The sequence below is a fragment of the Natrialbaceae archaeon AArc-T1-2 genome, from assembly GCF_030273315.1.
GTDB lineage: Archaea > Halobacteriota > Halobacteria > Halobacteriales > Natrialbaceae > Tc-Br11-E2g1.
The window spans coordinates 2,684,655-2,793,873 of sequence record NZ_CP127174.1; the positions used below are offsets into that span (position 1 = coordinate 2,684,655).

Annotated in this window: 119 protein-coding genes, 3 tRNA genes and 1 pseudogene (2 of these 123 only partly in view); 53 read left to right on the forward strand and 70 right to left on the reverse strand. The window is 64.6% G+C overall.

The window, feature by feature from the left end; translation table 11 throughout:
- Both QQ977_RS13800 and QQ977_RS13805 read left to right on the forward strand, forming a co-directional pair.
- A protein-coding gene (locus tag QQ977_RS13800; protein ID WP_285926351.1) for a protein sorting system archaetidylserine decarboxylase crosses the window boundary here: on the forward strand, nt 1-499 show its 3' portion. The gene continues 182 nt to the left of window position 1, outside the view; the window shows 499 of its 681 coding nt (coding positions 183-681); its start codon lies off the left edge, out of view; the stop codon is at nt 497-499.
- A 34-nt stretch (nt 500-533) separates the two neighbouring features.
- Nucleotides 534-1,526, forward strand: coding sequence for a hypothetical protein (locus QQ977_RS13805; RefSeq protein WP_285926352.1), 993 nt, complete (start codon nt 534-536; stop codon nt 1,524-1,526).
- On the opposite strand, the gene QQ977_RS13810 is transcribed toward QQ977_RS13805, so the two are convergent.
- Nucleotides 1,523-2,737, reverse strand: coding sequence for an MFS transporter (locus tag QQ977_RS13810; protein ID WP_285926353.1), 1,215 nt, complete (start codon nt 2,735-2,737; stop codon nt 1,523-1,525). The two genes, QQ977_RS13805 and QQ977_RS13810, sit on opposite strands and share 4 nt — an antisense overlap.
- Before the next feature lie 117 nt (nt 2,738-2,854).
- Here QQ977_RS13810 and QQ977_RS13815 point away from each other — a divergent pair, with 117 nt between their 5' ends.
- Entirely contained in the window at nt 2,855-3,025 is a 171-nt protein-coding gene (locus tag QQ977_RS13815; protein ID WP_285926354.1) for an HVO_0758 family zinc finger protein, read from the forward strand.
- A gap of 6 nt (nt 3,026-3,031) precedes the next feature.
- Here QQ977_RS13815 and QQ977_RS13820 read toward each other — a convergent pair whose 3' ends face one another.
- From QQ977_RS13820 to QQ977_RS13830, 3 genes are all read right to left on the reverse strand, one after another.
- A complete protein-coding gene (locus QQ977_RS13820) occupies nt 3,032-4,114 on the reverse strand; it encodes an aldo/keto reductase (RefSeq protein ID WP_285926355.1) in 1,083 nt (360 codons plus the stop codon).
- A gap of 76 nt (nt 4,115-4,190) precedes the next feature.
- Entirely contained in the window at nt 4,191-4,910 is a 720-nt protein-coding gene (locus QQ977_RS13825; protein ID WP_285926356.1) for a cupredoxin domain-containing protein, read from the reverse strand.
- Nucleotides 4,907-5,239 (reverse strand): SHOCT domain-containing protein, encoded by a 333-nt coding sequence (locus tag QQ977_RS13830; RefSeq protein WP_285926357.1) that lies wholly within the window; start codon nt 5,237-5,239, stop codon nt 4,907-4,909. Before QQ977_RS13830 ends, QQ977_RS13825 begins: the two co-directional genes overlap by 4 nt.
- 128 nt (nt 5,240-5,367) lie before the next feature.
- Here QQ977_RS13830 and QQ977_RS13835 point away from each other — a divergent pair, with 128 nt between their 5' ends.
- Complete coding sequence (locus tag QQ977_RS13835; RefSeq protein ID WP_285926358.1) at nt 5,368-6,552, forward strand: NAD(P)/FAD-dependent oxidoreductase; 1,185 nt, start codon at nt 5,368-5,370, stop codon at nt 6,550-6,552.
- Here the strand turns inward: QQ977_RS13835 and QQ977_RS13840 are convergent.
- Entirely contained in the window at nt 6,549-6,965 is a 417-nt protein-coding gene (locus QQ977_RS13840) for an Hsp20/alpha crystallin family protein (protein ID WP_285926359.1), read from the reverse strand. The genes QQ977_RS13835 and QQ977_RS13840 overlap by 4 nt on opposite strands.
- A gap of 148 nt (nt 6,966-7,113) precedes the next feature.
- Complete coding sequence (locus QQ977_RS13845; RefSeq protein WP_285926360.1) at nt 7,114-7,272, reverse strand: DUF7559 family protein; 159 nt, start codon at nt 7,270-7,272, stop codon at nt 7,114-7,116.
- A gap of 158 nt (nt 7,273-7,430) precedes the next feature.
- On the opposite strand from QQ977_RS13845, the gene QQ977_RS13850 reads away from it, so the two are divergent.
- From QQ977_RS13850 to QQ977_RS13860, 3 genes are all read left to right on the forward strand, one after another.
- A complete protein-coding gene (locus tag QQ977_RS13850; protein ID WP_285926361.1) occupies nt 7,431-8,615 on the forward strand; it encodes a site-2 protease family protein in 1,185 nt (394 codons plus the stop codon).
- Between the two features lie 55 nt (nt 8,616-8,670).
- Nucleotides 8,671-10,398, forward strand: coding sequence for a radical SAM protein (locus QQ977_RS13855; protein ID WP_285926362.1), 1,728 nt, complete (start codon nt 8,671-8,673; stop codon nt 10,396-10,398).
- Nucleotides 10,399-10,490: 92 nt separating this feature from the next.
- The gene (locus tag QQ977_RS13860; protein ID WP_285926363.1) at nt 10,491-10,895 is read left to right on the forward strand and encodes a TRAM domain-containing protein; all 405 of its coding nucleotides are present in this window, start codon (nt 10,491-10,493) and stop codon (nt 10,893-10,895) included.
- Here the strand turns inward: QQ977_RS13860 and QQ977_RS13865 are convergent.
- The 3 genes from QQ977_RS13865 to QQ977_RS13875 all read right to left on the reverse strand — a co-directional run bounded on the left by QQ977_RS13865 (nt 10,892) and on the right by QQ977_RS13875 (nt 12,765).
- Entirely contained in the window at nt 10,892-11,557 is a 666-nt protein-coding gene (locus tag QQ977_RS13865; RefSeq protein WP_285926364.1) for a YkgJ family cysteine cluster protein, read from the reverse strand. The two genes, QQ977_RS13860 and QQ977_RS13865, sit on opposite strands and share 4 nt — an antisense overlap.
- Nucleotides 11,558-11,593: 36 nt before the next feature.
- Nucleotides 11,594-12,373: an MBL fold metallo-hydrolase gene (locus tag QQ977_RS13870; protein ID WP_285926365.1), complete on the reverse strand. Its 780-nt coding sequence runs from the start codon at nt 12,371-12,373 to the stop codon at nt 11,594-11,596.
- 110 nt (nt 12,374-12,483) lie between these two features.
- Nucleotides 12,484-12,765 carry a MarR family transcriptional regulator gene (locus QQ977_RS13875; protein ID WP_285926366.1) on the reverse strand — a complete coding sequence of 94 codons (282 nt, stop codon included), beginning with the start codon at nt 12,763-12,765 and terminating at the stop codon, nt 12,484-12,486.
- Nucleotides 12,766-12,969: 204 nt separating this feature from the next.
- Here QQ977_RS13875 and QQ977_RS13880 point away from each other — a divergent pair, with 204 nt between their 5' ends.
- Both QQ977_RS13880 and QQ977_RS13885 read left to right on the forward strand, forming a co-directional pair.
- The gene (locus QQ977_RS13880; protein WP_285926367.1) at nt 12,970-13,362 is read left to right on the forward strand and encodes a DUF5811 family protein; all 393 of its coding nucleotides are present in this window, start codon (nt 12,970-12,972) and stop codon (nt 13,360-13,362) included.
- 125 nt (nt 13,363-13,487) lie between these two features.
- Complete coding sequence (locus tag QQ977_RS13885) at nt 13,488-13,727, forward strand: hypothetical protein (RefSeq protein WP_285926368.1); 240 nt, start codon at nt 13,488-13,490, stop codon at nt 13,725-13,727.
- A gap of 48 nt (nt 13,728-13,775) precedes the next feature.
- Here the strand turns inward: QQ977_RS13885 and infB are convergent, their stop codons facing one another.
- Nucleotides 13,776-15,575 (reverse strand): translation initiation factor IF-2, encoded by a 1,800-nt coding sequence (infB, locus tag QQ977_RS13890; protein ID WP_285926369.1) that lies wholly within the window; start codon nt 15,573-15,575, stop codon nt 13,776-13,778.
- A 182-nt stretch (nt 15,576-15,757) separates the two neighbouring features.
- On the opposite strand from infB, the gene QQ977_RS13895 reads away from it, so the two are divergent.
- Together QQ977_RS13895 and QQ977_RS13900 are read left to right on the forward strand one after the other, a co-directional pair.
- On the forward strand, nt 15,758-16,003 hold the full coding sequence (locus QQ977_RS13895; RefSeq protein WP_285926370.1) for a PRC-barrel domain-containing protein: 246 nt from the start codon (nt 15,758-15,760) through the stop codon (nt 16,001-16,003).
- A 3-nt stretch (nt 16,004-16,006) separates the two neighbouring features.
- Nucleotides 16,007-16,471: an NOB1 family endonuclease gene (locus QQ977_RS13900; protein WP_285926371.1), complete on the forward strand. Its 465-nt coding sequence runs from the start codon at nt 16,007-16,009 to the stop codon at nt 16,469-16,471.
- A gap of 170 nt (nt 16,472-16,641) precedes the next feature.
- On the opposite strand, the gene QQ977_RS13905 is transcribed toward QQ977_RS13900, so the two are convergent.
- Both QQ977_RS13905 and QQ977_RS13910 read right to left on the reverse strand, forming a co-directional pair.
- Nucleotides 16,642-17,757 carry a CPBP family intramembrane glutamic endopeptidase gene (locus QQ977_RS13905; RefSeq protein ID WP_285926372.1) on the reverse strand — a complete coding sequence of 372 codons (1,116 nt, stop codon included), beginning with the start codon at nt 17,755-17,757 and terminating at the stop codon, nt 16,642-16,644.
- A gap of 61 nt (nt 17,758-17,818) precedes the next feature.
- A complete protein-coding gene (locus tag QQ977_RS13910; protein WP_285926373.1) occupies nt 17,819-19,114 on the reverse strand; it encodes a glucose-6-phosphate isomerase in 1,296 nt (431 codons plus the stop codon).
- A gap of 164 nt (nt 19,115-19,278) precedes the next feature.
- Here QQ977_RS13910 and QQ977_RS13915 point away from each other — a divergent pair, with 164 nt between their 5' ends.
- The gene (locus QQ977_RS13915) at nt 19,279-20,451 is read left to right on the forward strand and encodes a DUF7544 domain-containing protein (RefSeq protein WP_285926374.1); all 1,173 of its coding nucleotides are present in this window, start codon (nt 19,279-19,281) and stop codon (nt 20,449-20,451) included.
- 72 nt (nt 20,452-20,523) lie between these two features.
- A complete protein-coding gene (locus QQ977_RS13920; RefSeq protein ID WP_285926375.1) occupies nt 20,524-20,751 on the forward strand; it encodes a hypothetical protein in 228 nt (75 codons plus the stop codon).
- Nucleotides 20,752-20,779: 28 nt separating this feature from the next.
- On the opposite strand, the gene QQ977_RS13925 is transcribed toward QQ977_RS13920, so the two are convergent.
- Both QQ977_RS13925 and truA read right to left on the reverse strand, forming a co-directional pair.
- Nucleotides 20,780-21,022, reverse strand: coding sequence for a hypothetical protein (locus QQ977_RS13925; RefSeq protein WP_285926376.1), 243 nt, complete (start codon nt 21,020-21,022; stop codon nt 20,780-20,782).
- 22 nt (nt 21,023-21,044) lie between these two features.
- Nucleotides 21,045-21,887 (reverse strand): tRNA pseudouridine(38-40) synthase TruA, encoded by an 843-nt coding sequence (truA, locus tag QQ977_RS13930; RefSeq protein ID WP_285926377.1) that lies wholly within the window; start codon nt 21,885-21,887, stop codon nt 21,045-21,047.
- A gap of 183 nt (nt 21,888-22,070) precedes the next feature.
- Here truA and QQ977_RS13935 point away from each other — a divergent pair, with 183 nt between their 5' ends.
- Nucleotides 22,071-23,555 carry a sulfatase gene (locus QQ977_RS13935; RefSeq protein WP_285926378.1) on the forward strand — a complete coding sequence of 495 codons (1,485 nt, stop codon included), beginning with the start codon at nt 22,071-22,073 and terminating at the stop codon, nt 23,553-23,555.
- A gap of 24 nt (nt 23,556-23,579) precedes the next feature.
- Here QQ977_RS13935 and QQ977_RS13940 read toward each other — a convergent pair whose 3' ends face one another.
- Nucleotides 23,580-24,344: a PHP-associated domain-containing protein gene (locus QQ977_RS13940; protein WP_285926379.1), complete on the reverse strand. Its 765-nt coding sequence runs from the start codon at nt 24,342-24,344 to the stop codon at nt 23,580-23,582.
- 98 nt (nt 24,345-24,442) lie between these two features.
- On the opposite strand from QQ977_RS13940, the gene QQ977_RS13945 reads away from it, so the two are divergent.
- Both QQ977_RS13945 and QQ977_RS13950 read left to right on the forward strand, forming a co-directional pair.
- The gene (locus QQ977_RS13945) at nt 24,443-24,730 is read left to right on the forward strand and encodes a DUF7565 family protein (RefSeq protein ID WP_285926380.1); all 288 of its coding nucleotides are present in this window, start codon (nt 24,443-24,445) and stop codon (nt 24,728-24,730) included.
- Between the two features lie 125 nt (nt 24,731-24,855).
- Nucleotides 24,856-26,202, forward strand: a complete 1,347-nt coding sequence (locus QQ977_RS13950) for a TIGR00341 family protein (protein WP_285926381.1) — start codon at nt 24,856-24,858, stop codon at nt 26,200-26,202.
- Between the two features lie 56 nt (nt 26,203-26,258).
- Here QQ977_RS13950 and QQ977_RS13955 read toward each other — a convergent pair whose 3' ends face one another.
- The gene (locus tag QQ977_RS13955) at nt 26,259-26,696 is read right to left on the reverse strand and encodes a transcription elongation factor Spt5 (RefSeq protein ID WP_285926382.1); all 438 of its coding nucleotides are present in this window, start codon (nt 26,694-26,696) and stop codon (nt 26,259-26,261) included.
- Nucleotides 26,696-26,869 carry a protein translocase SEC61 complex subunit gamma gene (locus QQ977_RS13960; protein ID WP_285926383.1) on the reverse strand — a complete coding sequence of 58 codons (174 nt, stop codon included), beginning with the start codon at nt 26,867-26,869 and terminating at the stop codon, nt 26,696-26,698. The genes QQ977_RS13955 and QQ977_RS13960 overlap by 1 nt, the downstream gene beginning before the upstream one ends.
- A gap of 121 nt (nt 26,870-26,990) precedes the next feature.
- On the opposite strand from QQ977_RS13960, the gene QQ977_RS13965 reads away from it, so the two are divergent.
- The 4 genes from QQ977_RS13965 (at nt 26,991) to QQ977_RS13980 (ending at nt 31,945) form a co-directional block, all read left to right on the forward strand.
- Nucleotides 26,991-27,164 carry a hypothetical protein gene (locus QQ977_RS13965; protein ID WP_285926384.1) on the forward strand — a complete coding sequence of 58 codons (174 nt, stop codon included), beginning with the start codon at nt 26,991-26,993 and terminating at the stop codon, nt 27,162-27,164.
- A 217-nt stretch (nt 27,165-27,381) separates the two neighbouring features.
- Nucleotides 27,382-27,723 (forward strand): SHOCT domain-containing protein, encoded by a 342-nt coding sequence (locus tag QQ977_RS13970; RefSeq protein WP_285926385.1) that lies wholly within the window; start codon nt 27,382-27,384, stop codon nt 27,721-27,723.
- 1 nt (nt 27,724) lies between these two features.
- The gene (locus QQ977_RS13975; RefSeq protein ID WP_285926386.1) at nt 27,725-29,959 is read left to right on the forward strand and encodes a heavy metal translocating P-type ATPase; all 2,235 of its coding nucleotides are present in this window, start codon (nt 27,725-27,727) and stop codon (nt 29,957-29,959) included.
- 96 nt (nt 29,960-30,055) lie between these two features.
- The gene (locus tag QQ977_RS13980) at nt 30,056-31,945 is read left to right on the forward strand and encodes a glycoside hydrolase family 15 protein (protein ID WP_285926387.1); all 1,890 of its coding nucleotides are present in this window, start codon (nt 30,056-30,058) and stop codon (nt 31,943-31,945) included.
- Here the strand turns inward: QQ977_RS13980 and QQ977_RS13985 are convergent.
- The 5 genes from QQ977_RS13985 to QQ977_RS14005 form a co-directional block, all read right to left on the reverse strand.
- Entirely contained in the window at nt 31,927-33,039 is a 1,113-nt protein-coding gene (locus tag QQ977_RS13985) for a S1C family serine protease (protein ID WP_285926388.1), read from the reverse strand. The two genes, QQ977_RS13980 and QQ977_RS13985, sit on opposite strands and share 19 nt — an antisense overlap.
- A gap of 70 nt (nt 33,040-33,109) precedes the next feature.
- On the reverse strand, nt 33,110-33,424 hold the full coding sequence (locus QQ977_RS13990; protein WP_285926389.1) for a YbjQ family protein: 315 nt from the start codon (nt 33,422-33,424) through the stop codon (nt 33,110-33,112).
- A 63-nt stretch (nt 33,425-33,487) separates the two neighbouring features.
- Nucleotides 33,488-34,717 carry a mandelate racemase/muconate lactonizing enzyme family protein gene (locus tag QQ977_RS13995; protein WP_285926390.1) on the reverse strand — a complete coding sequence of 410 codons (1,230 nt, stop codon included), beginning with the start codon at nt 34,715-34,717 and terminating at the stop codon, nt 33,488-33,490.
- Nucleotides 34,718-34,758: 41 nt separating this feature from the next.
- On the reverse strand, nt 34,759-35,979 hold the full coding sequence (locus tag QQ977_RS14000; protein ID WP_285926391.1) for an alanyl-tRNA editing protein: 1,221 nt from the start codon (nt 35,977-35,979) through the stop codon (nt 34,759-34,761).
- Between the two features lie 52 nt (nt 35,980-36,031).
- The gene (locus QQ977_RS14005; RefSeq protein WP_285926392.1) at nt 36,032-36,562 is read right to left on the reverse strand and encodes a helix-turn-helix domain-containing protein; all 531 of its coding nucleotides are present in this window, start codon (nt 36,560-36,562) and stop codon (nt 36,032-36,034) included.
- Between the two features lie 135 nt (nt 36,563-36,697).
- On the opposite strand from QQ977_RS14005, the gene QQ977_RS14010 reads away from it, so the two are divergent.
- Both QQ977_RS14010 and QQ977_RS14015 read left to right on the forward strand, forming a co-directional pair.
- Nucleotides 36,698-36,782 (forward strand) — tRNA-Leu (locus tag QQ977_RS14010).
- 230 nt (nt 36,783-37,012) lie between these two features.
- Complete coding sequence (locus QQ977_RS14015; RefSeq protein WP_285926393.1) at nt 37,013-37,576, forward strand: DUF420 domain-containing protein; 564 nt, start codon at nt 37,013-37,015, stop codon at nt 37,574-37,576.
- 34 nt (nt 37,577-37,610) lie between these two features.
- On the opposite strand, the gene purF is transcribed toward QQ977_RS14015, so the two are convergent.
- A complete protein-coding gene (gene purF / locus QQ977_RS14020) occupies nt 37,611-39,083 on the reverse strand; it encodes an amidophosphoribosyltransferase (RefSeq protein WP_285928714.1) in 1,473 nt (490 codons plus the stop codon).
- A 155-nt stretch (nt 39,084-39,238) separates the two neighbouring features.
- Nucleotides 39,239-40,351, reverse strand: coding sequence for an OBG GTPase family GTP-binding protein (locus tag QQ977_RS14025; protein ID WP_285926394.1), 1,113 nt, complete (start codon nt 40,349-40,351; stop codon nt 39,239-39,241).
- A 177-nt stretch (nt 40,352-40,528) separates the two neighbouring features.
- Here QQ977_RS14025 and QQ977_RS14030 point away from each other — a divergent pair, with 177 nt between their 5' ends.
- The gene (locus QQ977_RS14030) at nt 40,529-41,173 is read left to right on the forward strand and encodes an alpha/beta fold hydrolase (RefSeq protein WP_285926395.1); all 645 of its coding nucleotides are present in this window, start codon (nt 40,529-40,531) and stop codon (nt 41,171-41,173) included.
- An 81-nt stretch (nt 41,174-41,254) separates the two neighbouring features.
- On the opposite strand, the gene QQ977_RS14035 is transcribed toward QQ977_RS14030, so the two are convergent.
- Entirely contained in the window at nt 41,255-42,265 is a 1,011-nt protein-coding gene (locus QQ977_RS14035; protein ID WP_285926396.1) for a lipid II:glycine glycyltransferase FemX, read from the reverse strand.
- On the reverse strand, nt 42,262-43,878 hold the full coding sequence (locus QQ977_RS14040; protein WP_285926397.1) for an alkaline phosphatase family protein: 1,617 nt from the start codon (nt 43,876-43,878) through the stop codon (nt 42,262-42,264). The genes QQ977_RS14035 and QQ977_RS14040 overlap by 4 nt, the downstream gene beginning before the upstream one ends.
- A gap of 353 nt (nt 43,879-44,231) precedes the next feature.
- Here QQ977_RS14040 and QQ977_RS14045 point away from each other — a divergent pair, with 353 nt between their 5' ends.
- Nucleotides 44,232-45,104, forward strand: coding sequence for a formyltransferase family protein (locus QQ977_RS14045; protein WP_285926398.1), 873 nt, complete (start codon nt 44,232-44,234; stop codon nt 45,102-45,104).
- A gap of 127 nt (nt 45,105-45,231) precedes the next feature.
- Nucleotides 45,232-45,645, forward strand: a complete 414-nt coding sequence (locus QQ977_RS14050) for a hypothetical protein (protein WP_285926399.1) — start codon at nt 45,232-45,234, stop codon at nt 45,643-45,645.
- Here QQ977_RS14050 and QQ977_RS14055 read toward each other — a convergent pair.
- The 7 genes from QQ977_RS14055 to QQ977_RS14085 all read right to left on the reverse strand — a co-directional run bounded on the left by QQ977_RS14055 (nt 45,630) and on the right by QQ977_RS14085 (nt 53,149).
- Nucleotides 45,630-47,435 (reverse strand): ATP-binding protein, encoded by a 1,806-nt coding sequence (locus QQ977_RS14055; RefSeq protein WP_285926400.1) that lies wholly within the window; start codon nt 47,433-47,435, stop codon nt 45,630-45,632. The two genes, QQ977_RS14050 and QQ977_RS14055, sit on opposite strands and share 16 nt — an antisense overlap.
- Nucleotides 47,436-47,604: 169 nt before the next feature.
- Nucleotides 47,605-48,261, reverse strand: coding sequence for a DUF7344 domain-containing protein (locus QQ977_RS14060; RefSeq protein WP_285926401.1), 657 nt, complete (start codon nt 48,259-48,261; stop codon nt 47,605-47,607).
- Between the two features lie 159 nt (nt 48,262-48,420).
- Nucleotides 48,421-48,771: a DUF7113 family protein gene (locus tag QQ977_RS14065; protein WP_285926402.1), complete on the reverse strand. Its 351-nt coding sequence runs from the start codon at nt 48,769-48,771 to the stop codon at nt 48,421-48,423.
- A gap of 45 nt (nt 48,772-48,816) precedes the next feature.
- Nucleotides 48,817-50,088 carry a DNA double-strand break repair nuclease NurA gene (locus QQ977_RS14070; protein ID WP_285926403.1) on the reverse strand — a complete coding sequence of 424 codons (1,272 nt, stop codon included), beginning with the start codon at nt 50,086-50,088 and terminating at the stop codon, nt 48,817-48,819.
- Between the two features lie 77 nt (nt 50,089-50,165).
- Nucleotides 50,166-50,702, reverse strand: a complete 537-nt coding sequence (locus QQ977_RS14075; RefSeq protein ID WP_285926404.1) for a hypothetical protein — start codon at nt 50,700-50,702, stop codon at nt 50,166-50,168.
- Nucleotides 50,703-50,734: 32 nt separating this feature from the next.
- On the reverse strand, nt 50,735-52,270 hold the full coding sequence (locus QQ977_RS14080; RefSeq protein WP_285926405.1) for an aldehyde dehydrogenase family protein: 1,536 nt from the start codon (nt 52,268-52,270) through the stop codon (nt 50,735-50,737).
- A gap of 69 nt (nt 52,271-52,339) precedes the next feature.
- Nucleotides 52,340-53,149 (reverse strand): RIO1 family regulatory kinase/ATPase, encoded by an 810-nt coding sequence (locus QQ977_RS14085; protein ID WP_285926406.1) that lies wholly within the window; start codon nt 53,147-53,149, stop codon nt 52,340-52,342.
- A gap of 111 nt (nt 53,150-53,260) precedes the next feature.
- Between QQ977_RS14085 and QQ977_RS14090 the strand changes: the two genes are divergently transcribed.
- From QQ977_RS14090 to QQ977_RS14100, 3 genes are all read left to right on the forward strand, one after another.
- Nucleotides 53,261-53,734 (forward strand): DUF5812 family protein, encoded by a 474-nt coding sequence (locus QQ977_RS14090; protein WP_285926407.1) that lies wholly within the window; start codon nt 53,261-53,263, stop codon nt 53,732-53,734.
- A gap of 105 nt (nt 53,735-53,839) precedes the next feature.
- On the forward strand, nt 53,840-54,709 hold the full coding sequence (gene secF / locus QQ977_RS14095; protein WP_285926408.1) for a protein translocase subunit SecF: 870 nt from the start codon (nt 53,840-53,842) through the stop codon (nt 54,707-54,709).
- A gap of 2 nt (nt 54,710-54,711) precedes the next feature.
- On the forward strand, nt 54,712-56,361 hold the full coding sequence (locus QQ977_RS14100) for a preprotein translocase subunit SecD (protein WP_285926409.1): 1,650 nt from the start codon (nt 54,712-54,714) through the stop codon (nt 56,359-56,361).
- Between the two features lie 30 nt (nt 56,362-56,391).
- Here QQ977_RS14100 and QQ977_RS14105 read toward each other — a convergent pair whose 3' ends face one another.
- The 4 genes from QQ977_RS14105 to QQ977_RS14120 form a co-directional block, all read right to left on the reverse strand.
- The gene (locus QQ977_RS14105) at nt 56,392-57,399 is read right to left on the reverse strand and encodes a sodium:calcium antiporter (RefSeq protein WP_285926410.1); all 1,008 of its coding nucleotides are present in this window, start codon (nt 57,397-57,399) and stop codon (nt 56,392-56,394) included.
- A 43-nt stretch (nt 57,400-57,442) separates the two neighbouring features.
- Nucleotides 57,443-58,117, reverse strand: a complete 675-nt coding sequence (rnhB, locus tag QQ977_RS14110) for a ribonuclease HII (protein WP_285926411.1) — start codon at nt 58,115-58,117, stop codon at nt 57,443-57,445.
- A 103-nt stretch (nt 58,118-58,220) separates the two neighbouring features.
- Nucleotides 58,221-58,535 carry a glutathione S-transferase N-terminal domain-containing protein gene (locus tag QQ977_RS14115; RefSeq protein WP_285926412.1) on the reverse strand — a complete coding sequence of 105 codons (315 nt, stop codon included), beginning with the start codon at nt 58,533-58,535 and terminating at the stop codon, nt 58,221-58,223.
- Nucleotides 58,536-58,574: 39 nt separating this feature from the next.
- Entirely contained in the window at nt 58,575-59,927 is a 1,353-nt protein-coding gene (locus QQ977_RS14120) for a tRNA pseudouridine(54/55) synthase Pus10 (protein ID WP_285926413.1), read from the reverse strand.
- A gap of 87 nt (nt 59,928-60,014) precedes the next feature.
- On the opposite strand from QQ977_RS14120, the gene QQ977_RS14125 reads away from it, so the two are divergent.
- Together QQ977_RS14125 and QQ977_RS14130 are read left to right on the forward strand one after the other, a co-directional pair.
- Entirely contained in the window at nt 60,015-61,139 is a 1,125-nt protein-coding gene (locus QQ977_RS14125; RefSeq protein ID WP_285926414.1) for a S1C family serine protease, read from the forward strand.
- Nucleotides 61,140-61,399: 260 nt separating this feature from the next.
- Nucleotides 61,400-61,600 (forward strand): DUF7511 domain-containing protein, encoded by a 201-nt coding sequence (locus tag QQ977_RS14130; RefSeq protein ID WP_285926415.1) that lies wholly within the window; start codon nt 61,400-61,402, stop codon nt 61,598-61,600.
- A gap of 342 nt (nt 61,601-61,942) precedes the next feature.
- Here QQ977_RS14130 and QQ977_RS14140 read toward each other — a convergent pair whose 3' ends face one another.
- Nucleotides 61,943-62,119: an HVO_A0556 family zinc finger protein gene (locus QQ977_RS14140; protein WP_285926417.1), complete on the reverse strand. Its 177-nt coding sequence runs from the start codon at nt 62,117-62,119 to the stop codon at nt 61,943-61,945.
- A 276-nt stretch (nt 62,120-62,395) separates the two neighbouring features.
- Between QQ977_RS14140 and trmY the strand changes: the two genes are divergently transcribed.
- Nucleotides 62,396-62,986 (forward strand): tRNA (pseudouridine(54)-N(1))-methyltransferase TrmY, encoded by a 591-nt coding sequence (gene trmY / locus QQ977_RS14145; RefSeq protein WP_285926418.1) that lies wholly within the window; start codon nt 62,396-62,398, stop codon nt 62,984-62,986.
- A gap of 80 nt (nt 62,987-63,066) precedes the next feature.
- Nucleotides 63,067-63,139, forward strand: a tRNA-Pro gene (locus QQ977_RS14150).
- A 299-nt stretch (nt 63,140-63,438) separates the two neighbouring features.
- Here the strand turns inward: QQ977_RS14150 and QQ977_RS14155 are convergent.
- Nucleotides 63,439-64,008 (reverse strand): NUDIX hydrolase, encoded by a 570-nt coding sequence (locus QQ977_RS14155; protein WP_285926419.1) that lies wholly within the window; start codon nt 64,006-64,008, stop codon nt 63,439-63,441.
- A 251-nt stretch (nt 64,009-64,259) separates the two neighbouring features.
- On the opposite strand from QQ977_RS14155, the gene QQ977_RS14160 reads away from it, so the two are divergent.
- Nucleotides 64,260-64,535 (forward strand): PadR family transcriptional regulator, encoded by a 276-nt coding sequence (locus QQ977_RS14160; protein ID WP_285926420.1) that lies wholly within the window; start codon nt 64,260-64,262, stop codon nt 64,533-64,535.
- Nucleotides 64,536-65,013: 478 nt separating this feature from the next.
- The gene (locus QQ977_RS14165) at nt 65,014-65,676 is read left to right on the forward strand and encodes a helix-turn-helix domain-containing protein (protein WP_285926421.1); all 663 of its coding nucleotides are present in this window, start codon (nt 65,014-65,016) and stop codon (nt 65,674-65,676) included.
- A 44-nt stretch (nt 65,677-65,720) separates the two neighbouring features.
- On the opposite strand, the gene QQ977_RS14170 is transcribed toward QQ977_RS14165, so the two are convergent.
- Nucleotides 65,721-66,947, reverse strand: a complete 1,227-nt coding sequence (locus QQ977_RS14170) for a sulfatase (protein WP_285926422.1) — start codon at nt 66,945-66,947, stop codon at nt 65,721-65,723.
- Between the two features lie 177 nt (nt 66,948-67,124).
- On the opposite strand from QQ977_RS14170, the gene QQ977_RS14175 reads away from it, so the two are divergent.
- On the forward strand, nt 67,125-67,385 hold the full coding sequence (locus QQ977_RS14175) for a hypothetical protein (RefSeq protein ID WP_285926423.1): 261 nt from the start codon (nt 67,125-67,127) through the stop codon (nt 67,383-67,385).
- A 158-nt stretch (nt 67,386-67,543) separates the two neighbouring features.
- Nucleotides 67,544-68,137 (forward strand): protoglobin domain-containing protein, encoded by a 594-nt coding sequence (locus QQ977_RS14180; protein WP_285926424.1) that lies wholly within the window; start codon nt 67,544-67,546, stop codon nt 68,135-68,137.
- Nucleotides 68,138-68,172: 35 nt separating this feature from the next.
- Here QQ977_RS14180 and QQ977_RS14185 read toward each other — a convergent pair whose 3' ends face one another.
- Nucleotides 68,173-69,459: a tRNA(Ile)(2)-agmatinylcytidine synthase gene (locus QQ977_RS14185; protein ID WP_285926425.1), complete on the reverse strand. Its 1,287-nt coding sequence runs from the start codon at nt 69,457-69,459 to the stop codon at nt 68,173-68,175.
- 163 nt (nt 69,460-69,622) lie between these two features.
- Between QQ977_RS14185 and QQ977_RS14190 the strand changes: the two genes are divergently transcribed.
- Together QQ977_RS14190 and QQ977_RS14195 are read left to right on the forward strand one after the other, a co-directional pair.
- A complete protein-coding gene (locus QQ977_RS14190; protein WP_285926426.1) occupies nt 69,623-70,591 on the forward strand; it encodes a transcriptional regulator in 969 nt (322 codons plus the stop codon).
- Between the two features lie 50 nt (nt 70,592-70,641).
- Nucleotides 70,642-71,642 (forward strand): IS630 family transposase gene (locus QQ977_RS14195; RefSeq protein WP_285926427.1). Its coding sequence is split into 2 segments (ribosomal slippage): nt 70,642-71,134 and nt 71,134-71,642, totalling 1,002 coding nucleotides; the frame shifts between segments, so codons are not numbered across the junction.
- A 39-nt stretch (nt 71,643-71,681) separates the two neighbouring features.
- Here QQ977_RS14195 and QQ977_RS14200 read toward each other — a convergent pair.
- The 3 genes from QQ977_RS14200 to QQ977_RS14210 all read right to left on the reverse strand — a co-directional run bounded on the left by QQ977_RS14200 (nt 71,682) and on the right by QQ977_RS14210 (nt 74,237).
- Nucleotides 71,682-71,942, reverse strand: a complete 261-nt coding sequence (locus tag QQ977_RS14200) for a glutathione S-transferase N-terminal domain-containing protein (RefSeq protein WP_285926428.1) — start codon at nt 71,940-71,942, stop codon at nt 71,682-71,684.
- Nucleotides 71,943-72,011: 69 nt separating this feature from the next.
- Nucleotides 72,012-72,686: a helix-turn-helix domain-containing protein gene (locus tag QQ977_RS14205; protein ID WP_285926429.1), complete on the reverse strand. Its 675-nt coding sequence runs from the start codon at nt 72,684-72,686 to the stop codon at nt 72,012-72,014.
- Nucleotides 72,687-72,992: 306 nt separating this feature from the next.
- A complete protein-coding gene (locus QQ977_RS14210) occupies nt 72,993-74,237 on the reverse strand; it encodes an HAD family hydrolase (RefSeq protein WP_285926430.1) in 1,245 nt (414 codons plus the stop codon).
- A gap of 83 nt (nt 74,238-74,320) precedes the next feature.
- Here QQ977_RS14210 and QQ977_RS14215 point away from each other — a divergent pair, with 83 nt between their 5' ends.
- On the forward strand, nt 74,321-74,656 hold the full coding sequence (locus tag QQ977_RS14215) for a hypothetical protein (protein WP_285926431.1): 336 nt from the start codon (nt 74,321-74,323) through the stop codon (nt 74,654-74,656).
- A 95-nt stretch (nt 74,657-74,751) separates the two neighbouring features.
- Nucleotides 74,752-75,771: a phosphoribosylaminoimidazolesuccinocarboxamide synthase gene (locus QQ977_RS14220; protein WP_285926432.1), complete on the forward strand. Its 1,020-nt coding sequence runs from the start codon at nt 74,752-74,754 to the stop codon at nt 75,769-75,771.
- A gap of 15 nt (nt 75,772-75,786) precedes the next feature.
- On the opposite strand, the gene QQ977_RS14225 is transcribed toward QQ977_RS14220, so the two are convergent.
- On the reverse strand, nt 75,787-76,008 hold the full coding sequence (locus QQ977_RS14225) for a hypothetical protein (RefSeq protein ID WP_285926433.1): 222 nt from the start codon (nt 76,006-76,008) through the stop codon (nt 75,787-75,789).
- Between the two features lie 135 nt (nt 76,009-76,143).
- On the opposite strand from QQ977_RS14225, the gene QQ977_RS14230 reads away from it, so the two are divergent.
- A complete protein-coding gene (locus QQ977_RS14230) occupies nt 76,144-76,404 on the forward strand; it encodes a ubiquitin-like small modifier protein 1 (protein WP_285926434.1) in 261 nt (86 codons plus the stop codon).
- Here QQ977_RS14230 and QQ977_RS14235 read toward each other — a convergent pair.
- From QQ977_RS14235 to QQ977_RS14265, 7 genes are all read right to left on the reverse strand, one after another.
- Complete coding sequence (locus QQ977_RS14235) at nt 76,399-77,706, reverse strand: acetamidase/formamidase family protein (protein ID WP_285926435.1); 1,308 nt, start codon at nt 77,704-77,706, stop codon at nt 76,399-76,401. The two genes, QQ977_RS14230 and QQ977_RS14235, sit on opposite strands and share 6 nt — an antisense overlap.
- A gap of 65 nt (nt 77,707-77,771) precedes the next feature.
- Nucleotides 77,772-78,728, reverse strand: coding sequence for a formyltetrahydrofolate deformylase (locus tag QQ977_RS14240; protein ID WP_285926436.1), 957 nt, complete (start codon nt 78,726-78,728; stop codon nt 77,772-77,774).
- 125 nt (nt 78,729-78,853) lie between these two features.
- A complete protein-coding gene (locus QQ977_RS14245; RefSeq protein ID WP_285926437.1) occupies nt 78,854-79,165 on the reverse strand; it encodes a hypothetical protein in 312 nt (103 codons plus the stop codon).
- Nucleotides 79,166-79,210: 45 nt separating this feature from the next.
- Nucleotides 79,211-79,363, reverse strand: coding sequence for a C2H2-type zinc finger protein (locus tag QQ977_RS14250; RefSeq protein ID WP_285926438.1), 153 nt, complete (start codon nt 79,361-79,363; stop codon nt 79,211-79,213).
- Between the two features lie 111 nt (nt 79,364-79,474).
- Nucleotides 79,475-79,732, reverse strand: a complete 258-nt coding sequence (locus QQ977_RS14255; protein ID WP_285926439.1) for a hypothetical protein — start codon at nt 79,730-79,732, stop codon at nt 79,475-79,477.
- A gap of 14 nt (nt 79,733-79,746) precedes the next feature.
- The gene (locus QQ977_RS14260) at nt 79,747-79,953 is read right to left on the reverse strand and encodes a DUF7511 domain-containing protein (protein ID WP_285926440.1); all 207 of its coding nucleotides are present in this window, start codon (nt 79,951-79,953) and stop codon (nt 79,747-79,749) included.
- A 2-nt stretch (nt 79,954-79,955) separates the two neighbouring features.
- On the reverse strand, nt 79,956-81,224 hold the full coding sequence (locus QQ977_RS14265; RefSeq protein ID WP_285926441.1) for a GTP-binding protein: 1,269 nt from the start codon (nt 81,222-81,224) through the stop codon (nt 79,956-79,958).
- A gap of 103 nt (nt 81,225-81,327) precedes the next feature.
- Here QQ977_RS14265 and QQ977_RS14270 point away from each other — a divergent pair, with 103 nt between their 5' ends.
- Together QQ977_RS14270 and QQ977_RS14275 are read left to right on the forward strand one after the other, a co-directional pair.
- Nucleotides 81,328-82,602, forward strand: coding sequence for an FAD/NAD(P)-binding protein (locus tag QQ977_RS14270; RefSeq protein WP_285926442.1), 1,275 nt, complete (start codon nt 81,328-81,330; stop codon nt 82,600-82,602).
- A 63-nt stretch (nt 82,603-82,665) separates the two neighbouring features.
- Complete coding sequence (locus QQ977_RS14275; protein WP_285926443.1) at nt 82,666-83,367, forward strand: phosphoglycerol geranylgeranyltransferase; 702 nt, start codon at nt 82,666-82,668, stop codon at nt 83,365-83,367.
- Nucleotides 83,368-83,389: 22 nt separating this feature from the next.
- On the opposite strand, the gene QQ977_RS14280 is transcribed toward QQ977_RS14275, so the two are convergent.
- Nucleotides 83,390-85,150, reverse strand: coding sequence for a helicase HerA domain-containing protein (locus QQ977_RS14280; protein WP_285926444.1), 1,761 nt, complete (start codon nt 85,148-85,150; stop codon nt 83,390-83,392).
- 217 nt (nt 85,151-85,367) lie between these two features.
- On the opposite strand from QQ977_RS14280, the gene trkA reads away from it, so the two are divergent.
- Entirely contained in the window at nt 85,368-86,702 is a 1,335-nt protein-coding gene (gene trkA, locus QQ977_RS14285; RefSeq protein WP_285926445.1) for a Trk system potassium transporter TrkA, read from the forward strand.
- A 193-nt stretch (nt 86,703-86,895) separates the two neighbouring features.
- Here the strand turns inward: trkA and QQ977_RS14290 are convergent, their stop codons facing one another.
- From QQ977_RS14290 to QQ977_RS14300, 3 genes are all read right to left on the reverse strand, one after another.
- On the reverse strand, nt 86,896-88,248 hold the full coding sequence (locus QQ977_RS14290; RefSeq protein ID WP_285926446.1) for a RimK family alpha-L-glutamate ligase: 1,353 nt from the start codon (nt 88,246-88,248) through the stop codon (nt 86,896-86,898).
- A 133-nt stretch (nt 88,249-88,381) separates the two neighbouring features.
- Complete coding sequence (locus tag QQ977_RS14295; protein ID WP_285926447.1) at nt 88,382-89,137, reverse strand: GNAT family N-acetyltransferase; 756 nt, start codon at nt 89,135-89,137, stop codon at nt 88,382-88,384.
- A gap of 130 nt (nt 89,138-89,267) precedes the next feature.
- Nucleotides 89,268-89,696 carry an SDR family oxidoreductase gene (locus tag QQ977_RS14300; RefSeq protein ID WP_430540852.1) on the reverse strand — a complete coding sequence of 143 codons (429 nt, stop codon included), beginning with the start codon at nt 89,694-89,696 and terminating at the stop codon, nt 89,268-89,270.
- Here QQ977_RS14300 and QQ977_RS14305 point away from each other — a divergent pair.
- A pseudogene (locus tag QQ977_RS14305) lies at nt 89,637-90,367 on the forward strand (hypothetical protein). The gene QQ977_RS14300 and the pseudogene QQ977_RS14305 sit on opposite strands and share 60 nt — an antisense overlap.
- A 797-nt stretch (nt 90,368-91,164) precedes the next feature.
- Here the strand turns inward: QQ977_RS14305 and QQ977_RS14310 are convergent.
- Nucleotides 91,165-91,572, reverse strand: a complete 408-nt coding sequence (locus QQ977_RS14310; RefSeq protein ID WP_285926449.1) for a hypothetical protein — start codon at nt 91,570-91,572, stop codon at nt 91,165-91,167.
- Nucleotides 91,573-91,637: 65 nt separating this feature from the next.
- Nucleotides 91,638-91,970, reverse strand: a complete 333-nt coding sequence (locus QQ977_RS14315) for a hypothetical protein (protein WP_285926450.1) — start codon at nt 91,968-91,970, stop codon at nt 91,638-91,640.
- Nucleotides 91,971-92,264: 294 nt separating this feature from the next.
- Here QQ977_RS14315 and QQ977_RS14320 point away from each other — a divergent pair, with 294 nt between their 5' ends.
- Complete coding sequence (locus tag QQ977_RS14320) at nt 92,265-93,089, forward strand: IS5 family transposase (protein ID WP_285926176.1); 825 nt, start codon at nt 92,265-92,267, stop codon at nt 93,087-93,089.
- Nucleotides 93,090-93,267: 178 nt separating this feature from the next.
- On the opposite strand, the gene QQ977_RS14325 is transcribed toward QQ977_RS14320, so the two are convergent.
- Nucleotides 93,268-93,342, reverse strand: a tRNA-Arg gene (locus tag QQ977_RS14325).
- Between the two features lie 181 nt (nt 93,343-93,523).
- On the opposite strand from QQ977_RS14325, the gene QQ977_RS14330 reads away from it, so the two are divergent.
- The 3 genes from QQ977_RS14330 to msrA all read left to right on the forward strand — a co-directional run bounded on the left by QQ977_RS14330 (nt 93,524) and on the right by msrA (nt 95,374).
- The gene (locus tag QQ977_RS14330; protein WP_430540832.1) at nt 93,524-93,706 is read left to right on the forward strand and encodes a DUF7511 domain-containing protein; all 183 of its coding nucleotides are present in this window, start codon (nt 93,524-93,526) and stop codon (nt 93,704-93,706) included.
- Between the two features lie 128 nt (nt 93,707-93,834).
- Nucleotides 93,835-94,689, forward strand: a complete 855-nt coding sequence (locus QQ977_RS14335) for a geranylgeranylglycerol-phosphate geranylgeranyltransferase (RefSeq protein WP_285926452.1) — start codon at nt 93,835-93,837, stop codon at nt 94,687-94,689.
- 145 nt (nt 94,690-94,834) lie between these two features.
- Entirely contained in the window at nt 94,835-95,374 is a 540-nt protein-coding gene (gene msrA, locus QQ977_RS14340) for a peptide-methionine (S)-S-oxide reductase MsrA (protein ID WP_285926453.1), read from the forward strand.
- A gap of 8 nt (nt 95,375-95,382) precedes the next feature.
- On the opposite strand, the gene QQ977_RS14345 is transcribed toward msrA, so the two are convergent.
- Both QQ977_RS14345 and QQ977_RS14350 read right to left on the reverse strand, forming a co-directional pair.
- Nucleotides 95,383-95,790, reverse strand: coding sequence for a hypothetical protein (locus QQ977_RS14345; RefSeq protein WP_285926454.1), 408 nt, complete (start codon nt 95,788-95,790; stop codon nt 95,383-95,385).
- Between the two features lie 77 nt (nt 95,791-95,867).
- Nucleotides 95,868-96,527 (reverse strand): cyclase family protein, encoded by a 660-nt coding sequence (locus QQ977_RS14350; protein ID WP_285926455.1) that lies wholly within the window; start codon nt 96,525-96,527, stop codon nt 95,868-95,870.
- Between the two features lie 106 nt (nt 96,528-96,633).
- Between QQ977_RS14350 and QQ977_RS14355 the strand changes: the two genes are divergently transcribed.
- Nucleotides 96,634-97,653 (forward strand): aldo/keto reductase, encoded by a 1,020-nt coding sequence (locus QQ977_RS14355; protein WP_285926456.1) that lies wholly within the window; start codon nt 96,634-96,636, stop codon nt 97,651-97,653.
- Here the strand turns inward: QQ977_RS14355 and QQ977_RS14360 are convergent.
- The 3 genes from QQ977_RS14360 to QQ977_RS14370 all read right to left on the reverse strand — a co-directional run bounded on the left by QQ977_RS14360 (nt 97,629) and on the right by QQ977_RS14370 (nt 100,090).
- Nucleotides 97,629-98,294, reverse strand: coding sequence for a DUF7546 family protein (locus tag QQ977_RS14360; protein WP_285926457.1), 666 nt, complete (start codon nt 98,292-98,294; stop codon nt 97,629-97,631). The genes QQ977_RS14355 and QQ977_RS14360 overlap by 25 nt on opposite strands.
- On the reverse strand, nt 98,295-99,716 hold the full coding sequence (locus tag QQ977_RS14365) for a heme o synthase (RefSeq protein ID WP_430540833.1): 1,422 nt from the start codon (nt 99,714-99,716) through the stop codon (nt 98,295-98,297).
- An 86-nt stretch (nt 99,717-99,802) separates the two neighbouring features.
- The gene (locus QQ977_RS14370) at nt 99,803-100,090 is read right to left on the reverse strand and encodes a DUF7111 family protein (RefSeq protein WP_285926458.1); all 288 of its coding nucleotides are present in this window, start codon (nt 100,088-100,090) and stop codon (nt 99,803-99,805) included.
- Nucleotides 100,091-100,178: 88 nt separating this feature from the next.
- Here QQ977_RS14370 and QQ977_RS14375 point away from each other — a divergent pair, with 88 nt between their 5' ends.
- Together QQ977_RS14375 and QQ977_RS14380 are read left to right on the forward strand one after the other, a co-directional pair.
- The gene (locus QQ977_RS14375) at nt 100,179-101,129 is read left to right on the forward strand and encodes a DUF3267 domain-containing protein (protein ID WP_285926459.1); all 951 of its coding nucleotides are present in this window, start codon (nt 100,179-100,181) and stop codon (nt 101,127-101,129) included.
- Nucleotides 101,130-101,161: 32 nt separating this feature from the next.
- Entirely contained in the window at nt 101,162-101,443 is a 282-nt protein-coding gene (locus QQ977_RS14380; protein WP_285926460.1) for a helix-turn-helix transcriptional regulator, read from the forward strand.
- A gap of 118 nt (nt 101,444-101,561) precedes the next feature.
- On the opposite strand, the gene QQ977_RS14385 is transcribed toward QQ977_RS14380, so the two are convergent.
- From QQ977_RS14385 to QQ977_RS14405, 5 genes are all read right to left on the reverse strand, one after another.
- Nucleotides 101,562-102,866 carry a digeranylgeranylglycerophospholipid reductase gene (locus QQ977_RS14385; RefSeq protein WP_285926461.1) on the reverse strand — a complete coding sequence of 435 codons (1,305 nt, stop codon included), beginning with the start codon at nt 102,864-102,866 and terminating at the stop codon, nt 101,562-101,564.
- A 39-nt stretch (nt 102,867-102,905) separates the two neighbouring features.
- On the reverse strand, nt 102,906-103,619 hold the full coding sequence (locus tag QQ977_RS14390) for a metallophosphoesterase (protein WP_285926462.1): 714 nt from the start codon (nt 103,617-103,619) through the stop codon (nt 102,906-102,908).
- Nucleotides 103,616-104,647, reverse strand: coding sequence for an archaeosortase A (gene artA, locus QQ977_RS14395; RefSeq protein ID WP_285926463.1), 1,032 nt, complete (start codon nt 104,645-104,647; stop codon nt 103,616-103,618). Before artA ends, QQ977_RS14390 begins: the two co-directional genes overlap by 4 nt.
- Nucleotides 104,648-104,780: 133 nt before the next feature.
- Entirely contained in the window at nt 104,781-105,845 is a 1,065-nt protein-coding gene (locus QQ977_RS14400; protein ID WP_285926464.1) for a DUF354 domain-containing protein, read from the reverse strand.
- A gap of 352 nt (nt 105,846-106,197) precedes the next feature.
- Nucleotides 106,198-107,601 carry an MBL fold metallo-hydrolase gene (locus tag QQ977_RS14405; protein ID WP_285926465.1) on the reverse strand — a complete coding sequence of 468 codons (1,404 nt, stop codon included), beginning with the start codon at nt 107,599-107,601 and terminating at the stop codon, nt 106,198-106,200.
- 471 nt (nt 107,602-108,072) lie between these two features.
- Here QQ977_RS14405 and QQ977_RS14410 point away from each other — a divergent pair, with 471 nt between their 5' ends.
- Nucleotides 108,073-108,852 (forward strand): winged helix-turn-helix transcriptional regulator, encoded by a 780-nt coding sequence (locus QQ977_RS14410; RefSeq protein ID WP_285926466.1) that lies wholly within the window; start codon nt 108,073-108,075, stop codon nt 108,850-108,852.
- Nucleotides 108,853-108,897: 45 nt separating this feature from the next.
- Here QQ977_RS14410 and QQ977_RS14415 read toward each other — a convergent pair whose 3' ends face one another.
- Nucleotides 108,898-109,219 carry the end of a proteasome assembly chaperone family protein gene (locus QQ977_RS14415; RefSeq protein WP_285926467.1) on the reverse strand. 449 nt of this gene lie beyond the right edge of the window, so the window shows 322 of its 771 coding nt (coding positions 450-771); the start codon falls outside the window, past its right edge — the gene reads right to left on this strand; the stop codon is at nt 108,898-108,900.

The following is a 109,219-nucleotide window of genomic DNA, read 5'->3' on the forward strand; positions in this document are numbered from 1 at the left end:
CACGGTTTCGGTCCTTCGGACGGAAGGCGAGCGAGTCCGACTCGGGGTGTTCATGAACGTCTGGCACGTCCACGTCGTCCGGGCTCCGTTCGACGGCGTCGTCACGGACGTCGAGCACGTCCCCGGCGCGAACCGGCCGGCGTTCTCAAAGGAGTCGGACCGCAACGAGCGCGTTCACGTTCGATTCGAGCCGCCGGGATCCGACGGCCACGAGGACGCGACACGCGACGAGCGCGGCGGTGGCGGTCTCGAGAACGACGACCGCGAGGTCACGCTGATCGCCGGCGCGTTTGCCCGTCGCATCTCCCCCTACGTGGAGTCGGGCGACGAGGTCGAACGCGGCGAGCGGATCGGACACATCGCGTTCGGCAGTCGCGTCGATGTCCGCTTTCCCCCCGACATCGATCGCGAGGACGTCGCCGTCGAACCGGGCGAGTCAGTGCGGGCAGGCGAGACAGTCGTTCTCGAGTCCGGCACGGACCGTACGAAACGACTTTGACCGAGGGTGAGCAATCGGATATTGGTGACAAACGGTGGATCTGACGCGTCGACAGCTGTTGGCCGGTGCCGTCGGCGGCGGCGCTGCCGTCGGTGGCGGTCGGGCGATCTACAACGTCTTTCTCGGCTACGATCGGTTCACGGGAACGAACTTGCTTCGCCAGGACCTCGATCCCCTCGTCCTCGAGTATCTCCAGCCGTCGGGTGAGGGAGCCACCGTCGACGGCTACCGGATCGAAGCCGACGGAGACGACGTCACGGTCCACGACGGCGATACTCGAGTCGCGACGCTCGATCCCTCGACCGACGATCCCGCGTCAGCCGCTGCCGTCGACGACGAGCTCGGACTCGCGGACGGCCCGCTCGAGGAGGTGATCGCAGATCTCGGCGCGCTCGAGGCGGGCGACGTCCGGTTCGTCTACGACAACTACCCGGGGTTCTTCGAACTGGTCGAGTCGGGCGACGACCGTCCCTACACCGTCGCGGGTCTGCGGGGACGTCGAAGCGCAGAGCCCGACCTCATCGGCGAGTTGACCGGGGCGGATCCCCGCGATCCGAAGGCGGTCGCCGAGGGACTCGCCGAGACGTTTCGCGAGCACACGAACTACGACGTCCCGCGATACGTCGCCGGCTCGATCGAGGACAACGTGCTCCTCGGCCGATACGACCTGCGCCGGTACTTCGAGTCGCCGACCGACTTCGAGTCGATGGTCGAGGGGAGAGACAGCGGGCTGTTCTGTTACGACCTCACGCGTCGGTCGGTCGAGGCGCTGCAGGCGACGCCAGCACCCGAGCAGACGACGCCGGTTTTCGCTGGCTTCGTCCGAAACGCCCGGCACAAGCACGTCTACACGGTCGTCGCGAGTGCGATCCGCGACAACGGCGAGCTGGTTATCCCGGTGACGTTTCTCGATTACACGCACTCGACGCTGTACGACGACTTCCGGCTGCGTCGGATCCTCGGCGAGGGGCTGGACGCCTACGACGACGGTCATCGGGCGACGGAGATCGCCTGGTATCGGTACTAGTCGTTCGCCCCCGTCGGAATCCGTCCGGCGGCGTACAGGACGAGCGCGACCGCGAGCAGAGCCGCGATACTGGCCGCAAAGAGTCGGATTGCTGCATCGAACGCTACCCCGAAGTCGACGAGCGTGCCGAGGATCACACTGCCGGTCGCCTGGATCGGCATCATCGTGCCGCTGAACAGCGCGTAAGCACTGGCGCGATTCTCGTCCGGAAGCGAGGCGAGCAGGTAGGTGTCGACAGCGGGAAAGAGTCCGTGAACGAGAAGTCCCGTGATCGCGGTGACGGCGAAGATCGCGAAGACGCCCTCGACGTAGGTCACTGCGAAAAGCGACGCGACGAACCCGCCCGCGAGCGCGAGGATCAGCGGAACGAACCGCACGCGGTCGGCGACGACACCGGCGAGGGCGAACGCCGGTACGCCGGCAGCGAACAGCACCGTCAGGGCGGTTCGCGCGCGACGCTCGGAGAACCCCTTGGTCTCGACGAGGTAGGTTACGTAGAAGTTAAACACTCCGTTCCAGACCAGCCCTGTGAATCCGACGATCGCCACGCCAGTCACGACGATCGGCCACTGCCGACGGAACGCGACGAGCAACCGTCGGTCGGCCGCCCCTGCCTCGGGTAGCGTTGCCCGTTTCGCAGCGACGAAAAGCGCGATCGTCGCGAACAGGGCCGCAGCCGAGATCGACAGGAAGACGACCCGCCAGGCGGCAATCGGCCACGGGACCGCGAAGTACGCACCGACCAGAAGCGGGGCTGTGACGGCGGCGACCTGACTCGAGGTGCCGTGGATCCCGATCGCTCGGCCGACCCGCGTCGGAAATAACTCGCTGACGAGCGGGCTCGCAGCGACGAAGTACATCCCGCTTGCGATCCCCATCAGGAAAGCGCCGACGTAAAGCATCGACAGCGTGCCGGCGGCCGCCGCAAACAGCGACGCGCCGGCGAGAACGAGTCCCGTGAGGAGGACGACCCGGTGGCGCGGGTACCGCGTGAGTAGGTAGCCCGTCGGGAACCGCAACGAGGCGCTTCCAACCCAGGCGAGGGTCGCGAGCAGGCCGACCTCGGCCGCACTCGCGTCGAAGGTCGTCCGAAACGGCTCGAGCAACGGCGCGTAGATCACCCGGCCGAGGTTGACCAGAAAGACGAGCAGACACAGCGATCCGAAGAGTTGGCTTCGTCGGCTCGCAGTCGGAAGCACCGTCTCGGCCATAGCTGTCCGCTCATACCGAACGGGGTCAATACTTTCGAACCGGTGCCCGAATTATCAGCCACGATGACAATCACCGAAGCCCATGTCTTTTTCTTCCCGTCCGTCGTACACCGAAGCATGAAATCGATCCGGAAGGCGCTTCGGGACGGCGAACTCGAGAAAGACACCTACGACCGCATCGTCTGTGAGCAGTGTGGTAAACCGCTGAAGACCGAGAACGACCCGGACTCGATCGAGACGATCCGCATCTGTCCGGACTGCAATACAGAGTGGAAAGAGATCCGGTAACGACAACTACTCGAGGACGGCCCCGATCGCCTCGTCGTCGAGCGGAGCGAACGCACCCGCGTCGACGTTCTCCCGGACGTGTGTCTCGGTACTCGTACCCACGAGCGACGCGGTCACGCCGGGTGCCGACCGCGCGACGTTGATTGCCTGCTGGACCGGCGTCTCGTCGTCGCGTCGATCGACCGACGGGACGCCGTCGGCGAGTGAGCCCTGTGCGATGGACGCGCTCGTGACGACGTCGACGTCCGTTTCGAGCGCGTACTCGAGTACGGAGGCGGGCCCGTCGGGGCCGTCGTGGGCTCGCTCGGTCGCCGCCTCCGGCATGGCCGCGTTGAACGGCAACTGGATCGCCCGAAAGCGCGTCTCTTCTGCGCCGACTGTCCGCGCAGCGGTCCGCGCTCGCTCGAGAACGGCCGGCACGGAGAGGTATGAGGGGTGGTCTGACGGAACCCGAAACGCCTGCCAGGTCGCCACGCCGTAGCAGCCGATGTCGCCGGCGTCGGCCCGCTCTTCGAGTCGGACGAACGCGTCCTCGAGGGCGTCGTAAACCGCCTCGCGGGAGCGTTCGCGGAGCTGGGTCGCCGGGTTGTGGACGTAGTAACAGTCGATCGTCTCGAGACCGAGATTCGCGAGCGAACGATCCAGCTGATCGTCGAGGTAGTCCGGGTCGATGCAGTGACTGCCGGCGACGAGGTCGTCGGGATCGAGGATCCCGGGCTCGACGTACTCTTCGGTAACGTACGCGGTCGGGTCCGTCGGGTGGTCGCCGTCGAACGGCAGGTAGCCGCCTTTCGTCGCAACGAAGACAGCCTCGCGGTCGACGTCGCTTCTCTCGAGTGCGCGACCGACGACGCGCTCGCTGCGCTGACAGCGGTAGTTGATCGCCGTGTCGATCACGTTACAGCCCGCCTCGAGGCCCGTTCGGATCGCCGCCTCGTAGTCGTCGTCGACGGCGTCGGTCGGATCCCCGAGGTAGGTACCGAGGCCGACGCTCGAGACGACGGCGTCGCCGAGCCGACGGAAGTATCCCTCCGCGAAGGCGTCCTCGTGTTCGTCGCGGTACGCTCGCGTCGCCGATCGGGTTGCCATGCGAGGCCATACGACCGCACGGCTGAAAAGTACAGGTCGTGTCAGCTCGGCGTCGACGCATCGTCGCCGTTGATCGTCAGTGGCCGTCGCCGTCCTCGAGCGCCGCGCGGGTCCGGTCGTTGAACCCCTCGAGTTCGCGTCTCGCGGTGTGGGGCATATCCTCCGGCGGTGACCGGAGTGCGGGCTGGGCGTCCGGATCGAGGTCGGGCCAGCCGACGATCACGCGACCGACCATACCGGTCTCCTCGTGGGTCGGGTGGTGACCGATGGGGCCTTGCCCGCGTTCGGGACCGTGGCCGTGTTCGACGATAGTGCAGGCGTAGTCGTAGATCCCCGCCTCCTCGAAGGTCAGTTCGAACGTCTCGCCCTCGGTCCGGAGCAGTTCACTTTCCCAGGGTTCGGCGGTCTCGGGAATCCGTCGCTCGCTCGCCGTGGGCAAGAGATCGGCGTTGTCCGGGTGATAGGCGACCGTATCGTGGCCGCCGCTGTCGATGACCCACGTCACCGCCCCGCCCTCCTCAAGGTGGACGACGTGCGGGACGAAGTGGTGGGTGTCCTCGGCGTCGTCCGTCTCCATCGACACGTCGACGTGTTCTTCCGGATGTCCGAGTTCGTGATCGTACTCGTGGTCGTGGCCGTGACCGTCGTCATCGTCGGCAGTGGTCGTAGTATCAGTATCGTCGTCGGTCGTGCCGGCCGGGGAAGTGGTCCCGTCCAGACATCCTGCAAGGCCGGCCGCAATCGTGCCACCGGTAACGGCGAGCACGTACCGCCGGGTGGGCGTCTCGTCCGTCATCGGTTCTCCCCCTGCGACAGGAGCCGTCGTCGGCGTTTCTCGAACTCCGCCTCGGAGAGTTCGCCCCGGGCGTAGCGCTCCCGAAGCTCCGACAGTGCACGGTCGTGGCCGTCCGCGTTCTCGGATCGGTCGCCTCCGCTGGCCGCGAGAGCGAGGACTGCCACGACCGCAAGAACGAAGAAGAGTCCGGGCCCCATCCAGCCGCCGAACGGTCCCCAGCCCCAGCCATCGCCCATCGATCCGCCAGGACCGTGTTGGGCAACGACTATGCTGACGCCGGCGAGGAGGACGACACCGCCAGTACCCGGTGTGAACGTATACTGCGCCATAAGCGAGAGAGGATACGGGGACGGAAAAGTATTGTTGGTCGACCGGTAGCGACGGGTCCGACGCCCCGAACGGAGGCCGTCGGCCGGACCACCCACTGGTAAGTACCGTGCACTCACACCTGTCGTGTATGGCTGGATCCGAAGACGAACCCGCCCCCGACGTCAGTACCGACGCGTTTCGCGACCGCGGGAACGGCCTCGAGGTCGCCGTCGTCGGCGCGGGTGCCGTCGGCGCGACCGCAACGTACGATCTCGCCCGCGAGGGAGCCGACGTGACGCTGTACGACCGCGATACCGTCGCAAGCGGTGCGAGCGGGCGGGCCGCGGGGATCTGTTACGACGCATTCGCCGACCAGCCCGACGCCACCCTCGCGAGCGACGCGATCGAACGGTTCCGGGCGCTGTCGGGCGATGACACGTTCCCGTTCGTGGAGTGTCCCTACGTCTGGCTCGCTCGAGACGGCGACGACCGCCGTATCGAGGCGATCCGGGAGGGGATCGAGCGCATGCAGGCAAACGGCGTCGTCGCCCTCGAGATGGATCCCGACGAGTTCGCGGAACGCTTCCCCGCGCTCGAACACGAGGACGTCGCGGTCGCGGGAATCGCCGGTGCGGCCGGCTACACCGATCCCGCAGCTTACACCGCCTGTCTGGCAGCCGCAGCGACCGGCGCTGGCGCGACTCTCGAGACTAACACGCCCGTTTCGGTCCGAACCGATCCGCCGCGGGTCGTTCCCGAAGGCGGTCCGGAACGCGAGGTCGACGCCGTTCTCGTCGCCGCGGGCGCGCACACGAAACGGCTGCTCGCGGACGCCGGCGTTCCGATCGCGATGAAACCGTACCGGGTACAGGTCCTGACCGCGACGGCCGATATCACAGAGCCGATGCTCTACGACGCGACCGACGACGTCTACGCCCGACCACACCCCGACGGGCTGCTCGCAGGCGACGGGACCGAGTTACGGGAGGCCGACCCCGACGGCTACGACCGCGACGCGGACCCGGGGTTCGCCGACGACCTCGCGACTCGCGTCGCGGACCGCTTCTCCGGCGCCGATCTCGAGGTGATCGAGGCCTGGGCGGGGCTCTGTACGGCGACGCCGGACCGGAACCCACTCGTGGGAGAGCTCCGTGACGGACTCTACGTCGCGACCGGATTCCAGGGCCACGGTTTCATGCGCGCGCCGGCGATCGGCGAGCGGATCGCGGACGAGATTCTCGGCGGCGACGGAATCGACGCCTTCGATCCGACGCGGGTGTCCGGCGACGAGACGTTCGACATCGCGGCGGGGATGACGGTCGACGGGAATTAGTCGTCGATCTCGATCGATTCGGCGTCGGCCTCCGAGGAGCGCTCTTTCGGAATCTCGACGTTCAAGGTTCCGTACTCGGTGAGTCTGGCCGTCCCCGCGTCGGGGTCGACGGTCGCGTCGTCGGGAAGCGTCGCCTCGCCGTCGAGGGTCATTCCGCGACCGGGAAATCGCATCTCGAACCCGTCGTGAAACTCACGAAACCGATCGACTCGAATCTTTACCGTACCGTTTACGTACCGAACCTGGACGTCGTCTCGTTCGGCTCCCGGTGCGTCGAAGACGACGAGATACGAGCCCTCGTTCTCGAGGACGTCGACCGGCAGCGATCGTTGCTCGTGGAGATGGCTACTTGCACGGCCGATCCCCCGGTAGAGCGTGCTTCCGACCGCGTTCCCGAGATCTCTGAAACTCACGAGCCATCACCTCGAGCCCGAGCCGGACGCAAGCGGGGGCGACTGAGAGCGGGTTGCGTCATTCGCATCCCCTTCTATGGTAGCCGCGTTCATATCGTTTTTGAATAAAATAAACGTCAGACGATTTCCCGACTCACGGCCGTCGTTGTCAGAGGTCGATCGCCTCGAGGGCCTCGGTCGTCCCGCAGTACGGACACGCGAAGTCCGCGACCGTCGTCTCGTCGGGCATCTCGTAAGTGTAGTGTAACTCGAACATGTCGAGGGTGCAGTCGTCGTCGGTACAGACGACCTCGAGCGTCGCTGGCATGGACGCAGATACTCGCGCGACGACAATCAGCCTACGGATCCTGGCGACGCGATCGTCCGTCGGCGACCGACGACCGGCGTTTTCGTTCGGTTCGCACTCGTCGGCCTCGAGGGTGACCTTTTTGCGGTCCGTTGCGCTATTCGGAGGTACGAGACTGGATGTTCAAAAGTTATCGCATCGGCCAGGCGTTCGGGATCCCGCTCAAGCTCGACGTCACCTTGTTGCTCGTGTTACCCCTGTTCGCCTGGGTGATCGGCGCACAGATCGAGACCGTCGTACCCATCCTGAACCAGGTGTTCGGGACGGACATCGCGGCCGATGCGCTTGCCGGTGTCGTGTGGCCGTTGATCGTCGGTCTCCTCGCGGCCATCGGACTGTTCATCGGCGTCGCGCTCCACGAGTTCGGCCACGCGCTGGTCGCGCTCCGTTACGACTACGACATTGACTCGATCACTCTCTGGCTGCTCGGCGGAGTCGCCCAGCTCGTCGATCGACCGCGGGACTGGCGTCACGAATTCTGGATCGCTATCGCCGGTCCGATCGTCAGTCTGGCCGTCGGCGTCGTCTGCTATCTCGCCTTACTCGTGGTGCCGGCCGGGATGGACGTCACCGCCTTCGTACTCGCGTATCTCGCGCTCTTGAACGTCGGGCTGGCCGTCTTCAACATGCTTCCAGCGTTTCCGCTCGACGGCGGGCGCGTCCTCCGGGCGATTCTCGCACGGTCGATGAGCTACGTTCGCGCGACGAAGGTGGTGACGCTGGTCGGAAAGGGGTTCGCGATCTTGCTCGGACTCGGCGGACTCGCCACGGTCAACGTCTTCTGGGTCGCCATCGCGATTTTCGTCTACATCGCCGCGACGGCCGAGAGCCGCCAGATGATGCTCGATGCGACGCTCGACGGACTCACGGCTCGCGACGTGATGCGACGCGCCTCGGAGCTGTCGACGGTGCCGCCCGAACTGACGGTCGATCGGCTCCTCGAGCGGATGTTCCAGGAGCGCCAGACGTACTACCCCGTCGTCAGGGACGGACAGATCGGCGGCGTCGTGACGCTCGAAGACGTCCAGGAACTCGAGCGAACACAGCGAGTGGCCGCACGCGTCGGCGACGTCATGACGTCGTTTGATGCGCTCGAGCGAATCTCGGCCGACAGCGACGCGATGACCGCGTTTCAGCGACTCCAACAGAGCGAGAGCGAGCACTTGCTCGTCGTCGAGGACGGAAGCGTCGTCGGGGTTCTCACACTCGAGGATCTGCTCTCGACCCAGGAGATCGTCCGCGAACACAGGCGAGTCGACGATCGGTCGCCGCGACGGGAGCCACAGCGTCAACGACGGCTGTGATACCCGCGACGGTCGTGTAGTCACCGTTTTACGCCTCGAGCGGCTACGGCGAGCTATGACAGACCCCGAGACGCTTTCGGTGACGATCGTCGACGGCTACGTCGACGAACCGGCACACTTCGGGGTCCCGCCGTACGTCTCGACGTACCCCCGGTACACGGCCGGTGCGCTCGTCGATGCCGGCGTCCCGCCGGAGCGGATCACCTACCACACGATCGACGGCCTCCGCGACGAGCCCGACCGCTTCCGTGACGTCGACGACGCCGACTTGCTGATCTACCTGGGCGGGATGACCGTCCCCGGCAACTACGTCGGCGGGACGCCCGCCGAACCCGACGAGGTGCGCGAACTCGCCTGGACGGCGAGCGGAACGACCCTGATGGGTGGCCCCGTCAAATTCGGCGTCGGCGACGCAAACGAGGGGGCGATCGAGACCGAACGCCAGGACCTCGATTTCGATTTCGTCGCGAAAGGCGACGTCGAGGCCGCCGCCTACGACCTCGTCGCGAATGGCCTCGAGGGTTTCGGCGACCGGATGCGCGACGTCAGCGAGGTCACTCGGTGGGCGCACAAGGGCGCGTTCGTCGTCGAACAACACCCCAACCACCCCGACTACCTTATCTGTGAACTCGAGACCTCTAGGGGGTGTGCGTATCGGTGTTCGTTCTGTACCGAGCCACTGTATGGCAACCCCGACTTCCGCCCGCCCGAGACGGTCGTCGCCGAAGTGGATGCCCTCGCAGACCACGGGGTGAAACACTTCCGGCTCGGCCGGCAGGCGGACATCCTGGCCTACGGCGGCGACGGCGAAGCGCCTAACCCCGACGCCCTCCGGGAGCTATACGAGGGGATCCGGACGGTCGCACCCGACCTCGAGACGTTGCATCTGGACAATATGAACCCCATCACGATCGTGAACTGGCCGGAAAAATCCAGGGAAGGGATCCGGATCATCGCCGATCACAACACGCCCGGGGATACGGCCGCCTTCGGCCTCGAGTCCGCGGACCCGGTCGTCCAGGAGGAGAACGATCTCAACGTCTCCGCCACGGAGTGTCTCGAGGCGGTCCGGATCGTCAACGAGGAAGGTGGCTGGCGGCCGGGCGGTCCGGACGATCCGCAGGAAGGCGTCACGGGCGAAGACGACCCGATCCGGCTCCCCAAACTCCTTCCCGGGATCAACCTCGTTCACGGGCTCAAAGGCGAACGCGAGGAAACCTACGAGCACAACCTCGAGTTCCTCTGGAACGTCTACGACGAGGGACTGATGCTCCGGCGGATCAACATCCGACAGGTGATGGCCTTCGCCGGCACCGAGATGTCCGAGACGGGTGCCGAGATTGCGAACGAACACAAGAAGCTGTTCAAGTCCTACAAACGACAGGTCCGCGAGGAGATCGACAACCCGATGCTCGAACGGGTCGCCCCGCCGGGCACCGTCTTGCCGGACGTCCACCTCGAGTACCACCAGGACGGCAAGACGTTCGGCCGTCAGCTGGGGACGTACCCGTTGCTCGTTGCGATCCCCGGCGAGCACCCGCTCGAGGAACGGCGAGACGTCGCGGTCGTCGATCACGGCTACCGGTCGGTCACCGGTGTCCCCTACCCACTCGATCTCAACGCCGCCTCGATGGACGAACTCACGGCCGTTCCCGGTCTCGGGAAACGGCGAGCGGGCAACATCGTGGTGAACCGACCCTACGACTCCGTCGCCGAGGCTGATCTCGACGCTGACGTCGACGTCTCGCAGTTCGCGACGGTTAGTTCGCTCGAGCGCGTGTAGGGACGGCCCGGGGCCGCTTGCCACCGAATATCCGTCCGAGGTCGGTAGTTCTAATATGGATGGGCTTCTGACTGGAACCAGAGGGTCTCACTGTGGAGATATCTGACAAACTCCTGTGTCTGTTCAGCACGGACGTTTCGGAGGAGAACGACCGATACGTCATCGAAGTACCGAAGCGGGAGGTCGAAACTGGCGACATCGATCCGGGTGAGGTCTACCGCGTCGCGTTGATCTCGCGCGACCGCGACGGCGAGGACGCCGACACCGCCACGGAAAAACCGAGCGCGCCCTCGGAGCCCCAGCCACCGGTCGAGGTCGGCGAGACGCGTTACGTCGAAATCGAAGACATCGGCAAACAGGGTGACGGTATCGCCCGCGTCGAGCGTGGCTACGTCATCATCGTTCCCGGCGCAGAGGTTGGCGAGCGGGTCAAAATAGAGATCAGCGAGGTCAAGTCCAACTTCGCGGTGGGCGAGATCATCGAGGAGACGTTCTAGCGCGTCTCGCGTGCCGACCCGTCCGACCGCTTCGGCCCTTCGGAATCGTGGACGACGATCTCGCCGGGGTCGGGGTCGGCCGGCTCGTAGGCGTCCCGGACGGCGATTGCCTCCTCGAGCTCTCGAATCGCTCGTTCTTTCAACGCGCGCGCAAGCTCCTCGGCGTCTGCCCGCGTGATGTCCCGTCCCAGCCCGTCGCACTCGTGGGCGCGAACGACCCCGGTCTCGTCGACGGCCTCGCCCATCGGCTGACTCGTGCCGTCGATGGCAACGCTGAACGGGTACGTTTGACAGATCAACGGTCGATCGTCGTGGGCGAGACACGCGCCGACACCGTCGTCGGTTTCCTCGTAGAACGCGCAGTCGCCGCAGTCGTCGGTCTGTAATGCCCACTCGAAGGTCTCGCCCTCGAGGCTGCCGTCTCCTGTCTCGGACAGCCCATAGGGCATCGGTCGGGCGACGTCGCGCCACTCCTGGTCGGTCGCGTCCGTGAGCGCTCTGACCTCGTCTGGAAAGATCGTTGCGGTGTGCTCGTCTGCACCCTCACGCGTACAGCAGGCACCACAGCGAGTACACTCGAAGCCGATCGACTCGATAGCGTCGGCCAGCTCCCCGGCGTCGAGGTCGCGGGCGCGCTCGAGGTCGTCTTCGAGGGAAGTCACGTTCGTTCGTTCGTGCCGACGCGCAAAAGTCCGCCGCTATCGGGATCGAGCCCGTTCGCCGTCCCACGCGATTCGCCCTTCGACGGCGAGTTTCTCGAGGTGAGCACGGACCGTCGCCCGGGCGAGGTCACGAACGCCCGCGAGGTCTTTCTCGTATGCGTCCTCGAGGATTTCCTCGAGCGTCTCCGCGCCCGACTCGACGGCCGCCAACACTCGGCGTTCGCGCTCGAGGCGATGGGCGAGAAGGCGCTCGAGGCGCTCCCGGGGATCGTCGATGACGGGACCGTGTCCGGGCAGCAGCCGTGGTGGATCCACCGCCCGCAGGCGACGCAACGTCGTCAGGTACGCACGCATGTCGCCGTCGGGTGCGCCGACGACGACGCTTCCATCGGCGAGGACGCAGTCGCCACAACAGATCGGTCCACCCTCGCCGACTTGCACGGCGACGTGGTCGGGCGCGTGACCGGGCGCGTCGAGAATCCTGAGTTCGTCGTCGCCGCAGGGAACGGTCGCCCCCGGCCGAACGAGTCGGTCGGGTTCGACGCCGGCCGCCTCCCGAAATCGATCGACGTGACTCGTCCGCGCCCAGACCGTCGCCGTCTCCATTGCGTACGCGTCGAGATCGCCGACGTGGTCGGGGTGGGCGTGGGTGACGAGGACGTGCTCGACGCCACGAGCTCGAACCAGTCGGTCGAGCGCGTCCGTCCGGCCCGCGGGGTCGACGAGCACCGCCGGATCGTGTCCGACGACGTAGACGTTCGTCTGTCCACTGGGTGCACGCGTTGCGGTCGTCACTGGAACGCGGACGACGTCCATACGAAACCGTCGTCGACCGGGGAGGAAGTGAGTATCGGATTCCCGTCGACGAACGGACGACGGCGGTGAGGTGCCGTCGGCTACGAGGTGGGTACGAAAAACGAGTGAGGTCAGTGTTTCAGGTAGTACACCTGCTTGCGTGCGTCCTGGAAGCTGTATCGGGAACCGACGAGGTCGACATCCTCGAGTCGGTTCAACGCGTACCGGACGGTCCGGTCGGGAAGCAGCGACTCCTCGGCGAGTTGCCCCTGCGAGAGTGGCGAGTCGGATTCGAGAACTTTCGCGACGAGTTTCGCACTCGGTGGAAGTTCGCGAAGACGGTCGTGGTATTCGGTCTCGGAAAGCGTCTCTTCGGCATCGGTGGTAGCATCGTCAGCAGTACTCATGCTCATACCTTCCACAGAAGTGCGATCACTGGTAAAGCTTCCCTATATGTGGGTACTTACAATCTTGTTTGTACTAGGTGTATTACCACACTCTGGTTAATTATAAGACGGGGGGTCGGTCCACCCCCCGAACGTTCTCCCGGTGTGGTAACTCGGCTCGAGGCGAACGCTTTTTACGGCCCGGCCAACTATGATCAGTAGCGATTTCTCATGAATGGCAATACGCCGTACGCAGGGCTGCCGGGTGTGACGGGAGCTGGCCAGCGAGCATCGGCGGACGTCCCGGAGATCTCCGGCGATCAGAAACGAACGCTTCACCGTGACGTCTCACAGATTGCCGCACGAACCCGTGAGCTACTTCCCAACGAGTACGTCGTCGACTCTGAAATCTCACACGGCGTCGGCGGTCCGCAGGTGACCGTCGCCGTCCAGCCGCCGGTCGGCCGTCCGGTCAGCGCCGGCTTCTCACCCGACCTCGGGGACCAGGCCGACGAGATAATCTCGACGGACGAGCGCGACGAGGTGGCCCGTGGGCTAGCTGCGAGCGCGGCACTACAGGTCAAACTGGCGATGAACCGGGGCGTAACGCCGACGGCACGCTAGTCGTCTTCGAGATACCGCCGATCCGTTCGGTTCCGGTCTGTCCGCCCATCCGGCCGCAGTCTGGCATTCTCACAATCTGGGAATCAGACACCGTGTTAATTGGTCCCAGAACGCTACCTCGGTGTATGACCGAAACCAACGCACGATCTACGATGGCCCAGACGGACGGACACACGACCGGAGACCGGACGACGTCGGTGGAAGCGACGATCCGGGCGGAGCTGTCCAAACACCGCGAACTACACGTTACCGACCTGTCCCGGCGACTCGAGGAGCATCCGGCGACGGTCGAGAAAGCGTGTCACCGACTCGCACGACAGGGCAAACTCGTCGCGGTCGGCTGTGGAACGTTTTCGAACTGCTAACTCGCCGCCTGCGGTGTCGTCTCTGTCCCCACTTTCCATCGAGGGCAGTCACTTGCCCCAGAACGGGTCGCGGTTGCGGTGTTTTTCGAGGTACATGTTCAACGCCTCGAGTTCGTCGCCTGGAATCTCCTCGGCGAGTTCCTGTTCGAGGATCTTCGCGTGTTTCTCGGGTATCTCGATCCAGAGTTCGTCGCCTTCCTCGATCCCCCGGCCGACCGTGGGGCCGTCGATGGCGGCGCTGACGCGGTTGCCGGCCCGGGCCTCGTCGACGTCCTCGCCCTGTTCCTGGATGCCCTTGACCTCGCCGACGCGTTCGGGCTCGTTGCCATCCCATTTCACCACGTTGCTGTTTTTCTGGAGGGTGCCCGAGTTGACCTCGACGCCGACGACGGCCGGATCGTTCTGGCGGAAGACGTGATCCTTGAGGATTCGAAACCGTGCCGGCCGGGTGATGTTCTCGAGGATAGTATCCTGCTGGGCGCGTTCGATCTCCTCGACGTGGGTCTCGTACTCTTCGACCAGCTGGTAGATGACGTCGTCGACGAACAGCTCGACGTCGTCGATCTCGGCCCGTCGTTTCGCGTCCTCAAGGACCTCGACGTTGAACCCGAGGACGACCTGCTGTTTGGAATTGTCGGCGGTCGAGGCGACGGAGATGTCACGCGGGGCAACGTCGCCGACCTCTGCGCGGACGATCGGAACCTCTGCCTCCTCTAAGGCGTCCGCCATCGCCTCGAGGCTGCCCAGGGTGTCTGCCTTGACGACGACGCCCCGTTCGGCGGTGTCGACGGCGATCTCTGCCAGTTCGGCCTCGACCTCGTCGATGACGTCCTCGAGATCTCGGTCTCGGACCACGCGGACGGGTGCGCCGGCCATCGCCTTGTCCAGATCGGGCGCGGCGATTTTGATCCCCGCCGCAGCGCTTACCTCCTCGACGTCCTCGAACCGGCTCTCGGTGCGGATCTCCGCCAGCGGCCGGGGCTGAAGGAGTGCGCGGACGTCGGTGACGATGGGGTCGTTCGTCCCGCCGACGACGAGCGTATCGTCTGCCCGGACAGTCCCGTCGTAGAGGACGGTGTCGATCGTCGTTCCGAACCCCTTCTCCTCTTTGACCTCGAGGACGGTGCCGACGCCGGGGCCGGTGACGTCGATTTCCATCTCCTCTTTCATGTATCGCTGGGACAGACCCATCATTACGGCGAGCAGGTCCGGAATGCCTTCCCCGGTCATCGCGGAGACGGGGACGACGCCGATGTTTCGCTGGAAGTTCTGGACTCGCCAGTACAGGTCCGCAGAAAAGCCCTCGTCGCTTAACGAGCCGATGATCTCGTAGAGACGTTCGTCGAGATCGGACTGAACGCGATCGGACTGGGCCTCGTAGGTCTCGTTGATCGGCGCGTTCTCGGTCGGGTTCCAGCCCGGCACCGTATCGATCTTGTTCGCGGCGACGATAAACGGCGTTTGGGTGCGCTTAACGATGTCGAGCGCCTCGAGCGTCTGGGGCTGAAAGCCGTCGTTGACGTCGACGACGAGGATGGCGATGTCTGCGAGCGCCCCGCCGCGAGAGCGAAGCGTCGTAAAGGAGTGATGGCCCGGCGTGTCGATAAAGAGCAAGCCGGGCAGATCGAAGTCGTCGGGGTCGACGAGTTCGCCCGCCATCTTCGAGACGATGTCCAGCGGAACGGCGGTCGCACCGATGTGCTGGGTGATCGCGCCTGCTTCGCCCTCGATGACCGCGGAGCCGCGGATCGTATCGAGGAGACTGGTCTTGCCGTGATCGACGTGTCCGAGGACGGCGACGATCGGGGTCCTGAGAGATGTGGGGTCGCGTGTGTCCGTGTCCGACATGGTAAACCACCCGAGAAGGTCTTACCTTGAACGTCCGTAGCGCAGTAGTTAAACCCATCGTCACGGCGGTCACAGTACGACGGGCCACGACATCTCCGGCGTTACCGGACTGGCCAGCGCTGCGACGACAGACGTCAGACGACCCCGTGGCGTTTAATACCGATTAGTAAGTACTGGGACGCATGAGCGACATACTCGCCGAGAACCTCTCGGGTAAAGCCGTCATGGGATCCGACGGAACCGAGCTCGGCATGCTCTACAACGTCACGATGGATCTCAAGTCCGGACAGCTTTTCGACCTCCTCGTCGACCCCGACGACTCACTCGCCGAGAAGTCGGTGTCGTTCGACCGGGACGACGCCGGTCGGCTGCGGGTTCCCGTCAACCGCGTGCAGGCGGTCAAAGACTACATCGTCGTTCAACGATAACGGATGCACGTCCTCGACTCGTCGGCTTTTATCCACGACTACCACACGACAGAACAGACTGCAACGATCCCGCTCGTCCGCGAGGAACTCGAAGACGAGAGCGCCTATCGCTACGACGCGATGGAGGGGTCGGGAATGCACATTCACATTCCGAACGGAGACACCACCGAGAAAGTCCGCCGTGCGGCCAAAGAATCTGGTGACCTCGAGGTACTCTCCGAGACCGACGTTCGGCTGATCGCCGCGGCGTTCGAACTCGACGGCACCCTCGTCACGGACGACTACGCGATGCAAAACGTCGCCGAGAAACTAAACGTCGACGTCGAGTTCATCGCCCGCGAGGGCATCACCGAACAGCGAGAGTGGCTGTTCCAGTGTCAGGGCTGTGGCCGAGAGTACGACGAAGAGAAGGATCGCTGTCCGATCTGTGGCTCGGATCTCGCCCGCAAGAATCCGAACTCGAGCTGACTCGAGCGAGTCGTCGTTTCGCTCCACCCGTCCGGAAACGACGCGTCCGCTTTCGGAGTTCGCCCGTCGGTCGGCCGATCGAACGGACAGGATCGACTGCCAGGGTTGCTGACTGGGACGATATCGCGTGACGCCAGTGAGTGCGCTTCGCTCGGCCTCGACGCCCGGTCTCAAGCGAACGTGGCGTACGCGCTCGCGAACAACACCGCGTTGTAGATGCCGTGGACGAGCCCGGGTACGAGGACGTTATCGGTTCGTTCGTAGATGGTCCCGAGGACGATCGAGAGGCTGAAGACGACGCCGAGACTGGCGAGAACGGCACCTGCAGCGCCGGTGGCGTACGCCGGGGCGTGGACGCCCGCGAAGATCACGCTCGCGACGACGACCGCACCGCCACGGGAGAACGCACCGTACAGCGACTTCTGGATGACGTTCCGGTAGAGTAGCTCCTCGAACGGGCCGATGATCAGGATCGAGGCGGGGATGTACACGTAGAGGATCTCCGGCGTCTCCTGGGCCTGTTCGACGGTGCTGTGGGTCGCGGTCTCGGCTCCGGTCTGGGCCAGGGCGATACTGACTGCGATCAACGCGCCGAACAACACGCCGACGCCGCCGACGGTCCAGACGACGTCCCACCTGTCGGGCCACTCGAGGTCGACGAACGAGAAGGGACGACCGGTGGCGTGGAGGTAGCCGACCGCGACGGCCGCCGTCCCGAATGCCATCCCGAACTGGCCAAGCGCCGTCTGCTGGGTCTGGGTGAGTTCACCCATCACGACGAACGCGGGAATCGACAGCGCTGACGTGGTCAAAAGCGCACTGAACAGTCCGATCGCACCGACGATCGAGAGACCGATCGTCGTCACGGCCCGTCGCTTGAGTCCGGTGGCGGTGACGCCGCCGTAGTCGGCAATGGCCATGCCGAGTGCACCCCCGGCGGCGAGAACCGTCGTGAAGACGAGTGGGGACGACCCCACAAGCGGGAGCGTAGCGTGGCCAGTTACCCCCTGGTTCAACGCGTACCCTGCCAGGGCGACGACGGCGAGGCTGGAGCCGGCGGCGACCGACGCGCCGGGACGTCGTTCGATGAGATCGTATCGACGTCCGAGAAAGACGGCGGTGGCGACGACCGCGAACAGGTGTGCGGCCCAGACGACGGGCTCGCCGTCGCCCTGTCGGATGGGCACCGCGACGCCGACCCACGCGACGCCCGCGAGGACGGTCCCAATCCCGACGGTGGGGTCGAACCCGCGGTTGGTGTCGTCTGCTCGGACAGTCTCGGTCATACGTGTTCATTGGATCGAACGTTCATAGGTTCACCGCCTGTGCCACAGCTTCTGCTGTCCCTTAGCGCTCGACCCGAAGCGTCTCCTTCGCGTCGACGGCCGCTGCCTCCTCGAAGTCACCGCCGCCGAGTAATCCCCGCGTCGCCTTCTTCGCCCACTCGACGGCGGGCTGGTCGAACGCGTTCACGCCGGAGAGTTCACCCGCGAGCACGCAGGCCGCCTCCATGCCGTACAACAGCCCGCCGAGTTCGTAGGCGTCGACGGCCTCGAGTTCGATCCGGACGTTCGGCCGGCCGGCGACGGCGAGACTCGCCTCGGTCGCCTCGAACTCTGCCTCGAGCAACTCGTCGAGTCCCGAGCCGCCGAGGTACGCGAGGTCGTCGATCTTGGTCTCGGGAATCGTCCGATCCGGACGTTCCCGTGGCGTGACGAACGTGACGAGTTTGTCCCGCGGACCGGCCCGATAGAGCTGGAGCTGGGAGTGCTGGTCGGTCACACCGAGCGCTCGAACCGGCGTCTGGCCGAGTTCGTCTTTCCCCAGGCTCTCGGCCCACAGCTGGGCGAACCACTCGGCGAACGTCTCGAGGCTCTCTGCGTACGGCATCATCGCGTTCACCGACGCCCCACGCTGATCGAGCGCGTACGCCGTCGCGCCGTAGGCGTAGGCCGGACACGAAAACAGCGAGCCCGAAAGCGTCTCCGCCTCCGCCCGTGCGCCCTCGAGCAGCGCCTCGAGGTCGGTCCCGCAGACGGCCGCGGCGACCATCCCGACGGCAGATAGCGCGGAGAACCGGCCGGGAACGCCATCTGGGACCTTCAGCGCGGGCAGGTCGTGACTGGCGGCGAGCTTTCGCAGGGGACCGGACTCGCCGGTTGTGACGATCGTTCGCTCGGTCCAGTCGACACCCGCTGATTCGAAGGCGTCGCGAACGACGAGGAAGTTCGCGAGCGTCTCGGCGGTCGTGCCCGAGCGCGAGACGACGTTGATCGCCGTCTCCTCGAGTGGCAGCGACTCGAGGCGGGCTGTCACCCAGGCGGGATCGACGTTATCGAGAAAGACGGTCTCGGCATCACCCGCCAGGGCGTCGGTGATCGTCGCAGCTCCCAGCGCGCTGCCGCCGATGCCGACGGTCACGATCGCCTCGGCGTCTGTGACCGGTTCGACCGCCGCCCGGATCTCGTCGGGATCGGTTCGTTCGGGGAGGTTCAACGCGGCGTAGCCGTGCTCGTCGTTTTTTCGGCCGGTCTCGATGCGTTCGTGAGCGCGCGCGACGTCTTCGTCCAGGCGCTCGAGGGATTCCCTCGAGACGCCCGGCGAGGCGACCGACGCGAGCGCGTTGCCGATGTCGACGTCCATGAGCGAGAGGGCACGGGCTGGGCCTAAAGACGTTCCGTCATGGGGTGGGTTCGATCCATCGGAGACCGCGAGCGTCGATCCGTGTCCCGGCGTCGTTTCGCGACGCCGTAGTCGAGTCGAAGCATCAGTAACGCTTTACTCGAGGCGAGCAAAACCGGGGACGAATGCACGCTGTCGACGACCTGGGTGATGCGATCGACCTGACACGGGAGTTCCTGACGCCGGTCCGGCTCGGGCTCTGGCTCAGGCTGATGATCGTCGTCTTTTTCGTCGGCGGACTCGGCTTCGGCGGACCCGGCGTTCCGACCGGCGACGTCGGCATGGTCGTCGACGATCCGGCGGTGGAGCCGGAGCCGATCGAAGAGGAGGTGCCAGTAGACGACCTCCTGATGATCGGTGCCGTCGTAGCGGTCGCTGGCGTCTCGTTGTGGCTGCTGTTTGCGTTGCTCCGTGCGATCATGGACTTCGTCTTCATCGAATCGCTCCGTACGACGGAGGTCCGTGTGAGACGATACGCGCGCGAGAACCTCGGCAGCGGGCTCCGGCTGTTTCTCTTCCGGGCGCTCGTCGGACTCGTCTCGTTCGGAATCGTCGCGGTTCCGGCGGCTGCCGCCATCCTGACGGCCGACGGGATAACGGACGCGGCGGGGCTGCTCGCGTTGCTCGCAGTGCTCGCCGTCCCCCTGTCGATCGCGTACGTGATCGTCATGCGGTTTACCACCGTCTTCGTCGCGCCCGTCATGCTACTCGAGGACCGGGGCGTGCTCTCGGCGTGGGGTCGCTTCTGGCCGACGCTTCGGTCGAGCCTGGGGGAGTACGCCGTCTACCTGCTGCTCGTGTGGATCCTTCAGATCGTGATCAGCATCGCCGTCGGGATCCTCGCAATCTTCGGGTTGCTCGTGATCGGGATCCCGGTCGGACTCGTCGCGTTCGTCCTGCTCGCGTTCGGAACGGCAGGGATCGTCCTCGCGGTGATCGTCGCTCTCGTCGGGTTCGTGTCGTTCCTGCTGTTCGTCGCTCTCATCGAGGTACCCGTCTACTCGTACCTGCGATACTACGCGTTGCTCGTACTCGGAGACACGAACCGCGAACTCGACCTGATCCCCGACCAACGGGAGACGGTCCGGGACGAGAAACGGGCTGATCGACGAACCGACCGACGCCGCGACCGGCATGACGAGACGGTCACCGACCGAGACGACGACGAAGACGGCTGGGAATCGAGCGACTGGGACGAGACGAGTGACTGGGACTCGAGTGAGTGGGACGACAGTAATCGGGAATCGAGCGACTGGGACGACGACCGAGACGACGACCGAAACGGCGGCTGGCGGTGACGCGAGCGTGATCGGAGAACCGTCCGTCCGCTGGCAACCGAACGGTCGCTTCGTCGCGTCGACACCGGATCGATGACGATGACGGGTTTCCTCGTTCTCGGCACGGTGCTCGTGGTTCTTGGCGTCTGTGGGGTTCGCTACGCGTCGACGATCGTCGCCGTTCAGCACGAGCGCGGGATAGCGCCGATCGAGAGCGACGAGGTCGACGACGCCGATCGGGTCCGGGTCACGAAAGCCGTCGCCGTTCTCGTTGTCCTCGTCGGGCTCGCATCGGTCGGGTACGGGCTGGGACTGCTGTGAGCGACCTCGTCGAAGTCGCCGGTACTTCTCACCGTCGCATCTCCGCGTCGACGGCCGTTCGCACGACGCGGGCGATCCCGAGTACGGTAATGAACGAGCCGGCGAGGACGATGCCGACAGTGAGAACGATCCCGAGGATAGTCGCACCAGCCTCGGGATGCGAGAGCAACGGATCGGCGAGCCGGTAGCCGAAGAAGACGACGAGGACGCCGACTGCGACGCGGATCGACGCTCCCCAGTAGGCTCCGTACTCCTCTGGCGACAGGTTCATGGGCCGACTGGGGGTGGCTCCGTCAAAACGTTTTATCGACGACCTCGTGGATCGTCCGCGACACTCGGGCGGCCGTCTCGCGTTCGATTCGGTGCCGCCCGAACACCTCGCAGGCGCTCGCAGCCGCCTCCGGATCGGCCTCGAACGAGAGGTCGGGGTACGCCACGTCGGTCAACACGAGCGGTTCGGGCGGTGCCGACGGGATGCCTTCGTGGCCCGGCAGCGGCTCGGGCGCGAGCGTGCGATCGACCTTCTCGAGCGTGGCATCGCCGGTCCCGACGGCGTGGGCGAGCGAGACGAGCCGTCGAACGAGTTCGCGACAGAAGCCGCCGGCACGGACGGTCACGACGAGGTACTCGTCCTCGCGAGTCGCCGACAGCGAGAGGCTCCGCTCGGTGTTTCGATCGTCGGACGTGAGGTTGTAGACGTCGTGGGTTCCCGACAGCGCCTCGAGTGCGGCGTGGAACCGGTCGTCGTCGACGGTCGTCGTGTCGGCCTCGACCGTGGCGTCGACGGGCGCATAAAGATGATACGTGTACTCGCGTCGGCTCGCATGATGGGTCGCGTGGAACGTCTCGGAGACGTCGACGCTCGCCCAGGCGCGGACGGTCGGCGGGAGCGAACCGTTGAACGCTCGCGGGGTGAGCCAGTCGGGAGCGTCGAAGGCGATCGTCTGACGGCTCGCGGAGACGCCCGCATCGGTTCGGCCCGCGGCGGCGTAGCCGTCTGGGATGTCCTCGTCTGGCGCAATCACGTCGAGGTCCTCGAGTGCGTTCAGGATCGCGTCCTCGACCGTCGGGACGTCGGGTTGGCGCTGGAAGCCATAAAAGGGCGTACCGTCGTAGGCGATCCGATAGGCCCGCATCGATTCGACCGAGGGCGTCGGGCGTGTTATACTCTCGGACATCGGCTCGAGAACGCGCGACGACCGTCGGACGGCTCGATCCGGATCCGAACCCGGATCTCCGGGACGAGAGACGGTGATATCCTGAATGACCTGCATAGGCCGGGCAGGTGGCCTTCCCCGCAGACGGTGGAGTCCGCCACCATGGGCGAGTCCAACGGTTGTGTGATGGAGTCACATGAAACTGTGCGGAACGTGGTGTTGGTCGTTCTCGATACGGCACGCGCGAGAGACGTCGACGAGCGGACGACCCCGACCCTGTCTACGCTCGCGTCGACCGGAACCACGTTCGAACGAGCGTTCGCGACCGCACCGTGGACGGTTCCCTCCCACGCCGCACTATTTACCGGTACGTACACGTCGGAACACGGTGCACACGGTGGTCACCCCTACCTCGAAGCGTCGCTTCGGACGCTACCCGAGGCGTTCTCCGCGGCCGGCTACGAGACCGTCGGTGTCTCGAACAACACCTGGATCACCGACGAATTCGGCTTCGAGCGGGGATTCGAGACGCTGCGACGCGGCTGGCAGTACCTCCAGTCCGAGGCCGACATGGGCGCCGTGTCCCGGGCCGAACACCTCGGGTGGAAACTCGAGGCGGCCCGCGAACGGCTCTTCGAGGGGAACCCGCTGGTCAACGCGGCCAACCTGCTCTACAGCGAGGTGGTACAGCCACAGGGCGACGACGGCGCCGACCGGACGACGGCCTGGGTCCGGAACTGGCTCACAGAACGCGAGGCCGACCGTCCGTTCTTCCTGTTCTGTAACTACATCGAACCCCACATCGACTACGATCCACCCCGGAGACACGCCGAGCGGTTTCTCCCCGACGGAACGTACGAGGAGGCGACCGAGCTCCGACAGGACCCCCGTGCGTACGACGTCGGTGACTACGATCTCGACGAGCGCGACTTCCGCCTGCTACGGGGGCTCTACCGCGGTGAACTCGCCTACGTCGACGAACAACTCGAGCGACTCAAAGCGGCGCTTTCCGACGCCGGCTGCTGGGAGGACACCCTGTTTGTCGTCTGTGGCGACCACGGCGAGAACGTCGGCGAACACGGCTTTTTCGGACACCAGTACAACCTCTACGACACGCTGTTGCACGTTCCGCTGGTCTGTCACGGCGGCCCGTTCACCGGCGGCACCGAGCGAACAGAACTCGTACAGCTGCTCGACCTTCCCGAGACGCTGCTCGAGACGGCCGGCGTCGACGATCCGCGACTGCGCAAACAGAGCCGCGGTCGATCGCTCCATCCCGTCGCCGCAGGCGAGCCCCGCGACGCCGTCGTCGCCGAGTACGTCGCTCCCCAGCCCGCAATCGAGCGGCTCGAGGATCGGTTCGGGACGCTCCCGGAGCGAGTCTACGAGTTCGACCGCCGCCTCCGGGCGATCCGAACTGACGAGTACAAGTACGTCACCGGCGACGACGGCTTCGAACGGCTCCATCACGTCGCGACCGACCCGCTCGAGGCGGTCGACCGAAGCGACGACGACCCCGAGACGGCGGCGACGCTGCGACGACGGCTCGAAAAGCGCTTCGACGGGCTCGAGAGCGAGACGGCGACCGGAGACGTCTCGATGCGGGAGTCGACGAAGGATCGACTCGCCGACCTCGGGTATCTCTAGGCTTGCGGGTCCGTGGCCGGCAGATCAGTACACTGCGGCGTCGTCGAACTTGCCGTCGTAAGCGATATGATCGGGATGGGTCGGCTCGATCCCCTGTAAGAAGAGCCGGTCGATCTTCTGCCAGGAGTTCTCCCAGCAGAGGTGAGCGAGCTCGGCCGCCGTGGTTCGCCACCGGCGGAACCCGTTTCGGTAGACGGCCCGTCGGGCAACGCCGTCTGCGAGGGCGGCCACGAGGTCGGCCTCGTCCTCGAGCGGTTCCTCGAAGGCCGTGTAGGCGACGCCGACGCTGTCCGGGAGGTGGGCGTACGAGGACGCAAACGGCGGTCGGTCGAGATCCTCGGCGAGCGTCCGGGCCCGGTGGTTGTGCGTCGGGAGGTGTTTCGGGTTGAAGACCTCGACCGTGTCGACGACGTCACGGTGCTCGCGAAGGTCGGCTTCGGTGAGACTTACGGTCGCAAACTCCGGGTGAGGGGCGAGGACGGCTGCACCCTGGCGGTCGAGCTCGGCCATCGCGGCCTCGAGCGAGATGAAATCCGGGATCGGATCGGAGAGTCCGATCGCGAGGACGTGTTTGCGATCTTGCCACGACCCCGTAAATATCTCTCGAGCGGGAATGACGCGCAGCTCCGGACTCGAGTAGGCCTCGGCTCGAGCGCGGATCTCGGGGAGGCGAGTAAAGTGGGGCGCGTAGACGATCGCGTCGAGGCCCGCGTTCCGTGCCCGCCGGCAGACCTGCTCGTCGAGGACCTTCACGTGGGGGTCGACCCGAAACTCGTCGGTGTCGCTCACGACCGTCTATTTCCGGACCGGAGAGTTAGGGATTCTGATTGCCGATCGTTCGGTATGACGAAAAGACCTTTAGGACGGACAGTCGAGGAAGACAACGTATGCCCTGGGAATGCGGCATCGACGGCTGTGGCGGACGATTCGACGACGTCGAGTCGCTGATCGTCCACCAGGTGAACGAACACGAACGTCACGAGTGTCAGGTATGTGGGACGATCGTCCCCGACGGCTACCTCGCGATTCGACACGCGTTTACCGAACACAGTCGAGCCGAGTACGTCCGTGCCTACGGGGCCAGCTCCGCGGAAGTGCGCCAGCGTGAACAGCTACTCGAGGACGTCACCGATATCGCGGATATGCAAGCGATCGCTGACGAGTTGAAACGGTAGTCCCGTTTTCGTTCCCGTTCGAACCGGGGATATCAGCGCTCACACGACGGTTGATAATTCGTCGTCGTTGTAATTCGTTACACCTGTCGACAACTTGTATATAATGGCTTGTCATACGCTCTCCCGTGCGCTACGTTGAGATCCTGATTCCGGCCGGTCGTCGAGCGGACGTCCTCGAGGTTCTCGACGACGAAGGGATACACTACGTCGTGAGCGACACGGTCGGCGGGCAGCGCTACACCGCAGCCGTCAGATTCCCGCTTTCTGGCGAAGCCGTCGAAACGGTTCTCGATCGGCTGGGTGAGGTCGAAATCGGCAGCGACGCGAACGTCGCCGTCATCGACGCCGAGAAGATCGCTCTCGACGATCGTAGCCCGCTCGACGTGGCGTCCGAACGCGGCGAACGTATCGAACGCGGCGGCGAACGGCTCTCGAGACAGGAACTGCAGGCGAGAGCGGCGGGACTGACGCCGTCGTTTCCGGTGTACGCGACGATGACGCTCATCAGCGCGCTCGTCGCGACCGCCGGCCTGTTGCTCGATTCGCCGGCGGTCGTCGTCGGCTCGATGGTGATCGCGCCGCTTATCGGTCCGGCACTCGCAGCGAGCGTCGGCACCGTCGTCGCCGACGCCGAACTGCGCTCGACCGGCCTCTCGTATCAGTTAAGCGGACTCGCCATCGCGGTACTGGGATCGATCGCTCTCGCCGGTCTCACGCGGATGACCGGCCTCGAGCCGGGCGTGATCGATCTCGTCGGCGTCGCAGAACTCGAAGAACGCGTCGCGCCGAACCTTCTCTCACTCGTGATCGCACTCGGCGCTGGCGTCGCAGGCGTGTTGAGTCTCACGCGGGAACTGTCCGAAGCGATCGTCGGCGTCATGATCGCCGCCGCGCTCATCCCGCCCGCCGCCGCGGCCGGCATCGCCGTCGCCTGGGAGATGTACGGTGCGGCCATCGGTGCAACGGTACTCATGCTCGTGAACACCTTCTCGATCAACCTCGCGGCGTTGCTCACCCTCTGGGCCGGGGAGTATCGACCGCCCGGGCTGTTCGACGTCCCGCGAGCGCGCAAGCAGGCGCTGACGTTCGCGGCCATCCTCGGGACGATCATGGTCGTCCTACTCGTTCCCCTCGCGGGCGCGACGCTGGCTGAACTCGAGGCCACACAGCTCGAGTCGGATGCCACGACGGAAGTCGAAGGCGTCCTCGCGGATCCGGCGTACGACGGCCTCGAGGCCGAGTCGGTGACGGTCGAATTCGACGACGACTATCCAGTCAGATCGATCGAGGAAGTCGTCGTCACGATCACCGGACCAGACGCGGAGCCGGAGCCAGGTCTGACCGAGCGGCTCGTGGCCGCGATCGAGCCACACGCCGAGGATCAGGTCTCGATCGAGGTCCGATTCGTCGTCGCCGAACACGCAACCGTAGCCGACGACGAGCACGCTCACGACGCTAGATACCGAGTGTAAAGCCGCACACGTTCGTACTCCGCTGCTCGTACGCTCGCGGCGATCGAACCGACTCGCTATCGCTCGTCGGAGTCCAGAACGCGAATCTGATCGCCCCGCACCGTCACTGGAATCGGGACCGTCGCCTCGTACAGTTCGACCGTCACCTGGTCTTTGCCCTCGTCGATGCGCTGGACCTGTGCTTTCTCGCCTTTGAACGGGCCGGCGATGAGTTCGACGATGTCGCCCTCGGCGATTCCCTCCACGTCCGGCTTGGGCGAGAGGAAGTGTTCGACTTCCGAAATGTCTGACTCGCCGGGAACGATACTGCGGGCGTGGGGGATGTCGTCGAGGACGCGCTCTAAGACCGCGTTGTCGTCCGCCTCGACCATTACGTACGACGTCAGCGAATCGGGTGCGAGTGCGGCATGGACCGCATCCTCCTCGCGGTTGATGATCATGTCCGCGACGGTGCGTTCCTGACTCGCGGTCGTTTTGACGGCGTAGATACTCATTAGAACCCTCCCGTCAGGAGCATCATCACGGTCCCGATCAGAAAGCCGATGAAGCCAACGAGCAGGATTCCCGCGCCGGCGATTTTCGCCACCTGGAGGAACTCCTCTTTCGTGGGCGTCGTCGCCATTTTCAGCACCCGAACGTACGAGGTGAGGTCGTACGGAACGTCCATATCCGTCTATTGCGAGCGGAGCGTCTTTTATCTGTCTTTCTGTTCGGTGACCAGTCGTCGAGTCAACGTCGTTGCGTGTGACGGCCTGCCGACCAAACGCCTCCGTGCCGGATCGCCTCGTATGGCAGAAGACGATACCGACCGCGCAGACGAGCTCGAGGCAGAACGCGAGGCAGAGATCGAAGACGAACTCGAGCGGATCGGCCGCGATCCCGACGAAGTCGACGAGGGCGACGACCTCGGAACACAGAACGCACCCCGATCCGACGAGGAGGACGTCGAGACGGACGAATAAACACTCGACCGAAACGCACTAGCGTCGATTCTCATCCTCGGCGATAGCAGGGTTTGGAGCGTTCGGCGTTACGACGGCGAACGTTCGGATTCTTCGGTAGAGATCACCCCCGTACCCGAAGCGTCGAAGGGGAAACCGGCAAAAGTGTAGAACTCCTATGTGTTACCATGGGACGAACTACGCACGACGGCCGCCGACGAGTACGAGGTGAGTCGACGTGAGTGAATCCGACGACCTCGTGCGGCTGGTCGTGCTCGTGATAGCGATCCTGTTGCTCGCGCCGATCGTGATGATGCTGTTCATGACGCCGATGATGGGGGCTCACGGGCCGTGGGTCGACGCGACGAACGGGGTCGGCTGGGGTTGGGGGTGGCTGTTCGCGTGGCTGGTTCCGCTGTTAGTCGTGGTCGCGATCGGCTATCTCGTCTACAGGGTGATCGCCAGCCCGGACTCCCGAGACGACGCCGCGATGGAGGAGCTCCGCATCGCCTACGCCCGGGGTGAAATCTCCGAGGAGGAGTTCGAAGAACGACGACGACGGCTGCAGCGAGAGGAGTGAGATGTCCGGTCCCGAACACCGGCGTTCCCACGGCGACCGCGAACGACTCGCCCGGGGCGAGCAGCCGACGGATCGGGACTGTCCGTGCTGTCGGATGTGTGGGCTGACGGCGACCGAGGCCGAGCGACTCGAGCGGGCGGACGAACGCGCCGATCCCGAACGCGAACGCGAACCCGAACGCGAGCACGAGCACGACGAGGGTCGCCACGAGGCCCACGTCGATCACTCGGGCCACGAGGCGATGTTTCGAAAGCGGTTTTTCGTCTGTCTCGTACTCTCGCTGCCGGTCCTGTACTACAGCCCGATGCTCCAGGACTGGTTCGGCTACACTGCCGTCGCGTTTCCGGGCAGCGAGTTCGTCGGTCCCGCCCTCGGGGTCGCCGTCTTCGCCTACGGTGGAATCCCGTTTCTCCGGATGGGTGCAGTCGAGGCCCGCAACCGCGAGCCCGGGATGATGCTACTGATCTCGCTCGCGATCACCGTCGCGTTCGTCTACAGCGCCGCCGCAGTCGCCTTCGATATCGGCGAGCCCTTTTTCTGGGAGCTCGTGACCCTGATCGTCATCTTCCTGCTTGGCCACTGGATCGAGATGCGAAGCGTCCGGCGGGCCTCGGGCGCGCTCGACGAACTCGCCGAGTTGCTGCCCGACACCGCCGAGCGGGTTACGGACGACCGCGAGGGCGAGACCGAGGAGGTCCCCGTCGACGACCTCGAGGCCGAGGACCTCGTACTCGTCCGACCCGGCGCGAACGTGCCGGCCGACGGCGTCGTCGAGGAGGGCGAGTCGAACGTCACCGAGGCGATGGTGACGGGCGAGTCGACGCCGGTCACGAAAGAACCCGGCGACGAGGTCATCGGCGGCACGACCAACCGGGGCGGCAGTTTGCGCGTTCGCGTCACCGCCACGGGCGAGGAGACGACGCTGTCGGGGATCATGCGACTCGTCGAGGAGGCCCAGGAGAGCCGCTCGAAGACGCAAGTGCTCGCGGATCGGGCCGCGGGCTGGCTGTTCTACGCCGCACTCGGCGTGGCTGTGGTCACCGCCGTCGGCTGGACCGCCGCGGTCGGCTTCGGCCTGGCGGTCGTCGAGCGCGTGGTCACGGTGTTGGTCATCGCCTGTCCGCACGCGCTGGGACTCGCCGTTCCGCTGGTCGTCGCGATCAACACCTCGATGGCAGCCAGGGAGGGGATGCTCGTGCGCGATCGGATCGCGATGGAGCAAGCGCGCACCCTCGATACCGTCGTCTTCGACAAGACGGGGACGCTCACGGAGGGCGAACACGGCGTCGTCGACGTCGCGACGACCGACGGCTGGGACGAAGACGACGTGATCGCACTCGCGGCCGCTGCGGAGGGCGACTCAGAGCACATGATCGCCCAGGCGATCCGCGAGGCGGCTGCCGAACGCGAGCTGTCGGTCCCCGACGCCCGTGGCTTCGAGGCGCTGGAGGGACGGGGCGTGCGCGCGACGATCGAGGCCGACGCGCCGATCCCCGGCGGCGACGCAGTCGAGGACAGTGAGACCGTCCACGTCGGCGGCCCGAACCTCCTCCGGGAGCTCGAGGTCGACCCCGGCGACGACCTCGTGGCGTTCGCCGACAAGGCCGGCGAGCGCGGCCAGGGCGTGGTCTACCTGCTGGCAGACGGCGAGGCCGCCGGCGCGATCGCGCTCGCGGACGTGATCCGCGAGGAGAGCTACGCGGCGATCGACGCCCTCCACGAGATGGGACTCGAGGTGGCGATGCTGACCGGCGACAGCGAGGACGTCGCGCGTGCCGTCTCGGACGAGCTTGGCATCGACACCACCTTCGCGGAGGTGTTGCCCGAGGACAAAGACGGAAAGATCGTCGAGCTCCAGGACCAGGGCAAGCTCGTGGCGATGGTCGGCGACGGCGTCAACGACGCGCCCGCGCTCACCCGCTCGGACGTTGGCATCGCCATTGGCTCGGGGACCGACGTCGCGGTCGAGTCCGCCGAGGTCGTCCTCGTCGAGAACGATCCTCGCGACGTCGCCCATCTGGTGCGGCTAAGCACGAAGAGCTACCGGAAGATGCAGGAGAACCTCGTCTGGGCCGCGGGGTACAACGTGTTCGCACTCCCGCTTGCGGCGGGCGTGCTCGCACCGGTTGGTGTCTTGCTCTCGCCGGCCGTCGGCGCGATCCTCATGTCCGCGAGTACGGTGATCGTCGCGATCAACGCCCAGCTGTTGCGCCGGGCGGATATCACACTCGAGTGATGGGAGCTTGCACTTTCGAGAGGTGACCTTTTCCGGACTCTCGTCGTATCGTGTCGTCGAGCCAATCGGTGTTTTCGTCGGACACACCACTTCACCATGGAATCCGAGTACCCCCCAATCGCGGACTACGGTGCTATCGGCAACGACAACCGCTGTGCCCTCGTGAGTCGCGAGGGCTCGATCGACTGGTGTCCGTTCCCCCACCTCGAGTCCCCCAGCGTCTTCAGCGCTATCCTCGACGCCGACGACGGGGGCCGCTTTGCCGTCTCCCCGGACGAGCCCTTCGAGGCGACTCAGACCTACGTCAACCGGACGAACGTCCTCGAGACGACCTTCGAGACCGACGTCGGGACGGCAACGGTGACGGACTTCATGCCGGTCACCGACGGCGGCCCCCGGTACGAGGGGTTCCAGCGGTCGCTGTTTCGGACCCTCGAGTGTGAGTCCGGTTCGGTCGACCTCGAGGTCGTCCTCGAGCCGCGGTTCGACTACGGGCGGAGCGAAACCGATCTGACGTTGCGTGACGCCGAAGTGGTCGCGAGTGGTAGCGGGGAGCCGCTTCACATCCACCTCCATGGCGTCGACGACGCCCGGATCGACGGCGACCGGGCGAAAGCGACGGTCCCGCTCGAAGCCGGCGAGTCGGCCTGGTTGTGTCTGCAACACGGCCACTCGAATCACCTCTCTCCGGACGAACGCGAGGAGATCCTCGCCGAGACGATCGCCTACTGGCGGGACTGGCTCGGACGCTGTGAGGAGTCGGCGGGCGAACTGTTCGCGTTCGACGACAAGTACGGCGACGTTCTCCGCCGGTCGGCGCTCGTACTCAAACTTCTCATCCACGACGGGACCGGCTCGATCCCGGCCGCGCCGACGACGTCGCTACCCGAGGAGATCGGCGGCGACCTCAACTGGGACTACCGGTACAACTGGATCCGCGACGCCAAGTTCACCGTCCAGGCGCTTTACAACGTCGGCCAGCGCGAGGAGGCCGAAGAGTACTTCGAGTGGTTCCGCCAGATCGGTCACGAAGAGCCCGCCGACATCCAGCCGATCTACGGCCTCCACGGCGAGACTGAACTCGAGGAGACGACGCTCGATCACCTCCCCGGCTATCGTGACTCCCAGCCGGTCCGGATCGGCAACGCGGCCGCCGACCAGGAGCAACTCGACATCTACGGAACGATCGTCCAGGGGATCTACGAGACGATCCGCTACGAGAACGGTCTCTCCGACTACGACTGGGAGTCGATCCGGGCGCTTGCCGACTACGTCTGTGCAAACTGGGACGAACGCGACGCGGGCATCTGGGAGTTTCGCGACGTTCGTCACCACTTCGTCCACTCGAAGCTCCTGTGCTGGGTCGCACTCGACCGTGCGATCCAGGTCGGCGAGGAGTACGACCGCGATGGGCCGTTCGAGCGCTGGGCGGACGAACGCGAGGCGATCAGGGAGGCGATCCTCGAGCGCGGGTACGAGGAGTCGATCGACAGCTTCGTCCAGCACTTCGAGACCGACGAGGCCCTGGACGCGACGGCGCTTTTGATCCCGCTGTATGACTTCCTGCCAGCCGACGACGACCGCGTACAGGGAACGATCGACACCGTCCTCGAGGACCTGTCGACCGACGACGGGCTCGTCTATCGCTTCGCCAACAGCGACGCCCGACCGAAAGAGCCGGGTGCGTTTCTCCTCTGTTCGTTCTGGCTCGTCGACGCGCTTGTCCTCTCGGGACGTCTCGAGGAGGCCGAGTCGATCTTCGAAACCGTCCTCGAGCACGCCTCCCCGCTCGGGCTGCTCTCGGAGATGGTCCGGCCCGACGGGACCCTACTGGGCAACTACCCCCAGGCGTTCAGCCACATCGGGCTGCTCAACAGCGCGCTCTATCTCGCGAGTGCGAGAGACGACGTCGAGGAGTTTCCCCCGGAGGAACTCGCCGAGGGAGCAAGCGCGCCGCTTTTCAGACGTCACGGCTCTGGTTCTTGACCGGGTCCGGGTCCGGGACCAGGTCCAGGTCCAGGGCCGGGTTCGACAGTCTCGGCATCGGGTCGTTCTCCAAGCGTCAACTCGACGACCTCGCGGTCGCCGTCGCGGACGACCTCGAGACCGATCGTCTCTCCGGGTTCCATCTCGAGGGCGAGATACGACGACAGCGCGTCCTGGTTGGGTATCTCCGTGCCGTCGATCGCGACGACGGCGTCGCCGCCGACGGGGACGGTCGTCCCCTCGACGGCCGTCGTCTCCGTCGCCGGTTCGAGGACGCCCTCCGCCGGCGAGTCCGGAACGACGTCGACGATCAACACGCCGCCCGCCTCGTCGAGGTCGTTCGCCGTGGCGGCGAACGGACCGATCGGTGCGACGCTGACACCCATATAGGGGTGATCGTACGTCCCATCCTCGAGCAACGCGGGGACGACGCGATCGGCGAGGCCGGCGGCGATCGCGAAGCCGATCGTCTGGCCCGCACCCGCGAAGACGACGCCGACGATCTCGCCGTCGCGGTTCACCAGCGGACCGCCGCTGTTGCCGGGGTTTACCGGCGCGTCGGTCTGGACGGCAGCCGGGATGTCAAAGCCCGTCGGACTCGGCAACGTGCGGTCGACGCCGCTTACGATGCCACGCGAAACCGAGGCGTCGAGCCCGAGCGGGTTCCCGAGCGCGAGGACGTCCTCGCCGACGTCCGGCGGCTCCGCTGCAAACCGGAGCGAACCGGCATCGGCCGGGAGGTCTTCGACCTCGAGGACGGCGAGGTCGCTGTGAGCGTCGGTTCCGACGACCGCGGCGGTGCGCCAGGACTCGTCGTGAAACTGTAACTCGACCGTCGACGCGTCGCCGACGACGTGCTCGTTGGTGACGACGACGCCGTCTGCGGTGACGAATCCCGAACCCAGCCCGCCCGGTCCCTCTTCGACGTCGGGAACGGTAACGAGCACGACGGCGTCGATCGTTTCCTGGTAGATCTCGGTGTACTCGTCGGCACTATCTTCGTCGGCGGACGCGACGCTCCCGAGCGTTCCCGCGGCGAGCACGCCACCGACCGTCCGTAACAGGCGTCTCCGAGACGTCTGGTCGGGCGTCATGCCGGGTACTCTCCCCGACGAACGGTATAAAACACACACCGGCAGCCGACGTGTGTTGTCCGTTCGCGACTCAGCGCAGCCTGACGGCCGTCCCGTAGGCGATCACCTCGGAGCCGCCCTCGGTGACTTTCGAGGTTTCCAGGCGAACGTTGACGACGGCGTCTGCACCCATCGACTCCGCGTCGGCGGCCATCCGATCGATGGCCTCGTCGCGGGCTTTCGTGAGCAGCTCCGAGTAGGCTTTCAGCTCGCCGCCGGTGAGGTTTCGCAGGCTCTGGGTGATGTCCCGGCCGACGTTTCTCGCCTCGACGGTGTTTCCGCGTGCGATTCCGAGCGCCTCGACGACCTCGCGATCGGGAACCGTCTCCGTGGTGACGATCTGCATGAGCGGACGTACGCAACTGACCAATATAAAGCGCCTCGAGCAGTTTCACCGCCAGAAATACTCTTAGTCAAATAACTCCTCATCCTCGAGCATGTGCTCCTCGACGACGTCCAGATCGAGCGTCACGCCGAGTCCGGGCTCCTCCGGAATCTCGATGTAGCCGTCCTCGATCACGTCCTCTTCGACCAGATCTTCCCACCACCCCAGTTCGTAGGAGTGAAACTCGACCGCCAGCGCGTTGGGGATCGCTGCACCGACGTGAGCGCTCGCGACCGTCGCGACGGGCGAGGAGACGTTGTGCATCGCGACGGGAACGTAGTACATGTCGGCCTTGTCGGCGATCTTCTGGGTCTCGCGCATCCCGCCCACTTTCGGCATATCTGGCGCGATGATGTCGACGGCCTGGTCCTCGAGCAGGCGACGCTGGCCGTGCTTTCGATAGACGTTTTCGCCGGCGGTGATCGGCGTCGACGTCGACCGTGTCACCTCCCGCTGGACGTCGTGGTTCTCCGGGGGGACCGGGTCCTCGAGCCACCAGACGTCGTACTCCTCGAGGCGATTCGCGAGTCGTTTCGCGCTGCCGGCGCTGAACGACCAGTGACAGTCGAACGCGACCTCGGCTCTGGCACCGACGCGTTCGGTGACCGCCTCGACGATGCTCGCTTTGTGCTCGATCTCGACGGGCCGCAGGTGGCGGTTCGCCCGGTCGCGTTCGTGGCCAGAGGGGACGTCGAGGTCGAACTTCAAGGCGTCGTAGCCGAGCTCCTCGACGACGCGTTCGGCCTCGTCCGCGCAGGCGATCGGATCAGCCTCGTCCTCGGTGTGACAGTCACAGTAGACCCGCATCTCGTCGCGGTACTTTCCGCCCAAGAGCTGGTAGGCGGGCACCTCGAGTATCTTGCCCGCGAGGTCGTGTAAGGCGATCTCGATGCCCGAGATGGCGGTGACGGTGACGCCGCCGATCGATCCCTCGCCGGACATCTTCTGGACCAGATGCTCGGTGAGGCGGTCGATGTCGAGCGGGTTCTCGCCCTCGAGAAATGGCCGCATCCGGTCGATCAGTTCCGGCGTGCCAGCCCCCCAGTAGGCCTCGCCGGTGCCGACGATTCCCGCGTCGGTGTAGACGCGAACCAGCGTCCACGGGAAATTTCCGTCGATCATCGTCGTCTGGACGTCGGTGATCTCGACGTCGCGGCCGCCACCGCGCTCGCGCGTAACGTTCATCGTGCTCGCCGAGAGATCGCGCATCGTGTACTCGGCGTTCGGATCGCGTAGCTGCGAGTAATCGACCATACGCAGACGACGACTCGAGAGACCGTAAAACTCTCCGGGCCCTACGCGAGCCAGTCGACGACTGCCTCGGACGTAGCGTCGAGTCCGCCGGCCTGTGCGAACCGATCCGACCCACCGCCACCACCACCGAACTCGTCGGTGAGGTCGTCGACGACGTCGGCGGCCGATCGCGAACCGGCCGAGCCGACGACCACGAACGGGGCGTCGCCGCTTCCGACGAGCGCCACGACGTCTGCCAGCTCGCCGGCACGCTCTCGGGCCACGTCGCTCGCGTCGTCGGCGGAGACGTCCTCGAGTTCCTTGAGGAGCCACTCCTCACCGTCGCGATCGATCGGGTCAGCACTCGTCAGCTGCGTCTCGATGAGCTCCCGGCGGAGCTGTCCGACCTCCACGGCGAGAGCATCCCGTTCTTCGACCACGCGCTCGAGTTCGGCCGGGACGTCCTCGATCGCGGTCTCGAGTGCGGCCCTCGCGGCGAGTGTCGTGCGTTTCTCGGTCGCCGCACGCTCGATGGCTCGCGGGCCGACGGCGAACTCGACGCGAGCCAGCCCTTCGCCGGGGTTCGATCGGCCGAGAACGGAGACGGAACCGATCTCGCGAGTGTTTCGGACGTGGGTCCCCCCACAGGCCGCGACGTCCCAGGGCTCGCTCGAGGTAGCGTCGCCGTTGTCGTCCGGTCCGCCGACGGTGACGATCCGGAGCCGGCCGCCGGTGAACGCCTCCTCCTCGGTCGCGTCGTTGAACGCGATCTCCTCGCGCTCGCGCGCCTCTGCAAGTGGAATCTCTTCCCAGGAGACGGGACGAGACTCCCAGATCGCCCGGTTGATCAGCCGCTCGAGGTCGACCAGCGTTCCGTCGTCTACCTCGGTGTCGGTCTCGAGATCGACCCGGACTTTCCGCTCGCCGATGTCGAACCCGCCGTAGCCGAGGTCCTCGAGCAGCCGCCGACCCGCACCGTAGAGGACGTGACTGGCCGTATGCGCTCGCATACAGTACATTCGAAACGACCAGTCGACCGAACAGAGAACCTGTCTGCCCGTTCGAAACGACGGCTCCTCGGCGAGAACGTGGACGGGGTCGCCGTTTTCGACTCGAACGTCTTCGACCTCGACGCCGCCGATCGTGCCCCTGTCGGCGGGCTGGCCGCCGCTTTCTGCGTAGAAGTACGTCTCCTCGAGCCAGACCTCTCGGCCGTCGACGGCCCTGACGTCCGTCTGGAATCGCGTCGTATACGGCTCTGCAGCCGCCCGTTGGCCACTCATCGGTCCTACTCCGACGCCCTCGGATAAAAGTCTCCCCGGTCTCGGCTCGCGATTACTCCGCGAGTTCGACGTCGAGGTAGTCCTCGAGCGCGTCGATCAATCCGCCGCCGACGCCAGCCTGGGTCGCACGACCCTGTTCGATCGCCAGCAGGTCGGCCTCGCGGACGTCCAGCTCTTCGGCCAGCTCTCCGCGCTGGAGGCCGGCCTCCTGTCGGGCCTCGACCAGTCGGTCGCCGTAGTCCGCGACGAGATAGGGCAGCGGATCGTCGTCGTAGCTCGTCCCCTCTCGTTCCCAGTGTTCGGAGTCGCCGTCCCAGACCGGGTTCGCCTTGGCGACGTTCTGTGCCGCACGTTTCTTGCGGTCCGCCTCCTCGTCCGTCCTCGAGCTTCCCGACGCGTTCGAACCGCTCGAGGCGCTCGATCCGCGAGTGTCACTCGAGTCGTCGTGTGGTGTACAGTCGGGACAGACCTCGAGCGTCGCGCCGGCGATCGTCGCCGTCCGCAGCGAGTCGCTCTCGGCGCCACAGAGCTCACAGGCCGTCCCGCCGCCACCCGACGACGAGCCCGTCGAGTACTTGGCCATGCCACCGTTTGGCACCAGTCACATTTGAATACACCGCTCGAGGTCGAACGGTGTGATTCCCGGGCAAGGTCAGCGACAAAGGAAAGGGCTTTTATAACCACACTGGATACGATTGAGTGCGGACAAAGAACGCGAGCGTGGGTAGCCAAGCCAGGCCAACGGCGCAGCGTTGAGGGCGCTGTCCCGTAGGGGTCCGCCGGTTCGAATCCGGTCCCACGCATCGCACCGGCGCGGCTTCGGTCGCGTCACTCGATGCAGGTGATGACGCCCCCACGAAGGGACATCACCCACGCACAACTTACTGCCGACATCACGTTCGACAGCGGCAGCGCCGTTTCGTTGAGTCGGAGTCTGGATTGTGACCGTGGCACACGACGGTTTAGAGAATCGTACCTGAAACCCGCGTTTCCGGACAGTAACGGCTTTCCCCGGCCAGTCCAACTGCCACACATGGAGTACGTCGACCGAGATCGCGTGCCGTTGTTGACGGGTATGTTGACCATCGTCTCGCTCGCACTCGTGTTCGCCGCGGCCGGCGGTGTGGTTCCACAAGACGCCGTTCCGGCCCCGCCGGAGTGGGTACTTGAGGCGATTCCCCATCTCAACGCCGTCATCAGCCTGGCTGCGATCGGGACGATCGGGCTGGGCTGGCGGGCGATCCGTCGCGGTGACGTGCGCCGCCACCAACTCGCGATGGGTGTCTCTCTCCTGCTGTTCGTGGCGTTTCTGTTCTTCTATCTCTACCGGCTGGTCGTCGTCGGCGGCGCGGCGACGTTCCCCGGCCCCGACCCCGTCTACCAGTTCGTCTACCTTCCCGTTCTCGGGATTCACATGCTGCTTGCGATCGTCTGTATCCCGCTTCTGTACTACGTCCTGTTGCTCGCCCTGTCGCGTCCGATCTCGGAACTCAGGGAGACAAGCCACGCCACTGTCGGCCGAGTCGCTGCATCGCTGTGGATCGTCTCGTTCGCACTCGGCGTGGTCGTCTACGTGATGTTGTACTGGCTGTACTGATCCGTTTCGATCCCTTCGAGAGCGGATCGGATCGTCAATCGTCGGCTCGCATTGGCTGGCTGTCGATTTCGGGGCGATCGACGTCGCGATCGGTCACCTCACCCTCGACGTCGTAGGGGTACTCGCCCGTGACACAGCCCAGACAGAGGTCGTCCCGGTCGGATGCCAGGGCCTCGGCGACGGCGTCGGTCGAGAGGTACGCGAGGCTGTCTGCCTCGATCGTCTCGCGGATCTCCTCGACGGACTTGTCGGCGGCGATCAGTTCGTCGCGGGTTGCCATGTCGATACCCATGTAACAGGGGGCGACGATCGGCGGCGCGCCGATTCGCATGTGGACCTCCTCGGCACCGCAGTCTCGAAGGAGCTCGACGAGTTGGGTCGAGGTCGTCCCACGGACGATGGAGTCGTCGATCAGCGTGACGGTCTTGCCCGCGACCGTCGATTTGATCGGGTTGAGCTTCAGCCGGACCGCCCGTTCGCGTTCGTCCTGGGTCGGCATGATGAACGTCCGTCCGACGTAGCGGTTTTTCATCATCCCTTCGGCGAACTCGACGCCGTCGTCACGTTCCGGACGGGGCTCGCCGTCGGCGGTCGTCTCGGCCGCTGCCTCGGCGTAGCCCGACGCGAACGCCCGTCCGGAGTCCGGCACGGGCATCACGACATCGGTCTCGACGCCGCTTTCGTCCCAGAGCTTGCGTCCGAGTTCCCGCCGGGCCTCGTAGACGAGCTGGCCGTCGATCACCGAGTCCGGACGGGCGAAGTAGACGTGTTCGAAGAAACAGTGGGCGGTGTGTTCGCGTTCGAACAGCTGGTAGGAGTCGAACCCGGTGCCGTCGTCGTGTAAGACGACGAGTTCGCCCGGGCGAACGTCACGGACGAGCTCACCGTCTAGCGTATCGATCGCGGCCGACTCGGAGGCGATCACGTAGCCGTCCTCGAGTTCGCCGATACACAGCGGGCGATTGCCCTGTGGGTCCCGGACCCCGAGGATGGTGTCGTCGTGAGAGATCGTAAGCGAGTACGAGCCGTGGATCCGTCCCATCGTCCGCTTGACGGCGCGGACGAGGTCCTCCTCGAGCAGGTTTCGCGCGAGGTCGTGGGCGATGACCTCGGTGTCGCCGTCGCTGGTGAAGGCGTGGCCCTTTCCAGCGAGTTTATCGCGGAGCTCGTCGGCGTTGACGAGGTTACCGTTGTGGGAAAGGCCGAGCGAGCCGCTCTTGAACGAGACCGAAAACGGCTGGGCACAGGAGGTATCCAGACTGCCAGCTGTGGGGTAGCGAACGTGACCGATACCCGCCGAGCCGGCCAGGCTCTCGAGGTCGCCCTCGTCGAAGGCGTCCCCGACCAGTCCCATCTCGACGTGGCTGTGTTGCTGAAAACCGTCGTGGGTGATGATCCCTGCCGACTCCTGGCCGCGGTGCTGGAGTGCATACAGCGCGTAGTACAACGGTCGTGCCGCGTCCCGACCGGACAACGAGACGCCGACGACGCCGCATTTTTCGGTCATCCCGGTCCGCTGGGGGCTTTCCCGCCCGTGGGTCATGTGACTTCGTGGGGGGCGGACGGATAAAAATCTCTTCGTTTGTGCGTCACTCCGGATTCGGGAGGCGGTGAAATACTCACGTTCGTGAACATCGACGCCTCGCTCCCGACAACCGTCGGTCAGCGTCTGAGAATCAGTTTCAGAACGTCCTCGTCCTCGAGGACGTGGTCGGTACCGACCTGCTGTTCGTCGTGGGCCGCGCTAGGACCGCTCACGCGGGCGAAGCGAAATCGCTGCTGGAAGTCGCCGCCGAGTTTTTCGATGGCGTCCTGGACCGTCGAACCGTCCTCGACGACGAGTGGCTCCTCCCAGTCGACGCCGCGACCGGGTTTGTCCATGTAGACTCGAATGAGCCCGAGGTTCTCCCAGATGCGGTCTTTGAGTGCCTCGAGACCCTTTTGTTTCTCTGCGCTGATGAACGTGACCTCCTCGGGGTCTAAGTCACGATCGCGAAGCTGTTCGTCGACCGTCTCCTTGTACTCGGGTTCGATCAGGTCGACCTTGTTGACGCAGGTTATCGAGGGGATGTACTCGCGATTGTCCATCAGTCCGTCGATGAGTCGATCGATGGTGACCGTCTCCTGGAGATTGAGATCGGCGTTGATGTATCCCTGGTCGCGGAGCACGTCCGTGATCGTCTCCTCGGCTAACTCCTGTTCGGTGCTCGAGGTGATCTTGATGCCGTCCTTGTGCTTGGGACGGACGGTCACTCGTGGGGGCTCCTGGTCGACGCGGATGTTGATGTCGTACAGTTCCTCTCGCAGGCGGTCGTACTGATCGATCTCGAACACCGAGAGGACGAAGACGATCAGATCGGCGTTGCGGACGACGGCAAGCACCTGCTGACCGTCGCCTCGGCCCGCGGCGGCCCCTTCGATGAGCCCGGGTACGTCGAGCATCTGGATGTTCGCTCCACGATGCTGTAACATCCCGGGGTTGACGTCGAGCGTCGTGAATTCGTAGGATCCCGTCTCGCTTTCGGCGTTGGTCATCGCGTTCAACAGTGAGGACTTGCCGACGCTCGGAAACCCGACCAGAGCGACGGTCGCGTCGCCGTGTTTTTCGACGGCGTAGCCCTCGCCGCCGCCAGAGCCCGACTGCTGTTTCTCGAGCTGTTCTTTTTTCTCCGCGAGCTTCGATTTCAGCCGGCCGATGTGTGCTTCGGTCGACTTGTTGTAGGGCGTGTTGGCGATTTCCTCTTCGATCTCCTCGATCTCCTCCTCGAGCCCCATTTACCTGTATCCAACCGTTCGTGCCGAAAAACCCTTTCCATGCGCCCCCACTACCCGGGATCCCCTCGTGGTCCGTAGTGAGTGCCGGCAACGGGCTCAAACCCCCTCGTCCCGAACGCACCCGTCAGGAGACGCGAGCCAGGATCGACGGAGAGGCTCGCGTCCGACAGGCCCCACATGAACTCGATCGAAATTCCCTCGCCGGCGGCGATGGTCCGGAGCGAGACCGGAACGCTTCCCGGCGGTCACCCGTACGTGACCACCGGCAACGGACCGCGTGCACTCGCCGTTCTGCCGGGGTTCGGTGATGCGATGTTCCCCGGAACGTACCCTCCGTTTTCGGGCTGGGCGATCGCGCCGTACTTCGGGCGGTACCTCGGGACGCACACGGTCTGCCTCTTGAGCCGGCCGCGTTCGCTCCCGTCAGGGTACGACGTCGACGACGCCGTCTCGACTCACGCGCTCGCTCTCGAGGCAATCAGTGACTCCCATACCGCAATCGACGTGATCGGTATCTCGATGGGTGGACTGATCGGCCAGGCCCTCACACACCGAGAGCCGGAGCTGATAGACCGCCTCGTCGTCGCGAACAGCGCCTGCGATCGGCTCGCCGACGTCGACCATCCGACGCTCGTTTTCGGGGGCGAGCGGGATCCGTTTTTCCCGCCGGCGCTCGCGAGGGAGACGGCGGCCGCGCTGTCGAACGGCGAACTCGAGCTGGTTCCGGGGGCGAAACACGGCGCGTTTCACGAGCGAAAGCTCGCTTTCGACGCGAGGGTACAGTCGTTTCTCGAACGTGATACTGCCGGACGTACGTCGTGAACGAGTCTCGCCGCCCCGGGGTGGCGAGAGCCGTCACACAGTTACGTCCGATAGGATAACCGTCGTTCGGCGGTCTCGCTGTCACTGCACCTTTCGGTACTGATCGATCAGTACGTCGAGCCCGAACGCGGCGGTCGTGATCGTGTAGTGCGTTTCGAGTCGGGGGTTGAATTTCGCCTTGTAGCGATTGATGCTCGGAACGCCGGCTCCGACGAGATCGTAGCGCTCGAGTCCGGCTTCGAGCCCGTCGCGCATAACCGTCCAGTCGAGCAGGTCGTTGACCGGGAGGGAAACGTCGGTGTCGGGCTTGACTCCTCCCTGCCACCGGTAGCGGGTCGTGTCCGATTCGACGACCAGGATTCCGCCGACGAACGCGCCGTCGACGCGACAGACGTAGGGCCGAAGACGACCGTCGGGAAGGGCTTCGTACAGCGACCGGGCGAACGACGTCGACAGCTGGAAGGCCCGGTCCTGGCTCTCGTAGCGAGCCCGGACCTGTTCGACGATCCGGTTGACGTCGTCGCCGTCTCCCTCCTCGACGACGTAGGCGTCGTCGTCGGCGTTGCGGACGTTGTTCCGGGCGTCGCTGCTGAACCGCTCGAGTAACTCCTCGGCAGAGCCCTCGAGATCGACGACGTAGGTGTGACCCGGCGAGACGTCGTACTCGTTCCAAGTGAACGGTCGCACGTCCTCAAGCTCGGCGACCTCGAACTTGGCATACAGCGGCGACAGCTCCCGGTCGACCCACTCGAGACAGCCCGCGAGAAACCGTCGGATGCGACGGTCGGCTTTACGCTGTTTGAGCTTGTCGACGTTGAGCATGGTTGGCCCGAGCGGGATCGACCACGAGTACGGTGCGGGCGAGAACGCGGCGGTGAGCGGTCCCTTTCGGTAGGCGAAGATCGGAAAGAGACCGATCGGCTCCTGGCCCTTGAATCCGGCGAGCAGGTGGAGCGTGGTGTCGGTGTCCTCGGCCTGCAACGCGAGCGCTTCGGTCCGGTAGAACGGATTCGTCCGCTTCCCTCGATCGACGTATCGGTTCCACTCTTCGCGGTCTGTCGCGGCGTCGAGTTCGGTGACCTCGATGCTCATAGATACCCCAGGTCCGAGAGCCGATCCTCGACGACGGCGTCGTCGGTCGCGGTGACCGGGTCAGGGTCGTAGGCCGGGTACTGGCGCGTCTCGGCCGGGTCGGCGATCGGAAGCGTCTCGCCGTCCATCGCGGCGTCGACGGGGACGTCGAGTAGCGAACAGATCGTCGGCGCGACGTCGAAAATCGTCGCTCCCGCCAGCGAGGCGTCCTCGTCAATGGCCGACCCGGCGGCGGCGACGATACCCGTCCGCTTGTGGTTCCAGGGCTCGACGGGGTCGGCGAAGCGCTCGCCGGAAAGCGCCGCGACGACCGCGTTGTCGAACGCCGCCGGAACGGTGACGATGTCGGGTGCCCGCTCGAGCTGTGGTCCCTCGAAGTACCGCTCGCGGGGGGCGACGTCCTCGAACACCGGTTCGCCGTCGGGCGTCTCGACCGCCGAGAGCTGTTCGACAAGTTCGGCTCGAACGGCGTCGTACGCCGATTCGGGCACCACGCCCTGTGGTTCTCGCCCCTGGAGGTTGATGCGGACGCCGAGTTCGCTCTTCGAGCGGACGTACGCCCGCGAGTGTGGGAAGTCGACCTGTTCGCTCGCTGCACGGATCATATCGTTTGGTACGCGGCGGCCGATCGGCTCTTTCAGCCCGACGCGATCGAGCGCGTTCGCGACCCGCTGGGTCGTGACTCCGGCCGTCGCCGCGAGCTCCATCGCCCGCTCGAGGGGCGTGCTCTCGTGTTCGCCGGCGTCGTCGCCCTCGAGCAGGTCGTTCTCCCAGGCTCGAGACCAGGTGGGCATCCCTTCCCCACCGCTTTTGGTCGCGACGTAGCCCCGATCGCGGAGGAACTCGTTGACCCGGAACTCGTGGCCGGAGACTTCGCCCATCCCGTGATCGCTGACGACGAGGACGTTCTCGGGGTCGAACGTCTCGATCGTCGTCGCGAGTTCGCGCTCGACCGCGCGGTAGACCGCCGAGACCGCCTCCCAGTCGCCCGGACGCTCGTGGAAGACGGAGTCGGTCTGCTGGAACTGGAGAAAACCGAACTCGGGTGTGAACCGCTCGAGCAGGTACCGAAACGCCTTCCCCCGGAGTTCGATCGTCCGGTCGTAGCCCTCGATCGAGCGGTCGGGTTCGGGTCCGCTCTGGGGGTAGACCCGGTAGTCGCCACAGGTCTCGACGACGTCCTCGAGGATCCCCTCGGGGTGACAGTCCGGCCGTTCGGGAGCGGTCATTCCTGGGACCAACGCCCCGTCGAACTCCCTGGGCGGGTGGGTCACGGGGACGTTGACGACGACACTCGAGATGCCGTGGTCGCTTAGCAGTTCCCAGACGGCTCGTTCGCGGACGTGCGTCGCGTTTACCACGTCCCAGTCGTAGCCGTCGAACGAGAGAAAGTCGTAGACACCGTGTTTGCCCGGGTTCTTTCCCGTGTACAGCGATGGCCAGGCACTCGCCGTCCACGGCGGGATCTGTGACTCGAGCGGCCCGCTTGCCCCGATCTCGAACAATCGACGTAACGTCGGCGCGTCGCCGGCCTCGAACAGTCGCTCGAGCACCGGCTGACAGCCGGCGTCGAGTCCGACGACGAGCAGTTCCAAGTCCTCCGAGCCGTTCATGACAGGAGAACCCACCGTCGATGGCTTTGTTATGCGACAACTGCTTCCCTTGTAAGGAACACGTGTTCGCTGGCTTCGTTCCGTTCCGACAGTCCGATACGGCCCCATCAGAACGTGTAAGCGTCGCCTGTCGGTACGGCCTCGCGTCTCGGCTGCGACTTCGGGGTCGTCGTCTCGTTACCGGTAGGCGGTCGTCGAACGCTCTGTTTCGAATCGAAGCGAGCGGACGAGAATTCCCGTCCCCAGGTCGCTCGAGACGGTCGTTCGAGTCGCTGTAGCGGTTCGATACCGACGTAACATGCTGCATACACGGGGAAAGTAACTAAAGGTGGCGTACACGTGAGCAGTGACAGATGACCGCCGCCAGTCCAGCGACGGTCGGCATCCTGGCCGAGCCGTACCTTCACGAGTGGCACGTTCGAGCGATCGAGCGGGTACGAGCAGAAACCCCCGTCGACGTTCCGCTGGTCGTCCGCAACGGGAGCAACGAGGAGCAGGAAGCCGAATCGTGGAACTCGAAAGAGCACATCGGTCTCGAGGACGTCACGCAGTTCGTCGACGGCTTTCGACGGGAGAAAGCGTGGATGTTCGTCCTCGCCGAACGAACCGTTGGCCGGGTACTCGGCGACGAACAGCCCCTCTGGCACCGCCACTCCGTCGAGAACGTCGATGTCCTCGCCGACGCCGAACACGTCACGTGTGAGCCACGAACCGACGGCGTCTGGAACGAACTTCCGGACGACGTCGTCGCGAAACTCGCCGATCGCTGTGACGTCGTCGTCCGCTTCGGGTTCGGTCTCGTCCGCGGCGACGTCCTGACGGCGCCGGAGTACGGCGTCTTGAGCTTTCACCCTGCGGACATTCGCACGTACCGCGGCATGGGACCGCCGGCGATCTTTCACGACGGAAACGACCGCGCCGGATCGACGCTCCAGCGACTGAACGACTCGATCGACGGCGGCGAGATCGTCGCGTACGACGAGGTCGACCTCGAGGATTGTTACACACTCTGGGACGTGTTCGACCGGGTTGCATCGTTACAGATCCGTCTCCTGGCCGACGGAATCGCCAACCTCCGCGACCCGACCTTCGAACCGCGAACCGTTCCCGACGAACAACTCGGTGAGTTCTACTACCGGGACCAGCGACGAACGCTCTCGTTCTCGAGTCGCGTCCTCGCGAAAAACGTCGCCGGGCGCGTTCGACGACAGCTCGGATCCGGCTAGTACCGTTCCAAGCGTCGACTGATGAGTGAAACCGGTCAACCGCACTCGGTTTCACCCATCAGTTCAGGCTTTGAACGCCACTAGGGCTGCACCTACCTTTGTGGTGGTGGACGTCGAACCCACAGACATGACCGGGAACGACCAGTACAAACCGTTCGGCGTCTACGTATCACGACCTGTCGCCGACGCACTCGCGACGGCCGCCTACGAGGAAGCCGGCGTCGTCGACCTCGCGGCGTACTTCGATCCCGACGCGACGACGATTCCCGCGGGCGATCCCGGAGCCGAGATGACCGCCGACCTCCTCGAGGCGGTGGTCGCGAACTTCGCCGGCCTGTACGACGCGGCCGACTTCGAGTCGGCCCGCCGGATCGAACCCGACGGGTTCGAGCTCGTCCACCTCGCGGCCAGACCGGAGACGATCGCGAGCGCCCGAGAGCGCTTCCAGGCCGCCGCGACGATCCAGGAGACCGACCTGCGAACGGTCCAGACCGCCATCTTCGCCGCATGGTTGTCCGAGGACGGTCAGTCCCGTCCGTGACGGGTCAGACACCGCGAGAGCCCGATCAGCTCGACGGGCTCTGAGTTATCCGGCGAGTAGACGACCATCTGCCCTTTCTCCATGTAAGGTACCTTCGACTCGAGGTTCGAGGGGATGTTGACGCTTTTGATCGCGTCCTCGTCGCCGAGGTTCAAGACGACGGTGGTGTTGATCTGTTTGAAGACGGCGTCGTCGATGTCCTGGGGATCCTGGGTGATCAAGAAGAGCCCGAGCCGTTCCTTTCGGCCCTGTTTGGCGGCCTCGGTGAACTTCCGGATGACCTTGCCGGCCTGGACGCTGTCGGCGTCGGTGAGGAAGTTGTGGGCCTCGTCCATGCCGAGCACGAGCGGCGTCTCTTTGATCCGGTCGTAGGTCGGATCGTTCGAGAGCTTCTGGTCGATCAACAGCGACGAGAGCGCGAGGACGACGGTCTCGGCGGCCCGGGAGTCGGTGATGTGGTAGGTCGGGACGACGGTGAGCCCGCCGGGACGGACGAACTCGCTCACCAGGTCGGTGATCGGCTGGGCATCCTGATCGAAGACGTGACCAAAGCCGAGAACCCGCCGTCGGACGGCGTCGAAGGTCGCTTCGTGGACTCGCCCGGACTCGTCGAGTTCCTCCCGAAGCGCGGGGTCGTCGAGAAACGACGTGAACTGCTCGTAGGTAGCCTCCGGACCGTACTGGTTCTCGAACCGGGGCAGGAGGACGCTCGTGAGCGCGCCGTACTGGTTGTCGTTCAGCCCGCTGCCGGCGACCAGCCACGGATTCTCGTGGACCATCGAGAACGGGATGGTGAACTCGAGCTGTTCGGCGCGGTGATGACCCGCGGCGTACGACGCCGAGCCGACCGTCGGAACGAACGCGATCGTATCCTCGTGGCCGCCGTAGGCAACCCCCTCTCGCTCGAGACGCCGGGCGTACTCGTCGTCGAGCTCGGGGTTGTCGTCGTGCATCTGGGCGTACTCGTCCTGGGGGTCGAACTGGACGACGGCGGCCTGAGCGGTACGGCCGTCGTCCATCGGATAGGTCCGCTCGTCGGCGAGGTACTGCCGGAGGACGTTCTTTGCGGCGTGGGTCTTCCCCGAGCCCGTGCCGCCGGCGATCAGGCTGTGTCGGAAGACGAGCGGGTCGCCGGCCTCGTAGTCGTCTTTCAGTCGGTAGTCGATCGTCGGCGGCGACGCTGCGGTCGTCACTGTCTCGCCGCCGACAGAGAGGTGTCCGAGGAAGACTCCGTCCTCGGGGATCTTCAGCCCCGTCTTGATCTCTGCGCTGTCGGTCGCCTCGCGGACGACCGTCTGGGGTTTCGGAACGCGATCGGTCATCCGGCGTTTCAACTCGCCGCCCTCGGTGTAGAGGACGGCGACGGGCTCGAGCGAGGCGACGAACTTGTACTCCGACTCGTCGATCCCGTCGGATCGCATCGCGCGTCGGGCGTGGATCTCCGTCGCGTCGTCGGCGTGGAACTGCTGGGCGTACTCGAGGCTGGCGATTCGACAGAACAGCGACTCACCGTCGGGGTAGGAGGCGAGCAGGTACGTGCCGATGCGGACCGACGCGCGGTTGCCCCGCGTGACGTACGCCCGCAGCGTCGTCTCGTCGTCGTCCTCGCCGATGCGAAGTCCCTCGGAGACGGTGATCGTCCCGACCCCGCTGTCCTCACCGCGTGGTTCGACCGCCGTCCGCTCGAACGCGTCGGACTCGCTCGAGTCGATCGGTTCCGTGTCGTCCGCCGTCCCGTCGCCGTCGCCCTCGTCGGCGCTGTAGTCGTCGAAGTCGCCCAGATCGACCATACACACGTCATCCGGGCCGGTCCTAAAACACGTTTCCCATCTCGGGACAGTCACGGCAACGGACGAGACGACGTCACGTCCGCGCGGTCGGAGACGGTGAGGCTAGTCTATCGGTCGGAGAAAGTACCGCAGAACAACGGACGGAGACCAGGGGAGTCGTCTCGGCGTCTCACCAGCCGCTACGCGGCGGTTGTTCGGTGTCGGAGACCTCGCCGGCCGCTGGATCGTACTCGAGGACGTCCGATTCGGCCATCGCCGGCAGGTGGACGTGTCGGAGTCGAATGTGGACGGATTCGGCTTCGGACGCCGAAACGTCGTCCGGCGAGACGCCGCGCTCGGCAGCGACGAGACGCGCCGCGAGCGCACGAACTGTGACAGCGCCGTCGCAGTCGGCGAGCAGGGACCGGAGCCGCTCCCGTCTGGTTCGCGACCGATCCGTAACCGACCGTCCGGCGTAACTGGACGACTCCGATTCCGACTCGAGTTCGGCCGCGAGTCGATCCGGCGCGAGCGAGAGCGTCACGCGGTCGTGCTCTCGGCTCCAGACGACGACGTCGACGTCGTCGAGTTTCGGCAGGTGGTTGTGAGAGAGGCTGATGTGGACGTCTCGACGCAGCGACTCGCCGACGTCGTCGGGCGATTCGTCTGCCCCCCGGGCGGCGACTAGCGTCGCGAGTCGTTCGACCGACACCACGTCGTCGCGCTCGAGCAGAACCGCGCAGACGGCCGACCGGCGGGGGTGAGAACACGCCGTAGTCACCGCGTCGTCGCTGGCGTGAGAGACCGGGTCGAGCGCGTCGTCGTCGAGTCGAACACCTGAACTCATACTCGAATGAACTCTCCGGAGGTGGTTAACCCCCGTTCCTAAACGGTTTGGTCACGAAATCCGATCGGTCGTCCAGTTCGGGCTCGGGAGACGCTGTCACGACGTGTATCGACTGCCCCGTCGTTCTCGTGGGGTTCGCCGCTAACCGCCAACCGCATCCTAACACACTGGAGACGTCCCCTCGCGTTCTTTCTCGACGACGATCTCGACGTCGTCCGGCTCGATCCCGATGCGGGCGAACTGCGTTCGGACGTGCTCTTTGGCCGCCTCGAGTGCCTGGTCTTTCGTGTCGAACCCGCGTGGCATCGGCGACTCGAACGCGACGTTGATCTCTCTGTCGTCGACTGTCAGACTCGAGCCGCCGCTGTCGACTTCGTAGAACTCGTCACAGACCCAGACGTAGGCGGCGTCTTCGTCGGGTGCCCCCCTGAAGCTAGGCGCGTCTTCGCCGCGCTCGTAGATCGTCCCGGTGAGTTCGGTCCCCCCTGCGCGGCCGCGAACGAGGATCATACCCGACCTACGACGCCGACGTGTAAAAGGGGCGTGAGACGACGCTCACTCGCCCCACCGGTGGTCGTCGTAGGTCCGGTCCCGTTCGGTGTCGAACGCCGTCTCGAGGGTCTCCCTGAGCGATCGTTTCTCCTGGCTCGCGATTCTGGCCAGGTCGTCCGCCTTCTCGACGATCGTCGGCGGTCCGCCCGCGACGGCGACATCCTTGAGCAGCTGGCGAGTGAGCGCCTCGCGGGTGTCGCTGTCGCGTGTGAACGCGTATGGGGCTTCGATCCGGTAACAGAGGTCCTCGCGGGGATCGTAGACGACGAAGAAGGTGACCTCGTAGGTCTCGCGTGCGAGCGCGCGTTCGACCCCCAGTGCGTCGCCGTCGATCGAGAGCGGTCGGTCGACGCCACCTCGAGACCGAAACCAGTTCGTGTAGGTGAGTACCGAGGTGTCTCGCTCCCAGCGATTCCCATCGACGTCGTCGACGTACTCGCCGCGTTCGAGCACGCGCGTGAACAAGGCGGCGTCGTCGACCCACGGGGCGTCGATTCCGCCCGATCGCTTTCGCTTGAGCGTTCGGCAGACGACTCTCGTCGAGGGATTCTTGACGAACCCGACGAGAGGCACGCCGCGTTCGACGAACTCCTCGACTAAGCGCACGTAGTTCTCGAGGACCGTCGTCGGCTGGGATTCCTCTTCGAGAATCGTCGCCAGGTCCGGGTGTTGATCCGACCAGCGCAGCAGACCACGAGGGTACAGGGGGCCGTCGAGGACGAGCAGATCGGAGACGGTAGCGGCGTGTTCGAGGGCGTGTTCGCTCTCGGCGAGATACAACGCGAGCGCGTGAACGACGCCCTCGGCGAACCGGGGGAGTCGCGGAACCTTCACGGCGCGACTGCGGCTGTAGCCCGCATCGAACGTCCCCCAGCGGTCGTCGACGCGTGCGGTCTCGTCGTTCGAGTGCACCGTCGCGACGACGGTTCGCGAACGGTGTAACTCGAGATCACTCGGCGTTGCACTCATCGCCGCCTGTGCGACGTCGACGACCAGCCCGTTGCGAAACGTCGTCGGGTTGATCGTCCCGGCGTCGAGACCGTGCTCGGTGGGAAACGGCGACTCGGCCAGCGCGACGTCCTCGAGGTCGACCAGGTGCCGGGAGACCTCGTCGACGGGTTCGATGACGGTACGGCCCTCGCGGTCGAGGAGGGGATCGAGAAACTCGGCCCAGACCGTCTCGGCGAACTCGCGGTGGTCACGCTCGTCGGCACCGTGGTCGATCCGTCGCGCGAGCTGTGCGATGCCGTCGACGTGGACCGGATCGAGCGTCATGTGCGTCTCGACCGACGGAACCGTCAAAAGTCCAGTGATCGGCCCGTCGCCGTCCGTGGACCGACACGACTCTCTGATCAGAACAGGAGCCCGCCAGAACCGAACCGTTTGGCGTTCTCACTCGCCTCGAGGAGGTGCTCCCGTTTCGAGCCCTCCGCGTCCGCGGCCAGCGCCTCGAGCTCGGCCACAAGCGCCGACAGCGTCTCCTCGTCGCCGTTGGCCCCGTAGGCACGGAAGACGTCTTTGAGGGCACGGTTCCCAGCCCGGCGGACGCGGCCGTCCTCGTCCTGCAGGGCCTCGAGCAGAAAGCCACAGCATTCGTCCGTCCACCTGCGAACGTCCTCGCGGTCGGCATCCTCGAGTCGCCGGGCCGGAGCGTCTTCGAGCGCCGAGAGGACGTACACACCCATCGTGAACTCCTTCGTGGCCCGGACGACGGACTGGCGGACGTAGCCGTCGTCGCTGTCGGCGTATATCGCCTCGAGGTCGTCGATCACCGCCTCGAACAGCGGCATTCGATCCTCGATATCCGTCTCGTTGAGGTCGTCGAGCGCCCGGTTCACGCGGTCGGCGTCGCCCGAGCGAAGCGCCGCGGCGAGTTCGTCGCGGTCCATGGGCGGTCGGTTCGGCCGGCGGCCACGTAGTCCTACTCGTCTCGAGTCGTGATGTCGGCCGACAGCCCCTGTGCCATCTCGATGTCTGTCTCGTTGTTCAGCGTCCAGGCGGTCCGTTCGGTGACGGCTTCGATCGCCTCGCGGGCGGAGGGGTAGCCGTTGCCGGACTTCTTGACGCCGCCGAAGGGGAGCTGGATCTCCGCACCGATACACGGCAGGTTGGCGTAGGCCAGTCCTAACTCGGCGTGGTCCCGGAAGTAGTTGAGCTGGCGGTAGTCCTCCGAGACGATCGCACCCGCCAGCCCGTAGGGGGTGTCGTTGTGGATCTCCACCGCACGTTCGATATCGCCCTCGTACTCGATCACGGCGACGTGGGGGCCGAAACACTCCTCACGAAGACAGCGAAGGCCGCTGTCGTGTTCGATCCCGTAGACGAACGGACCGACCCAGTGGCCATCGGCGTGACCCTCCGGAATCTCCTCTTCCTCGAGGTCGTACCGGTCGACGAGCACCTCCCCGCCTTCCTCGATCGCGAGTTCGTTGTGCCTGCGGATCTTCTCTCGGTGGTCGGCCTCGATCGCCGGTCCCATGAACGTCTCCTCGGCGAGGGGATCGCCGACGGCGACGTCTTCAGCGAGGGCGACGAATCGATCCGTGAACTCCTCGTAGACGTCGGTGTGGACGATCAGCCGTTCGCTCGAGACACACCGTTGCCCGGTCGTCTTGAAACTCGACATCACCGCGGCGTGGACGGCGACGTCAACGTCTGCGTGTTCGGTGATGACGATCCCGTTTTTCCCGCCCATCTCGCAGGCGGCGAGCTTGCCGGGTTCGGGACCGGCCTTACCGGCGATCTCGTGGCCCACTTCCGCAGAGCCCGTAAAGAGCACGGTGTCGACGCGCGGGTCGTCGACGATGGCGGCTCCGGCGTCGCCGTAGCCCTGGACCATGTTGAACACCCCGTCGGGGACGCCGGCGTCTTCTATCATCTCGGCGACGACTTGCCCACACCAGGGAGTCTGCTCGGCGGGTTTCCAGACGACCGTGTTCCCCTCGACGAGCGCGATCGCCATGTGCCAGAACGGGATCGCGACCGGGAAGTTCCACGGCGTGATGCAGCCGACGACGCCGCGTGGCTTGCGGCGCATGTAGGAGTCCTTTCCGGCGATCTCACTCGGCACCACGTCGCCGTGGGGGTGGCGAGCGTTGCCCGCCGCCCACTCGACCATGTGTGCCGCCTCGACGACATCTGCGTTCCCCTCGGAGATTTCCTTGCCACACTCTTTTGTGACGATCTCGCCGAGCTCGTCGGTTCGCTCGCGCAGCTCGTGGTAGACGTTCCACAGGTACTCCGCACGGTCGACGTACGACAGCGCTCGCCACTCCTCGGCGGCGTCCGCTGCGGCCTCGAGTGCGGCGTCGACGTCTCCCTCGGTGCCGCGGCGAAACGTCGCGAGTGACTCGCCGGTCGCTGGGTTCTCGCTTTCGAACACCTCGGTCCCGTCGCCGTCGACCCACTCGCCGTCGACGTAGTGTCCGACGACCGATTTCGTGGCCTGTGTTCCCATACCAGAACGTTCGACGACCGGCAGCAAAAACCTGCTGCCGGCTCTCATCGAGAGCTGCCGACACCCGATTTACCCTCGGTCGAGGTCGGCGACCTTCTCGATCTCGCTTCGCAGTTTCGTCGTGTCGAACTCGTGGTCGGGACGAAACCGGACGAACTCGAGGAACTCGCGTGCCGACAGCAGATCGGACGATCCGTAGTACTCGGCGGCTGCATCGACGGTCTCGCGAGCGCCGATCCGCGGTTCGAGGACGGCCATCGCCGAGGCGAGGTCGTAGGCGGTCGTCTCCGCGACGCGGTCTTCGAGGACCCGGGTCGCATCGATAAAGTAGAGCTCGCCCCGACACCGGAGGATGTTTTCGGCCCGCAGATCACCGTGTGCCAGACCGTGTTCGTGTAGCGTCGCGAGCATCTCGAACAGTTCGGGAGCGAGTTCGCGGACCACCTCGTCCGGAAGCTCCTCTAACGTCTCGAACTCGGGCAAATACTCGAGCACGAGCACGCCGAGGCCGTTGACCTCGAAGGCCTCGATCGGACGCGGGGCGTTGAGTCCGATCTCGCGCATCCGTTTCGTCGCCTCGTACTCGTGTTCGACCATGCCCAGTGGGGTCTCGAACCGATCGAAAAATCCACCCGTCCCCGAGGTGATCGCGCCGACGTTGCGACCCGTCGTGAGCAACGCGTGGACGAGGGCGTTCTGGCGCGTGACGATCTTGACGAACCACTCGTCGTCGACGACACACGGCGTTGACAGCCAGTTGTCTGCCTCGAGAAACTCGACGCGAACGACCGTGCGGTCGTACCGCTCCGCCAGCGTCCGGAAGACGCGCTCGAGTCGATCCCACTCGACTGTCCCGCGTGCGAGCTGGCGGATGTCCATACGTCCGGCAAACGGACGCGTGAATAAATATACGATGGTCGATCGCGCTCGCCGAACGGTCGGCGACGACGAGTCGAAACCCCGAAAGCGCTCACCCTCCTCGATTCGGGCATGGACGAGAAGACCGGCACGTTCGTCGTCACGCACGCCGAGGAAGACTGTGCGGTCGTTCGCGACGTCGAGACCGCACAGGTTCACACCCTCTCGTCGAATCCCGGCGTCGAGGTCGACGAGGTTCTCGAGGCGACCGTTGCGCCGGACCCACCGCTCGAGGTCACCTGGCAAGTCGTCGAGGTCGAATCCAGCCGGCGGATCGAACTGGTCGACAGCGACCTCGAGCCGACCCAGCACTCGAAAGCGATCGCGAGCGACGCGTCGGTCGGCGACCTCGTGACAGAAGAGCGAGCCGGCACCGGCGAGATTCACGTGCTGTCGGTGCCGCCGGAAGACGTCGAGGACGCCGCAGCCGACGTCCTCGAGGACGAGGAGACGATCGCCCGGGCGGCCAGACTCGAGGCGGTTCGGGTGGAGGTTCGCCGATCGATCGACGACGGCGTGTTGAGCGTCCGGTACCTGCCGGAGTGAGGGGCTCGAACGTAACCGCCCCGGTTCATTACGACAATTTTCTCCCGGGAAAAACCATCGAGAATTGAGAAGGCTTACTTTACCCCGCTCCCAGGGTCAGCACATATGGGGTCTTTCGACGTACCGGAGATCGATTACACCCGGTACACGAACCGCCAGCTCGCGGCGGTGCCGCTTGCGGTTCTCGCCGTGGCGCTTGCCATTCTCGGCGGCTGGTACCTGGCCTTCGGCATGCCGGTAGACGCCGGAATCGAGTTCGCCGGAGGCACCGAGCTGACGATCGAGACGGAGGCAGACGAGTCAGAGATCGAAGCGGCCTTCGAGGAGGAGCCGTCGTCGGTCCAGTCGGTACAGGCGGAGGCGGACCAGTACATCGTCCAGTTTACGTCGCCCGACTCGGAGGCGTTGACCGACCAGGCCGAAGCGAACTTGGGCGGCGGAGACGTCGTCCAGCAGACGTCGTCGGTCTCGCCATCGTTTGCCGCCCAGGCCCAGCAAACGGCGCTGCTCGGACTCGCGGTCGCGTTCGTCGGCATGAGCATCATCGCGTTCTTGCTCTTTCGGACGTTCGTCCCGTCGATCGCCATCGTCGCGTCGGCGTTTTCAGACCTCGTGATCCCGCTTGCGTTCATGAACATCGTCGGGATCGAACTCACGCTCGGGACCGTCGCCGCACTGTTGTTGCTCATCGGCTACTCCGTGGACTCGGACATCCTGTTGAACAACCACGTGTTGCGACGGACCGGTGACTTCTACGAGAGCACCTACCGCGCGATGCGAACCGGCGTAACGATGACTGTGACCTCGATGGTCGCGATGCTCGTGATGGCGATTTCGGGGTACATCTTCGGCGTCGAGTTGCTCGCGTCGGTCGGCATCATCCTCTTCGTTGGCCTCGCCGCCGACCTGATGAACACCTACATGTTGAACCTCAGCCTGCTTCGCTGGTACAAATTCAAGGGGGTGGCTCGGTAAGTATGCTCGGTAGTATCAAAGAGAACTGGCGGCTCATCCTGCTCGTGATCTTCGTCGCCGCCGCCCTGTTCGCGCTGTTCGTCCCCGGTGGCGTCTTCGGCGACGAGGGCGGCACCGACGCCGTCGAGGAAACCGAAGACGACGCCGTCGAGGAGGGGCTGACGAACCTCGAGTACGGACTCGGGCTCGACGGCGGGACGCGCATCAGCGCTCCCGTCGTCGGTATGACGGCCGAGGACATCGACAGCGGCGCGATCGACGAAGAGGAGGGCGTCATCGACGAACAGCGACTCGGCGAGATCGAGACCACCGTGCAAGACGACCTCGAGCTCGCCGCGGCCGACGTCCGCGTCGGCTACCACGAGGACGACAACGCGGTCCACGCCGAGGTGTTCTCCGAGGAGGTCGACGAGAGCGAGTTCGTCGACGCGCTCGCTGCAGCCGACGTCGACTACGACGCAGGCGACGTTCGCGACGGCGTCACCGACGAGACCCGCGCCGAGATCGTCAGCACGCTCGAGTTGCGTATCAACGAGGCCGGCCTCTCGGGCGGGCAGGCGACCGAACGTGCCGCCGTCGGCGGCGAACACTTCGTCGTCGTCGAGGTCCCCGATATGGGAGAAGAGGAGCTGCGCGAGCTGATCTCCGAACGAGGCGTCGTCGAGATCTGGGCGTACCACCCCGACGAGAACGGCGAGCAGGTCAACGAGACGGTGCTCACGGGCGAGGAGATCGCCGACGTCGATCCGCCGCGGGCGAGCGAAGAAGGTGACGGATACGAGGTGCCGGTGGAGGTCGAACCGGACGCCGCGCCCGCCTTCCAGGACCGAATGAACGACCTCGAGTTTACCACCACCGGGCAGGGCCAGTGTGCCCTCCGCGGTGACGGTGAGACGATCAACTTCGACCACGACGACCCACAGTACTGTCTGCTTACGGTCTCGGACGGCGAGCCCGTCGACGCCCACAGCATGGGGCCGCGGCTGGCCGACAACATGCACGGCGGCGACTGGGAACATAGCCCGTCGTTCTTCATGGGTGCCCAGAGCCAGACGCAGGCGCACTCGCTGTCGGTCGACCTGCGTGCCGGCAGCCTGCCCGCGCCGATCGACCTGAGTCCCCAGAGCAGCCAGACGTTCTCGATCACGCCGGCGCTTGCCGATCAGTTCAAGCTCTACTCGCTTTTCATCGGCGTCCTGTCGGTGCTCGCGGTCAGCGGAATGGTCTACCTGCGCTACTCCGACGCCCGGGTCGCCGCGCCGATGATCATCACCGCGCTGGCGGAGGTGGTAATCCTGCTCGGCTTCGCGGCGGCGATACGCATGCCGCTCGATCTCTCACACGTCGCCGGGTTCATCGCGGTCGTCGGCACGGGCGTCGACGACCTCATCGTCATCGCCGACGAGGTGATGTCCGAAGGTGAGGTCAACCAGCAGAAGATCTTCGACTCGCGGTTCCGGAAGGCGTTCTGGGTCATCGGCGCTGCCGCAGCGACGACGATCGTCGCCATGTCGCCACTGGCCGTGCTCAGCGGCCTGGGTGACCTCCGCGGGTTCGCGATCATCACGATTCTCGGCGTGTTGATCGGCGTGCTCGTCACCCGGCCGGCCTACGGTGACATCCTGCGACACCTGCTGACCGGCGACAAGTAACCGTCTCTCGCGATTCGTTCGCGTTCGTCGTTAGGTCGGCACGACGGTCGTCGCACCGATGCTCTCCGCGAGAATCCACACCACGAACAGGCCATACAGCGCCAGTAACAGCGTCGCTTCACGCCGCGAAAGCAACATCTCCGTCCGCGCCACGGCAAAGAACACGACCGTCGCGAGGACCAGAAACCCCATCATCGGGACGACGTGTTCGAACGTGATCGTCAACGCGCCGGCGACGACGACCCCGAGCGGGACAGCCACCAGCAGATCGAAGGTATTGCTCCCGAGGACGTTTGCGAGGCTGACGTCGTGACGACCGGCCCTGGCTGCCGCGACGCTGACGAACGCGTCGGGAACGCTCGAGCCGGCGGCGACGACGACCATTCCCCACAGGAACGTCGGGGTGTCGAAGACCGAACCGAATCCGATCGCGGCCCGCACGAGCGCCTCGACGCCGACGACGATGAGTGCGAGTCCGGCCGCAAACACCAGCCAGGTCCGGATACCGACGCCGACGCCGGAGGAGCTATCGTGTTCGGTGGTGTCGAGGTACTGCGTGAACACGTAGAGGGCGTACAACGCGATCGGGAACAGTGCGAGCGGACGTGTCACCGTTCCCTGGATCGGACCGTCGCCGCCGACGGGGTTGTAGATGACCGCAAGCGAGAACGTAAGTAAGAGCACGGCCACCGCGAGCATATAAAACAGCGCCTCCTTGTACACCAGGCTGCGACTCGTCTCCATGCTGCCGGCGAGCAACACCACGACGCCAGGGATGACGAGCAGGTTGAACACCGCGGAGCCGACGACGGCCCCGATACCGAGTTCGAACTCGCCGTGGAGCAACGTAGCGAGAAGGACGCTTACCAGCTCGGGCATACTCGAGCCGACAGCTGCGATGACCGCCCCCTGGACGACCCCCGGAACGCCGTACCCCGTCGCGATCCGGTCGGCGGCGTCCTCGAGCCAGATGCTCCCTTTCCAGACGACGACGGTTCCGACGGCGGCCAGCCCGAGGAGCGCGAGGACCCGGATCACGGTTTCTCTTTCGTCCGGCTGATCATAAACGTCGAGTACCGGGTCAGAACTGATCGAGCCCCGTCTGTTCGGCCGACGCGAGGACGTCCTCGCAAGTCGACCACGACTCGCGGGCGATCGGCGGCAATCGGCCGTGGTCAGCGACGTAAGACTCGAGAAACGCTCGCGTCCTCGAGTCGCCGGGGTAGCCGCTGCCGACGTCGCCGTACTCCGAAGCGAGGTTGGCGACGTGGGCGTCGCGTTCGACTTTCGCAATCACGCTCGCCGCAGCGACGACCGGGTCGTCGTCGTCCGCACCGTGGGCGGCCTCGACTTCGAGGCTTACGTCGACCGTACAGGCATCTGCGACTCGGCGGGCGAAGCGGTCGGCGTCGGTGTCGCACGCGTCACAGCGACCCCACACGTCCGCGAAGTCGATCGACCCGTCCCCGTCACCGAGTGCTGTCTCGATCGCCGTCGCGTGGGCGGCGACCGCGAGCCCGTTCATGTCCGTCGCTGGATCGTCGATCCGTTCGACCGGCACCTCGGCGACACCGACGGCGATCCGGTCGTCCGTCCGAAGCCGTGTCGTGAGTTCCTCGCGTCGCGTCGCCGAGAGTCGTTTCGAGTCGGCGACTCCGTCGGGCAAGCGTGTCGGATCCTCGAGACAGACCGCAGCCGCAAACATCGATCCGAGCACCGGTCCTTTTCCCGCCTCGTCGACACCGAACCTGGCCATGCGCTCGAGTTGTGTCGGCCCGGATCAAAGCGGTTGTGTTCCCTGCCCCTGTCTCGTCGAACCGCGACCGAAACGAGTGGGCCGTACGTGGCCGGGCTGACGGCTACCGGCCGAGGACGCGGAGACGAAGCCATCCGAGCAGTCCGGATGGTGGTGTGTCGTCCGCTTCGCCGTACTCCTCGTACAGATAGGCAACGATGTCGTCGCTCTCGGGAAGGCCATCGACGCCGTTCGTCCGATCGACGAGGACGGGAACCTCGTACTGTCCGCTCGCCTCGTAGACGTCCGTCCGGTCGCGTTTCGAGGCCGGAACGTCGTATGACTCGTAGTCGAGGTCGAGGTCGGTGAGTGCCCAGCGCACCTTCGCACAGTACGGACAACCGCCGAGCTCGTACAGTTCGAGATCGGGCCTGGTCATGTATAGTATAGTGGCGACTGCGAAACGAATCTGTTCCGGTTACTCGCCGCGGTCGTCCCGGAAGAACGCTTCGCGTTCGAACGGCTCGTCTTCCCCTTCGACGCCGACGACGTCGAGTGCGGCTACCTCGGCGTCGATCCCGAGCAGGCCGGCGAGGCTCGGTTCGGTGCGACCGCCGTCGCCGCTTATCAGCTCTTTCACGTAAAGTCCACCCTCGCCGTGGAGTTCGACGACCGCCCGGGTCGACGCCTCGTTCTCGAGGTCGCCGTCGATCGCGTAGACGGTCCGTTCGCGGGTCAGCCCTGCCCGTCGATGGTCGACCCGCTGGGGCGTGTACTGCTCGACGGTTTTCCCCTCGAGTCGCTCGAGTGTGTCTTCGAAGGCCGCCTCGTCGACCGGGTCCGCGAACTCGACGTCCGCACGGTAGTGCTTGCTCGCGTCGTGTTCCTTGACGCGTTCGACCATCTCGTAGGTCGCGAGACGAAGCCCCTCGACCTCGACGCCGTCTGTGGCCGCGTTGACCTCGCGTTCGAGGGTCTCGACGTCGGGGCTGCGCTCGCGGGGCCGTTTGACCTCGAGGACGAACGGTCGCCCCTCGCCGAGCATGCGCGCGTCGACGTCCTCCCGGCCCGCGCCGTGGAAGGTGCCCTCGTCGCCGTCCATCGCCTCGACGACGTGAGGGCGGACGACCTGTTCGACGCTCGTCTCGTACATGTATCCGGAGCCGTCACAGTACTCGCAGGGTTCCTCTCCGTCTGCGCCCAGTTGGACGCCGCTGCCGCCACACTCCCGGCAGGGCCACTCCGTCTGGGGGATGTCGCGCTCGAGTTTCCGGTAGCGACCGTAGACGAACGCCGGGTTGAGCTGGACGTCGACCGCGTGGCTCGTGACCGTCTCGGTCTCGATCGCCTCGAGCGGGTCGAACGCCTCGAGATCGACCACGGCCAGCACGTCTGGCCGGTCGAAGTCGACGTCCGTGCCCGTCCGTGCGCCGACGCGACGGCCGACCTCGCGGTTGACCTCGCGTTTGAGCGACTCGCCGACGTCCTCCTCGAGGCCGGCGTCGGCGCGCAACAGGCGGTCGTTTTCCTCCGCGAGCGGCGGGACACGACAGCCGACCTGGTAGGTCTCGAAGTCGACACCCTCAAGTTCGGCCACGATCGCGTCGGCGACGGCGTCGAACGTCCCGCAGTATCCATCACAGACCCAGCAGTCGGCCGGATCGACCGGGTCGAACGGCTCGTCGTCTGCAAGTGAAACGGTCGTCCGCAGCGCCCTGCCGCGCTCGGCGTTGGTCAGACCGAAGCTTCGAGCTGCGAAGGGGCGGCCGAGACACGAGTCACAGACGGCTCCCGTCGCCAGCAGCGCACGGACGTCTTCGGTAAGCGTCATGTCCCGACTCTCGGGACGCGTGCGATAACACCCTTTTCGTTTGGCTGTCCCGGCAGGATTCAAGTCGGTGGCGTCCCAGACGCCCGTATGGACGAACGAACTTTCGGTCGCCGTGAGTTTCTCGGCGCGGCGGGTGCGATGTTTCTCGGCTCGGTCGCGGGCTGTACCGAACCCCACGCTGGCACGTCGTTCGAAGCCGGTGACGACGACCCGATCATCGACACCGACGATCGCGTCGACGGCTCCGTCTACACCGACATCTACGAGGCGACGATCGATTCGGTCACGCTGGTTCGAGTGCTCGGCGTTGACGACCCGTTCGGTGACCAAGGCCAGGGTCAGGGGTCGGCGTTTCTCTACGACGAGCGCCACGTGGTCACCAACGAACACGTGATCGGCGACGGTGCCGAGGTCGACCTCCAGTACGTAAACGGCGACTGGACCTCGACCGAGATCGTCGGGACAGACTTTCACAGCGATCTGGCCGTCCTCGAGGTCGATCACGTCCCCGACGCGGCCGAACCGCTGTCGCTTCTCGACCAGCACCCGGCCGTCGGCCAGGAGGTGCTCGCGATCGGCAACCCCCTCGGACTCGAGGGATCGATGACCAAGGGAATCGTAAGCGGTGTCGACCGATCGCCGGCGGTTCCGGGAACGGAGTTCCAGGAGCCGCGTCAGTTCCCCCACGTCGTTCAGTTCGACGCCGCCGTCAACCCGGGCAACAGCGGCGGCCCGCTCGTCGACATGGACGGCGACGTCGTCGGCGTCGTCAACGCCGGCGGCGGAGACAACATCGGCTTTGCGATCTCGGCTGCGCTGACCAGCCGGGTCGTCCCGTCGCTCGTTGAAACCGGCGAGTACCGCCATCCCTACGTCGGCTTCATCCCTGTCACCGTCGATCGGATCGTCGCCGAGGAAAACGGCCTCGACGAGCCGACTGGTGTCATCGTCGCCGAGGTCGAACCTGAAACGCCCGCCGACGGCGTTCTGGAAGAAAGCCAGAGCGAAACCCGTCGCCACGGCAGTTCCGTCCCGATCGGCGGCGACGTCGTGCTCGCCATCGACGGCGAACCGATCCCGAACGCGGACGCTCTCTCGACGTACCTCTCGCTCGAGGCCTCTCCCGGTGACGACGTCGAGATCGAGATCCGACGCGACGGCGATCGCCGAACCGTCGAGCTGACGCTCGGAGAGCGACCGCAGAACCCCTGATCCCAACGTTACCGATCGTTACCGTTCCCCGGCCGAAGGAACCGCTTACCGGGCCGATAGAGCGATACCGTCGGCGAAATGACCGATATAATGAGGACGTACATCGCAGGCGTTAGTGTCATGTTTGTCACTCGATTGTATCTATTGAACTGGTCCGAATCGGGCACTACTGTACGCCTCCCGGCAGTAGCCGATCGATAACAATAGTCCAGTTCGATGTACGACCGCTCGACGCGCCCGTCACAGCCCGCCCACGAGCCATGACTCACGACACAGACAGCCGGACGGATCGTACCGACCCCGAAGAACCATCTGTCGATCTCGTCCACGTCACGATCGACCCCGACGACGGTCCCAGCGAGTGTGCGATCTTTCCCAGAGACGACCGCGACGATCAGCGTCGGGCCGCCTGGATCACCGCCCAGGACGGCTCGTTCGTCGAACTCGAGTCGATGCGATAACCGATGCACGTCTCGAGTACCGTCACCGCGATATCGTTCTGGCTCGCAACGCTCTTGCCAGTGCTTTACGTGCCCATGTTCATCATCGGCCTCGATTCGGTTATCAAATTCGCTACATTTATCGTATTGCTCACCATCAACGTCATCGCCCTCGTCGTCGGACACGACTACCGGACGAAAACGACGTAGCTTTCCTGCGTTTTTCGATCGCTTCCGCGGGTCAGGCTTCGAACTGGGATCACGACACGTGTGGCGGTTAGCTGAGAAAGAGGGCGCTACGTCCCCGTCCTCAAGGAGCGAATGAGCGCAAGCGAGTGAGCGAGTAGGGCGGAGAGACAGCGTTCATGCCGTGTCCCAGACCTGTGCCTGAGGCGTGTTACAGCTATCACAGACGACGGCTTCGTTCCCCTTGTACGTCGACCGAACGAGCTTCCCGGCTGTACAGCGCGGGCAGTTCCGTCCCTCGAGTGTAGCGAGCAACTGCTGTTGTGGTGACTGCGATGACCACGGTCGTGCCATATCGGACAGGCGGTGGCCCTACCCTAACCGATTGAGCATGGGTATGCAACGACCCGACGCTACGCCGTGATCTCGAGCGTCCAGTTCCCGTCGGCCTCGACGTTCCGGCTCAGTTGTGGGTACTGGATCGGTTTAACAGCGTATTAGGTCCCGGTAGCCGGATCTGTGACGCTCTCCCGATCGGGATCGTCTGTGTCTACCCGACGGCACACCCCGACACCGGACTCCCAGCTTGCGACCGAGAGGACTATCCTGCTTGCTCCCGACTCCCCGCGTATGCGACAGTTCGTCGTCATCGGTCACGACGCCCCCACCGAACCCGACTTCTCGCTCGACGATCTCGCCGGCGGTGCCGGTCGTCTCGACGCCCTCTGTCGGTCGATCACCTCGGCGTTCGTCCTCTCACACGGTATCCGCGAGGACGTCCGCGTTCACCTGGTCCTTCAGGACGACCTCACGATCACGTTCGACGGGGCAACGCTGCGCCGGCTCAACCCCGACGAGCGCTCAACCGCCGCCCTCGTCCGGACCGCCCTTGAGCACCGCGACGAAGCTATCGGCGCGCTCCCGGCCGATCCCAGCCCCGGCGTAAAGCTCTACCGGCGTGGCCTCGAGGACACGCTCGAGGCCGCCGACGGTACCGTCATCACCCTCCACGAGGACGGCGACCCGATCGGCGACGTCGACGTCCCCGCCGATCCCGTCTTCGTCCTCTCTGACCACCACGACTTCGAGCCCTGGGAGCGGGAGCGGCTCGAGGCAGTGACCGATCGACATCTTCGGCTGGGACCGAAGCGGTTACACGCCGATCACGCGATCACGATCACACACCACTATCTCGATACGGGCGGATACGAGCGATTCTGACGGCTCTGGGAAGCGATCACACGCGACGTGTCCGTTGACAAAGCAAGAATTATACGCAGTCACCATCTTTGTCAACGTGCGGGCCGGTGGGGTAGCTTGGCATCCTTCGGCCTTCGGGTGGCCGTAACCGCAGTTCGAATCTGCGCCGGCCCATACTACTCCCGCACTCTAAACCGCCGAGCGGAGCACATGCGACGCGAGGCAGTCAGAGTGCGGGAGTCGATGACGGCGCGCAGATTCGAATCAGGGAGGAGCTCTGCTCCGACCGTGGTTCGATATCTGCGCCGGCCCATTTTCACCCCACTTCAAACGACGAACGTAGCGAGGAGTCCGTAATACGGGAGAAACAGTCGTTTCAAGGGGGAGCTCGAGACCGAACGACACGACACGCCAGACGCTCGGTCCGCGAGTCTTCGACAGAACCCGCCGGGCCCGCACACGGTGGCGGCGTATCAGCTTTCTTCGTCGGTCCGGTCGTCGTCGAACAGCCGGTAGTACGAGACGCCGAGGACGGTTCGGCCGTCTCGGACTTCGCCGTCGCCGATGGCGGTCACGAGCTCCTCGAGCGTCGTCGTCGTGACCCGGATGCTCTCGTCGTGGTCGAGTTGCTGATCCGCCGTTTGACGACAGCCGCGCGCGACGAAGAGGTGTAAGACGGCGTTTGAGATGCCGTTTGCTGGCTCGACGGTTACCAGCTCCTCGAGCGTCTCGGCCTCGTAGCCGGTCTCCTCGGCGAGTTCGCGACGGGCCGCGGCCGCTATGGCCTCGTCGTCGGATTCGACGCCGCCGACGGGGAGGCCGCGACTGACGCGGTCGACGGCCTGTCGCCACTCCTCGATGAGGACGACCTCGCCGTCGGCGGTAAAGGGAAGGACCGCAACGCTCGGATCGTCCGCGAGGTAATCGAAGTCGGTCTCCGTCCCATCAGGAAGCTGAACGGTCTCGTTAACGATATCGAATCCCGGACAGGTGTAGGCTACGCTTCGGTCGAGCGTTTCCCAGGCGAGGGGATCGGTAGGCATGCACGTGCGTACTCGCGAGGCATCAAAAAAGGCCCCGTGACGCGGTCGAACCGGCAAACGTGACGACGAAGTGTTCGAGTAAGGGGCTGGCCGATCGGACACCGGCCAGTCGGTACTGGCGGCCGATCCCGACCACCGCGTAAATCGGCCCATCCCGATGTATACGTCGTTCGTTCCGGTCGGCCGACACCACGTACCGCGCCTATAACAAAGCCACAAATCGGTGAAGGTCGGTACTCAGAGGGTGATCCATGGACCAGCTCACTGGCTTCCAACGCGACCTGCTGTACGTCATCTCTGGGATGGATCGACCGTCCGGTCAAGAGATCCTCGATCGAATCAACGAGTACATCGACCAGCCGGTCACCCACGGCCGGCTGTACCCCAACCTCGATACGCTCGTCGAGAAAGATCTCATCGAGAAAGGAGAACTCGACCGTCGGACGAACTACTACGCACTGACGCCGAAAGGTCGGCGTGAACTCGAGAAGCGCCAGGAGTGGGTCGACCGACACGTCGACGTCTGACGCTGGCCCCAGACCACGATACGGTGGTCCCGGTGGCAGCCGTGGCGGCGATCGTCAGCCGACGATCGGTGCTCGCTCGCGTCGCAGTCGTCGTCGACCGACACTACTTCCTCGCAACCAATACACCGCGCAGTTGCTCCTCGATCGATGCTCCAGGAACCAGCGGCCGACCGTGACGACCGTCGGTTCTCGAGTATCGTTCGTTGACGCGGATTACCGCCCCGTAGGGAACCGGTATCCACGGAAACGACATCGTACCCGGGACGGTCCTCGTTTGCGATGGATCGGATTCGGATAGAGAGCGTTCGGTCCGCTCCGTACGTAGGCCGCGGCCGACGGAGTGTCGAACGCGCCGTCGTCACCCGGTAGCGAGTCCGGATGGCGGATTCCCTGCCCAGTCTGACAGTCGAGATTGCTGTCGCTAGCATGTTTGGAAGCGGCGTTAACGTGATCGTTGTCGTAGGTACGTTCGAACATCATGACAACAGTTGTAGACATCCGTCTGCCCGCTCGCGACACCGTTATGGGCTCCGTATTCGAGTCAGTCCCGGAGATCGGCTGTGAGATGGAACAGGTCATCGCCGCCGACGGCCACCGCCTCTGGTTCACTGGCGCGGATCAGTCGGCGATCGATTCGGCGCTCGAGACCGCCCCATCGGTTACGTCGTCTACCACGATTCTGGCCGGTGACGACCGATGGCTGTACGACGTCGAGTTTGCGTCGGACGCCGTCGACGTCTTCAGCCTGCTCACCGAGATGCACGGGACGGTCCTGTCTGCGTCCGCGACGGACGGAACGTGGACGCTGCAGGCCCGCTTTTCGGATCGCAAAGACGTCAGCCGGACGTACGATACGCTGCTCGAACGCGGCGTCAGCGCGAACCTGGTTCGGCTCACCGATCTGGCAGAAGACGTTCCCTCGAAACACGGTCTCACCACCAAGCAGTACGAAACGCTCGTCGCGGCACACGACCACGGCTACTTCACCATTCCTCGCGAGACGTCGATGGAGGAGCTCGCGGACGAGCTCGACGTCTCCCACCAGGCGCTCTCCGAGCGACTTCGTCGGGCCTACCGGTGTCTCGTCGCGACGGAGCTAAACACGACCGAACGCGCCGATTCGCCGTCCATGCACGGGTAACGTACGTAACACACCCCAGCCGCTTCGGATCGAGATCGGAGTCGCTACAGCGCAGCCGATTCGGCTACCGCATCGGTCGCCTCGAGCAGCCGGCTTCGTTCGCGTTCGTTCTCGACGTAGGTCTCGACGAGTTCGCGGCCGAGTCGAGCGAGGTCGGGATCGTCGGTCGGGGTCCACTCGCCGTTCGAGCGCGTCTCGAGCAGTTCCCCTTCGGGTCGCCACTCGTAGCGCCAGTTCGTTCCGCGGACGAGGATCGCGGGGTCGTAGTTTCGGGCCCAGACCGTCGGCTCGAGAAACGGCTCGTAGGAGCCGTCGGTCGCCAGCGCCGGCAACAGCTCCGGAAGCTGGCGCAGCGAGATCGGTCGATCGACGGTTCCCGTCGGGCCGTTGGCGACGACGAACGGGACGTGTAACGTCTCCTCGGAGATCTCCGGTCCGTGTCCGTAGACGCCGTTTTCGCCGAACGCCTCGCCGTGGTCGCCGGTGATCGCGACCAGCGGCTCGTCGCCGACGTCGGCGAAGAATCGACGGAAGAAGTCGTCGGTGTACCGGATCGTGTCGTCGTAGGTGTCGACTAGCACGTCGTGAAACAGCGACTCGTACCGACCGGCAAACAGCGATACGTTCGCCGGGTAAGTCAGAAGCCGCGATCGGGACCGGTAGCCGTCGGGGGGGAAGTACGGCATGTGTACGTCGACGAGAAAGAGCCACAGGAAATACGGCGAGTCGGCGTCGTCGATCCAGTCGACCACGTCGTCGTAGAACGACTCCCAGGCCATGAACATGTCCTGGCCCTGGTACCAGTTCAACAGCTGGGCGAGCAGGTCACTCGCCAGCCCGCGCTTGTCGCTACCGCCCTCGACGAGTCCACTCGAGAGGTTCTCGTCCATGAAGTCCTCGAAGTGATCGAAGTCCCGATCGAACCCGAAGTACCGCGAGGTCCAGGGGTTCGCCGTAAACGCGGCGGTCTCGTATCCGAGTTCCGAAAAGCGCTGTGGCAGCGTCCGGCTGGTCTTCATGTGGCGTCGGGTTCGTTCGGTGTAGTTCGCAGCGTCCGACTCGAGGTCCGGATTCGTGTACGCGCCCGTGAATATAGCCGGGACAGAGCCGTTCGTCTCCGGCGACGGCGCGATCGCGTTCTCGAAGACGAGTCCCTCCGTCGCGATCGCATCGAGCGTCGGCGTGACGTTTCGCTCGTAGCCCATGAACCCGCAGTGGTCGGCGCGCCAGCTGTCGACGGTAACGAGAACGACGTCCCGTGGCTCGGTCATCGCCCGGAGGGGAGACGAGCGAACACTTAGTAATGTGTTCTCCACAGGACGTGGCCGTCGTCGAATCGGTGGCCGAGGCGTCGGTTTCCGTGGCCGTCATCGTCGGAGCTCACTCGAGTGGACCGTCGATAGCGTCGGCATAACAATGCCGACGGACGGTCACGGGTCGAACGGATCATGGATCGGCGGAATACGAGCCAGTCGGAGTCGACACGGACGGGAACGATCGCGACCGTCGAACTACCCGCGACGTTGCTCGAGCGCGTCGAGGCCCGCGTGCCGAGAAGCGAGTTCGACACGACCGAGGAGTACGTCGCGTTCGTTCTGGAGGAGGTGCTCGCACGCGTCGAAGACGAAACCGACGGCGGGGGCGATTACGACGCCGTCGATCAGGACGAAGTCGAAACGCGGCTCAAGTCGCTCGGCTATCTAGATTGAGCCCTCCGATAGCGTCGGCGAAACCACGACCAGTCTGTGGGTTCGTCGGTAACTCGTTACCACAGACCGTATCAGTCGCCGGCCGAAGATTTCGGCTTCGCTGATTCGAGGTAACTGTTATGCTACCACACACTGTGTGTGGCGAGCGGGGATCACCCATGAGTGACGAGCAGATACCTGGCTACACACTGGGCGACGACGACGTCCCGGAGGCTCCGATCGATCGGGCGGCGTTCGACCGACTCCAGCAGTCCGTGATGTTCACCGACGACGACGAGGAGTACCTGCAGATGGCCGGCGACGTCCTCGAGCCCCAGATAGACGACATACTCGAGGTCTGGTACGGGTTCGTCGGTGACCACGACTTCCTGCTCGAGTACTTCGCCGACGCCGACTCGGGCGAGCCGATCGAGGAGTACCTCGACCGCGTGCGAGAACGGTTCGGACAGTGGATCCGTGACACCTGTGACACGCCCTACGACGACGACTGGCTCGATTATCAGTTCGAGATCGGCCGTCGTCACCATCGGATGGGAAAGAACGAGGCCGACGACGTGGACGCCGTCGAGCACATCCACATGCGATACCTCGTGGGGTTCATCTACCCCATCACCGCGACGATCCGGGACTTCCTCGAGAACAGCGACCACTCGGCGGAGGAAGTCGAGAAGATGTATCACGCGTGGTTCAAGTCGGTGACGTTGCAGGTGACGCTGTGGACCTATCCGTACGTTCCGGACGAAGACTGGTAATCCGACGACGGTTGCGACCGAGCGGCCGATGTCGATTACCGCTCCGGATGCGTCGGTGCGTCGAATCCGCCACGGACCAGCGGCTTCGCGATGTGACGACGAGCACACGGCGGCACCTCGTACCACCCTTCCTCGAGGTCACGCTCGAGGGCGACCTCGTCCTTCCCGGCCGCGCTCGTCCCACAATCCCGACACCGATAGCCCTGGTTCCGGCCGGCACTTTCCATCGTCCGGCCACAGTCCGGACAGCTCGGGGTGACCCGTTCGGTCCGGACGCGTTCGCGGACGGCGACTTTCTCGAGTTTGCACGTTCCCCGTGACACCTCGCCACAGGCGGTGATCCGGTCGCCGACCTGCAACGCGCGAACGCGGTCTCGAAACCGCTTCGTGGGCTCGAAGGCGGCACACTCGAGACGATCGCTGTCGTCCGTCGCATCGTCCCCGCCCTCGAGGTCGGCTGCGAGCGAGAAGAAGACGTGTCCGCCCCGACGGGTCTCCGGCTCCGAGGCGACCACCCCGTCGACGCGGTAGGCGCGGCCGTCCTCTACGTCGCCGAGAGATCCGTTCCGGAGGTGACCGTCGGTTCCCTGGTTGGTACAAAACAGCTGGCGGCGCTCGATCGGCTCGCTCTCGATGCGGCGGGCGACCTCACGGACGGCGTCTGGGTCGTCGCCGCGGATACCGTGGAGGATCGGACCGGGCGTGTGCGGAACGCAGACGGGGTCGTTCTCGCCGCGGTCGACGGTGTCCCAGACCACGGGGTAGCCCCAGTCGGCGGCGGCGAACACGCTCTCGCCGTCGACGTCCCGGGGGCTGCCCCAGCGATCCGGCTCGCGATAGGAGAGACACTCGTAAGTCCAGTCCTCGAACGCCCGCCAGGCACCGATCGCGGCCAGCGCGCCGATCCGACCGCGACCGTCGCCCGCGTACCACGTCCGGTAGCTGTGGCGTTCGATCAGGGTCGTCGCGTCGTCGATCTCGAGGTGGTCGCGGACGGCCGTTCCGGCGAACTCGCGGACGTCGTCGGGAACGTCACCTGGATCGTGCCCGGCGACGACCAGCCCCGGATTCGTCCTGTCGTCTGTGATCTCGGCGAGTTCTTCGAGTTCCTCACGGGCGATCGAGACCGCCCGTTCGGGGTCGCAGTCGGCGTGGATCGCGAGCGCGGCGTTGCCCCGCGTCTTGTACGGGACGGCGGGGTTGAGCCGGACGAGCAGCAGTCGCTCGACGTCGGGGAGGCGGTCGGCGATCCGCACGGCGACGTAGGTCGTACACATCCCACGTTCCCGGGAGTCGGTGTCGTCGAGAGCGACGACGGTCATTGCCCGACGTTGTCGGGCGAGCGGGTAACGCCTTTCGGGTCCGTTCCGTCACCGGATTTCGTGAACTAGTATATAAGCGTACCTCGAGCGAGAACCCGAACCGCCAGACGGCGGCTGTTCCGGCAGGGAAAAGTTATTATACGAGGAATCGCTATCTCACGCTATGTCCCGGTCCGCACTGGTCGGCAACGTCACCGCGATGCTCGAGGATGCGGGCTTTACGGTGAGCGACCGGTGTGCGATTCGTCCGAAGAGTTTCGACGTCGCAGCCCGTCGTGGCAAGGACCTCGTGCTCGTGAAGATTCTCGGAAACATCGACGCGTTCAACGAGGCGACCGGTCACGAGATGCGCCGGCTCGGTACCTACCTCGAGGCGACGCCGCTCGTGATCGGGCTGCGAAGCCGCGACGAGGACCTGAAACCCGACGTGGTGTACTTCCGTCACGGCGTCCCGGTCTTGAGCCCCGACACCGCGTACAACCTGTTCGTCGAGGAGGTGCCGCCGCTTATCTATGCCGCACCCGGTGGCCTGTACGTCAACATCGACGGCGACTTACTCTCCGACGAGCGTGAACAGCGCGACTGGAGTCTCGGTCAACTCGCGAACGAACTCGGCGTCTCCAGACGGACGGTCTCGAAGTACGAAGACGGGATGAACGCCTCCATCGAGGTTGCGATGGCGCTTGAGGAGCTGTTCGACGCACCACTGACCAACCCCGTCGACGTCCTCGAAGGGGCCGAGGACGTCCACGAAACCGATTCGACCCCCGACGACCCCGAGGCCGACCCCGACGACGAGGAGGTCGTCGCCGTCTTGACCCGGGCCGGCTTCCGGGTCCATCCGACGGTTCGATCGCCGTTCAAGGCCGTCAGCAGGGAGGAAGACGACGGGAACGACGTCGTCCTCACCGGTCACTCGGAGTTTACCAAAGCCGCCGAGAAACGTGCCCGGATCATGAGTTCGATCGGTCACGTCGCCCGCACCCGCTCGGTCTACGTCGTCGACCGGGCTAGCCGCGAGTCCGTCGAGGGGACCGCCCTCGTCGAACGTGACGAACTCTCGACGTTCCACGACGCCGACGAACTTCGAAAGATCATCCGAGAACGCGCCGAACGCGAGGAAGCGGTCTGATTCTATAGTAACCGTTAGAATTTTCCGCCCATAGATTGTTGCTACTTCTAATGGATCATCTCGACGATATCTCCGTCGAAGAACTTCACGACGCACTCGACAACGTCGAGGGAAGGAAGCCGACACAACGGCTGTTAGCGGCAATTGCGTACAAAAACGGCGTTACGCAGACCGAACTAGCCGAGTGGCATAACACCGGCCGGCGAACAATCTATAGTTGGCTCAAGCGACTCGACACTGACGAGTCGCTTGAGCAGGCCGTTACTGATGCTCATCGGTCTGGAAGAAAGCGAAAACTCTCAGAAAAAGAGCAACAAGAGTTCGAAGAAACAGTCCACAGGTCTCCTGAAGAAGTTGGCTTTGACGCGCCGGCGTGGACGCCGGCGCTTGTCCAGCAGCATCTCGCCGAGACCTACGATGTCGAGTACTCAATCCCAAGCTGCCGGCGGTTGCTCAAAGAAGCGGGATTGAGCTTCCAAAAACCACGCCGTACAGCCGCCGAATCAGATGCTGAGGACCAAGAAACGTTCCGCGAGGAACTCAAAAAAAGCGGCGGGAAATGGACGCCACAGTAGTCTGTATCGATCAAACCAAGAAATCCGTCCAAGTTGAGCCGCGTGCCGCGTGGTTTCCTCGCGGCACGCGACCGTCTGTTGAATTGTCCGGACAACGCGACTGGACGTGTCTCTTAGGCGCGATCACCGAGGACGGTGATCGCTTTTTCTCTCGATTTGAAGAGTACGTTACCGCCGATCACGCAAAACATTTCATTCTTGCGTTATGCCAAGAGTTCGAAGATGACTTGATTATTGTGTTGGATGGAGCGCCATATTTTCGGGCGTCGGCCGTCACGGACCTGGCGGCCCGTGACGACCTCGCCTTCGTGACGTTGCCAGCGTATTCACCTGAGCTAAATCCGGTCGAAGAGTGCTGGAGACAACTCCAAGCAGCACTCAGCAATCGCTTCTTTGACTCACTCAACGAGCTCACAACAGCGATTGATACCGCTATTGATCAACTCTCGCTTCCAGAAGTGAGCAATTACTTCTAACGCCTACTATAGCTCCCGGTCCGACCGCCCGAGTCGGGTTCAGCGTTCGTTTCTGGAGCCGTAGGTCTCCTCGAGGTAAGCGACGATGTCGTCGCTTTCGGCCATCCCTTCGACGCCGTGGGCCTCGTCGACGATGACGGGGACGCCGGTCTGGCCGCTCACCGACTCGACCTCGGTACGCTGGGCGTGACTCCGTGGGACTTCGACAACGTCGTACTCCAGGTCGAGGTCGTCGAGCGTTCGTTTCACTTTCAGACAGAACGGACAGCCCGGAAGGTCATACAGCGTGATGTCGGTCATGACGGTTCGTACGCCGCGGCCGCCCCAAGAGTGCTCCGATAGATCGACGACGGCAGGCGAGAACGACGATCAATCGGATACTGCTTCCGCCGTCGATTCGTCTACCTGTTCGCTGGCGAGAACCTTGTTCGCCCGCCGGAGCCGTTCGGACAGCGCCTGGTGGGAGATGTCGAGTTCGGCCGCGAGGTCCTCGAGCGAGATGCGTCGGGGAACGTCGTAGTAGCCGTGACGGTACGCCTCCGTGATCGCTTCCTCCTGTGCTTCGGTCAGGGCGGCGGTCACCTCGAGGTCGGCGTCACGGCCCGCTTCGACCATCCGCTTGACGTCGATCCTGACGCCTCGATCCTCGAACTCGCCGATGGCGTCTGAGAGTGAGTCCCGGTCGGGGAACAACAGCCGGAGCGTCCAGCGACCCGTCGAACCGTGGGCGTCGAGGATCGTCCCGCCGTGGTCGAAGATCACACGACAGCGGTCGGCGACGGCGTCCGCGTACTCCAGCCGGTAGAGGAACGTTCCCTCCTCGTCGGCGAGCAGATGCATGAACGCATCGACCGACGGGTCGGACGCCAGCGTGTCCTCGAGGTCGTCGCGGTCGACGCCGCCGACCCAGACGAGTGGCATGGCCTGGGACGATTGCTCGCCGACGACGCTCTCGACGCGGATCTCGAGTCCCGACAGCGCATCGAACGTCTCCTCGAGTGCGACGTTCGCCGCCGAGACGGTGATTTCGGTGACCGTCGTCATCCGGACTCACCTCCCGATACGACGGGAGTCGGTTCGCGAGCGATCCGGCTCTCGATCGTGGCGAATAGGGGTGACTGGATCATGGTATCAGTTCAGTTCGATAGGCCACCGGATCGACTGCCAGGGCGTCGCGAAAAATCATCGCCCCGTCGTTCGTCGGCGTGTGCTGTACTACCGTACAGTCCTGACGCCGTTGACCTGCGGGCTTGTGTACTCCAGCGGTTTAAACCGGCCGCACGAGGGCGACGCGGTAACTCGGTGCGCTCGAGCGCTCCGGGGATAGATCGGCCGTCCGAAACGATGTCCCTACCCGAGCCGTGCGAGTCGGTTGAGCGCGTAGACCGTCCGCAACACGTCGACGCTTTTCCCGCGATCGAAGACGAGCTCGTCGGTGTGAAGGACGTGATCCAGCGTCTCCCGGGAGGCGTGTTCCGGCGCGGCGGCGATGCCGGCGTCGTGCTCGTCGGCCCACCGCATCACGCGCAGGTCGCTTTTCGAGTCGCCCATCACGAGCGCGAACGGATCCTCGACGCCCAACACCTCGAGTGCTCGCTCGACGCCGACGACCTTGTTCAGCTCGAGGCTGCCGATCTCGGCGGCGTCGGCCTCGTAGTAAGCGACGTCGATCCGCTCGAGGACGTCGGCGAGTTCGCCGGGGACGTCGGCGGGCGAGACGTCCGGGTGGACGCCTTCACCTTCCAGCACGCTCCGGATCTCGGGATCCTGATCGGCGTAGAAGGTGCGGGTCCACGCGCTCGCGTCGTCGACGTCGACGTCGGTCACGCCGACGACGGCGTCGGCGAGCAACTCGAGTACGTAGACGAGCGCCTCGTCGATGATCTCGCGCGCCCGACTCGAGCCGGTTTCGAAGTTCGGCTTCAGGGTGACGTTGAACTCGTTGCCCTGCAGGTGACAGCCGCGCCGGATATCTTCGGGAGCTTCGGGCAGAACCCGGGATCGAACCGTATCGAAGACGTCGCGGATCTCGGTCGCCAGCTCTTCGTAGAGGAGCTGTTTCGTGTCCGCGCCGTGGCCCGGCGTGAACACACCCGTCCCGGCCTCGTAGACGATCGACAGCTTCCCGGAGTGGACGATCTCGCTGCCCAGTCCCTGGATCGCAAATCCCTTGACGTTCTCCAGGGTCTGGCCGGTACAGATGACGATCGGGACGCCAGCCTCGTGAAATTCGGTGAGCACGTGCAGCGTCTCCCGGGGAATCTCGTTGTCGGTGCCACCCGCCGAACGGAGCGTCTCGTCGACGTCCAACACGAGAACGTTCACCGCCCGGCCGTACTTCGACTCGAGGTCGAGCGCGGTAAACGCCTGATCGCGAGTGGCGCGTGCGGCGACCTCCGCGAGCGTCTCGCCCGTCGCGAACTCGCCTCTGATCTCGTCTTTGCGTCGCTCGAGTTCTTCGTTTGCGCTCTGCCAGTGCTCTAATGCGACTCGGGAGTCGACGGCCGGAAAGAGGTCGACGAACTCCTGGTACTCCCGAACCGTCTTCGTATCGAACTCGTCGTAGAGTCTGTAGACGAGGTCGTACCGTTCCATGAGACGAACACCACTGGGCAACACGTTAACGGTTGTTGTGTCGCGGGACAATAGCTAAGGATGCGCCTCGAGACGACCCACGTATGGGAGACGACGATTCGGCGACGCACCCTGTCGACGCCCCCGACGTCCCCGACGAGGATCCGACCGATTCGATCGACCTCGAACTGACCGACCGGGCGACCGTCGGCGTGAGTCGCGGCGAGACGGGCCAGGAGATCGGCCCGCCGCGGGAGTACCCGGATCGCGTCGACGTCTCGGTCCGACCGGACGAGGACACCCGTCTCGTGATGACCGTCGACGTGATGGCCGGCGATCACGCACGCGGGTACGTCGACGTCGACCTCACGCTCGAGGAAGCACGCGAACTCGGCGACGTCCTAGACGAGACGGTCCGGTGGATGGAAGCGGAGGAGTGACTGTGAGTCCGACCGAATACTGAAACCTTCTTGACCGACCGCACCGGCAATAGGGATATGGAACGCGGCGGCCGCACCGACCCGGGGTGGTGTCGATGACGAGTGTCAAGGAGTTTCGCATCGAGGAGGAGGCGACGGCCGACGCCCTCGGCCGGGGATCGTTCGTGTTCACCGACGCTTACTCGGTGTTCGACTGGGGGAAGATGCCCGATACGATCCCCCAGAAAGGCGAGAGTCTCTGTACCATGGGCGCGTTCAACTTCGAGCTGCTCGAGGACGCTGACGTCCCCACTCACTACCGCGGTGTTGTCGACGACGGCGAGGTCGTCGCACTCGAGGAGGCGACCAGCCCGCCCTGGGAGATGGCGATCGATCTCACCCGGGTTCCCGAGCTGCCACACGAGGGCCGGGAGTACGACTACGATTCCTACCACGCCGACGCGGGAGAGAACTACCTCGTCCCCCTCGAGATCGTCTTTCGCAACCGTGTCCCCGTGGGCTCGAGTCTGCGTCGTCGATCCGAGCCCGCCGACCACGGCCTCGCGTTCGAGGAGTGGCCCGAGGAGGCCGTCGACCTCGCGGAGCCGATCGTCGAGTTCTCGACGAAGTACGAGGAGAGCGACCGCTACCTCGACCGCGAGGAGGCAGATTCCATCGCCGGCACGGCGAGCATCGACGACCTCGAGTCGGTCGCCCGCGAGGTAAACCAGATCGTCACCGACCAGGCCGAGTCGGCGGGGTTGGTCCACGAAGACGGCAAGATCGAGTGTCTGTACTACGATGGCGAGATCCAGGTCGCCGACGTCGTCGGCACGTTCGACGAGAACCGCTTCAGCTACGAGGGGACCCAGCTCTCGAAGGAGGTGCTTCGCCAGTACCACAAGCGCACCCAGCCCGAGTGGGTCGAGGCCGTCCAGGCGGCGAAAACGGAGGCGAAAGAACGCGACGTCGCAGACTGGAAGTCCCGCTGTGCGGTCGAGCCCGAACCGCTCGATGAGGGGGTCCTCAAGACGGCTCGAGGCATGTACTGCGCCGGGGCCAACGCCTACACCGGCATAGAGCTGTTCGACGCCCCGCCGCTTTCGAGTGCGATCGGTTCGGTCCGACGGCTGTAGACGGTAGGGCTTCGGTCACTCCTGTTCTTGCCCCTGGCTCTGGCCCTGTCCCCGCTCGAACGGCAACGGGTGACAGCTCGTCGACTCGATCGTGTGACCCGTCTCGACGAAGTGCTCGAGCGTTCGACGCGAGACGTCCTCGATACTGTCTGCATCGTCTAAGCTCACCGACCACCCGCACTCGAGACAGTATTTGCGTACGGATCGGTCTGCATCGGTTTCGTCGAACGGGCCCATACTACGAGTGAGCCCTTCCGTGCGGTTGACGCCACTGCATGAGTGTGCACGTCAGTGGGTAGGTTCGGTGTCACTCGTCTCGCGTCGAGACGGGACGATCGTTTTTCTACGCCGGAGCCGTGGAGTTGCGTACGCATGGATATCACGGTCTACGGCCCGCTGCGAAGCGCGACCGGCGAGAAGACCGTCTCTCTCGCGTTCGAGGGCGAGACCGTCGCCGACGCGATCGAGGCGTTCGTCGACGTCTACCCGCGTGCGCGGTCTCAGCTTTACGACGGCGACGAGTTGCGACCGAGCGTTCGGGTCGCTCTCGAGGGCGAACGTGTCGACCTCGAGACGCCCTGTCCCGAAAACGCCGAGCTAGCGCTGTTTCCGGCCGTCCAGGGCGGATTATAGGTTGTACTGTTCGGCCACGAGGTGGGCGATGCCACGCTCTTCGAGGACGTCCATCGGCGCGAGCACGTCGAGCTGGACGACGCCGGGGAGTCGGCCGATCTGGACGCCGCCGGTGAACGTACACCGCGCCCGGACCTCGCCTTCGCTCATCTCGAGTAACGCGCCTGCACGCTCGAAGGCGTTGTCGGTCGCGTCGTTTATCGTCGCGCCGGTACCGATGACCTGGATTGGACCCATCTCTTCTTCGAGGCCCACGTCGTGGACGTCGGCGAGTTCCCGGCCGGTCTCGAGTTCGTCGTCGCTGTAGGGGGCGCTGATGTGTGGCAGGTCCGCCTCGTTGGGCAGGAGGATCGGACCGTCGAGCTCCAGGCCCTCGATCACCTCGACGTCCATCTCGACGGTGCCGCTGACGTCGGTCGTGTGCAGGGCGAGTTCGCCGTCGCCCTGGTTGGCGTGGAGGTCGCCGACGTAGACGCCTGCACCGTCGACTTTGACGGGACAGAGCAGCGTCGCGCCCGCGCGGACCTCCGAGACGTCCATGTGGCCGTCGGTGCGCTGTGCGAGTTCGTCCTCGTCCGCGAGCCCCCAGTCGTGTTCCGCGCCGATGAGGAACTGGCCGAAGTCGCCAGCGTTGTGGGAGTCGGGCAGCTCGACCGGCGGCGTCGTGCCGACGTTTCCGATGAACGGGCGGAGTCGACCGAGGGTGCCCGGCATCTCGTCGGGTTCGTAGAGGACGATGGGGTGCTGACGGGAGTTCTCGGGGATGTCCATCACCTCCTCGGCGTCTGTCGCGAGCTCGTGGGCGGCTTCGTCGTCCATCGTGAGGCCGACGGTGTGATCGTCGTCGAAAGCGACGGTGAAGCCGTACTCGAAGCCGAAGGAGGAGGCGTTCGCGCCGCAGTCGGCACACCGGATCGCGTCTTCGCCAGTGCCCTCGACGACCGAGTCGGGCCACTCGGTGCCACACTCCGGACAGCGGTGGTCGACGAACGGGTCGTCGCCGAAGGCCTCCTCGCGTTCGGCCATCGTCCCCGTACTCGTCGCCATGCTCGTTACCTCGACCTCCCGGATCCGCAACGCGACCGCGTCACCGACCTCGGCGTTCTCGACGCGGATCGGTCGGGTCACCTCGTGGCCGCCGCGAAACTCCGGCGTGATCATCGGCCCCCAACACGCCGGCGGCGTGTACGTGGTGATCGTCCCGCCGTCGGCGACGGTGCCGGCCCACTCCTGGTCGGGACCGACGAGCCCGAGCGTGTACTGGTCGACGAAGAGCTCTTGCTCTATTTCTTGTTGTGACATACCATACCAACGTACGTCACCACCGACTATAAAGCGTGCTGGCGGGCATCCTCGAGCGGACAGAATCAGTCGTCGTCCGCTCTCGCCACGACGTCCCCAATGCCGTCGACCGGCCGATCCGGCGTCATCTCGTCGACCTCGTCGGGCAGGCCGAGCTGGTACTTCGTGCCGTTTTCCCGGACTGTCGTCCGACCCCGATGGACCGAGACGTCGCCGTTCAAGTGCAGACGAACGGCCTCGAGCAGGGCAGTGGCCTCGAGTGGCTGGCCGCGGCGTTTCATCTCTGCTAGGTCGGCGTCGTCGGGGACGTCGAAGGCGCGCTGGGTGATGATCGGACCCTGATCTAAGTCCGTGGTGACGTAGTGGGCGGTGACGCCGGCGACGCGAACCCCCTCCTCTAGGGCCTGCCGGTAGGCTTCCGCGCCGGGGAAGGCGGGTAACAGGGAGGGGTGGACGTTGATGATGCGATCCTCGTAGCGAAAGACCACGTTCGGGCTCAAAATACGCATGTACCGTGCGAGCACGATCAGGTCGACCTCGTACTCGCCGAGCAAATCGAGCAACTCGTCCTCGTCGGGAAGGCCGTTCTCGTCGCCGACGTCGTGGAAGGGAACGTCGTAGTGTTCGGCAAGCGGCTGGAGGTCGTCGTGGTTTCCGATGACGACGCCGATGTCCGCGCCGAGGTCGTCGTTGGTCCAGGCCTCGAACAACGCCTCGAGGCAGTGGCTCTCTTTCGTGACGAGGACGGCGATCTGCTGGTGGTCGCGGTCGGCCGGAAACCGGACCTGGACGTCGAGTCCGAGGTCGTCGCCGAGGTCGTGGAGGTCGGCACGTAGCTTTCCTTCGGTACAGACCATCTCGGCGGTGTCGACGGCGAGATACATCCGGAAGACGCCGTCGCGGACCGCCTGGTCGAGATCTTCGATGTTGATTCCGCGCTCGAAGAGGAGGCTCGTCACCTGGGCGATCAGTCCGGTGTCGTCGTCTCCAATGACCGTGATCTCGGTGAGATCGGTCGTCATCGACACCACCTCCGCTCGAGCGACGTTCGGGGCATCACTCGCCTCTCAAGCCGGGGTCGGCTAAAAGCCCTGCTATCTCCGTCTCCGGTCGTCGCTCGCTCGTGCTGACGCGTACGTACTCATCATCACTCACTGACCGCCGGCTCCGCGACCGTCATCGTCGCCTCGTACGTCTCGAGGCCGACCCGCTCGACCTCTTCGATCGTCACCGCGTCGGCTGAAACGCCGTGTTCGTCGAGTTCATAGCGCAAGTCGTCGACGTAGTCGTCACGACAGCAGGTCGTACAGAACGGTCCCTCGAACTCGACTCGGAACCGACGGCCCGAGCGCTCGAGGACGGTCGCACGTGCCATCGGCTCCCGGTACCGGTTGTACGTCTCGACGGCGTCGCGCAGGCGTTGCTCGAGCACGTCGCCGACTACGATCTCGAGAACCAAATCCCCCTCGGCGGGGTCGGTCGTACTGCTGGCTGTGAGTCGGTATCAGTGCTCGGCGTGGACGTGCTCACGGAGCGACTTCGTGTCGTCGAAGTTCTCGTCACAGACCGCACAGGTGTCGTGGTGCAACGCGACGTGCTGGGTGACGCCGGCTGCCGAACTGAACTGCTCGTCACAGGTGGAACAGGTGTACGCCATGTCGTTCACAACTCAAACGGTTTCACGTAAAAAGCCTTGCTAGGAAAATTGGGGCTTCTCCTCGTACAAGTTATTAACTGGCCGTCGAGTTCTGGTAGATGCGAGAGCCGACTACTCGAGTTCGTCGGCTCGACGGCGAAGGGAGGGCTCGAGTGCCGTCTCCCCGGCCAGGTCGGCGAGGGCGTCGCTCGCATTACAGTCACCGAGTGCGTCGAGAGCGTACCGGCGAAACTCCCCGTGGAGGCCGCCCGTTCGGACGAGCACCTCGAGGCTCGTGCGATCGCCCTCGCCTGCGAGTCGGTCGATGGCCGCGTATCGTTTCTCCCGCCGTACGTTCGATCGAACCGCAGTCTGGAATACCTTCGACATGTCTTGGATAGGGATTAGCGGGCGTCCTCGAGGTCGACGAACGATCCCTCTTTGGCGGAGAGCCAGGTCGTTCGCAACGGCGTCGTCCCGCCGCCGTCGTAGATCGTACAGACGTCGGGCTCGTCGTCGTAACGTTTGACGACGGCAGTGCAGGCGATCGGCGTCCGATCGGCCGCCGGCGTCGCGTCCTCGTCGTCGCCTCGTGGCTGTCGTTCGCTCACGCTCAGTCCGCGAGCCCGACCTCTTCTTGGGCGTCGGCGTCGGCGTTGTCTCCCTCCTCCTCGGCTTCCTCGTAGTCGAACGTCGGGAACCGGTCCTCGTAGGTCGACCAGTCCTCTTCGAGTTCGTCCGCGGTGAGCAGACAGGACTCGAGGTCGGCCCGGATCGCGTCGTGGTCCATCTCGGTCCCGATGACGACGAGCATGACGTTGCGGTCGCCGACCTCCTCGTCCCAGCTCGCCTCGAGTTCGGGGTTGGCCTCGAGCTGGGCCTGTTGCTCCTCGGGCGGGAGCGCAGCGACCCACGTGCCGCCGGGACCGACCCGGATCGACCTGCCGGCGACGTTGACCGTGAGCGCCTCGTCCCCGCGGCCGGCGATCCAGAAGTGTCCTTTCGCACGGACGACGGTCTCCGGGAACGAATCGAGGTAGTCGGCGAACCGTTCGGGATGGAACGGCCCACGGGCCTCGAAGACGACGGAGGTGACGCCGTGTTCCTCCTCGGCGGACTCGTGGGGCTCTTGCAGCTCCTGGATCCAGCCCGCCGACGTCCGGGCGTCCTCGAAGTCGAACCGGCCCGTGTCGACGAGCGCGTCGGGATCGACCGCGCCGTGTTCGGTCCGGACGATCTCCGCGCGGGGCTGGAGTGCCTCGAGCGTCTCCTCGATCTCGGCGAGCGTCTCCTCGTCGACGAGGTCACACTTGTTGAGCAAGAGGACGTCACAGAACTCGACCTGTTCGACCAGCAGGTCGCCGAGGTGTTTTTTCGTCCCGTCGTCGTCGAGGATCTCCTCGGATTCCATCGCCTCGTGGAACTGGTGGGCGTCGACGACGGTGACGGTCGTGTCGAGGTGACAGCGCTCGAGGGGTTCGATGCCGGTCTCCTCGTAGAACTCGGTGGGATCCAGGTCGGACTGGTCGAAGCCCATCGTCAGCGTCTGGGCGACCGGCAGCGGTTCGGCCACGCCCGTGGACTCGACGACCAGGGCGTCGAACTCCCGCTCGCTGGTGAGTGCGCCGACGGCGTCGAGCAAGTCGCCACGCAGCTCACAGCAGATACAGCCGTTCGAGAGCTCGACGAGCTCTTCTTCCTCCTCGGAGATGTCCGAGGACTCGGCGACGAGGTCGGCGTCGACGTTGACCTCGCCCATGTCGTTGACGAGCACCGCGAGGTCGCGCTCGTCGCTCTCACGGAGGACGTGGTTGAGCACGGTCGTCTTGCCGGCGCCGAGCGTGCCGCTGAGTACAGTGACGGGGATCGAGTCGTCGACCATGGTTAATAACATACTCTTTCAGCTAATAACTCTTGCTATAATAGAAGGCAATATTATTATACTGTGCGCCAGTACTGGTAACCGACCCGCGACCACGACACCCATGTCTTACGCTTCCCGCTCCGGGCCACTCGAGTGTGTGATCGTCGGCGGTGGCATCCACGGCACGTACCTGCTCCAGCGACTGCTCGAGGACGCCGGTCTCGATCGTGAGGCGGTTACGATCGTCGACCCACACGAGCGGCTGCTCGACTCGTTCCGCCGGAAGGCACGCGCCTGTGAGATGACCGAACTCCGCTCGACGTTCGTCCACCACGTCGGCACCGAGCCGTTCGGCCTCGAGGACTTCGCCGAGGCACGCGGCCGTACCGACGAGCTCCTGCCGACGCCCGGCTACCCGCGTCGGCCGTCGCTGTCGCTGTTTCTGGACTACGCGGACTACGTGATCGACGGCAACGACCTCGCCGCGTTGCACCGACAGGCGAGCGTCGAGACGATCCGCCCGACCGCGAGCGACCGTGACGACGGGCTCGTCCTCGAGACGAGCGACGGCCCGATCCGTACGCGTCACGCCGTGCTCGCGATCGGCCACGGCGGTCGGTATCGCCGACCCGACTGGGCCGAGGGCGTCGACGGCGTCACCCACGTCTGGGACGAGTTCGATCCCGACGCCCGCGTCGACGAGACAGTCGTCGTCGGCGGCGGGATCACCGCCTGTCAGCTCGCGACCTGCCTGGCAGAGCGAGAGGCCGTGACGGTGCTCTCCCGACATCCCGTCGAGCGTGCGGTCACCGAGGCGGACCCGCGCTGGATCAACTGGAACCACATCGAGTCCCACCTCCATCGCCACCCATCGGGCTCGCGAGCCCGTTACGAGACCGTCGGAGCGGCGCGCAACGACGCCACCGTTCCCCCATATCTCCACGACAGGCTCGAGGCGGCCGTCGACCGTGGCGACCTCGCGGTCCGTCGCGGGGACATCGGGTCTGCACGCACGGTCGACGGCACGGTCCGGCTGCTACTGGCCGACGGCGGCTGTCTCGTCGCCGACCGGGTCGTCCTCGCGACCGGCTTCGCCCCCGTCTTCGAACATCCCTTCGTCGAGCGGGTCGCCCGGAACCTCGACCTCGAGCGAGGCTATCGCGGAATGGCGGTCCTCGAGGACGAGACGCTCGCCTGGCGGCGGATCGACGGCGGCCGGTCACGACTGTTCGTCACCGGGGCGCTCGCGGCGGGGACGGTCGGCCCGCTCGCGGGCAACGTCGCCGGCGCGCGACGGAGTGCGGATCGGATCGCGGCGACGCTCGAGACGGAGGGGGACGGCCTCGAGGCGGTGTCTGCAGGCGAGGAGACGGCCGGACCGGAGCCATCCGCCTGACCCGTTTGCCCCACTCACCCCCGTTTCGCAGGGTTTTTGACGGTTACCGGGAAACGGAGCGGTATGACTGCGCCCTGGGACGACTGGGACCACGTTCTCAAACTCGATCCCGAGAAGGAGCTTCCCGACGGCGTCACCTACGGCGACATCTGTGCGACCGGGACCGACGCCATCGAGGTCGGCGGCACGACCGGCATGACCGAGGAGAACATGTCCGCAGTGATCGCGGCCTGTGCAGAACACGACGTACCGCTGTACCAGGAACCGTCGAACCCCTCCGTCGTCGTCGAGGACGACGCGCTCGAGGGGTATCTCATTCCAACGGTGTTCAACGCCGGCTCGCCGTTCTGGATCACCGGCGCTCACAAGGAGTGGGTCCGGATCGACGACGACGTCGACTGGGAACGGACGACGACCGAGGCCTACATCGTGATGAACCCCGAGGCCGACGTCGCGACGCTGACCGAGGCCGACTGCGAGCTGTCGGCCGACGACGTCGCGTCCTATGCGACGGTCGCCGAGCGCATGTTCGGCCAGGAGATTGTCTACATCGAGTACTCGGGCACCTACGGCGATCCCGAAATTGTCAGGGCCGCAAGCGAGGCGACCGAGGAGTCGGCGCTTTTCTACGGCGGCGGCGTTTCCAACTACGACTCGGCGTACGAGATGGGCCGTCACGCCGACGTCGTCGTCGTCGGCAACCTCGCCTACGACGAGGGCATCGAGGCGATTGCCGAGACGGTCGACGGCGCGAAAGACGCCTGAGTTCGTCTCGGACTCGACGTCGTTACGGATCCGTCGGATCGGTTGCGAGCGACGCCACGACGTCGTCGTCGAGCGCGTACATCCGCTCTGCGGTCCGATCGAGGATCGACTCCGTTCGCAGTTCCGACAGCAGGCTCTGGACGGCGACCGGCGACCGATCGACGCGTGTCGCGATCGCCTCCGTCCGTAACGGACCCTCGCGCGCGAGCGTCGAGACGACCCGCTGTGCCGTCTCCTCGGAGCATCGCGAGTTCGCACACGCCCGCTCGAGGTGGTTGCGGACCCCCGGCGTCTCGAGCACCTCCTCGAGTCGGGATGGCTCGTCACTGTCTGTGGCGTCGTCCTTTTCGGTGTCGTCGCTGACGGTCGTATAGCCGAACTCGATCGGATCGCCGTCGCCGTGGACGATCTCCTCGTCGCTTTCGTTTCTCACCGCCGCGTCGTCGGCGTCCGTTTCCGTGCTCACGCCCTCACCCTCGTCCTCGCCCTCGCCTTCGTCTTCGAGAGTGCGAAGCCGCGCCCGCAGCCGTTCGTTCTCGCGCTCGAGGGCGTCGATGCGCTGGCTTCGAGCCTCGAGTTCGTCTTCCCGGTCGGCCAGTTTGTCGGCGAGTTCCTCGCGTTCGCGCTCGAGGGCAGCCAGTTCGGCCTCGCGCGCGTCGAGTTCGGCCTCGAGTTCCTCGCAGGCGTCCTCGAGGGAGACGGCCTCCTCGTGAAGCCGACGCAGTTCGTCGCTCGAGTCCGGCAGCTGGGACTGGACCGTCTCGGGCTGGGCCAGCGCGTCGGCCATCCGTTCGGCGGCCGCCGAGACGTCCCGTGCAGCGGCGAGTTCGTCCTCGAGGTCGTCGATCCGTCGCTCGCGTTCGTCGAGTTCGGCCTCGAGCTCTTCGATTCGGCTCCGTTCGCGTTGCTGGCGCTCGCTGATCGATTGCAGGTCGTCGACGAGGGTGTCGGAGACGGACTTGAGGTCGGGCCGGTCGACGTCTTCTAGCCCCGGCGTCGCGCCGGCGTCGAAGGTCCGCTTGCGCCGGAACTGGATCTTGCGGACGCCGCCGTCGGTCCAGTCGGTCTGGAGAAAGGCCTCGCCGTCTCCGAGTTCGGAGACGCGCTCGGCGTACTCCGAGTCGATGATCCGGCCGACGACGTTCGTGTCGTTGTCCCAGGTCAGCCGGTGCCAGACGAGCCAGTTCGCCTGGGTGATGAAGTCTTTCTTGACGTCGGCCGGGCGCTGGCTGATTCCGACGATCCCCAGCCCGTGTTTGCGTCCGCGTTTGCCGATCTTGATCAGCATCCGACCGGTCTCGCCGACGCCGCCACCTTCCGGAATGTACTCGTGGACCTCCTCGACGACCAGGAGAAACGGCTTTTTGAGCTTTTTCTCCTTGACGAACAGCTGGCGGGCGGTCTCACGTAGGAGTTCGTTTGCGACCCCCTCCTCGAGGTAGCCCGAGACGTCGAGAATAACGGGGACGTTCTCCTCTAGGGCGATCGTCGCGATCCGGTCTGCGTGTTCGGGGCCGATCTGGATGTCACACTCCTCGTCGGCTCCCGCGTGTAACATCTCGTACTCCTCTTTGAGCCCGTAGTACTCGCCGTCGGTGTCGACGACGAGCAGGGGGTAGCCGGCTTCTAAGAGTTCTTCGGCGACGACGGAGGCGGTGTTCGACTTTCCGGACCCCGACTTTCCGGTCACGAAGCCACGACCCGTCAGCAACCGGATGACAGGCAGCGCCACCGGCTCGCCGTCGTCGTTCTCCCCGACGGTGATCTCTCGTCTGTCGCTCACGGATCGGTCACCCCACTGCACTCGAGCGTTCGTACGGCGATCGCGTTCACGGTATCGAATAGTTCAGGTACGCGGACTTGAATATTGGCCTAAGACCCGTCGACCGACCGATCACGGTGACCGATCGGCCACTCAACGAACCGACGGGTGTCGAACCGTAACACACTTCTCGACGGTCGCAAACATTCGAATCAACCATGTCCTGGACGGGGGGTCGATGCGCGTAGTCGTCGTCGGCGCCGGTGAGGTCGGCCGGTCGATCGCCGCGAACCTCGAGGGCTCTCACGACGTCGTCGTCGTCGATCGGGACGCCGAGACCGTCGAGGAACTCACCTACTCACTCGACGTGCTCGCGATCGAAGGCGACGGCACCGAACTCGAGACGCTGCGGGAAGCCCGTATCGAGGACGCCGAACTCGTAATCGCCTGTACCGACGACGACGAGACGAACGTCGTCATCTGTGGGGCAGCAAAGACCGGCAGCGAGGCGTTCACCATCGCCCGCGTTCGGCGACGAACGCTGCTCGAGACCTGGGAGGGGTCGCAGGGGGCATTCGGCGTCGATTTCATGGTCTGTACGGACCTGTTGACTGCCCAGGCAATCTTTCGGATCTCGGGGCTGCCGGCCGCCCAGGACGTCGACATGTTCGCCGGCGGCCTCGTGCGGATGGCGGAGTTCGAGATCGGCCCGGACAGCCCGATCGCCGACCAGACTGTCCGCGAGGCCGACAGATACGACTCGCTTACCTTCGCCGGCATCTTCCGTGGCGAGGAAATGATCGTCGCCCGTGGTGACACCACGATCAGTCCCGGCGACAGAATCGTCGTCATCGGAAGTCCAAGCTCCGTCAGCGGGTTCGCCACCGACGTCGCCGAACCGAAAGGCGAGGGAACGGACGAGGTCGTCATCATCGGAGCCAGCGAGATCGGCTACCAGGTCGCCCGCGAGTTCGAAGAGCACGGCTACCGACCTCGCATGATCGAACAGGACCCCGACCGTGCCCGCGAAGTCGCCGAGTCGCTTCGAAAAACGATGGTGATGGAAAACGACGCCACCGACGCCGGGTTCTTAGAGCGCGAACACGTCGGCGAGGCAGACCTCGTCGTCGCCGCCTTAGACGGCGACGAGAAGAACCTGCTCGTCTCGCTTCTGGCTCGCCGACTCGGCGTCGATCGCACCGTCGCCGTCATCGAGAACCTCGAGTACGCCGAGCTGTTCGAGACCGTCGGCATCGACGTCGCGATCAATCCCCGCGAGGAGACTGCCGAGGAGATCGTCCGCTTTACCCGCGCCGATCACACGGAGAAAGTCGCCATGCTTGAGCACGACCGCGCGGAGGTCCTCGAGATCGAGGTCACCGACAACAGCGTCCTCGCGGGCCGGGAGATCGCCGAGGCGACCGCCGACCTGCCCGAGCGTGTCGTCATCGGTGCCATCTCCCGCGGCGGCGACCTCGTGACGCCGCGGGGGACGACCGTCATCGAACCCGGCGATCACGTCGTCATCTTCGTCGACGCGGGCGTCCTCGAGGAAGTCATCGAGTCGATCTGAGGCAGCTGTGAGTCTTCGCGTCACCGCCAGCGTGTTCATCATCGCCATCTTCGATCACGACTCCGTAACGCATTTCGAAATCCTGGCAAAACTGCGTACGCCGTAAGTACGGTGGTAGACGGAACGATCGATGCGGCCGTCGGCGGAATTCTCGGAGTCAGGACCGCACGGGCATCGCTGTCGATCTCGAGTGTTACTCGAGGCGTTCTTCTTCTTCGGGGCTATCGGGGACGTCGCGGTCGACTCGCTTGCCGACGTCGACCCGGTAATGCTCTAAGATGTCCCGCCCGAGGATGACGGGATAGTCCATATGTTCCCGATCCTCGACGCTCGCGGTGACGGTGTGTTGGTTGCCCCCGACGCCGACGACGACGTCGACGACAGGGCGACTCTTCGTCGTCTTGGTGGTGCCGGATTTGACGCGCGTAATGGACTTGATCGGTCCCGCGCCGATGTCCGCGGCGAGGCGGGTGTCGATGCTCGTCCGGGAGGCACCGGTGTCTGCCTTCGCGACGACGCCTTCCGTACCACTGGTTCCCGACAGGACGACTTCTTCGGTGTACCCGATCGTCGCTGGCTCTCCGTCTTCGACCGGAAGGCCCGATGGCATCACAGACGGCGTCGAGTCGTCGAGCGTGCGGGCGAGTTCCGGGACGCGGTCGTCGTCGACCTCGCCACCAGCGTGCTCGATCGCGAGTTTCGCGATGTAGGGGGCCGGGCTGATGCCGGTCGCCTCGTACAGTCCCTTGAACCCGGCCGTGGGGTTGACCTCGAGAACGAACCAGCCGCTTTCGCCCTCGACGAGGTCCACGCCGGCGTAGTCTAAGCCGATCGCATCGGTCGATCGGCGGGCCATCTCTCGGACTTCCTCCGGAATGTCGTCGGTCGCGTCCTCGACGTTACCGCCGAGTGCGACGTTGGTCCGCCAGTCGTTGTCGGGAGCGTACCGATACATCGCGGCGACGACCTCACCACCGACGACGTAGACGCGAACGTCGCGATGGCGCTTTTCGTCGTGGTCGATCAGCTCCTGCAGGAAGGCGTACCGGTTGCCGACCTTCGCGTTGATCGGGTCCTGGGGACCGACCTTCCAGGTGCCGCCGCCGTGGGTACCGATCGCGGTCTTGTAGACTGCCTCCTCGCCGAACTCCTCGCGGGCCGCGTTGAGCCGGTCCGACGCGAGTGCGAGAAAGACGTCGGGGACGCGGACGTCGTGTGCTGCAAGCGTCGCGGCCGTCGAGAGCTTGTGCGTCGCCGAAAGCGTCGCCGACGGCTCGTTCAGCGTCGGGACGAGCTGTGAGAGGGTATTCGCCAGCCCGAGTTCCTCACAGGGCTGTTCGGTGTTCGAGAGCAACATCCGATTGGCGATCACGTCGACTGCCGGCTCGAGTTCGACGCTTCCTTTCTTGACCCGTATCGTGGTGTTTTCGGTCCGGAGCCACTCGGGGTGATGTCCCAGCTCCTCGATCGCGTTACAGATCGCCTTCGATTCCTTGCTCGTATGCAGACTCAAAACCCCGGCACGGACGGCGCGGTCGGTGGGCATACGCGAATAACTCCTGCCCACCGGAAAAGCGTTGTCAGTGTTTCTGATATCGTTCTACGATACCACGTCGCAATCGACCGTTCGCGACCGGCGTCGAACCCCGGCGTCGTCTCGAGCGGGCGTAACGTCGGGCTTACAGATACGACGCGTCCCACCGCGTCGCCTTCCGCCTGTTCCCGCAGTCGTTGCACTCGACTCGGCCCATCGCGTCCATCGCGGTGTCGAACGAATCGCAGTTGCCACAGAACCAGCCGTACCGTTCGGTGCCGTCCTCGTCCTCGTAGGCCGTATAAAACGGCGCGTGCGATCCGCGTGCGGGCTCGCCGTAGCTGACGTACAGCCGTTCGCCGTTGGCGTCGACCGTCTCGAGCGCACGCCACTCGCCGGTTCGCTCGAGGTCGCTCCCGACGTAGACGTTCTCCGTGTACCGCTCCTCGCCGACTTCGATCTCGCGCGTTCCGGCGCGTTCGAAGCCGTGTGTGGCGTAAAACTCGTTCCCAAGTTCGTTTTTTTCCAGGACGACGCCGTGTATCTCCGCGGCTCCCTCCTCGAGCAGCTCCTCGCGGGTCCGGGCCAAAAGGCGAACGCCGACCCCGTCGCCGCGACGATCCGGATCGACGTGCAACCAGAGGATCCGCCCGGTAGTGTGGCCGTCGCCGACGAGTTCGGTCTGTGAGAACGCGACGACGTCGCCGTCATCTTCGACGACGAGTACGAGCGCGTTCTCGTCGTCGATCTCGTCGGCGAGCGCGTCGTCGTCGTACCACTGGGCGACCGCCTCATCGATCGTCTCCGACGGCAGGAAATCGGTGTACGACGAGCGAAGCGAGTCGTGAGCGATCGCCCGAATTCGGTCGGCGTCCTCGAGGGTAGCCTCGCGGATTTCCATAACCGGTCGTACGATTCCCTCGTACAAATACTCACGGCAGACTGTCACACGCTCGTCGACACGACACTCACGACGCGTCTGGCTTCGCGTCCACGCTTGCGCTCACGCTCACGCTCGGGCGGGCGGCCCGTCACATCACGCGCTTGCTCCATCCGCCGTCGACGGGGAGTACCGCCCCCGTGATGTACGACGCCGCCGGCGAGGAGATAAATACGACCGCGTCACCGAACTCTTCGATCGTTCCCAGCTCGGAAACCGACAGCTCCTCGACGCGCAGCTCGCGGACCGCCGCCTCGCTTATCCCCTCGCGTTCGGCACGGGCAGTGATCTTCGATTCGATCCGATCGGAGAGCACTCCGCGAGGGGCGACGCAGTTGGACCTGACGCCGCGTTCACCTTCCTCGTTGGCAAGCAGTTTCGAGAGCCCGTAGATCCCCGGACGAAACACGTTCCCGATAGCGCCACGGGGCGTCGGTTCGGCGGCCGAGGCGGCGGCGAGGTGGGTGATCGTACCGCCACCGTCGCGAAGCGCCGGCAGTGCCGTCTTACACAGCGTCAGCGTACTGCGAAGGACGTCGTTGTATCCGTCTTCGAACCCCCGCGTGGACGTATCCGGACGTGTCTCGATGGCGGTGCACCTGACGCCGTCCGGGCGATCGATACCGCGCGTGAATACGGCTGGCTCCACGCCGAGTTCGGTGACGAGACGTTTTCGGAACTGAATGCACTCATCGCAAACGTCTTCTCCGGAGGATCGATCGCCGAACAGTACTACCAGCCGTCGTTCGCACTCACCCAACACGGCGAGCAAGCGCACGTAACCGACGCGCTCGAGCTGGTCGGGGTCGACTACTGGACCGTCGACGATCGTGACGGCCGTGCCGACGAGATTCGACCGACCGACGACAGCCCAGTCCTGGGGCGTACGCTGGCGGCACTCGGCACGCCCGTCGGTCCGAAAACCGGAAACGGCTGGCACTTCCTGACTACCTCGAGGGCGCACCGGACGAGACGCGAGAACGGTTCGTGCATGCGTATCTCGAGAACCGTGCGATCGAACGCGAGGGGAAAGATACACTGACGGTTCGCGAGGAACGCAACCGGGAGTACCTGACGTCGCTGGCCGACCTCATCGAGGACGTCGCCGGTGGTCCGGTCCGGCTCGGTGAGAGAGACATCATCATCTCTGCGGATGCAGCTCGAAGCCTCGAGGGTTTGGTGACCCAGTGAGAAGTTCGTCCTCGTCACGAGACACGCTGTCGATGTTCTGCTCGGACTTGGGCAGGACGGGTCGTGCTCGTCGGCAGCCACGATCGCGCTGGTGTCCGTCGGTGAACCCCGGACGGCTCTGGTGAATCGCTACACTACGTGGGATTGTAGTGTCTTGCAGTCTTCCTGAGATCGGCCAATCGGTTCGTCACCGGCGGATTCCTCGAGCTTACGGTCACGATCATTCCAGACGGACGCCTCGAGCGACATGATCTCCCACATTGACATCCTCCTCCGCGTAAACGCGGAGGAATCCCGAGCGGTGGGAGTTTCAGGTTCGCAACCATGACTCCGTCACTTTACGGGAATCCGTTTAACCCAGCCATCGTGCCGGTGGCTGACTGGCCATGCCAAATGGCCGTTACTCCTATCCTCGGCGTCGTCGGCGTTCGTGGTTGTTTTTGCCCGGCGAACGCCGAGCCAGCGTCAGAAGACTCGGAGGTATCATGGGCTTGCTGAAACAGGAGGCACGTGACCGCACTCTTCTGGAATGCGGCGTTCACCGCCTGTCTTTCGGATATTGTCTCGTTACGTGGGCGGACAGGCCGCCTCCGACGGTCGTTCGGAATCCGCTCCGTTCCGACCTGACCTTACCGATGTATAGGGATTCCTGTGAGTTGAACGTTAGGGTTGGAAACTCGGCTATGCTCTTGATGGTGGAACGTGGCACTGAGTGACGGCGCGTATCCACGGCCTGAAGGCCGTGGTATTGCGCCTGTTCAGCGTATAAATCGCCGCCGCCTAGTGATTCATCAGTTCTATCCGTTGATGTTTTCTTCCTCCCGAAGTAAAATATCGCGGACTATCTGATTGTGCGTTATTACTCCGTGAAACTCTTGATGCTTCCCGACTACTGGCAAATAATCAGTATCTTCATCTTGCATCATTTCAATAACATTTATAATTTTTATATTTTTGATAGGAACGGTAGTAGTAACAACACCAGGCGATTCTAATATATCCTCCTTGTCTAAGAATTCCCACATAGAGTATTTATCACTTTCTAAATCATCAACTCTATCAGTAATCTGATTTATCGTTCCGTTACGGAAGGCAGTACTGATTTCAAGCAAACCCGCAAATTCTTCACCTCTTGTGAATAAGATATATTGAATAGTTTCGTTTCTATCTTCTGTTAATGCCTTCAGGTATGTTTTTATTTGCATTGGTTTATGATCTTCATTAATGTCAATTGAAAGTATAGTTGTTTCCTGATCTTGTATTTGCTCACTTATTTTTTGATATTTCTCTCCATATCATCAAATCTCAAGATATCTTCTTCGGCTGCCATTTCTCCCTTTAGTATCAACTCTTCTGATTCACTACTTCCAAGAATATCAAAAAGCAATTTATATCCTTTAGGAGTTTGAATTTCCGTGAGCACAATAATCTCTGAAATTAGTAGGGTAATAAGTACTGGGACGAGACCAATAATCACTACTTCTGGACCAGGATCAAGTCCAGCGATTACAGTCAAGTAAACAAGAATGAGAAAAATAATTGAAAGTACAATTATTACACCAATCCTCTTCACAGTTTTTGATGAGTTCTCATTCTGTGTCATCTAATCGACTCCTCATAACATTACCATTTCAGACATCTGCTTAAAGCCCATCCCAGATGGGTGTGAAACAAATATGGTTGTTAATTTCATTCATCAAAACACGAGTGAGAAAACAGCCAAATAGACGGCTCTGATGAATCGCTAAACACGTCGGGTTATAGTGTCTCACTGTCTTTGCGAGCCCGTCAAATCGATTAGCCAACGCCAGATACCTCGAGATTGCTCTGTTGAAGAGCGATCTAATCAGCTGATATCACGGGTTAGAAGGATGAAGTCGAGGAAATCGAGGTTGGTATGGAAATCGATATCCTCGACTTCGTTGAGCAGTGTCGAGACCTAGCCAAACAAGCGTTGGGGAAGCACGCGGGCGAGCCCGCCAGCGGCGGGTTCGCCCGCTGGGTACATGTCGTTTTGCACTGTTTTCGGCTCGAAGAGGGCCATAGCTACCGTGAAACGCCGAACCGGCTGAAGTACATGTCTGAGGTTCGTGACGTACTTGGCCTCGATCAGGACGAGTTGCCGGATTACAGCACGATCTACAAGTCGTTCGATCGGCTGAAAATGTGGGTGTGGCGGGCGTTGCTGCGCGTTTCAGCGCAGCAACACCCGCAGTCTGGACACGTCGCTCTCGACAGTACGTTCTTCGACCGACACGCTGCATCATCGTATTACCGTCAGCGATCCGGGAATAGCGTGCAGACGCTGAAAGTGACCACATTAACCGATGTAGAGTCTCTTGCAGTTCTTGACGTTCATATCTCAGCCCGGTGGAAACACGATACGAAGACAGGGCCGCAGGTCGTCCGCCGGAACGCGGACGACCTGCTTTCCGTCGCTGCTGACAAAGCCTTCCACAACTGGCACACCAAATACGAGTTCTACGCCCTCGGTGTCGAACCACTGATCTTACAGCGTGGATCGAAACCACTCACGACAGGGAACAACACGCTTATCCGGACAAAAGGCTACGCTCAGCGCTGGATGGCCGAAACGTCGTACTCGACAACGAAGCGCTCGCTCGGCGATGCCGTGCGAGCGCTGGGCTGGTATCGACAGTTCCGTGAAATTGTCCTCATGTTCGCCATCATCAACATAGAAAAGCTCTGTGAGCCACTCTAACCATCGTTCAGCAGCTATTCAACAAAGCACTCGAGATTACAGTCACAATTGTTCCAGAGTAACGTCTCGAGCGGCGTGATATCTCATCGATAGTCGACGCTGTCTAGCGATTCACCAGAGCCATCACTTATAAGAGTTGTACTGCCGTCTGCCAAATGTTGCCCGTCATGCAGAATGATGGGCGCTGCAGGATTTGAACCCGCGGCAGCTTGGTCCGAAGCCAAGTACTCTGTCCAGACTGAGCTAAGCGCCCTCGAGTCATCGTATCCGTCGGTTCCGTATAAGTTCCTCGGTTTTGCGGCGGTGCGGGCGTCGATACCATTGCGCCGTCACGCGGTCTTTTCACAACTATCGGTAACGCTGATTCCAGGGCAGTGAAAATCAACGCAAGGGAACTTAGGGTGTGAACACCAACCTCAACGCGAGCCATGACCGTGAACGACACACCCGTCGGTCGGGCTGACGACGAGCCGACCTCCGCAGAACCGCTCGAGTTACTCGCTGACGACGACGAGTGGTATACCCTCGTCCCGGTCGAAGCGACTGGCGAGGAGCGACTGACCCAGTGGTTCTCGGTCGATAACGACGTGCTCTGTGACCTCGAGAAGTGGCGGTAGTGACTGTGTTCCTGTCTCTACGTGCTAGCCGGTGAGACTGGCCGGTCGGCGCTAGACTGAAACGCCACACATCCCCACGGAGCCGACGTATCGTACTGTTTATACCCCGGCAATCGTCACACCAGTGCATGGCGCTGGGGGATACCGTACGCGGATTACTCGAGTTGACGCGGCCGGTGAATTCGATCGCAGCCGGCGTGTTGACGTTCATCGGCGCCTACATCGCCGGCGGGGTCACGGGAGCGCCTCTCGAGACGACCGCAGCGGTCGGGGCGACGGTGCTCGCGACGAGTGCGGGAAACGCGATCAACGACTACTTCGATCGCGAGATCGACCGTATCAACCGGCCCGAGCGGGCGATTCCGCGGGGTGCAGTCAGTCCGCGTGGCGCGCTCGCATTCAGTCTCATCTGCTTTGTGCTTGCAGTCGTGCTTGCGCTTACGTTACCGCCGCTTGCGATCGCTATCGCGGCCGTGAACCTGCTCGCGTTGCTCGCGTACACGGAACTGTTCAAGGGGTTGCCGGGCGTGGGCAACGTCGTCGTCGCCTACCTCGGTGGTAGTACGTTCCTGTTCGGCGGTGCGGCGGTCGGCGACGTCGGGGCTGCAGGCGTGTTATTTCTGCTTGCTGCGCTGTCGACGGTCACGCGTGAGATCGTCAAAGACGTCGAAGACCTCGAGGGAGACCGCGAGGAGGGGCTCAACACCTTGCCGATTGCGATCGGTGAGCGGAAGGCGTTGCTGGTCGGGGCCACGGCGCTGGTCCTCGCGGTGCTTGCGAGTCCGGTGCCGTATCTCCGTGGCGACTTCGGCGTCGCGTACCTGATCGTCGTCGTTCCGGCCGTCGCGCTCATGTTGTATGCCACCTACGAGAGCTTCGAGGATCCGACGACAGCCCAGAATCGACTCAAGTACGGCATGTTTCTCGCGGCGCTTGCGTTCATCGTCGGCCGACTGGCAGCTGATACGACGCTGCTCGTGTAAGTGAACGTCGGATCGGATCGGGTTCGCCGATGCAGCGAATCGGTGCCGTACCCATCGAGGAGGACGATTTCCGAACTGCCGATAAAATCGAACGTCACGACCACAGCGAGTCAGGTACATACACGTCGCCGCGTAAGTGTAACGCATGACGGAGATCGCGACGTTCGGCGGCGGCTGTTTCTGGTGTATCGAAGCCCCGTTCACGGAACTCGACGGTGTGGAGTCGGTTACGTCGGGGTACGCGGGTGGTCACGTCGACGACCCAACCTACCGCGAGGTGTGTTCGGGCACGACCGGACACGCCGAAGTGGTCCAGGTGGAGTACGCGCCGGCGGAGATCGGATACGACGAGTTGCTCGAGGTGTTCTTCGCGGTTCACGATCCGACACAGCTGAACCGACAGGGGCCGGACGTCGGGACGCAGTATCGTTCGATCGTCCTCTATCACGACGACGAGCAACGGGAGCTGGCGCAGGCGTACATCGAGGCGCTCGAGGAAGACGGCGGGTACGACGACGAGATCGTGACCGAACTGCAGCCCCTCGAGGAGTTCTGGCGAGCGGAGGAGTACCACCAGAACTACTTCGAGAAGAATCCTCGCGATGCGTACTGTCGGATGCACGCACAGCCGAAGGTCGAAAAAGTGCGCGAGAGCTTCGCCGAGAAGGTGACGACGTCGACGTAGCGTCCGGGCTACCGGCTGACGTCTTCCTCGTCGGTGTCGTCGCCCGTTCCAGGAAGCGTACGCGGGCCAGCCGAGTCGTCCTCGCTCGAGTCCGAGTCCGAGTTCGAGCTTGAACGCGAACTCGAGGACGTCGGCAGCGTGTGGGGATCGGCCGGCTCGTCGCCGTGTTTCGCGTCGTCGCGTTCGAACAGGTACACCGCCGGCCCGGCGAGCGCGACCACGAGCAGCCCCGGTCGTGGCACGGTCGGGACGGCCAGTGCGGTGACGAGTGCGACCGCACAGGTCCCGCCGGCGAGCGTCGCCCAGAACGCCGGCCTGCCGAGACCGAGCCGCTGGGCGTCCCAGTAAACGAACGCGGTGAGGCCGACGATGACCGTGATGGCCACGAGGACGGCAAACAGTGCAAGCGGCGTCATTGTGCCCCGGTTCGGTCGCGGCGAGGAAAACGTTCCGGATCGACGGCTCTCGCACCGACTCACGTCCGAGGGCGCCATCACTCGCGAACTGCAACCGCCCGAACCGGCGCGGCGTCACCGGCTGCGAGCGCGAGCGGATACGCGTGTAGTTCGAAGGTGTCGGGAACCGCCGCGAGCCCCCGGAGGTTCTCGAGGAGCAGCCGGTCGTCCGCGAAGAGGGCACGATGGACCGGGAAACCGTCCGGCTCGTCCGCTTCGGCGTTTGCCGTCGGCGTCGGGTCCACGTTCGGGGTGTCGATCCCGACGTGGACGTCCCACTCGAGAAGTACCTCGGCGGCGTCCGCAGTGAGGTAGGGGTGCTCGAGGTAGCGATCGGTCCCCCAGGTCTCGTCCCAGCCGGTCTGGACGACGAGCAGGTCGGCCGCCGTGACGGTCGACGGCGTGACGTCCCGCAGTCGACCGGCGTCGATCGGCTCGCGGGCCGCGAGCGGTCGGAGGTCGATCCGACGAGCCCCAAACCGGAACGTCTCGAGCGGGTAGGACTCGAGGCCGGGTCCATCTGCGAGCAGATGGGCGGGTGCGTCGACGTGCGTGCCGGCGTGAGTTCCAAGCGAGAGGGAAGTGACGCGGTAGCCATCGTCGCCGACGGTCGCAGCCGGTTCGACTTCGACCGGCGGATCGCCCGGATAGACCGGCGTCCCATCTGCGAGCGGATGCGAGAGATCGTACGTCGCCATCGGACGGATCGACGGTCGCGACCGTCTTGGGTTTTGGTTTGCTCGGCCCAGCCGAGCCGGCAGCCACGCCCCTCAGCGTTTTGTCGGTCGCCTTCGAACGCCATCCATGGAGTACGTCACGCTCGGGAACACCGGTATGACAGTCTCGAGACTCGGCCTCGGAACCTGGCGGTTCGGGAAACGACACGGCGACGTCGTCGAGACCGATCGCGAACAGGCCCACGAACTGCTCGAGGCCAGCCGGGACCGCGGGATCAACTTCATCGATACGGCAAACGGCTACGGCGATCCGGACGGCACCGCAGAGACGTGGATCGGCGAGTGGCTCACAGACCACGACCGCGAGGAGTTCGTCATCGCCTCGAAGGTGTACTTTCCCTTCGACGGCTGGGGCGAACCCGGACCCAACGACTCCGGTCTGAGCAGAAAGCACATCCGCGCCCAGATCGAGGGCACCCTCGAGCGACTCGGGACGGACTACCTCGACATCTACTACATTCACCGCTGGGACGAGTCGACGCCGATCCGTGAGACGCTTTCGGTTCTCGATGATCTCGTCCACGAGGGGAAAGTCCACTATCTGGGTGCCTCGAGTATGGCCGCCTGGCAGCTGGCAAAGGCGCTGTGGACGAGCGACGTCGAGGGACTCGAGCGCTTCGAGGTGACCCAGCCGATGGTCAACGCGGTCCAGTACGACGCCGTCGGCGACTACCTCGAGGTCTGTGCCGACCAGGAGCTCGCGGTCTGTCCGTACTCGCCGCTTGCGGGTGGCTTTCTCACCGGCAAGTACGAGCGCGGTCCGGACGGCTCCGTCGAGGCACCGGACGGCACCCGGGCGAGTCTCACCGAGACGTTCGGCGAGCACTACACGACCGGCCGGGCCTGGGACGTCCTCGAGGCGGTCGAGTCGGTCGCCGACGAACTCGACGCGACGCCGGCGCAGGTGTCGCTACGCTGGTTGATGTACCACCAGGCCCAGTTCACGTGCGTACCGATCATCGGCGCGCGAACGAAATCTCAGTTCGAAGAGAACGTCGGTGCGACCGACCTCGAGTTCTCCCGTGAACAGTACGACCGCATCCACGAGGCGCGGACGACCGATCAGCGCGCGAGCGGTCGCCAGTAGAGCAACGCGACGGTGAGGACGAAGGCGACCGTCGAGAGTTCGTAAGCCTGGGCGTACACCGCCGTCGCGACGGCGGTCCCGGCACCGGCCGTACCGGTCGTCAGCGAGGCGAGAATCGGCCAGGCACAGCTCACGCAGGCGAACAGCCCGACGACGCCGCCGGCGGCGGACCTGGCGGCGTCGAGCACCGTCACGTAGACCAGGTAAGCAAGCGAGAGATAGCCTACGAGCTGATACGGAACCAGGGAGACGAGTAGCCACGAGCCGCTGTAAAAGAGTGCGGGCCCGTAACCCGGGGGAAGCGTCGCCTCGAGGCGGAGCCCGTGCGCGTGCCAGTCGCTCGTGAACAGACTCGTCGCGAACAGCCCGCCGACGGCGGCCAGGACGAGAAAGTAGCCGACGGCGACCGCCCCGGCGATCGACTTCTGGCGACGGGTCCCGCCGGTCGGCGTCGTCCGCGCCACGGCCCAGACGCCGACGTTGATCCAGACGAACGGGTAGAGATGAAAGAGGCCGACGTCGACGTTCGCAACCGTGACGTAGATCCCGACGAGTGCGACCTCGAGCGCGACGACGGCACTCCAGACGAGTATCGAGAACGGACTCGGCCGCGAGACGTCGACGTGATCGAGTGTCGACATTCAGAGTACCATCGCGTCGACGAAGATCGCGACGAGGACGGTCCCGAGGAAGGCGTTAGAGGCGTGAAACGCCCGGAATGCGGCGGCTTCGGTCTGCTCGAAATGCAACCGAACGGCGGCCCAGAGGAAGACGCCACCGAAGACGACGACGGTCGCGGCGTACAGCACGCCGAGGTCGGTGACCCAGGCGAGGCCGATGGCTCCGGCGAGCGTCGCAGCGATGTAGTAGACGATGTGCTTTCGCGTGGTCGTCTCGCCGCGGACGACGGGCATCATCGGGAAGCCGCCGCGGGCGTAGTCCTCGCGGTAGGCGAGCGCGAGGTTGTAAAAGTGCGCCGGCGTCCACAGGAAGATGAGTCCGGCCAGTGCGAGCGCCGGGATGCCGATCTCGTTCGTCACCGCCGCCCAGCCGATCAACGCGGGCAACGCGCCGGCCGCGCCGCCGATGACCGTGTTCTGGACCGTATGCGGCTTGAGCAACAGCGTGTAGACGACGCTGTAGAACAGGATTGCAGCCAGTCCAAGCGCCGCGGCCAGGGCGTTGATCGTCAGGAAAACGGAGACCGACGCCCCCGTCAGGAACAGGCCGAACAACACGGCGTTGCGGACGGGAACCAGGTCGGTCGCGAGCGGCCGATCCTCGGTCCGGGACATCCGTCGATCGATGTCGCGCTCTAGGACGTTGTTGAACGTTCCCGAGGCACCGATCGCGAGCACGCCGCCGCCGAGCGTCGCGACGACGGTGTAGAGATCGAGTGCGGGCCCGGCTGCGAGTGCCATCCCGGCGGCGGCGACGAGACAGAGCAGCCACATCAGCCGGGGTTTCATCATCTCGAAGTAGGCTGCCGCCGTCAGCTTCGTCCGGGCGAGCGGACTCGAGGGAAGTTCGCGTGGAGGAGCGGGCTCGTCCTCGAGGGGAGCCGGTTCGGGGGCCGGCTCGATCGCGTCGTCGTTGCCACCGGTCGTCGCCTCGAGGTCCCACGCGAGTGCGAGGACGACGACCGTGAAGACGACGAGTCCGAGCGTCAGGTGGAGGCCGGGAGCGATCGCCGCAGGCCCCATCGTCGCAGTCACCGCGCCGACGCCGACCTGGACGCCGTAGAGGGCAACGCCGGCAGCGAGCGCGTACCGGACCCGGGCGGTGACGTCACCGGCCCAGGCGGCGACCGTCGAGGCGACGACCAACAGCCCGACGAGGACGGCGGCGAGTCGGTGTCCCCAGGCGATGGCGAGTTCGGTCTGGCTCAGGGGGTCGGTCGGCGTGTGACAGAGCGGCCAGGTCGAACAGGCCGATCCGGCACCGGTCAACGACGTGGTCGCGCCCACGACGAGCAACAGGTAGATCCCGAGCGCGGTCGCTGCAAGCAGTCCGGAGAACCGCGTTCGCGTCCCGATCGGTCGCGGGAGGGTGTCCGATGCCACGGCTATTCTACTGGATGGTTCGAGCCATCCCACTTAGGCGCTTCGAGATTCGAACCAGGCGACCACCCCGGCTGATCGATACGATCTCACATCCCCATGTCCTCGGCTGCGTCCGGCACCGGAAGCGACGCCGGCGAAACCTCGAGCAACTCGGCCGCGTGGTCGAGTGCCATCTCGAACCCGTAGTAGCGCTCGAGTTCGTCGCCGTCGGCCGTCGGGCGAACTTTCAACATCGCGTAGCCGTCGACGTTCTGGGCGATTGCCGCGGTTCGACCGTCGCGTTCGAACGCGAGGAGCCGTTCCGTCTCGGTCTCGGTGTAGCGTGCGGTGACGTCTCCCGTCTCGGCGGTGGTCGCTGCGTCCACATCGCTCATGTCTCGAGCTGGGTGACGAACGAACGCCAAGCTATCGGTTCCGGATCACATCGATACGGCTTTTTCCCTGGTATCTCGAGTCGATGTCGTGACGTCGTCGATCCGAACGAGTGCGAACGACCTCGAGCTGGTCGGCTCGATCGACCCCACGGCCGCAGCCACGAGGCGGTGGCTCGTCGTCTCGATCGCGGCGTTCGTCGCGTTCTGCTTCGGATTCGGGGCCGTCTTCGAACGGATCACGGGAGCCGGACTCGAGCCGATCGTGATCACCGCGTCGTCGCCACGTGCGGTTCTCGCTGGAACCGGCCTTCTCGTCTTCTTGCTCGTGTTCGTCGTCGTCCCTCACGAGTTGCTCCACGGCCTGTGTCTGGTCCGCTACGGCGGCGACCCCACCTACGGCGTCGGTCTCGGCGCTCCCGCCTTTCTCCACCCCCGCGCCTACGCGAGCAGCGAGGCCGTCTACACCAGAAACCAGCTGCTCGTCGCCGCACTCGCCCCGTTCGTCGTCATCACGGTCGCCGGCGTCGGGGCGCTCGCGGTCCTCGAGTCGCCGCTTTTGATCGTTCCGCTCGCAGCCAACGCCGCGGGATCGGTCGGCGACTTCCGGGTGGCCGCAAGCCTCGCTCGCTACCCTGCGGACGTCCGCGTCACCGGTCTCCCGGACGGGAGCGGGCTGGGGGTCTACGGCCGGCCCTCGAGCCGATCCCCGGCCGAGGTCCCGTTCGATGACGTGCTCGCGACGGTGCTCGTGGGCGCGGCTGGCACGCTCACCCTCACGGTCGCGACGCTTTTCGCGGCAGTCGTCACGTCGATCGCCGCCGGCTCCGGAACGATCGTCGTCGGCGAGCCCGACGGTCCGTGGTACCGGTTTCTGTTCCGTCACGACCTCATCCGAGGAGGAACCGGTGCGGCCGTCGAGTTCGGCGTTCCGGCGATCGGCGTCCTCGCGTTCGTCGGCGGACTCACGTGGGCGCTTGCCGTCGCGGTCGTCGACCGCCTCATCGGGTCGGCCGACGAACACGCGTCGACCGAACCGTAACGCTCGAGCGCTCCCCCTGCGAACGCCACCGCATGCAGTGGCTCCAGAGCGGACGACGACGCGACCTCTGTGTCGTACTCGCCAGCGCCGGCGAACTCCGCGGACAGCAACTGAAGTCGCAACTCGAGTCGCGGTACGAGACACGCCTCGAGCCCCGATCGTTCTACGACTCGCTGTCGGCGCTGGTCGAAGCGGGACTCGTCGAGAAACGGACCGAGGGCGTCCACGACGTCTACGTGCTGACCGACGACGGCGAGAAACGCCTGCGAGAACACTACGAGTGGGTTCGGAACTGTCTCGAAGAGGGCTCGTGATACCGCCTGCCAACACGGCAGACACCGATCGCGTCTCGATGCCCGCCACGTTCCGCGACGGCGTCTCGAGTGTGATCGGGCGTTCACTGACTGTTGTCTAGCAGTATGACCGGGTCGCTTAGCGGAACCACGACGGAGTCGGCACCGCGTTCGCTGTCTCGTCGACGCCGCGTTTCAACACGTCGCCCAGGCCGGGTGCGTGTCGGGTCTGGGCGAGTTCGGCGAGCAACGGAAGGTCCCCGAGGTGCAACAGCCGTGCGATCGCGGCCTTGTTCCCCCGGTTTGCCTTCGCCAGGGTGTTCTCGTCGAGGCGTCGCAGGTCGGCCATCAGCGTATCGTAGCGCTCGTTCGGCGCGAGATAGAGGAGATGGGTCATCAGCAGTCGCGAATCCATCCGCGGGGCGACGTCGCGGTGCCACAGTTTATCGTACAGCGCCATCTGTTCGGCGGAGGTGTCGGCGACGCCGTTGTCGAGACAGGCGTCGACCGTCGACGCTGCGGCACGGGCTGACTTCATCCCCTTGTGGATACCCTCACCCCAGAGCGGATCGATCGTCGGAACCGTATCGCCGATGGCCACGAAGTTGTCCGTGCTCAACGAGCCGGGCGGCTGGATGTGTGCCGAACCCCGGTGCTGGATGCCTTCGATTCGCTCTGCACCGTGGAGCCGGGGGTCGGTCTCCATCCAGAACTCGAGGTAGTCGTCGATCGTGAACCCCTCGCGGGCGTTGCGTTCGTGGATGTCGTTTTGGATGTAACAGAGCCCGACCTTCGCGGTGTCCTCGCCCGTGTGGAAGATCCAGGAGTAGCCTCCGGGTGCGAGGTTGTGATCCAGTCGAAGCATCATCGCGTCGGTGAGGTCGGCGAAGCCGGGATGGGAGACGTCGACGCCCTCGAGTTCGTACTCGATCCCGATGGCGTGGTTCTCGCGTTTCAGATCGCTTACGCCGAGTGCCTTTGCAAGCGGCGCACTCGGACCGGTCGCGTCGACGACGATCTTCCCGTAGACCTCCTCGCTGCCGTTGTACTCGACGCCGACGATCTCGCCGTTTTCCATGATGGGGGCAGTGACGCGGGCGTCGAAGCGGTACTCGGCACCGTGTTCGCGGCCGTCGTCGACGAGGAACCACTTGAAGTCGGCGAACTCGAGAACGGCACCGGCCTGTTCCTGTACGAAGTGGTCGTTCGGCGACTCGAGAACGACGCTGTCGGTGTAGTTCATGACGACATCGTCGGGGATCCCGAACGCGGTCATCATCGAGGGGAACGTCCCCGCGGTGGACTTGTTGCTCGTGCGCGGGAACTGCTCTTCCGGTTCGGTCTCGAGGACGACGACGTCGTAGCCCCGTGACGCGAGGTCGCGAGCACACTGTGCCCCGGCGGGGCCGGCACCCGCGATCACTACGTCGTAATCTTCGCTCATACGAGAGTTACTGGGCTGGAGGATAATCAGGCTTCCCAGTCAGAGCAGGTGTCGACACGCGCCAAGCGGTGGAAACCACAGCGACTCTTCGCTGTCGGGATCCCGAACCACGGGGTGAAAATCATCGATCGCGGTCACGAGCGGCGAGTGGATATCCCGACCCGAGACGGTATTTACCGTCATCCCGGAGGCGAGTCGGGTGATAGCCGGCACGACGACCACGTCGGCTCCCTCGTAGGTGTCGGGTCCGTACAGCAGACAGGGCCGTTTCCGACCGTCGATCGACAGCGCCGGGTGGACGTGACCGATCACGTACCGCCTCGCTTCGAGGTCGGGACGTTCGTGGCCGTGGGTGACGACCGTCTCGTCGTCGGAGAGACGATAGTCGGCGGTCGTCTCCCCGTCGTAGACGTCCTCGAGCATCGTATCGTGGTTACCGGGCGTGACGACGAGGGACGCACCGGTCCGGGAGACGGCCGCCTCGAGATCCGCGACCGATTCGGAGACGCCACGTGGAACCCGCGAAAACGAGTGCAACAGGTCGCCCGCGACGACGACCGTCGCCGGATCGAACCGCTCGAGTGCGTCCTCGAGGCGGGCGAGAACGTCCGACCCGTCCGCGATGGGCGCGTCGACGGCCGACGCCGCTGCCCGTCCGAGGTGGGCGTCGGCGACGACGAGCGCGTCGGCGTCGGGGACGTAGACGGCCCTGTTCGCGACGGAAAACGGGACGTCGACGTCGATCGTCGTCATCGATCGGGTTCCGTTCCGCCGTCGGCCCGCGTCGGTTCCCCGCTGAGGGCGGCCTCGAGGTCGTACTCCGAACCAGTGAGCACGAACAGGACGTCCTCTAGGATCTCGAAGACTTCGGGCACGATGCGAACGACGAGGTAGGTGATCGCGACCAGCGCGACGATCGACAGCGACTGGGCGATGAAGTTGTGTGCCACGAGGAAGGAGGTGCGACTCGCTGGTTCGCCCATGTACGTCGTGACGACGTAGATCAGCGGCTCGTACTGGAACCAGCCCCACGGGGAGGCGAGCCCGATGAAGACGTTGCGTGCGAGGTTGAGGATCCAGATGATTCCGACCGCGAGGACGAACGCCGTGAGTTTACGCCGCAACGGTGCCCGCACGGCAGCGACCAGCCCGCCGAAAATCGAGATGCTCCCGATGCCCGTACACGCCATCACGATGTAGGTCGTCCGGCCGGTCACCGTCTCGTCGGGGTCGAAGTCGAAGCGGCTCCGGTAGCCGTTTGCACCCTCGTTGAGCCCCGGACTGTGTCCGAACAGCTCCATCCCCCAGTGAGTCTGGGCCGCCACCGTCTCGATGAGCCACTGGCGGACAAACGGGATCGTCTCGGCTGGGAGGTAGATGATCCCCATGAGCGCGACCGCCTTGGTGAGCAAGAACAGCGAGTCCCGACCGCCCACGAGGAGATAGCCCGTGTAGGCACACAGCGGCAGGGCAGCGAGTGCCAGTATCGTCTGGAGCGGGCTCCGGGCGTCGTAGTAGTAGTACGGCACCATCGTCAGCCAGAAAACGCCGAACGCGAGCCAGGCGGCCGCGCCGACGTAGCGAGGCAGGTCCGGGACGTCCCGCCACTCGAGGGCAAGCGCGAGCACGAACGCACCGATCGCGAGCCACGCCAGCGCATCGGTCGCGGAGACGGACCCGACGAACGCCGCCGTCGGGCCGATCGATTCCGGACCGAGGAGAGCGGACAATCCGGCAGACGTCAGCCCGACGGCCGACGGAACGACGGCGAGGATCGACATTGATCAGTTCGAACCCACGACCGCTCGCGCTATCAACTTGACGCCTTCGAGGACTGTCGTCCTACCGACAACAAGCACGACGAGATCGACGGCCCCGTACCGACCATCGCTCACCGCTGGACAAGTAGTAGCATTATCGAACCGTTGGTGTACGCACTTCGGATTCTACAGGCAACTCCTCACCCACTTTCCTGAGGAGAGCCGTTATGAAGCCTGTCACGTCGATTTTTTCGTTCAACAGCCGCTGTCGACGGTTTTGCCACTGCGTTGGAACGGTCTCGTCGACCGCGAGCTCACGCACCAGCTCGATCGCCTCCTCGTCGTCGTCCGTCGATCGAAGAAGGTCGTACTCCTCTAGTTCGTGGAAGTTACTGAAGGCCGTGAACGACTGACAGCGGACCGCCGGCGTTCCGAGTACTGCCGCCTCGGTCGCCATCGTGCCCGAGTCGCCCGCGTACAGGTCGGCTGCAGCCAACAGTTCGTGGACGAGCGTCGGTGGCACCGGTAGCTCGTAGGGTTGCAGTGCCGGCGGAAGTTCGGTTTCGCTCGTCACGTACACGTCGCCGTACTCGTCGAGCAGCGAGACGAGACGACGCCTGGCATCGGACGACAGTCCCTTCTCCCCGACATCGTGGAGAGCGCCAAATCGCCCGAACCGAAGCAAGAACAGCCGGTTCTCGGGATCGATTCCGTACGATCGCAGCCGATCCGGATCGGGGTCAAATCGGTCGGGATGGAGATACGCAAGCTCCTGGTAGCCGTCGTAGCGGACGTGTTTGTCGCCGTAATCGTCGTTGAACCGTCGGGGCGTGCAAACGACGTCCGCAACGGGCGTCGTAATTCGGTGAGACGCGGCCCCCTCGTTGTCGATGAAGACGACGCTGCGAGCACCGACCAGCGGCGCGACGTGCGAGACGGCAACGCCACCGATAGCGGTCATCACGTCGGGGTCGAGCGCGCGCGCTCGGCGGAGCAGCTTGGCTTCGAAGGTCAACTGCACCAGAGCGAGGTCGAATATCGAATCGTGAGACCCGACGAGTACCTCGTGGTCGATGTCGTAGGCGCGAAGCAGGGGAACGGCGAGGTCCTTTTCGCGCGCGAAGACGTGCACCTCGTGACCGTCGGCTTCGAGTTCGTCGATGGCGTGTCGGTAGAAGTGGACGTGGGCAGGGTGCTGGATGGTGATGATGACGTTCATACGAGCTGGCTCACCCGATTTCGGCCGACCTACTGCGCCGTATTAGAGCAGCTTCCGGTCCAAGAGTAATACTATCTGCTGCCACTGTGTGACGATCCTTGCCACCCCGTGGCGGCGAGAATCGCACGCGACGTACAGCCGGCAGTGTAAGAGGGTTCTGTCGGGTCATTGCGGGAGATGAAATCACAGCTAGGTAGTGTGATTGTTATGTACTGCCCACACCCCGCCGGGACCCAGTACGCACGCGCTAGTAGCCGTCTCAAATACTCTCCAGGGACCAGAGCTCGACACGATGACGCTGTACCGGACCGATTACGGAGCGGGCGAGACAAAACGTCGTCTACAGGCAGAGTCAAGAACGCTCAGCCAGCGACTGTCCGACCGCCTGAGACTCGACATCGTGTCCGTCCGCGTGGAACGATCCCAGACAGTTGAACAGCCCTCGTTCGTAGATGTCGGGTTCTTTGCTGATTCCGAGGTGTGAGCCGATCTTCGCGTCAGCCCAGTAGGCGCTGTGTGGCCCGTCTAACAGTCGGTTCAAGAGGCGCGGATCGATCTCCATTTTCACGTAACCGTCGTACTCACAGACCGCAGGTTTCGACACGACTCGGTAACCGTCGCCGTTCATCGTTAGCTCGAGGTACTCGTCGTCGAGCAACGAGACGAGTACCGTCGTGTCGGTGCTGTAGCCGATGCGCTTGCGTTTGTCCTCTAAGTTCTCGTACGCGTACGGCACGTACGCCTGCAGTTCTGCGAGCGTCGGCATCGGATCGTGCTCGTACTCGAACGTCCGCGTGGCGAGTTCTTCCTCGACGTACGCCTTCACTGCAGCGGGATCGGTCGGCTCGAACGGCGCGGATCGCTCGCCGGATTCGAGATCGATGTACTCACCCGAGTTGAGGAAGACGCACTCGTGGTCGTCGGGGTCGACTCGCGATTCGAAGAACTCGAGTGCGCGCTGGCGTGGCGGGTTCGCCGTGTACTCGTTCAGGTGTGCGAGACTTCCGGCCAGGAGGTACTCGCCGGCGAACGGCATGTAGTAATCGGGCTCGAAGATGTCCAGAAACTCGAGTGCGAGTTCGTGCTTCTCGCGAATCACCCGTTCACGTTCGCGAACCTTCCGCTCGTGATCGTAGTTGGTCACGGCCTGTGGATAGAACTGGGCCGCGCTGTACTGGTGACAGACCAGATCGATGTGGCCGTAATCGCGTTTGATCTTTCGGCAGCCGGATTCGGCGAGCTGGTACGGACAATCGTTCGTGTTCACGATGGTGTGCTCACCGTCGTCGATGACGGCCATCGAATCGACCTGCGTCGATCCCGGTTCGTCGGCCTGGTCGTCGTACCACGTACAGCCGAAGTAGTTACCACACAGCTGTGGATCGCAGCCGTCGGCTGCGAGAACGTTGATGTGCAGATCGCCCGCCAGGTGCGTTCGCTCGTCGTGTGGGAGTTCGATCGCTTCGTACCCGAGATCCTCGACCGCTTCTCGCAGATAATCCCAGCGGTAGTCGTGAATCAACACGGGAATGTCCGCATCCATGCGTTCCAGCGTGGCCGGATCGAAGTGATCCGGATGGATGTGCGAGAGGTAGATGTAGTCGACGTCGGTGAACTCCTCGGGCTGGGCGTCGAAGTCGGGATGGTGCGCCCACGATCCGTAGTACGCCCCGTCCACCAGCCAGGGATCACAGAGGAGTTGCGCTTGTCCGTCGTCGATCAGGAGTGCCGCTGACGAAAGGTACGTTACCTCCATACGCGTTTTCGGAGAACGGCTGGTTTTGTTATTGAATTTATACAGCGCCTCGCCTCGAATTCGTCTTCGTTAGCCCCTCGTACGGGAGCAAATATGGTCGAAGTAACAGAAACGCAGGCCCGGACGTGACAGACGCCTCGTCCGGTTCGTCGACCGAACTACCGTTGTCGTCTCCGTCGAACCTGTCAGCCGAGCTGCCGTCACGGGTGTATCCCCTCCGTTCGTGCCGGTGTCCCCGGAGAGGCGGCCAACGAAAGCCACGATTACAGCGGTTCCCGCGCCTGTGAGGACGTACCGTTAGTTCATCGGGTGCAGTACGAGCCCATACTCTGCTATCACGCGTAGAGTACCACCGTGTACACTCGGATTATCGGTGCCTGTCAGCGGCGTCTCGGTCGGTACCGATTCAGTCGCTCTCGAGAACGAACCGGACCGCGTCACTTTTTGTCCACCTCCGAATACGTACGGGATATGGTTGACGTCCTCGACAACAAGCGAGCCGCGACGCGATTTCGAATTCTCGTCGAGATCGCCGAGCGCCAGCCCGCAGTGAGTCAGGGAGAGATCGCCGACAAGGTCGGGGTGACGAGCCAGGCGGTCAGCGAGTACATTCGCGCGCTCGTCGACGACGGCCTCGTCGAGAAGGAAGGGCGCTCGCGTTATCGCGTCACGAAAGAGGGCGTCGACTGGCTCTTACAGGCCGCAGACGACGTCCGCCGTTTTGCCGACCACGTCACCGGCGACGTCCTCGGGGCGATGGGCGAAGACACCGCCATCGCCACCGCCGACTTAACAGAAGGCGAATCGGTCTCGCTGACCGTCGAGGACGGTCTGTTACACGCCAGCCCGGGGACTGAAGGGTCGGCGACCGGCGTCGCGACGACCGACGCCGAAGCCGGCACCGATGTCGGCGTCACGAGCTTCGAGGGCGTCATCGATCTCGAGCCGGGTTCGGTCACGGTCTGGCAGGTCCCGGTCGTTCGTGCCGGCGGCAGTCGGGCCGTCGACACGGCCGCGATCGAGGAAGGCTGTGCCGACGCCGACCTCGTGCTTGCGGCCGGCATCGAGGCGGTCGTCACACTTCGAGACGTCGACCGCGAGCCATCGACCACGTTCGCCGTCGGTGAGGTCGCCACCGACGCCGCCGAGCACGGCCTCGAGGTGGCCGTCGTCGCGACGACCGACGCCGTTGGCCGGATCACCGACACGCTCCGTGACGCCGACGTGACCTACGAGGTGCTCGAGGGGTAGTACGAACGCGTCCCACGACCTGCTCCGCCGTCGACGAGCGATTCGTCACCCGATGTAGCGCAGATCGTCGTCGCTCGGCAGATCCATCGACTGCTGTTGTTGTTCCATCTCCTGGATCTTTCCGACGACTTCTTCCATCTCGTCCGCTCGCTCGTCGAGCTGTTCGTAGTCGAGTTCGAGCTCGAGGACGTCCTCGAGCACTTCGAGCACTGCCCGGGCACTCTTGGGATCGACGAGGTAGCCGCTGGTCTCGCCCATCAGACAGGCCGCCTCGAAGCCGCGGCGCTCGCTCAAGCCGAGCAGGAGGCCGCTGACGCCGACGATGCCGCCTGCGGGTTCGTCCTCGCGGAACTCGACGCCGGCGTCC

Coding starts and splice junctions, on each gene's coding strand:
- QQ977_RS14155 (WP_285926419.1), bottom strand. CDS start 64,008: ATGCCTACCGATCCCCTCGCCTGGGAAACGCTCGACCGAAGCGTAGCC.
- QQ977_RS13850 (WP_285926361.1), top strand. CDS start 7,431: ATGTTCAAAAGTTATCGCATCGGCCAGGCGTTCGGGATCCCGCTCAAG.
- QQ977_RS14400 (WP_285926464.1), bottom strand. CDS start 105,845: ATGAACGTCATCATCACCATCCAGCACCCTGCCCACGTCCACTTCTAC.
- QQ977_RS14295 (WP_285926447.1), bottom strand. CDS start 89,137: ATGGAAATCCGCGAGGCTACCCTCGAGGACGCCGACCGAATTCGGGCG.
- QQ977_RS14320 (WP_285926176.1), top strand. CDS start 92,265: ATGGAAATCGATATCCTCGACTTCGTTGAGCAGTGTCGAGACCTAGCC.
- QQ977_RS14160 (WP_285926420.1), top strand. CDS start 64,260: ATGGACCAGCTCACTGGCTTCCAACGCGACCTGCTGTACGTCATCTCT.
- QQ977_RS14255 (WP_285926439.1), bottom strand. CDS start 79,732: ATGTCGAAGGTATTCCAGACTGCGGTTCGATCGAACGTACGGCGGGAG.
- QQ977_RS14175 (WP_285926423.1), top strand. CDS start 67,125: ATGGATCGGCGGAATACGAGCCAGTCGGAGTCGACACGGACGGGAACG.
- QQ977_RS14360 (WP_285926457.1), bottom strand. CDS start 98,294: ATGTCGACACTCGATCACGTCGACGTCTCGCGGCCGAGTCCGTTCTCG.
- trmY (WP_285926418.1), top strand. CDS start 62,396: ATGCGACAGTTCGTCGTCATCGGTCACGACGCCCCCACCGAACCCGAC.
- QQ977_RS14115 (WP_285926412.1), bottom strand. CDS start 58,535: ATGACCAGGCCCGATCTCGAACTGTACGAGCTCGGCGGTTGTCCGTAC.
- QQ977_RS14290 (WP_285926446.1), bottom strand. CDS start 88,248: ATGCCCACCGACCGCGCCGTCCGTGCCGGGGTTTTGAGTCTGCATACG.
- QQ977_RS13830 (WP_285926357.1), bottom strand. CDS start 5,239: ATGGCGCAGTATACGTTCACACCGGGTACTGGCGGTGTCGTCCTCCTC.
- QQ977_RS14215 (WP_285926431.1), top strand. CDS start 74,321: ATGGGAGACGACGATTCGGCGACGCACCCTGTCGACGCCCCCGACGTC.
- rnhB (WP_285926411.1), bottom strand. CDS start 58,117: ATGGCCAGGTTCGGTGTCGACGAGGCGGGAAAAGGACCGGTGCTCGGA.
- QQ977_RS13945 (WP_285926380.1), top strand. CDS start 24,443: ATGCCCTGGGAATGCGGCATCGACGGCTGTGGCGGACGATTCGACGAC.
- QQ977_RS14380 (WP_285926460.1), top strand. CDS start 101,162: ATGCAGTGGCTCCAGAGCGGACGACGACGCGACCTCTGTGTCGTACTC.
- secF (WP_285926408.1), top strand. CDS start 53,840: ATGGGGTCTTTCGACGTACCGGAGATCGATTACACCCGGTACACGAAC.
- QQ977_RS13885 (WP_285926368.1), top strand. CDS start 13,488: ATGACCGAAACCAACGCACGATCTACGATGGCCCAGACGGACGGACAC.
- QQ977_RS13995 (WP_285926390.1), bottom strand. CDS start 34,717: ATGGTCGATTACTCGCAGCTACGCGATCCGAACGCCGAGTACACGATG.
- QQ977_RS14405 (WP_285926465.1), bottom strand. CDS start 107,601: ATGGAGGTAACGTACCTTTCGTCAGCGGCACTCCTGATCGACGACGGA.
- QQ977_RS14355 (WP_285926456.1), top strand. CDS start 96,634: ATGGAGTACGTCACGCTCGGGAACACCGGTATGACAGTCTCGAGACTC.
- QQ977_RS13955 (WP_285926382.1), bottom strand. CDS start 26,696: ATGAGTATCTACGCCGTCAAAACGACCGCGAGTCAGGAACGCACCGTC.
- QQ977_RS14275 (WP_285926443.1), top strand. CDS start 82,666: ATGACTGCGCCCTGGGACGACTGGGACCACGTTCTCAAACTCGATCCC.
- QQ977_RS13990 (WP_285926389.1), bottom strand. CDS start 33,424: ATGCAGATCGTCACCACGGAGACGGTTCCCGATCGCGAGGTCGTCGAG.
- QQ977_RS14060 (WP_285926401.1), bottom strand. CDS start 48,261: ATGAGTTCAGGTGTTCGACTCGACGACGACGCGCTCGACCCGGTCTCT.
- QQ977_RS14100 (WP_285926409.1), top strand. CDS start 54,712: ATGCTCGGTAGTATCAAAGAGAACTGGCGGCTCATCCTGCTCGTGATC.
- QQ977_RS14185 (WP_285926425.1), bottom strand. CDS start 69,459: ATGACCGTCGTCGCTCTCGACGACACCGACTCCCGGGAACGTGGGATG.
- QQ977_RS14230 (WP_285926434.1), top strand. CDS start 76,144: ATGGATATCACGGTCTACGGCCCGCTGCGAAGCGCGACCGGCGAGAAG.
- QQ977_RS14210 (WP_285926430.1), bottom strand. CDS start 74,237: ATGGAACGGTACGACCTCGTCTACAGACTCTACGACGAGTTCGATACG.
- QQ977_RS14265 (WP_285926441.1), bottom strand. CDS start 81,224: ATGGTCGACGACTCGATCCCCGTCACTGTACTCAGCGGCACGCTCGGC.
- QQ977_RS13975 (WP_285926386.1), top strand. CDS start 27,725: ATGTCCGGTCCCGAACACCGGCGTTCCCACGGCGACCGCGAACGACTC.
- QQ977_RS14370 (WP_285926458.1), bottom strand. CDS start 100,090: ATGAGCGATGTGGACGCAGCGACCACCGCCGAGACGGGAGACGTCACC.
- QQ977_RS14065 (WP_285926402.1), bottom strand. CDS start 48,771: ATGATCCTCGTTCGCGGCCGCGCAGGGGGGACCGAACTCACCGGGACG.
- QQ977_RS14180 (WP_285926424.1), top strand. CDS start 67,544: ATGAGTGACGAGCAGATACCTGGCTACACACTGGGCGACGACGACGTC.
- QQ977_RS13825 (WP_285926356.1), bottom strand. CDS start 4,910: ATGACGGACGAGACGCCCACCCGGCGGTACGTGCTCGCCGTTACCGGT.
- infB (WP_285926369.1), bottom strand. CDS start 15,575: ATGTCGGACACGGACACACGCGACCCCACATCTCTCAGGACCCCGATC.
- QQ977_RS13900 (WP_285926371.1), top strand. CDS start 16,007: ATGCACGTCCTCGACTCGTCGGCTTTTATCCACGACTACCACACGACA.
- QQ977_RS13835 (WP_285926358.1), top strand. CDS start 5,368: ATGGCTGGATCCGAAGACGAACCCGCCCCCGACGTCAGTACCGACGCG.
- QQ977_RS14315 (WP_285926450.1), bottom strand. CDS start 91,970: ATGACACAGAATGAGAACTCATCAAAAACTGTGAAGAGGATTGGTGTA.
- QQ977_RS13905 (WP_285926372.1), bottom strand. CDS start 17,757: ATGACCGAGACTGTCCGAGCAGACGACACCAACCGCGGGTTCGACCCC.
- QQ977_RS14035 (WP_285926396.1), bottom strand. CDS start 42,265: ATGAGCATCGAGGTCACCGAACTCGACGCCGCGACAGACCGCGAAGAG.
- QQ977_RS14075 (WP_285926404.1), bottom strand. CDS start 50,702: ATGGACCGCGACGAACTCGCCGCGGCGCTTCGCTCGGGCGACGCCGAC.
- QQ977_RS13880 (WP_285926367.1), top strand. CDS start 12,970: ATGAATGGCAATACGCCGTACGCAGGGCTGCCGGGTGTGACGGGAGCT.
- QQ977_RS13985 (WP_285926388.1), bottom strand. CDS start 33,039: ATGACGCCCGACCAGACGTCTCGGAGACGCCTGTTACGGACGGTCGGT.
- QQ977_RS14385 (WP_285926461.1), bottom strand. CDS start 102,866: ATGAGCGAAGATTACGACGTAGTGATCGCGGGTGCCGGCCCCGCCGGG.
- QQ977_RS14270 (WP_285926442.1), top strand. CDS start 81,328: ATGTCTTACGCTTCCCGCTCCGGGCCACTCGAGTGTGTGATCGTCGGC.
- QQ977_RS13895 (WP_285926370.1), top strand. CDS start 15,758: ATGAGCGACATACTCGCCGAGAACCTCTCGGGTAAAGCCGTCATGGGA.
- QQ977_RS14120 (WP_285926413.1), bottom strand. CDS start 59,927: ATGACGCTTACCGAAGACGTCCGTGCGCTGCTGGCGACGGGAGCCGTC.
- QQ977_RS14140 (WP_285926417.1), bottom strand. CDS start 62,119: ATGGCACGACCGTGGTCATCGCAGTCACCACAACAGCAGTTGCTCGCT.
- QQ977_RS13820 (WP_285926355.1), bottom strand. CDS start 4,114: ATGGCAACCCGATCGGCGACGCGAGCGTACCGCGACGAACACGAGGAC.
- QQ977_RS14170 (WP_285926422.1), bottom strand. CDS start 66,947: ATGACCGAGCCACGGGACGTCGTTCTCGTTACCGTCGACAGCTGGCGC.
- QQ977_RS14410 (WP_285926466.1), top strand. CDS start 108,073: ATGGTTGACGTCCTCGACAACAAGCGAGCCGCGACGCGATTTCGAATT.
- QQ977_RS13810 (WP_285926353.1), bottom strand. CDS start 2,737: ATGGCCGAGACGGTGCTTCCGACTGCGAGCCGACGAAGCCAACTCTTC.
- artA (WP_285926463.1), bottom strand. CDS start 104,647: ATGTCGATCCTCGCCGTCGTTCCGTCGGCCGTCGGGCTGACGTCTGCC.
- QQ977_RS13980 (WP_285926387.1), top strand. CDS start 30,056: ATGGAATCCGAGTACCCCCCAATCGCGGACTACGGTGCTATCGGCAAC.
- QQ977_RS14045 (WP_285926398.1), top strand. CDS start 44,232: ATGACCGCCGCCAGTCCAGCGACGGTCGGCATCCTGGCCGAGCCGTAC.
- msrA (WP_285926453.1), top strand. CDS start 94,835: ATGACGGAGATCGCGACGTTCGGCGGCGGCTGTTTCTGGTGTATCGAA.
- QQ977_RS14240 (WP_285926436.1), bottom strand. CDS start 78,728: ATGACGACCGATCTCACCGAGATCACGGTCATTGGAGACGACGACACC.
- QQ977_RS13915 (WP_285926374.1), top strand. CDS start 19,279: ATGCACGCTGTCGACGACCTGGGTGATGCGATCGACCTGACACGGGAG.
- QQ977_RS14310 (WP_285926449.1), bottom strand. CDS start 91,572: ATGCAAATAAAAACATACCTGAAGGCATTAACAGAAGATAGAAACGAA.
- QQ977_RS14090 (WP_285926407.1), top strand. CDS start 53,261: ATGGACGAGAAGACCGGCACGTTCGTCGTCACGCACGCCGAGGAAGAC.
- QQ977_RS14055 (WP_285926400.1), bottom strand. CDS start 47,435: ATGGTCGATCTGGGCGACTTCGACGACTACAGCGCCGACGAGGGCGAC.
- QQ977_RS14250 (WP_285926438.1), bottom strand. CDS start 79,363: ATGGCGTACACCTGTTCCACCTGTGACGAGCAGTTCAGTTCGGCAGCC.
- QQ977_RS14205 (WP_285926429.1), bottom strand. CDS start 72,686: ATGACGACGGTCACCGAAATCACCGTCTCGGCGGCGAACGTCGCACTC.
- truA (WP_285926377.1), bottom strand. CDS start 21,887: ATGCGGGCCTATCGGATCGCCTACGACGGTACGCCCTTTTATGGCTTC.
- QQ977_RS13875 (WP_285926366.1), bottom strand. CDS start 12,765: ATGAGCATGAGTACTGCTGACGATGCTACCACCGATGCCGAAGAGACG.
- QQ977_RS13920 (WP_285926375.1), top strand. CDS start 20,524: ATGACGATGACGGGTTTCCTCGTTCTCGGCACGGTGCTCGTGGTTCTT.
- QQ977_RS13870 (WP_285926365.1), bottom strand. CDS start 12,373: ATGGACGTCGTCCGCGTTCCAGTGACGACCGCAACGCGTGCACCCAGT.
- QQ977_RS14030 (WP_285926395.1), top strand. CDS start 40,529: ATGAACTCGATCGAAATTCCCTCGCCGGCGGCGATGGTCCGGAGCGAG.
- QQ977_RS13935 (WP_285926378.1), top strand. CDS start 22,071: ATGGGCGAGTCCAACGGTTGTGTGATGGAGTCACATGAAACTGTGCGG.
- QQ977_RS14005 (WP_285926392.1), bottom strand. CDS start 36,562: ATGGCCAAGTACTCGACGGGCTCGTCGTCGGGTGGCGGCGGGACGGCC.
- QQ977_RS14390 (WP_285926462.1), bottom strand. CDS start 103,619: ATGACGACGATCGACGTCGACGTCCCGTTTTCCGTCGCGAACAGGGCC.
- QQ977_RS14000 (WP_285926391.1), bottom strand. CDS start 35,979: ATGAGTGGCCAACGGGCGGCTGCAGAGCCGTATACGACGCGATTCCAG.
- QQ977_RS13855 (WP_285926362.1), top strand. CDS start 8,671: ATGACAGACCCCGAGACGCTTTCGGTGACGATCGTCGACGGCTACGTC.
- QQ977_RS14080 (WP_285926405.1), bottom strand. CDS start 52,270: ATGGGAACACAGGCCACGAAATCGGTCGTCGGACACTACGTCGACGGC.
- QQ977_RS14085 (WP_285926406.1), bottom strand. CDS start 53,149: ATGGACATCCGCCAGCTCGCACGCGGGACAGTCGAGTGGGATCGACTC.
- QQ977_RS14025 (WP_285926394.1), bottom strand. CDS start 40,351: ATGGGGCTCGAGGAGGAGATCGAGGAGATCGAAGAGGAAATCGCCAAC.
- QQ977_RS14070 (WP_285926403.1), bottom strand. CDS start 50,088: ATGACGCTCGATCCGGTCCACGTCGACGGCATCGCACAGCTCGCGCGA.
- QQ977_RS14225 (WP_285926433.1), bottom strand. CDS start 76,008: ATGGGCCCGTTCGACGAAACCGATGCAGACCGATCCGTACGCAAATAC.
- QQ977_RS14165 (WP_285926421.1), top strand. CDS start 65,014: ATGACAACAGTTGTAGACATCCGTCTGCCCGCTCGCGACACCGTTATG.
- QQ977_RS14335 (WP_285926452.1), top strand. CDS start 93,835: ATGGCGCTGGGGGATACCGTACGCGGATTACTCGAGTTGACGCGGCCG.
- QQ977_RS14125 (WP_285926414.1), top strand. CDS start 60,015: ATGGACGAACGAACTTTCGGTCGCCGTGAGTTTCTCGGCGCGGCGGGT.
- QQ977_RS14015 (WP_285926393.1), top strand. CDS start 37,013: ATGGAGTACGTCGACCGAGATCGCGTGCCGTTGTTGACGGGTATGTTG.
- QQ977_RS14190 (WP_285926426.1), top strand. CDS start 69,623: ATGTCCCGGTCCGCACTGGTCGGCAACGTCACCGCGATGCTCGAGGAT.
- QQ977_RS14040 (WP_285926397.1), bottom strand. CDS start 43,878: ATGAACGGCTCGGAGGACTTGGAACTGCTCGTCGTCGGACTCGACGCC.
- QQ977_RS14350 (WP_285926455.1), bottom strand. CDS start 96,527: ATGGCGACGTACGATCTCTCGCATCCGCTCGCAGATGGGACGCCGGTC.
- QQ977_RS13960 (WP_285926383.1), bottom strand. CDS start 26,869: ATGGACGTTCCGTACGACCTCACCTCGTACGTTCGGGTGCTGAAAATG.
- QQ977_RS13925 (WP_285926376.1), bottom strand. CDS start 21,022: ATGAACCTGTCGCCAGAGGAGTACGGAGCCTACTGGGGAGCGTCGATC.
- QQ977_RS14220 (WP_285926432.1), top strand. CDS start 74,752: ATGACGAGTGTCAAGGAGTTTCGCATCGAGGAGGAGGCGACGGCCGAC.
- QQ977_RS13845 (WP_285926360.1), bottom strand. CDS start 7,272: ATGCCAGCGACGCTCGAGGTCGTCTGTACCGACGACGACTGCACCCTC.
- QQ977_RS13965 (WP_285926384.1), top strand. CDS start 26,991: ATGGCAGAAGACGATACCGACCGCGCAGACGAGCTCGAGGCAGAACGC.
- QQ977_RS13910 (WP_285926373.1), bottom strand. CDS start 19,114: ATGGACGTCGACATCGGCAACGCGCTCGCGTCGGTCGCCTCGCCGGGC.
- QQ977_RS14130 (WP_285926415.1), top strand. CDS start 61,400: ATGACTCACGACACAGACAGCCGGACGGATCGTACCGACCCCGAAGAA.
- QQ977_RS14050 (WP_285926399.1), top strand. CDS start 45,232: ATGACCGGGAACGACCAGTACAAACCGTTCGGCGTCTACGTATCACGA.
- QQ977_RS14235 (WP_285926435.1), bottom strand. CDS start 77,706: ATGTCACAACAAGAAATAGAGCAAGAGCTCTTCGTCGACCAGTACACG.
- QQ977_RS14345 (WP_285926454.1), bottom strand. CDS start 95,790: ATGACGCCGCTTGCACTGTTTGCCGTCCTCGTGGCCATCACGGTCATC.
- QQ977_RS13815 (WP_285926354.1), top strand. CDS start 2,855: ATGAAATCGATCCGGAAGGCGCTTCGGGACGGCGAACTCGAGAAAGAC.
- QQ977_RS14200 (WP_285926428.1), bottom strand. CDS start 71,942: ATGACCGACATCACGCTGTATGACCTTCCGGGCTGTCCGTTCTGTCTG.
- purF (WP_285928714.1), bottom strand. CDS start 39,083: ATGACCGAAAAATGCGGCGTCGTCGGCGTCTCGTTGTCCGGTCGGGAC.
- trkA (WP_285926445.1), top strand. CDS start 85,368: ATGCGCGTAGTCGTCGTCGGCGCCGGTGAGGTCGGCCGGTCGATCGCC.